We start from the raw sequence: 108303 nt of genomic DNA on the forward strand, positions 1-108303 counted from the left end.
TCGTCAAGATTAACTTCCGAAACCCCTATCTGCGTACGCAGGTAGGGGTTTTGTTTTGCGCGCGATTTGTCGGCGCGAGCTGGCTCGCGATGGCGATTTCGAAGACGCCATGGCGCGCACTCGGGCGTCGACCGGCTGCCCCTACACGTATGGACGTTATTTCAGAGCAGTCGGATTTGTATTTGCGGTCTGATAATGCGCCGTCAGGTCAAGAGCCGGGAGAGACAGACGGGGGCACGAAGCCTGTATATAAATGAAATCGGTTTTATCGATGACGAGATTGCCGATCACGACCATCTTGGCGTGAAGGGTAATAGTCGCCTGATGATCGTGTTATTCGAGTAGCTGTTCTGTGTTCTGGCTCTCAGACCTGTTCACTGGAGTAAGACGCACAACGCCTCTGAGTCTCAGTGTTGTAGGCTAAAGTCTCAGCCAGCGTCGAATGCCTCTGATGGGGCGTGTCAGCCGCCAGGAGCTGCTGTTGAGTAATCGCTGGGCCACTTGTTCGCTATCTTCGAGCTTTTGGCTGATGATCTTCAGCTGCGAATCACGTTCTGCCAACAAACCTTGAGCCGCTTCCAGCTCCTGATCTTTTTGCTGAGTCACATCGATCAATAACGCGCGAGCCGCTTCCAGCTGTTCATCTTTTTGCTGAGTCACATCGATCAACAAAGCGCGAGCCGCTTCCAGCTGTACATCTTTTTGCTGAGTCACATCGATCAACAAAGTGCGAGCCGCTTCCAGCTGTTCATCTTTTTGCTGGGTCACATCGATCAACAAAGCGCGAGCCGCTTCCAGCTGTTCATCTTTTTGCTGAGTCACATCGATCAACAAAGCACGAGCCGCTTCCAGCTGTTCATCTTTTTGCTGAGTCACATCGATTAACAAAGCACGAGCGGCGTCCAGCTGATCATTTTTTTCCTGAAGCACATCCGACAGCTGACTGAGCTGTTGTTTCTTTACCATGGACCGTTCAGTGATCTGATCCAGTTGCTGTTGAGTGACATCGTGTTTGGCTTTGAGCTCGGCTACAAAGTTTTCCCTGTCTGTTGCTTCGGCGACCAGGCTCTGAGTTCTTTGTTCTTGAGCCTGGATCTGAACGACGGCATCAAGCAGTTGCCGAGAGACATCGTTGGATTGCTCTTGCAGGGCTGCGGACTGTCTTGACTGCTCTTGAAGTGCATCTTCAAGCAGTTTGATGCTTGACGCATTCTGAGCGAGCTTGAGTTGATCTTCAGCATGGAGAGCATCGTAGCGCTCGAGCTTTTGTATCAGTAATGCGTTTGCCTGCAGTAGCTCGGCAATGCGGGCATCGCGCTCGGTCAACGCCTCGACATGTTCGGTAAACTGTTTATTTCGAGTGTCGAGATGTTCCTCAAGCGACCCACTCATCAGTTTGAATCGTTCGGCCTTTTCCGCGAGCTCCTGGATTTGTGCGTCACGTGAGTTTATGGATTGACGATAATCAGTTGCTGCGCGCTGGCTGATCCCCGCGAGTAAGGCTGGGAGCGCGTCAGGTTCGTCGACGGCAAGTACGGTGTAGATTTCCGATACCGGTAATTCTATACGGCCTGTTTCCTGCCAACTTTGAGCATCCAGCGCAACCAGATTTGCGTTCACTATTGCGCTGCTATCGATATTGCGTGAGCGACTCAGGCCGATATACAGAGTGCTGCCCTGAATACAGATACCCCGGGTGTACCCGTCCAGCGTCTTGCTTCTCAACAAGCTCCCGCTGATGTCGTATTCGCGTAGCTCTCTGGTTTCGGAGTTGGCGAGCAACAGGTTGTCACCAAAGGCGATCAAGCTATGAGGTTGTGACAGTCCTTCGATCAGGCGCTCTCCAGTGTGCAAGTCCTGGACGAAGCCGGCTTGAGCCGTTTGACCTTTGTACTGACGGTGTGTTGTGAAATCACCGAAGGCACAAAACACGATGTGCTGATTCCACTGTGTCAGGCAATTGATATGCCGTGCATCGTCTTCACCAGGAAATCGCCAGCTACGAACCTCTGCCGCATTCATGTCTAGCTGCACGATTTCATTGGCTGTTGTGCCCACCGCATAAAGAGCGGGGGCCGCGATCAGTACATCATGGATGTCATGAATCGGCGTTCCCAAGTCTTGTGTGGTGCGGTTGCCCTGGTAAAACACCAAACCCTCTGGTTGCAATCCCCTCAAAAATTTGCCGTCACTCAGGCTGATACCTGTCGTGTTGATGTCATCCAGACGAAACACCTGGCCATGGTGGATAAATAGCAGCCCACCTCCATTGGGCGAGGAAACCAGCAGATTTTCGAACGCATGGGTCATGCTTGTTTTGTTCCTGGGGAAGGGACGCTTGAGGGGGCCGTTTATGACCGAGTCAACTGAAAGTCGATTGTTGCCTCTGTCAACAGGGTCAACGGAGTCATCAAGGGCATTATCGGCAGGTTTCAGGGCTTCTGGATCATTGATTTGAGGTATAGAACGAGTCAATCAGTTTGAGCAGTTGATCCACTGAGTCTTCCAGCGTCGAGATATCGGTGTCGATTCTCAGATCTGGACGCTCAGGGGCTTCGTAAGGGGAGGAGATACCGGTGAACTCCGGTAATGTTCCCGCTCTTGCCTTGCTGTACAACCCTTTAGGGTCCCGGGACTCGCAGACGGCCAGTGAGGTACTGACATGCACTTCGCGAAAGCTCTCGGTCCCTATGACTTCGCGTGCCAGGTTGCGGTCATGGTTGAAGGGTGAGATGAACGCAGCGATGACAATTATGCCGGCCGAATTCATCAACTTCGATACTTCTGCAATCCGACGGATGTTTTCGGCACGATCCTCAGGGCTGAATCCCAGGTTGTTATTGAGTCCATGGCGGACGTTGTCGCCATCGAGCACAAAAGACAGCTGTCCCCTGTCCATCAGGCTCCGCTCAAGGGCGAAAGCAAGGGTGGACTTTCCTGAAGCACTTAGTCCCGTGAGCCAGATCGTAATCGGCTTCTGCGTCAGCAACTGCCGACGGTCCTCGGGTGTGACCTGACTGCCATGCCAAACCAGGAGGGGGGGGTGTTTGTCTGCCATGAAATAGCTAAATCCAGTGTGAGTGCTGAAGGAAACGTTTATTGGCCAAGTGATGCTGAGCGCGCGTACTCATATGGCATTCCGTTGCGTACTTGAGCCCGGCACAGTAAGCACCGCGTGTGCTTGTGTCTGTAGTCGGGTTGCCGCAAAGCGGGTCGACCAAAGATTATCCTGGCGAAACTGGCGAATGCTCAAGTGATTGCTCTGGAAGTTGAGAGCTTCCAGGCTGATGTTGTGTAAATCGGACTGGTCATCGACTAGCCACACTTCAGGCTCCTTGCCTCGTTGCGTCATTTCACCGAAATGGGTGGATATGACCGGAAGGCCGAGGGAGCGGTATTCATAGTATTTGATCGGGTCGACTGAAGCGGTCAGGCGGTTGAGTTTGAATGGAATCAATCCCACCGAAAAAGCGGCCATGGCCGCTATGGCATCGGTATATGAGCACTCAGGCAATAACTCGATATTGGTGGGCAGGGTGCACGGCGCAGGGGTGAATACGGGGCCGATCAACTGGACCCGGTTTTCAGGATTGGCTCGCGCCAGTGCGATGACCAGATCCCAATCGAACCAATGGCCAATGGTACCGACATAACCCAGTATTCGCTGCTTGGTGCCCAGATCGAGGCTTTCGACGGGCGCAATTTCTTGCATATCACAAGCATTAAGGGCCAGTTCGACCTTGTCAGTTTTGCCCAGGAGTTTGTCGCGAATGGCGGTGGAAGACGCCAGTACTTTAGACACCCGGCTAATGAGTCGATGCTGGCGTCCCTCCATGGCGCGTCGTGAAAGCCCTTGATAGAAGGCCGGAAAATCGTCCATGGCGTCATAGACGGCATAGCTGTCTGGCATGCGCGCCAAGAGTTGCAGGGCGAGCTCGGATGGTTTGCCGACACAAATCATGCACGGCCGACCAGCCGAAAACGCTGCGGTCTTCTTGAAGATATCGCGCCAGAGCAGCCTCTGCATGATGCTCGAGCCCGGAATGGGCTCGATCGGCAACGCCAGGGGTTTACATATCTGCAGCCAGTATGGAACCGCAACGCTTTGCTGGTCGGCAACAGGCGGCTTGGACCTGAAGTCGTGCAGCGACGGCAGGCGTGTCGGATAGGGGTCCACCCACAGCACCGGCTCTCCTGTCTGACTGTTCAGCCAGTTGACGAAGTGATGCGGGCGCTGGCTGTAGCTGGCCCACGGAACTGGCGAGAGGTAGATCATTCGCATTATTGGAAATGCTGCCTTAACACGCTGACTATGCGTTCTGCCGCCTTGCCATCGCCATAAGGGGAAACTCCACGAGCCATGGCCTTGTAAGCCTCAGGATCGTCGAGCAAGCGCTGCGCCTGTTCGACGATGGTGTCGCGATTGGCGCCTACAAGCTTGACCACGCCAAGGTCTACGGCTTCCGGCCGTTCGGTTTCTTCGCGCAGTACCAAAACCGGTTTGCCGAGCGCTGGTGCTTCTTCCTGCACACCACCGGAGTCGCTGATGATCATATAAGAGCGTTTCATCGCTGCTATGAACGGTGCGTAGTCAAGCGGAGTGCAAAGAACGATATTGGGTGTGCGGCCAAGTATCTGGTAGGCAACATCCTTGACGTTTGGGTTGGGGTGCACAGGGTAAAGAATCTGGATATCCGGATTTTGCTCAGCCAGCGTTTTCAGTGCCTGGCAGATATTCTGGAACGGCTCGCCGAAATTTTCTCGACGATGGGACGTCACCAGAACCAGACGTTTACTCGAATCCAGGTCGATATCGAGCGGCAGTGTCCGTGCAGCAGTCATCAGCAAAGCATCGATGACGGTATTGCCCGTCATGGTGATATCCGCTGGGGCTACGCCTTCACGCAGTAGATTGTCCATGGAACCCTGAGTCGGCGCGAAATGCCAACGGGCCAGTTTACCGGCGATCACGCGGTTGGCTTCTTCGGGGAATGGGTTGTGCATGTCGCCGGTGCGCAGGCCAGCTTCGATATGACCGAAGGGAATCCGCAAATAGAAACAGGCCAATGCCGCGCTCATCACTGTTGTCGTATCACCTTGAGCCAGCACTACATCCGGTTTCTCGGATTGCAGGACGACATCCAGATCCAGTAGCAACCGTGCGGTCAGCGTCGTCAACGACTGATTGGGACGCATGATGTCCAGATCTATATCGGGAGTAATACCGAAGAATTCGAGCACCTGATCAAGCATGCCGCGATGCTGGGCCGTGGCCAGCACCCGGCAATTGATATTTCCTTCGGCCTGAAGGGCCTTGATCACGGGAGCCATCTTGATGGCTTCAGGGCGAGTACCGATGATGCAGAGTACCTTGTGGGTCATTCCTTTCTACTTCCTATACCTGTGTTGCAAGTGAGCGCCCTATCCGGTCCGCATTGGCCATGATCGTTAGTGTGTGCGACTTTTCTGTAAGGCTTGGCAGGCAAGCCCCATCGACGATGTGTACGCCGGGGAGTCCTGCCACTTCTCCAAAAATATCTGTCTGTCCAAGTCTGGGGGTCGGGTGCATGGGCAGGGTTCCTGCATAGTGGATATCTGCCCCCGGCTTGCCGACGGTGAAACTCATAGGCATCAATACCGCGCCCATTTTCCAGTAGCTTTTACGCAGCAGTACCTCGGCGCTTTTCATGATCGCGTTCGTCTCGGGTTGCAGACCGCCATTGATTCGCAGCGAACCATCAGCGCCCAATACGGCGGTGTTTTTGGACATGTGGCCTGGAAGGAAGATATTTCCGACCAGGCAAGAACTGAGGAGGTTTTTCAGCAGTTCGACACTGTAGCGCTTGCTCATGGGAACACGGCTGACGAACTCGGACATCGGCAAGCCCGTAGTGCTGAAAGTCGAACCGAAAGCTGTAGTGCCTGAAGCAATATCAAGTGAGAACGACAACTGGCCCAGGCCAAATGTCGAAACTCTAGGGGTTCCCAACATTCTTGGCAGCCACAGCAGGAAGGCCGCTGTCGGCGACGACAGCAGCGGTAGCGGTAGCGTGTAGTCAAGGTGCTTGAGGGCTAGTCTGGTCGACGCCAGAGTGCCTGCAGCCAGTAGAAGTCGTTGGCCGGAAAAACGCCTGGATGAACGTTGATCAGTGATCGTCCATGAGCCGTCCTGCTTAAGGAGATCGTCCACCAAAAAATCCTGGACGTGCTGGAATCCTGGGTACTGCTTGAGCTTCGGAAGTTCCAGGGAGGCGGAGTACAGCGCCTGATTCTGACAACCCCACAGACAGTTTCCAGAAAGATCACAGGCTTTTCGTTCTTCCAGATTTTGACTCAAGGCTGCCACCCGCGAGCGGCCAAGGCGAAAACCCAGGTCGGGGAACGCCTGTCTGCGCCGGGTATAGTTATCGAGCAACCGTTGGTGCAGTTTATCCAGAGGCAATGGTGGCTGTGACCACTCATCAAGACCAAAATAGCCTGAGAGGTCGTCATCGACCTGGCCACTGATGCCCATACGCCGGGAGACTGTCTCGTAGGACTTCTCCAGCTCTGTGTAATCGATGGAAAGTCCAGGAAAGTCACTGGCGCGAAGGCGTGCGACACCGCAGCCCCATGCATTCGACAAGCCGCCGGTTGCCAGTGATCCTATGCCGATGAAGTTGTTCACTTCTATGTGATTGGCTGCACTGAACCCCTGAAAGACATGGGCATGGGTCGGGGTTTTCAGTTTGGGGGACACGGCATCCAGCTGGGTCAAGGCATGGAAGTTCTCGCCTATCATCCATTTCCACTGATGCTTGTCGTTCGACCGGCTGGTGAGGTACGGGGCGGTCGGCACGGCGGATGAGCCTGACGCGGCTTGGGCATCCACCATGAGCACTTTCAATCCGGCCTTAACGAGCGGATAGGCGGCAGACGTACCAGCCGGGCCGCTACCTACAATAATTACATCGAACTCAGGCTTCACGCTTGATTTCACTTTCAAGAAATAGATGACGAGCAAAGGGTTGGCACAGCAGGGCGAATATCCGCCACGTAAGCTCTTTAGCCGCGGTCAGCCCCAGCGATATCAGGGTCGTGAAGAAGTTGCCTTGTTGCAGCGGGCCTAGAAATACGCTTGCGCCCTGAGGGCTGGCCTCGGCGATGCTGACTGCAACCTGCAGCCGCCAGGATAATTCCCGACCATAAGGCTGGTTCAGGAAGTTGTGATTATCGAGTAGGGCCAGGAGAGCCGGCCATCGCACCATCAAGCGTGAGCTGATTACCTTTTGGGTTCTGCCTGTGCGCTCAAGGGCGTTTGCATAACGACGAACCAGGCTCTGTTCCGGAGGGCTTTTGAGTAAGTAACTCAAGAGCACAATCCCCTCCTGGAGTAATTGCCTGCGATGACCACGACCTGAACGATGCATGCCACTAGCAAGCGGTCGAAGCTCAATGCCCAGTCGTCGCATGGATATCTCGGTGTCCATGTGCGGGAGGTTGATGAGTGAAAAAATGCGGTCAAGGCCAAGTTTCACGCACAGGGATTGCCCTAATAACAACCCGAGCAGTTTGATGGGCGCTACCGGGAAGGGTACTGGAAGACGAACTGCATTTATGCGGTTGTCGGCGATCGACATGAGAAAGCGACCAAAGGAAACCGGTTGCACAGAGCCCAGGTTAAAAGTCTCTGCCCGAATATCTTCCCGCTCGACGATGGCCAGGATCGAGGCCGCAAGGTCATCGACATGCACGGGTTGCACCTGGGGCGCGGGTAGAAGTATCGGAATGACCGGAAAACGACGAACCAGCCCTGATAACATTCCAAAGAGCCCGTTCTCTGGACCGCCATACACTTGTCCCGGTCTGATCACGATCCCGCCAGCGGCTAGTACTTCTTGCTCGATGCGCCACTTTGTTCGGCCATAAGCGCTAGGGGCCTCGCATGCGGCAGTCTGGCTGGATATGAAGATAAACCTGGCCGCGACTTGTGTGGCGCAGCGGATCAACGCTTGTGCCGCCTGTACTTCGTCTTCCGAGGAAATCTGAGCACTTTTCGATGTGTCCGCGGCCAGGTGGACAAAGGCCTGGGTCCCCGCCGGGCATTCAGGTGCTTGTCCATGCAGGTCGTAAGGCAGCCACGTATAAGCCGGGGGGCAGGGCTTTCGTGTAGCGGAGATGATTTCGTACCCTTTATCTATCGCCAGGGATGCCAGCCGCTGACCGATGTAACCTGTCGTTCCGGTAATGAGAAGTTTCATGCTCATAAGCTTTCAGGGTCATTGGACGGGGCAGGCCTGGTCGTATCGGGATGAAATACGAACAGTTTGCTTATCCAGTAGGTCAAGAGTACGCAGGCTACGTCCGAGATAAACTTGACAGGTGTGGGGCTATTGACGAAATACAGGCCTGCGGCAAACAAGGCTGATGAAAATGGTAGGTTGATGGCGAGTAAGGAGAAGTAGCGAAGTGCTTGCGCCTTGCTGCTGCCGCTGGTCGATTTGAACGTAAAGTGTCGATGTAAAAAGAACGCAAAGACTCCCGCGATGAGCTTGCTGGCAATATTGGCCAGAATCGGCTCATCCTTGAATAATAAAATCAATAAGAGAAAACATCCCATATCCAAGGCATAAGCCAAGAGCTGGATGACACCGTACTTGATAAACGTCAAGATTTTTTCCTGATAACGACGATGTGGTGGAGTGCGAGAATACGCCTTAAAGGGTAAAGCATTTTTTCGACGACTTTTATCAAGGGAATCAATGGGTCAGGTAGCAGTTGGCGAAAGTTTAGCCCGCCAGAGATCAGGTACCTCGGGTAGTTACCGCATATTTCCTGATGAACGATCTCGAGGGTAGGGTGTTTGAGTTCGAACGCCTTTCTGTCTCGTACGAAGACTATATAACTGAGGGCCTGGTTGGCGCCGTTCATAGGGCCGGTCGCAGGTGTTTCCCACGACTCAAAGTTCATGTCGAACCCTTCGGATTTGAACAGGCGCTTATAGATAAAGGCTGAAAAAGGACCATAAAAAGGTTCGATCAGGATTGCTCCGCCACCCGGTTTTAATGTCCTGTCGATTTCCGCGAAAAAACGGTCGGGATGAGGGAAGTGGTGAAAACAGTTTTGCCCGTAAAATGCTTTGACCGACTGATCATCCAGGTTCATCGACTCGGCATTCAGCTCCAGGTCCAGGTGTTTGGCGTATACAATATCCGAGGCCAATACTTCAGGGTAAGAGTCGCGCATGGGGGCAATGCCGGCGCCAAGCTCTACTTCAAGGCCCTCGACCTTGAAGTAACGGTCTGCCAGACGATTAAATAAATGATGGAACTCAATGAATACTTCACGCAGCATTCGCTTACGCTGAAGAACCTTTTCATGAAGTTCAAGGCGTTCGGCGCCATCGACGTCTAGTGTCTTGAGCGAAGGGTCCGACAAAAAGTCTCTCAGCGCTTTCATTTAGTGTCTTCCCGCATCAGGTTTACGTTACGGCGTTTGGCATGTCTGGGCCTGCTTGGAACGGAGGCGATGTCATAGCCAAGGAATGCCATAATCAACTGCAATCCCATGAGTATGGGAAGCGCACCGAGCATGACCGTGCCAGCGGGCGTCGGGATGCCATTGTTAGCGGATTCAGACCAGTGAAAGCTGCCGAAGATCAGACCGAAACAGAGCATCAAAACTCCAACCGGTAACTCGATCGATGCGAGAGACATATCCCGCAGGTAGTAATTGTAGAAAATTCTCTTGGCAAAATTTCTGCTGTGTTTGAACAAAAATTCGCCGATGATTTTCGAGATTTTAAGATTACTGACTTCTTCGCCATACTTGGCTTCCATTGGTACATCAACAACAACGGCGCGCAAGGTATTCAAGCGGAATAGAATGTCAGTCTCGAAAAAATAGCGTTCACTGATTTTATCGAGAGGCAATAGTTTTGCCACGTCACGATGAATCGCGGTATAGCCATTGGTGGGGTCGAACAGATCCCAGTAGCCTGTTGATAGTTTGGCCATCAGCGACAATACGGCGTTGCCGAAGAGGCGAACGCGCGGCATTGATTGAACTTCCTCCAGATCAAAAAAGCGGTTGCCTTTGGTGTAATCAGCTTCCCCTGCCAGGATGGGCTCAATGAAGAGCGGGATCAGAGCCGGATTCATCTGGCCGTCCCCATCCACTTTGACAATGATGCTTGCGCCGTCGGCAATGGCTGCTCGGTAGCCGGTCATCACCGCTCCGCCCACGCCTTTGTTCAAGTCATGGGGTAGCACCCTGACCCTGGGGTCGGAACAAGAGGTTATTACATGTCCACCGGAACCATCCGGGCAGGCGTCATCCACGACATAGATACGCCATACTTCGGGGCCTATCGCTTCAATCACGCCCGCTATGTGTGCGGTTACTCTATAGCTTGGGATCACTACCGCGACACGCTGTTCTTCAGTGGAAAGCTCTATTTTTAAGTTCATCGATATCGCTGACTATTGTCTGAATGAGAGTGACTTGAACTCCAATGGAGTTTCAGTATGGCCTGAAGCATAAATGACAGCGGAATGAGCATTTGGCGGTGCAACTACCGTCATCTCATGAGTTGTCCATTCTGTTTTGCAGTCAAACGTCTCAATACTGGCCCTTATGAAGGAGCCTTTGGCATCCATCCAGTTGACTTGAATTCGCCCTGGTGCCGGTGCGGTAGAGCAGCGCGCGAGCACGCTGTTCTTAAAGCTTTGTCCTGGCGTCACTTCGACGGCCTGAATTGCGGGTGTACTCACACTAACCGTAAGAATTTTCCGGGCGCCGTCATAGCTCGATGGAGAAGTCAGCGTCCAGCCATCGAGGTTGGAAAGCTCCGTATTCAACAAGCGTTCCTGGCTGTAGCGATAGGCATCATTGAATTTCCGTAGTTCGATTCCAGTCAATGTTGCGACCGGGGAGGACACTTTGAGTAGTCGGTTAAGTTGAACCTCAGGGAGTTGCGAGGAATCGATGATCAGCCAATCGACCTGGCGACTCAGCAATAACTGCGCGAGTTGGGATTCAGTGATGGCGGCATCGAACTCGGCCTTCCATTTTACGTTATACCAGGATGCGTAAAGGGCATCGCTGTTCAATCCCGCCGTCAATGGGGACGCAAAGACTGCAACGCGACGGTGTTCTGTATTGAGTGCGTTGACAATGTCGACTATTTTCCGTACCGGCAAGCGTTCAGACAGATAGGCATCACGACCTGTGGCACTGAGCAAGGCGGACGGCACTAGCTGACCATAATAGGTGGCCGCTTGGAGGAACCACATATTTGATGTGATCAACAGGATCCCGGCAATAATTCCTGCTGTCTTGGGAAATATTTTGGTGTCGGAGAAGGGCAGGACAAGTACGACTGACAGTAGTGCGAAAGAAGGGAATATATAACGTAGATACGCAGTGGACTGAAACGTCATGATCAATGCTCCTGCGCCGATAAGCAGGATACGTAAAGCGTTTCTGTTGCCACTCAGGACGAGAGCGACTGCGGCGGTGGGGAGCAGTAGCCACTGGAAGCCTGCCGCGCCGATTTTGCCTTCAATGTATCGATTTGAATTGAAGACCATTCGATAGAGCGTATCCCATGAAACCCCGGTGCCAAAGGTCGCCGAGGGATCGAAGTTCTGACTTGGCCAGAATGGAGATTGGAAGATGGCATTGAAAAACGGGAAGACGGGGTTGCCAGTCAAGTACCACGCGGAGACATAAGGGATAGCACCCGCCAGTATCAAACAAACACTGCCCAGGAGGATGGTCCGGATGACTCCCGGTATGGCCCAGGCTTTGTATTGCGATAAGAGAATAACTAGAAGGACAGGAAGAACGCTCAGCGTCACGGCCTTGGCCGCCAGCGAAAAGCCCAGCATGACACCTGCCAGGAGAAGGTGCGACAGTCGCTCCCTGGCGTCAGGGGTCGAACTTGAAACTTTCAGTATTGCTAGTGTTCCGGCCATGACAAAAGCGGTCCACACACCCTCGATGTGCAGGCTGCTGTTTTCGGCAAAGGCTAGTGGTGTCGACAGGAAGATAAGCATCGCCCAGCGGGAACTGGTCGCGGTACCTCCTGCCCAGATCACCATTTCCCTGACTTGCCACGCAACGAGCAAGATGAATGCGGAGTTGATCAGGCGCGACGCAGTCTCGTCGGCCAGCATGTAAACAATGCTATAGATCCAGTCAGCGAGCATGGGCATTACCGCCCATACATAGTTTTGTGCATCGAACCCCCATTTATGCTGCTGGGCCATGTGGGAGGGGACGAATAGGTGCATGGCCAAAGCGTCATGTCCGATCTCTGGCATGAACGCGATCAATACGTACAAACACGCGAAACTGGAGATCAAAATATCGAGCGTCGTACAGGTAACCGTTCCTGAAGAACGGGCGGTTCGTATTCGAATAAGCAGCTCATGATAAATCGATGCGGTGTGTTTGCTACCCAACAAAAGCGCAAGCAAAAGCATTGCAGAATAAAGCCAGGAGTAGTTGATCGTGTAATACGCTGCCAGGCCTGTGAATGTGCCGAACGCGCCGGCTCCGATCAGGAGGTGGGTTGGCCAACTGGCGGAGATCCTGTGGCCCAGGATACATCTGCCGAGCACTGTTGAGGAAAGACCGAACACTGCCACGACAATGATCGGCCACGCGTGTCCACAGGCAATTGAGACACAGGCTATCAACCCGGCACCGAGGACTATCGGTGAGCGGCGGGTAAAGAAAGTCAGGGCGGCCAAGCATAAAGCCGACAATACTATCGCCAGGATGTTCTTGTCCCGGTGGGGAATTTCGAAAGTCGAAAATCCGTACACACTGACCACAGTAGTTGCCAATAAAACGGCCAGTATCACTGCGTATTTTATGCTGTCTCTGTGCAAAATATTGTCTCTGGTGTTCAGCCGTTAATGGTGTACAAATCGCTTGAACAGTTTTTCAAGCGTCTCGATACGTGTGCGGGGTCCAGGCCCCCCACTTGCTCTCATATATCGCTTTGTTCTTTTCGAAGAGCGCTTGTTTTTTCTCTGCTCCCAATTTATTGAACGAGGCAGACAAATGGTGGTGAACAAAAACATCCTCGGCGCAGACCGCACGCATACCGATGTGCTGCACACGGCGGCAGTAATCGTCATCCTCGAAAAAGCCCAGTCCGTACTCTTCGCAAAGGCCACCGATCTTTTCGTAGGTCGAACGCGGGAACATGACGCAGAAAAATGCCAATGTATTGATTTCGAACCACTTGCCCATCCGTGCGCGTGTGATTTCGGCAGACTCGATGTGCATGTCTGTTATCTGGGTGTAGCGGGTACTGATTCGTGCTTCATTGCCGATATTGTTGGTGATCGGGCCAACGATTCCGATGTCCTGGTTGTCCAGGAGGTGGCGCATCAAACCCTTGGCCCAGCCAGCGGTGACAACGGTATCGTTGTTCAGGATAACCAGATAATCACCACTGGCCGCTGCAAGACCTAGATTGTTGCCTGCGGCGAAACCCTTGTTGTCGTGATTGAGGATGATGATTCGGTTCGAATGCCCCTCGGCCCAGGCTTTCAGGAACGCTGGGGTATCGTCGCTGGAGTTGTTATCGACGACGATAATCTCAAGGTTGGCATAGTTACTATGAGTCACCAGGCTGTCCAGACAGTTTTTGGTCAACTCCAGATTGTTGTAGGTCAACACCACGACGCTTATTTTGGGCATTGGCAGTGTATCGATCGATTGACGCAGGCTTACGGCTCGATGCTGCCAGGTCTGACCCTCTGCAAATAATTGACGTGCCTGAAGCGCAGACTCTGGCTCCGGAAGGCTTTTCAGGACCTCATCTATTGCCGTGACAAAATCGGCAGGGTTTTCAGCTGTCTTGACCAGTTTTCCGAATTGGCTGAGCTCCGGCAGTTTCACCGAAACCACGGGTTTGCCTGCACTCAAGTACTCGTAGACCTTCACCGGGTTGGTGGCCAGTGTCAGAGGAATGACTTTGAACGGAAGCAGGCAGACGTCCATGGCATGGAGATAGTGCGGGAGGGAGGAGTAGGGGACTTCTCCTTCCATGAGGATATTCGGGTAGGCCTTGAGGTATTTCCTGGCGTTTACCGTATCGTTGCCAATCAGCAATATCAGGTGCTGTGGGAAGGATTGGGCGATTTGCTTGAGCAGGTCCAGATCGAACCACTCGGCAATGGCTCCGTAGTAACCGATGATCTTTCTATTCTCGGAATCCTGGTAGATGTTTTCTGGTCGCTGGCTGAAGAAACTGTATTCACCGGCATTGCGGATTACCGCCACATTGCGGTTTTCACGCTTGCCGTGCTGCTCGATCCAGTCGGACGTTGCCACCAGCAGATCCGCTCTGCGCATCAAGGCTATTTCGAGATCAAGCAGTTCCTGAGCGACGTTGCCAAAGCCTTCATGATGATCCATGCAGTCATAGATCAATGTGGAGTTGGGAATGCGCCTTGCGAGTGGGAACCAGTAGGCATGCTGGACAATACAGTGCACGGCATCGACATTCGCCCACTGCATGAGCAGCGCCAGGCTTTGGCATAGTTGCGAGATCGCTGCGGTTGAGGGTGGCGCATAATAGATAGGTGGTGCACCGCTGACTTTCAGGCGGACTTGGAACAGTCCGCTCGCCTCATCCAGATTTTCTACTTCGAAGCCCGGGGCATCGTCATCAAGAAAGTTATTTGAGATGTAAAACGTCGTCTGACCTGCTTTCGCCAGCTCTTTGGCCAGGTTTTGCGGGCGTTGAATACGGAAGTGCCAGTCAATGACGCCGAACATCAGCACTACAGGCTGTGCAGCTGAAGACTGTACATTTACTTTTGTTTGAGGCGGTACGCTCGGCAGCGTCGTGATTTTTGACGACGAAGATGACTCGGCGGATGTTGCTGTACTGGTTTTCAACCAGCGTCGAATACTACGTGCCAGTTTGCTCTTTTGAGCGGGTGTGAGCGGCAGGAGTGCGTAAATTCTGCGCGACCATTTAAAAAGCTGTTTGCGTATGAAGTAACGCAGCGGCGTGCGCTCGATGGTGCTGCCCCAGTCCGAGAGCTTGACCAATTCCGCCTGTTTTAAGGCCAGCTTTGTGCGTAAGTCGACTGCCCAATCGGAAATGGCCACGGCTTCGCTGGTTTTCGCCTGGAGCAATTGTTCGGCATTTTTGAGCTGCTGCTCAGTCGTCTGCAGTTGAGCCTCGATTTGTGCGTGCTGTTCTAGCAGCAATTCGAGTTCGCGGCCTTGAAGTGAAAGACGATTGCGAAGCTCTTGTTCATCTGCGCGTAGCTCGCAGAGCAGTCGATCTCTGCTCTCGATCTCTTTGACTAAATGCAGGCCTTCGGCCGATTTGCTTTCTGCTGAAAGAGCCAGTTTTTCGATGCGATCAACAAGGCGGTCGATCTGTTCCATGCGGTCTTCTGTCCCTTTGGCTGTTGCGGTCGGCTTGGAGTTGATAGGTGCTATGGTCACGGGGGCGCGCTTTGAAAATTAAGTTTTGGTGGGCAAGGGTTTTACTTTGCGGAGTCGCTGGACATTGCCGGCGCAAGTTCATAGCCAAACTCTTGCAGCGCCTCCCGGGCTCTTTCTGCCCAAGGGTGGCAGGATGCATCGCCGAGACTTTTCCAGTTGTAACAACGGCCGTTCATTGGTGGCTGGCCAAGGTTCTGATGATGTGGCAGGTGTCGCAGGTCTTTACCGAAACTCTTCCAGTCGAGCATCCGAGAGTCGAATGTCACCTGGAGGAAGTTGCACATTTGCTTGAGCATTGTTGCGGGGTCTTCGATGAAGTCCTCGTAACGGAGAAAAAAGTAATTCTCAGGATTTTGTGAGGCAAAGCGTTGCAAGTTGAGGTTGGTCGTGTTCCAGATGCCGGGGAACGTCATCTCAATGTTTTGCGGTGCCCAGGATGTATTTTGCAGAGACAACACGACGTCACGCACATCACGGACGATATGAATCAGTTTGATATTCGATTTGAATAATTGGGTATTACGCAAAATTCCAAGCGAACCCAGATCATTGGGTGATTTATCGCCAGCGATAATGGCACCGGTCTTCTGAGCGATTGACGCATACAGGCTTTCGAGTATCGCAGGCACCTTATAGTCGGCGTTGTAAATACATGCCTTGACCTCGCTGGGGCTCAGGTGGCAGCCAATGCTGGCAGCGAAGTCCTTGGTCGAAACAATCATTTCTGCAACCAGCTCGCGACCGATTTGAGCGTTAGGTATACGGTCGATCAAGAACGCGAGTGGAACAATGAAGTCGGTTTCGTGTGGAATAACGATTGCCGGATTCTGGTTGAGCGATTCTTTGAGGAATGTCGTGCCCGAGCGTGGGCTGCCAAATATTATGAACATTGCGATGCCCGCTGGACGCTGAATTGGGTATCGAAACAGGTCATTGTGCTGATTTTCTTGTGGCAACTTACGCTGAAGATAATTGAATTGATTATTCGATCCGCCAGCGTTAGCTGAGACCCACCGTCCTGCTCATAGGAAGCGCCGACGCTTATGGAGTAGTGCCCCGGGTGCAGGAGGGGAATGTGGATGCGCGCTTCGATGGTCATGCGCTCGCCAGAAGAGGTGAATCGCTCTGCCGTCATGCACTCCAGTCGGGTGTTGGTTGCAGCTATTTCTTCGCCTCTGAAGTTTCTGACGATATAGCCGAATATCAGCGAGTTATCCGGGGTCAGGCTGGCATTGGCCACGGTGAATCGAAGGATGACATCTGAGCCGCCTTGCACTTCGTCGGTCGGCGTTCGGTCTTTATCGTAAAGGCGTGCACCGATTATCTGACAGCGTTGGTCTCCCAGACGCCTGTCAATGTTGGCGATATGTTCTTCGTCGCCGTTAGAGGACGAGAAGAGGGCAGGGGCGAGCTCCGTTTCTGGAGTGGCAACGGGCATTTGAAAGAGCCAGGCCAGGTAACTGTCGACGACCTCGTTGGAAGCGCCGATGCTTCGAATCCTGCCTTGATCCAGCCAAATTGCCCGGTCGCAGAATCGCTTGACCAGCATGCTGTCGTGGGTCACCAGCAGGATGGAGGTGCCACGTTCCTGGAGTTGGTGCAGGCGGTCCATGCAGCGATGAACGAAAAAAGCGTCGCCGACCGCCAAGGCTTCGTCAACAATCAGGATTTCTGGATCAATATTGGCCTGGATTGCAAACGCCAGGCGAACATACATCCCGCTGGAGTAGCTCTTGACGGGCTGGTCGATGTATTCGCCAATTTCGGCGAAAGCCTCGATAGCCGCGTAGCGCTGGTCGATTTCGGCGGAGGTAAGGCCAAGTAATGCGCCATTAAGATATATATTTTCACGGCCCGTGAACTCAGGGTTGAATCCAGACCCCAGTTCCAGCAGTGCAGCAATACGGCCATTGGTAATAATGCGGCCACTGCTTGGATTAAGCGTGCCGCAGATCATCTGGAGCAAAGTCGACTTACCACTGCCGTTACGGCCAATGATGCCAACCGTTTCGCCTTTTCTGATCTCGAAGCTGACATCGTCTAGCACGGGGAAAGCTTTGAAGTACTGCTTGCGCCGTCCCGAGAGCATCTGCAACAGACGGTGTGCGGGCTTTTCATAGACATGATAGAGCTTGCTGAGTTGTTCGACCTGGATAGCAACTTCAGATGACATCGGCAAAGCCTTTTCGTGTTTTCTGGAACCAGGCGAACCCGGCCCAAGCAACCAATAGAGCTACGGCCGTATAACCGGCCAAGCTACCCCAATGTGGAGCCGTACCCCGGAAAAGGGCATTGCGAGCCATTTCTACTGGAAGGGTTAGCGGGTTCATCTGCAGGGCGGCATGCTCGTTTTTCGGGAGCGCCGAGAGAGGATGGAAAATTGGCGAGAGGACGAGCATGAGCATGGTAATAATGCCGACGAACAGGCCAATGTCACGCAGGTACACGCTTAGTGACGCGAGGAGCCAGGAGACTCCAGGTGTCAGCAGTGCAAGGGGGTGAAGTACTAACGGTAAATGAAATATGGTTACGGGGGGAAACCCGAACAGCACCACGTAGAATGCCAGCCAGGCCAGCAGCATGAAAACGGAGGTGAAGAGCGACCAGAAAATACCGGGCATCGAACCTTTGTAGCGGCCGACTATTTCTCTGTGGATCAAGGCGTGGATCAAGTTTCGATTTACACGAAGGCTGTTGATCATTACTGCGGGAGACATGCTAAACGGCTGCATCAGTTGCTCAATCCTTGACGTCATTCAGGTACATATCCTTGAGCGAGATCCTCATGGATTGGCAGATCAAATATAAATTTCCTGACGTTTTTTAACGTCTAAAGGGAGAGTCAGCATGCTCTGCGCTCGCACCAAAATGATATCACCGTCTTGGCAGGCTGGGAATGCGAGTCTTGAATCGTGGGGTTGGCGGGGTTTTGATAGCTGGTAGCTGAATTTTCGACGAGGCATGATTCATGCTGATTTTGCTATGAAGGCGCCTGTTCAGTCCCCTGGAAAGAAGACTCTATCCGCCTCCTGCGTACTCATCGTGGTTCCAGGGTCGGTTTTTGCTTGGTTTAGGTAGTGCAGGTGTCGCATAAGCGGCATTGATCCGCTCCCGTTGAGTCGAGTCGCACCACTGCACCAGGTAAATAGGCGATTACTTGCTCGGTACCTATAAGGGAACGCGGCAAGTGGCCGATAACCCGATGGGCAGTTCTCCTCGTTAGCTGCCCCAGTGCCAGGGAAACCCGTAGATCTAGCCCAAAGCGTGCGGCAGGCAAGCGTAATTGAAGGTTTGTGTAAAATTGCTTGATGGCTCATGGCTACTGGCTATCATCTGCGCGCCGAAATGGGCAGCGAAGCTGAGCTCGTCCTTGCATTTTCCTTTGGGTTCATCTTCTTATTTGCCTGGAATCTTCGATGCTGGCGTACCAACAAAAAAGTTTTTTGATCGTCGATGATTTCTCTGATTTCCGCACTTCAGTCAGGTCGATGTTGCGCGAGCTGGGTGTGAAGGACGTAGACACGGCCGACACGGGTGAGCAGGCGCTGCGCATGTGCGCGCAGAAGCGCTACGACTTCGTCCTGCAGGATTACCATCTTGGGGACGGCAGGAAGAACGGTCAGCAGGTGCTCGAAGACCTGATGGTCGACAAGCTGATCAGCCATGAAAGCGTGTTCGTCATGGTCACTGCCGAGACCAGTCAGGCCATGGTGCTCAGTGCCCTTGAGCATGAGCCGGACGCTTATCTGACCAAACCCTTCAATCGCGCAGGTTTGGCTCAGCGGCTGGAGAAGCTGGTGCAGCGCAAGACGTTGCTCAAGCCGATCCTGCAAGCTCTCGATCGGGGCAAGCCCGCCGAAGTCCTGGCTGCCTGCGCCGCCCTTTGCAAGCAGGATCCGCGGTTTGCTCCGTTGTGCCTGCGGTTCAGGGCTGATGCCCTGCGCGATCTTAATCAGCATGAGGCGCTGGAGCGCTTTCTCAACACCATTCTGGCAGACCGCCCTTTGCCCTGGGCCTATGCGGGATTGGGTCGGTCGCTGTTCAAGCGAGGGCAGGTCAGCCAGGCACAGACTCTGTACGAAACGGCGCTGAAGGCTTTCCCGATGATGCCGGCGCTCTACGACGGAATGGCTGATGTGCTGGTCGCCCAAGGAGACTCCAGGCGCGCACAGAGTGTGCTGGAGGAAGCCGTTCGCTTGTCGCCACTGGCTGTGCGCCGACAATCGCTGCTCGGCAAACTGGCGTTGGCTAACGAGGATTTTGAAAGTGCGTCGAAAGCCTACCGCCAGGCTGTAGCCCAGGGACAGCAGTCGCGTTTCAAGGACCCGGAGAGCAATCTCGGTCTGGCCCAGGCGTTGATCAGTAAAGGCAGTGAAAGAGGGCTGGATACGCGGACCCGGCTGGAGATCAATCAGACCCTGAGCGAGGTTGCCAAGGAAAACGTCAACGATCCAGGGCTGCAGGTGCGCGCACGGCTGATGAAAGCCACCAGCCTGCTGCTCAACGATGCCGAAACCGCCGAGAAGCTGACCGAGCAGGCGATGACCCGTCTTGAGGGCATGGAGCAATTCATGAGTGCCGACGCGGCGCTGTTGGTTGCCAAACAACTCCAGCAATTGGGGCAGGCGGATGCCGGTGCATCCATGCTGAAAAACTGTGCGGAAATCTATGGTGACGACCCGGCGGTGATGCAGGGTATTGCCAGGTTGACCGACGACCCGGCGATCCTCAATTCCGGCAACGCTGCGGCCGATCTGAACCGCCAGGGTGTGCGCAGTTACAAGGCAGGTACTTTGGCCGAAGCCCGGGAGCTTTTCCGTCGCGCGCTGGTGCTGCAACCGAAAAACATCAGTATCGCCCTGAACATGGCGCAATCGCTGTTGCACGGGGCTGATGCCAGTCTCGACACGGCACTGCTGCAAGAGTGCCGGGCCTGCTTGAAAATGGTTGGCATGATGCCCGAGAGCGACGCGCGCTATCCGCGTTACCAGAAGCTGCGAAGCAAGGCCTTTGGCGAATGAATGACGGTGACAAGGGGCTCGACTTTTCCACGGTGATTGCCTCCACCGTACACGACATGAAGAACTCCCTGGCCATGCTCATGCAGGCCCACGCTCAGTGGCTCGCACGGTTGCCTGACTCCCAGCGGCAAACCGGCGAGCAAGGTGTTATCGAGTACGAGTTCGCTCACCTCAATGGCATGCTGGTGCAGTTGCTGGGCCTGTACAAACTGGGCGTCAACCAGCTGCCGTTGAAGCCTGATTACCATGAGCTCGATGACTTCATCGAAGCGCAGCTGGTATGTCACCAGGACGTACTGAGCAGCCGTGGCATTGTCGCGACCTATGAAGTCGATGACTTCAGCCCCCTCGGTTTCTTTGATCGGGAACTGATCGGCTCGGTGGTGGCCAACATCGTCAACAACGTCATCCGTTACGCCCGCCATGCCCTGTTGATCAGCGTCCGTGAGGAGGCTGGGCAGCTGGTATTGTGCGTCAATGACGATGGGGCCGGTTACCCGCGGCAGATGATCGAGCGTCAGGCCGATTACGTGCAGGGCATCAACCAGAGCAGTGGCAGCACTGGCTTGGGCCTGTACTTCGCCGCGCGTATTGCCGAGCTGCATCAGCGCAACGGCATGCATGGACGTATCGAGATCAGCAATGGCGGCCCCTTGGGGGGCGCACTATTTAGTCTCTATCTTCCTTGAGCGCCTGCGCTGACGACAAAGGGCTGCAATTGTGCACCGGCGTAACCTTTCTCTGAAATCCTGAATTATCGTTTCAGCCTTCACTTCATTGCTGACCTGCGCCTTATATCTCTGCTTTTTGCGTGTGCCTGCTTGAAATCCTGAACGGGTGGTGCGTATTTTGTACGGGTCGCCGTTCGCGGCTTGCACAGTAACAAGGATTGAGTCATGACTACCGATGGCCACAAATCACTCGTGCAGCGATTGACGGGCATTGATGAGATTGAATGTGTCACTCCGGATCTGAACGGTGTGCCACGGGGCAAGGTGATGACCACCGAGGGGTTCCTTGAGGGGCGGCGGTTGCAGATGGCGCGGGGCGTGCTGCTGCAATGCATCATGGGCGGCTATCCGCCGGTGCGTTTTTACGGCAGCGATGACGGCGATCTGGCACTCAATGCTGATCCAAAACACATCCATCGCCTGCCCTGGAGCAAGCAGCCTCGGGCTTTGGCGATTTGCGATGCAGACGAGTTGACTGGAGAAAGCTCTCGTCTTTCGACTCGCGGTCAGCTTAAGGCGGTTATCGCACGTTACGCGGCTCGAGGTCTGGCGCCGGTGGTGGCGACCGAGCTGGAATTCTTCGTATTTGCACCCAATACCGACCCGACCCAACCGTTCCTGCCGCCGGTCGGTCTGGACGGGCGTCGTGAGGAAGGTCATTCGGCTTTCAGCGTCAGTTCAAATAATGGCTTGAGGCCGTTCTTCAGTGAAGTGTATGAATGCATGGCGGCGCTGGGTTTGCCGCGCGATACGTTCATGCACGAGATGGGTATCAGCCAGTTCGAGATCAATCTATTGCACGGCGATCCGTTGCTGCTGGCCGATCAGACATTGCTGTTCAAGCATTTACTCAAGGAAGTCGCACTCAAGCACGGCTTGACGGTGGTCTGCATGGCCAAGCCGTTGGCGCATACGCCGGGAAGCTCGATGCATATTCACCAAAGCATTGTGGAGCTGGGTACCGGGCGTAACGTGTTCAACGACGATGCCGGCCAGCCGACCGCGACCTTCCGCCATTTTATCGGTGGTCAGCAAGCGGGTATGGCGGATTTCACCGCGCTTTTTGCACCGAACGTGAACTCTTATCAACGCTTGTGCCATCCTTACGCGTCCCCGAACAATGCCTGTTGGTCACACGACAATCGGGCTGCGGGTTTGCGGATTCCGGCAAGCTCGCCTGTGGCGCGACGGGTCGAGAATCGCTTGCCTGGCGCCGATGCCAACCCGTACCTGGCGATTGCCGCGAGTCTCGCTGCCGGGCTTCACGGCATAGAAAACGAGCTGGAGCCGACCCCGGCTGTCCAGGGGGAATTTGAAGTGCCGGAAAGTTTGTCGTTACCTTGTACCTTGCATGCAGCACTTGAGCGTCTGAAGCGTAGCCAATTGGCAAAGGAACTGTTCGGCAAGGAGTTCATCGAAGGCTACATTGCTTCGAAGACCATGGAGTTGAGCAGTTTCCATGATGAAATAACGCCCTGGGAGCGGCGTGTTCTAGCGGCCCAGGCATAACCGACCCGTCGCCGTCGGGCTATCGTTTCTGATAGCCCGATGCACAATTCAAGGAGCCGCTCGGAACGCCGATGCGCCAAATCTGGAAATCCTTTCGAGCGCTTTATTTCGCCTCGCTGATGATGCTGATCGGCTCGGGCTTACTCAGTACTTACCTGGCATTGCGCCTGGCTGCCGACCATGTCGACGGTTTGTGGGTCGGTGCGTTGATGGCCGCCAACTATTCCGGCCTGGTGCTGGGCGGGAAAATTGGTCACCGGCTGATTGCCCGGGTCGGGCATATCCGGGCCTACGCGACCTGCGCCGGCATCGTCGGCGCGGCGGTGCTGGGGCATGGTCTGGTGGATTGGTTGCCGGCCTGGCTGTTCCTGCGGATGATCGTCGGCCTGGGCATGATGTGCCAGTACATGGTCATCGAGAGCTGGCTGAATGAGCAGGCTGAAGCCAGGCAGCGTGGCCTGGTATTCAGTGGCTACATGATTGCTTCCTACCTCGGGTTGGTCCTGGGTCAGCTGATTCTGGTCATGCACCCGGCGCTGGGTCTGGAGTTGTTGATGCTGGTCGCACTGTGTTTTGCCTTGTGCCTGGTGCCCGTCGCCATGACCCGGCGCATTCACCCGGCGCCCCTGCATCCGGCACCGATGGAGCCGCGTTTCTTTATGAAACGCGTGCCGCAATCGTTGAGTACCGTGCTGGGGGCGGGGTTGATCGTTGGTTCGTTCTACGGTCTGGCGCCGCTATATGCCTCTCAGCAGGGGCTTTCCACGGAGCAGGTCGGCCTGTTCATGGGTAGCTGCATTTTTGCGGGTTTGGTGGTGCAGTGGCCGCTGGGCTGGTTGTCGGATCGCTATGATCGGGCGTTGTTGATCCGTTGCTTTGCGTTTTCTCTGGCGCTGGCCGCGTTGCCTTTGGCGATAATGCCCGAGGTGCCACTTGAAGTGTTGTTTGTCGCCGGCTTCCTTTGCTCATTGGTGCAGTTCTGTCTGTATCCATTGGCGGTGGCGTTTTCCAATGACCATGTCGAAGGCGACCGACGGGTTTCCCTAACGGCAATGTTGCTGGTGACGTACGGCGTCGGCGCAAGCATCGGGCCGCTGGCTGCGGGTGTGCTGATGAAGCTGTTTGGCAGTCAGATGCTCTATGCGTTCTTCAGCTTTTTCGCGCTGGTGCTGGTGTGGCGCATTCGGCCTAAAGCGGTGACAAACTTGCATCAGGTCGATGATGCGCCTCTGCATCACGTCGCCATGCCAGACAGTATGTCGAGCTCGCCTTTGGTGGCAGCGCTTGACCCGCGGGTCGATGAGCAGGTCGTGCACGAACAGATGCAAAATGCTGTAAACCTGGAGCCTGAGCCGGAGCACGAAGTGGATGTAACGCCCGAGGAGCCAGATCCGGAGCCTGCGCAAAGCTTCACTCAGGTAAGGCCTTAGAAAAAAACGGGCAGTCACCGAAAGGGACTGCCCGTTTTTTATTGAGGTGTTGACTCAGAAATCGTCTTTATCAAAGCGGCGTGCTTCGCGCTGAAGCTGATAGACGAAACGCTCGACCTGGCGTTGAACCTGGCCGCTCATGTTGTGAAAGCGTACGCCGGCGAAGGTGGTGTCGATCCGCTCTTCGTGATGCAGATAACGCAATTCGACTGGCGCCGTCATTTTGCCGAAGGGCAGGGCGGCAATGAATCGGTCGTAGACCTCGCCCAGTTGCAGGCGGTCGGAGATGTCGCCTTCAAAGCGCAACTTGCAGCCGGTAGCCGAGATATCCAGCAGTTTACCCTTGATCGGGGCTTTAAGCTTTTCGCCGCCGAGTTCGATGTTGACCAACTGAGCCAGTTTCAACGCTGCACGAAACGCATTGCGACGTTGGTGATAGACCACTTCATCAGGCATTGTGCCGCGATAGCAGCGACTGCCATTGGATTCGTCGATCGTCAGAGTGCCGGTGCTTTCCCAGGCAATCCGCACGCCGTCGTGGAAACCTTCGACGCGAAACGCTTCGCCATTGAGCAGAAAGCGTTCGCCATCGCGAGGAATCATCTCGTCCAGGGCGATCATGGTGCTGTCTCGATCGACTTCGACCAGATAGCTCTGAAAGCGCTGGGTGCGCTCATGAAAAGTGATGATCAGTGGATCATGGCTCTCTTGCAGCAACCGCAGATTGGCGGCAATTTCCAAAGGGGTAGTGAGCGCCTTTGGTGGCTGCGGAGCATCTTCTGCGTTTAAGGCATTGAACACGGTTCATCAATCTCCAGACAAATACGACACACGCAAGAGCCGGCATTTTGCCAGCATGTTTCGCGTCTTGATAGAGCGCTCATCTCTGAATTCAAGCCTGACTAAGTGGGCGGGGCTTCGCAAGCTTGGAGGTTGATCCGCGGGCATCATAAAGGGCAGGAGGTTCGCCACCGGTGAGAATCTTCAACTGATTGGCGGTGGTGGCTTGCTGGATCTGGATCGAACGACCGTTGAGTTCGTTGGCTGCCTGGCAGTTGGCCAGAAGCTGATTGAGTTCGTCGCTCTGAGACAGCAGTTGATCGCCAATGGACGATTGCTCTGCAAGTCGTTCCAGGCCGCTTCGACTGGCCGGCAGGTTCAGGCTGATGAGGATCTGGCTGCGTAAACGCCCATGCTGTTCAAGCAAAATGATCAGCGCCTGTTTCTGCGCGAGAATATCTTCGAGCAGTGGCATGTCGCGACCGTGCAAAGCGAGGGCCTCGGTTTGCAGCAACTCCAGCAACTGTTGAGCTGGAGCAAAATCGTCAGTGATCAGTTGCAGTAAATTTGTGTCGTGCATGGCTGGCCTTGGGTTTTAAGCGTCCAAAAGCCTGGCGCAGGCCTTTGGCTAGCGCTGGGCTTCGAAGTTGAGCAGTTTGCTGGCTACACGGTTGCTGTCGACTTTATAGCTGCCATCGGCAATCGCTTGCTTCAACTCGGCCACGCGGGCTTTGTCGACAGCAGGTTGATCGCGCAGCGTGTCAGTGACCTTCTGCAACTGTTGAGCCTCATTACTGAGGTGAACCGACTCCCCGCTTTGGCTGGTACTGGCCTGTTCGGCCGGGGTAATCACCGGCGCGGATTTGCCGGCGTCGCCGGTTTCCTTGCTGCCGCTGGTACGCGTACTGCCTGTGGGTGAGGGGGAGCTGTTTAAACGGCTGAAATCGATGACCATGATAGAAAACCTCTGGGTATTTGGACGCTTGCCATGTTTTCGGCCATACCCGGTAAAACTTTAGGCTCAATTTTCGATGAGCCGGCGCGAGTCGGCACCTGCCTTGCTTGAGGCACAGTTTAGGGAACGCCTGAGTGCAGCGCCAGTTCCCTACATGGCGACGTCCACCTGGCCCGGCGCGGTCACGCGCGCTTTGATTACCCGTTGAGAGTTCAGATTCTTGACCCTGATCTGTTCGCTCAGACCGCCGTTGGACAACGCTTCGCCGGGCATTCGCACATTGAGCGTACCGCTGCGAACGGATATCACCACTTGATCGCCTTTGCGAACGACCTCCGCCTGTTCCATGTGGACAAGGGTAATGACCTGATCGCTGACCATTGGTCGGACGAGTTTCTGACCGATGGCCTGATCGACCGACGTCAGATAACCCTGATTGATCAGGCTGATGTCGCGCTCGCGCAGGATGACGTCCTCAGGTTCGATGATGCCGGCGCGTTTAAGTGGGCGAGTGGTGGTAACGACCTCTCGAAACAGGCGCACTTGAGCGGGAACGAAGACGGTCCAGGGCGAGGCGCCATCGCAACGCACCTTTACGATTACGTGGCCCAAAGGCTGAGCCGGACTTTCCAGCGTCGCTGTCAATTCCTTGTCGCATAGCGGCATGCGCAAGCGAGGGTCGAGTTGATTGACCTGAATTTCGTAGCGTCCTTCGGTGTGGCTGGTTGCCAGATAATCTTCTACGGTGAATTCAAGAAAGCCTTGAGTGACGCCGATAAGCAGATCAGGCAAGGTAACCGGGTCAGCAACGGCAGGGCTGCCAGCGGTGAAAAAGCACAACGCTGACAACGCGCAAAGCAATTTGCGATACGTTGATGTCAGGTGTCGGAAAAATGTCGTTTTTGCGTTCATAGCAGTTAAAAAGCAAGCCCCGTGCCGTTTAGTGATGAATGTGCATCGGATCTTAAGCGTTGGTGTAGGAGTCTGGGCATGGCTGGTGTAATGGATTCGGTGAACCAGCGCACGCAACTGGTAGGGCAGAATCGCCTTGAGCTGTTGTTGTTCCGTCTTGACGGCCAGCAGCTGTATGGGATCAACGTGTTCAAGGTTCGGGAGGTGCTGCAATGCCCCAAACTGACCCTGCTGCCTAAATCCAGTCCTGTCGTGTGCGGTGTCGCAAATATTCGGGGGGCGACCATTCCGATTCTTGATCTGGCAATGGCGACCGGTTCTGGCGGTTTGCAGGATCAAAGCAATCCCTTCGTAATCATCACGGAGTACAACACCAAGACCCAGGGTTTTTTGGTCAGGTCGGTCGAGCGCATCGTCAACATGAACTGGGAGGAGATCCATCCGCCACCCAAGGGCACCGGGCGCGATCATTATTTGACGGCAGTGACCCGGGTCGACAATCAGTTAGTCGAAATCATCGATGTCGAGAAGGTCCTGGCTGAAGTGGCGCCGGCGTCGGAATCCATTTCGGCGGGTGTGGTGGACGTTGAAACGCAGCGCAAGGCGGTTTCCCTGCGGGTGCTGACGGTCGACGATTCGTCGGTAGCGCGCAAGCAGGTCACGCGTTGTCTGCAGACCGTCGGGGTCGATGTAGTGGCATTGAACGACGGCCGACAGGCGCTGGATTACCTGCGCAAGCTGGTCGAGGAGGGCAAGAAGCCGGAAGAAGAGTTCTTGATGATGATTTCCGACATCGAGATGCCCGAAATGGACGGCTACACGCTCACGGCCGAGATCCGCAGCGATCCACGCATGCAAAAGCTACATATCATCCTGCATACTTCGTTGTCAGGTGTATTCAATCAGGCGATGGTGAAGAAGGTCGGTGCCGATGACTTCCTTGCCAAATTCCGTCCTGATGACCTGGCGTCCCGGGTAATCGACCGGATCAAAGCAGCAGATAACAGCTAGGGCGTTTGCCCTTGGCGGTCAACACGATTTAAGAGGCGGCATCATTGTCTACGGGTAATTTGGATTTCGAACAGTTCCGGGTCTTCCTGGAAAAAGCCTGTGGCATTTTGCTCGGTGAAAACAAGCAGTATCTGGTGTCGAGCCGTCTCAATAAACTCATGGAGCAGCAGGGCATCAAATCGTTGGGTGAGCTGGTTCAGCGCATTCAGACCCAGCCGCGCAGCGGGTTGCGCGAGATGGTGGTGGATGCCATGACTACCAACGAAACCCTGTGGTTTCGTGACACCTATCCGTTTGAAGTATTGAAGAACAAAGTATTGCCCGAGTCGATCAAGGCCAGTCCTGGCCAGCGCCTGCGCATTTGGTCGGCGGCGTGCTCGTCGGGGCAGGAACCGTACTCATTGTCCATGTCGATCGATGAGTTCGAGCGGACCAACATGGGTCAGCTGAAAATGGGTGTGCAGATCGTTGCCACCGATTTGTCCGGCACCATGCTGAACAACTGCAAGACCGGCGAATACGACAGTCTGGCCATTGGCCGCGGTCTCTCCGCGGAGCGGCTGCAACGGTACTTCGATCCGAAAGGGCCGGGGCGTTGGGCGATCAAGGCACCGATCAGGAGTCGGGTGGAGTTTCGTTCGTTCAACCTGCTCGATAGCTATGCAAGTCTTGGCAAGTTCGACATCGTGTTCTGCCGCAACGTGCTGATCTACTTCTCCGCTGAAGTGAAGAAGGACATCCTGCTGCGGATTCACAGTACGTTGAAGCCAGGTGGCTATCTGTTCCTCGGCGCATCCGAAGCGCTGAATGGCTTGCCGGATCACTACCAGATGGTCCAGTGCAGTCCTGGAATCATCTACCAGGCGAAGTGATTTGCCAGCGTCATAAAAAACGGGAGTCCTCAGGGACTCCCGTTTTTTGTCCTCCGAAATGATCGTTCCCACGCTCCTGCGTGGGAATGCATCCCGTGACGCTCTGCGTCACATCTCGAAGCGGACGCAGAGCGTCCATGGCGGCATTCCCACGCAGAGCGTGGGAACGATCACGGATCTCATGCATCCCGACATCTCGAGCGGCAGAAAAGCGGCAGGCGGCGGAAATCAGTTGCCGCTTTTCTGGCATTGCCACCTTGCCGATGCCCGCAAAGCCCCGGTTTACGGCCTTTCGTGAATTGGCACGACGCTTGCTATGTTCATCGCACGAAAAATCTGGTCACCCGAAGGTTTCCCGGCATGAGCATCAGCTTCGATAAAGCGCTCGGTATCCATGAACAAGCCCTGGGCTTCCGCGCTCAGCGTGCTGAAGTTCTGGCCAACAACATCGCCAACGCTGACACCCCTAATTACAAAGCTCGGGATCTGGATTTCTCTGCCGTGCTTGCTGCGCAGAATGAAAAGACCAAGAGCGGCACTTTCGCGTTGAACATGACCAATAGCCGTCATATCGAAGCCGAAGGTCTGGGAAATGGCGACGAGACGTTGCTGTATCGCACGCCAATGCAACCCTCGATTGACCAAAACACCGTGGACGCCCAGCTGGAACAGTCGAACTACGCGGAAAATGCGGTCAACTTCCAGGCCAGCTTCACGCTGCTCAACAGCAAATTCAAAGGGCTGGTGTCAGCCCTGCGCGGAGAGTAATCCATGTCTCTTGCCAGTGTTTTCAATATTGCCGGTAGCGGCATGAGTGCTCAAACCACTCGTTTGAACACCGTCGCCAGTAACATCGCCAACGCCGAGACCGTGTCTTCGAGCATCGACCAGACCTACCGGGCCCGTCACCCGGTGTTCGCCACCATGTTTCAGGGTGGTCAGAGCGGCGGCAGCAGTTCGCTGTTCCAGAGCCAGGATGCCGCCGGCCAGGGCGTACAGGTGCTGGGTGTGGTTGAAGACCAGAGCAACCTGGAGGCGCGCTACGAACCGAACCATCCGTCAGCCGATGCCAAGGGCTATGTCTACTACCCCAATGTCAATGTGGTTGAGGAAATGGCCGACATGATTTCCGCCAGTCGCTCGTTCCAGACCAATGCGGAAATGATGAACACCGCCAAAACCATGATGCAGAAAGTCCTGACCCTCGGTCAGTGATAAGGGGCGACTCAGATGACGAGTGTTACCGATACCACGAGCGGCCTGGATCTCAGCCAGATCCTTGCTAACTCTTCGGTCAAGACCAGTACCACCAGCACCTCGGGTCTTGCGGCGGCAACCAGTGGCACTACGGGCAAGAATGCCTTGGGCAAGGATGCTTTCTTGCAGCTGCTGGTCACCCAGTTGAAGAACCAGAACCCGCTGTCGCCGCAGGACAACAGTGCGTTTGTCGCTCAGCTGGCTCAGTTCAGCAGCCTGGAAGGCATCACCACGCTGAACACTTCGGTCAACTCTATCGCGAGTACCTTCCAGTCGTCGCAGGCGTTGCAGGCTTCTTCCCTGGTGGGTCGCTCGGTGGTTGCTCAAACCGGTACGGCCGTGGTCGATACAACCAAGAGCCTGACGGGCAGTGCAGTGATCCCCTCGTCGGTTGCCGACGCTACCGTGAGCATCACGGATAAAAACGGCAATGCGGTGAAAACCATCGACCTGGGTAGCCAAAGCGCCGGTAACGCCAGTTTTGTCTGGGATGGCACCAACGATGCCGGTGTCAAGGTCGATCCGGGCACTTATACCTTCAAGGCGAATGCCACGATCGATAGCAAGTCGACGGATTTGGTCACTTATCTACCGGCAACGGTCAACAGCGTGACCTTGAGTCAAACAGGTGGCGAGATGATGCTCAACCTCGCCGGTCTGGGCGCTGTTGCCCTGTCGAAAGTACAAACTATTGGTCTATAGAGCCGGCTTACGCGGCGCAAGGAGTGGAATATGTCTTTCAATGTCGGCCTTAGCGGTCTCTATGCAGCCAACAAACAACTGGACGTGACCGGCAACAACATCGCCAACGTCGCGACCACAGGCTTCAAGTCTTCCCGTGCGGAATTCGCCGACGTCTACTCGGCCACCAAGTTGGGTTCGGGTAGCAAAAGCGTCGGCAACGGCGTGGCTCTGGCCAACGTTTCCCAGCAGTTCACTCAAGGTGATGTGAACAACACTGGCAACGTGTTGGACATGGGCATTCAAGGGCAAGGCTTCTTCGTCTTGAGCAGCAACGGCTCGCAGACCTATACCCGTGCCGGTACGTTCAAGACCGACAAGGACGGCTATGTCACCAACACCGATGGCACTGCTCGTCTGCAAGGTTATGGTGTGGATGCCAATGGCAAGATCGTCAACGGTGTGCTGACCGACCTGCGGATCGACACGTCCAACCTGGCGCCCAAGGCTACTGGCGCGGTGTCTTCGACCGTCAACCTGAGTTCGACCGCGGCGGTTATCGATCAGACCGTTCTCCCGTTCGATCCAAATAACGTCAACACCTACACCAAGTCGTTCAGTACGCCAATCTATGACAGTCAGGGCAATCAGCACACCATGGATCAATACATGGTCAAGACCGCTGCTAACACCTGGAGTACCTACACTCTGGTAGATGGTCGTAACCTCAATGGCAGTACACCGACGGTGGGTGGTGCGACAGATCCCGTCGCTTCGACTATTACCTTTGACTCGGCAGGCAAACTTGTATCGGTGGCCACACCACCGAATACGCCGGCTGCACCTAACGCAACCAACAGCCTGCAATTGGTCGGCTGGGTTCCAGGCACTGTGACCAACGGAGTCTGGGCGGCCAACGGTTCGAGTGCGAATGCTGCGGGTGTGGCGATCGATCTGACCAATACGACTCAGTTCAACGCTGACACTGCTCGCTCGCTGCCGACCCAGGACGGTTATGCAACTGGTCAGATCACCAACCTGACCATCGACACTACCGGCACCTTGTTCGCCAACTTCAGTAACAGTCAGAACAAGGCTATTGGCCAAGTCTCCCTGGCCAGCTTTACCAACGAGCAAGGTCTGCAGGCGGTAGGCGGTACTAGCTGGAAAGAGACGTTCGCTTCGGGTATTCCGGCCTACGACGCCCCGACAACAGGTACCTTGGGTTCGGTGGTTTCCAACTCCCTGGAAGAGTCCAACGTTAACCTGACCAACGAACTGGTCAATCTGATCAAGGCGCAGAGCAACTACCAGGCCAACGCCAAGACCATCTCGACGCAAAGCACCATCATGCAGACCATCATTCAGATGACTTGATGCCTGGCTGGCTGACAGCGCTTCAAAAATAGCCCCTCATTGCAGGGGCTTTTTTGTGTGCGCCCAGCATTGATCGTTCCCACGCTCCCGCGTGGGAATGCATCCTGTGACGCTCTGCGTCACCTCTACAGCGGACGCAGAGCGTCCGGGGCGGCATTCCCACGCAGAGCGTGGGAACGATCAAGACCATGAACGTCGCGTAAGGCGAGTTCAGCGTCATCGAGCTTTAGGGTGAAACAGGTGTAAACCTGTTTCAGGACTAGACATGATGATCGTGCGGTGCCTGGTCTGGCGTCATCGCGCCGGCTCTCGACAGTGCTGCGGAGCATGGGAGTGATCAACGTTCCACTTTTATCCAGGCAAAAGAAAACCCCCGATAAATCCGGAGGATCTATCGGGGGTTCAGACAAGCGCCTTGCAGCGCTTATCGGCTCAGCTTATTGGCAAGCTTCGCAATCCGGCTCGTCGATAGCGCAGGCTTTTGGCACTGGCGCGGGACCGGCAGGAGCTGCCAGTACCGAATCGTCACCGTGGTTGCCGCCGCTGGAAACAGCGTTCAGCTTGCTGGTGCTGATGGTCGACTTCTCGGTGCTGGTCGCGGCCAGGGCACGGAGGTAGTAAGTGGTTTTCAGGCCACGGTACCAAGCCATACGGTAGGTCACGTCAAGTTTCTTGCCCGATGCGCCGGCGATGTACAGGTTCAGCGACTGAGCCTGGTCGATCCACTTCTGACGGCGGCTGGCGGCGTCGACGATCCACTTGGTATCCACTTCGAAAGCAGTCGCGTAGAGCTCTTTGAGTTCTTGCGGGATGCGTTCGATCTGCTGCACGGAACCGTCGTAGTACTTCAGGTCGTTGATCATGACCGAGTCCCACAGGCCGCGGGCTTTCAGGTCGCGAACCAGGTACGGGTTGATCACGGTGAATTCGCCCGAGAGGTTCGATTTCACGTACAGGTTCTGGTAGGTCGGTTCGATCGACTGCGATACGCCGGTGATGTTGGCGATGGTAGCGGTCGGTGCGATGGCCATGATGTTGGAGTTACGAATACCTTTCTGTACGCGGGCACGGACCGGTGCCCAGTCCAGGGTTTCGTTCAGGTCAACATCAATGTACTTCTGGCCGCGTTGTTCGATCAGGATCTGTTGCGAATCCAGTGGCAGGATGCCTTTGGACCACAGTGAACCCTGGAACGTCTCGTAGGCGCCGCGCTCATCAGCCAGGTCGCAAGAAGCCTGGATCGCGTAGTAGCTGACGGCTTCCATCGACTTGTCGGCGAACTCGACGGCTGCAGTGGAGCCGTACGGAATGTGCTGCAGGTACAGCGCGTCCTGGAAGCCCATGATGCCCAGACCGACCGGACGGTGCTTGAAGTTGGAGTTCTTCGCTTGTGGTACCGAGTAGTAGTTGATGTCGATCACGTTATCGAGCATCCGCACGGCGGTGTTCACGGTGCGTTGCAGCTTGGCGGTGTCCAGCTTGCCGTCAGTGATGTGGTTCGGCAGGTTGATCGAGCCCAGGTTGCAAACAGCGATCTCGTCCTTGTTGGTGTTCAAGGTGATTTCGGTGCACAGATTCGAGCTGTGAACCACGCCAACGTGCTGCTGTGGGCTGCGCAGGTTGCATGGGTCTTTGAACGTCAGCCATGGGTGGCCGGTTTCGAAGAGCATGGAGAGCATTTTGCGCCACAGGTCTTTGGCCTGGATGGTCTTGAACAGTTTGATCTTGCCCGGGTACTGGGACAGGGCTTCGTAGTACTCGTAACGCTCTTCGAAGGCCTTGCCGGTCAGGTCGTGCAGATCCGGTACTTCGGACGGCGAGAACAGGGTCCACGGACCGTCATCGAAGACGCGCTTCATGAACAGGTCAGGGATCCAGTTGGCGGTGTTCATGTCGTGGGTACGACGACGATCATCACCGGTGTTCTTGCGCAGCTCGATGAACTCCTCGATGTCCATGTGCCAGGTTTCCAGGTAGGCACAGACAGCGCCTTTGCGCTTGCCACCCTGGTTCACGGCCACTGCGGTGTCGTTCACCACTTTCAGGAACGGTACGACACCCTGGGACTTGCCATTGGTACCCTTGATGTAAGAGCCCAGCGCGCGAACCGGAGTCCAGTCGTTGCCCAGACCGCCAGCGAATTTCGACAGCATGGCGTTGTCATGAATGGCGTGGTAGATGCCCGACAGGTCATCCGGCACGGTGGTCAGATAGCAGCTCGACAGCTGTGGACGCAGGGTCCCGGCGTTGAACAGGGTAGGTGTCGAGGACATGTAGTCGAAGGACGACAACAGGTTGTAGAACTCGATGGCGCGGTCTTCTTTGTTCTTCTCTTCGATCGCCAGGCCCATGGCCACGCGCATGAAGAAGATCTGCGGCAGTTCGAACCGGATGCCGTCCTTGTGGATGAAGTAACGGTCGTACAGGGTTTGCAGGCCCAGGTAGGTGAACTGCTGATCACGCTCGTGGTTGATCGCCTTGCCGAGCTTTTCCAGGTCGAAGGTGGCCAGAACCGGGTTCAGCAATTCGAACTCGATACCCTTGGCGATGTACGCCGGCAGCGCCTTGGCATACAGATCGACCATTTCGTGATGGGTGGCGCTTTCGGCAACTTCGAGGAAGCTCAGGCCTTCGGCACGCAGGGTGTCCATCAGCAGGCGAGCGGTCACGAAGGAGTAGTTCGGCTCACGCTCAACCAGGGTACGTGCGGTCATCACCAGCGCAGTGTTGACGTCTTTGAGCGCCACGCCGTCGTAGAGGTTCTTCAGGGTTTCGCGCTGGATCAGATCACCGTCGACTTCTTCCAGGCCTTCACAGGCCTCGGTCACGATAGTGTTCAGACGACCCATGTCGAGCGGCGCAAGGCTGCCATCGGCGCGGGTGATGCGGATCGATGGATGGGCTTGTACCGGCTCGTCGGTGGTGGAGCGGGTGGCGCGCTCTTTGGAGCGGGCATCACGGTAGATCACGTAGTCGCGAGCGACTTTTTGCTCGCCGGCACGCATCAGGGCCAGTTCGACCTGGTCCTGGATTTCTTCGATATGGATAGTGCCGCCCGATGGCATGCGACGCTTGAAGGTCGCGGTGACTTGTTCGGTCAGGCGGGCAACGGTGTCGTGGATTCGCGACGAGGCAGCGGCGGTGCCGCCTTCAACTGCGAGGAACGCTTTGGTGATGGCGACGGTGATTTTGTCATCGGTGTAAGGAACGACAGTGCCGTTACGCTTGATCACGCGCAGTTGGCCAGGCGCCGTGGCGGACAGATCCAGATTCGAATCAGTGGCCTGCGGCGCGGTGCCCTGCGGGTTCTCGCGAGTTGTGTCGGTTTGCATGGGTGTCTCCACGTTCTCTATGTTTGTTTGGGCACCGTCACGGTGCCCACCGTTCTGTCCTGAAGCACTACAACCGACAAGCGTCGGGCATAACGACTTCGGGACAGTAGGAAGGAGCTCTTTCGGGCGTCGCTTCCATGCCGAAGTCTTTGGTTTGCAGCCACAGGGCTCAAAACCGAATTCCTGATGGGTGACAGTATTTGTACTGCAACACCCGTACCGTTTTCGCGGCCAGAGGCTGGAAAACAGCTGCCATCCGCACACGCGGTTTGGTCTTCTGAAAAAGTGTTTAGTTCAACCAAGCAGGAGCAAGAAAAGCTCTTGAGTTTCTTGTCTGATTTGTGTTTGGTTTTTTGTGTGAAACCCTACATGTAGGGTTTTTTTGTCGTTGGGCTACAAGATAATGCGTTTTGGGGGGCGATTGCAACGTGCTACCTGTGGATAAAGCTGTGCGTAAATTGTGTATGAAACCGCCAAACGCAGTGTAGGCCGCGACAGCACTGGAGTAGACCGTTTGTCACTGAATTTTGCCGTTGAAAACAGCCTTGGACGGATTTTTGCGGGCGCGAACCCTATCACAAAATAATGCAGTTACCGAGCGCATTTACCTGCTTGTATTTTCAAGGGGAGCCGTTGCTACAATCGCCCCATCTCTATGCAGTCTTATCCACCCAAATCATTACAAAAAGACGGGTGGATCCTTCCTGAATGTGGTTTTGCCAAGAAGAGGTCACCCGTGGAGCAAGAAGCCTGGCAGGTATTGATTGTCGAGGATGACCAGCGTCTGGCTGAGTTGACCCGCGAGTACCTGGAGAGCAACGGTCTGCGGGTTGCTATCGAAGGTAACGGTGCGCTGGCCGCGGCTCGGATCATTGCCGAGCAACCGGACCTGGTGATCCTTGATCTGATGCTCCCTGGCGAAGACGGCTTGAGCATCTGTCGCAACGTGCGTGATCGTTATGACGGGCCGATCCTGATGCTGACCGCGCGTACCGACGACATGGATCAGGTGTTGGGTCTGGACATGGGCGCCGATGACTACGTCTGCAAACCGGTACGCCCGCGCTTGTTGCTGGCACGGATCCAGGCTTTGCTGCGCCGCAGTGAGCCGCCTGAAGCGGTGGCTCCTGAAAAGCTCAGGCGTCTGCAGTTCGGCCCGCTGGTGGTGGACAACGCACTACGCGAAGCCTGGCTGCATGACAACGGCATCGAGCTGACCAGTGCCGAGTTCGATCTGCTGTGGTTGTTGGTGGCCAATGCCGGGCGGATTCTTTCCCGCGAAGAGATTTTCACCGCGCTGCGGGGCATCGGTTACGACGGTCAGGATCGCTCCATTGATGTGCGGATCTCGCGCATCCGTCCGAAGATCGGTGATGACCCGATTCATCCGCGGCTGATCAAGACCATTCGCAGCAAAGGTTATCTGTTTGTCCCCGAAGCTTGCGTAGACGTAGTGCTGTGAACTCGATTTTCCTGCGTATCTACGGCGGCATGTGCGCAGCGCTGATTCTGGTCGCGGTGCTTGGCGTACTGGCCTTGCACCTGCTCAATCAGGTGCGCAGTGAGCAATACCGCGAGCGCCTGGCGCACGGTACGTTTTCGTTGATGGCCGACAACCTGCAACCGATGAGCGAGATCGAGCGGCACCGGGCGTTGGTGGTGTGGGAGCGTTTGTTGGGGATTCCTCTGGCCTTGCAGACCTTCACTCAAACCAGCCTTGACCTGAGCCAGCGCAATCGCGTGCAGCGAGGTCAGGTGCTGGTGGAACAGACCGGCCCGCACGCGGCGAAGGTCTATCGATTGGTCAGCGATAAAGAGCAACTGCTGCTGACCGGTGAAGTAAAGCAAATCAGTGAGCAACTGGCGCGGGCAACGATTTACCTGTTGGCCGATGAGCTGGTGCGTTACCCGGTCGCCGAGCAACCGCAGCGCCTGGCGGCGCTGAAGGCAGACAAGGGCTTTGGCTTTGAGCTGCAACTGGTCACCCTCGATCAGGCAGATATGGATGAGGACCAGAGTCGCCGGGTCGCCGAAGGCGATACGGTGATGGCGCTGGGCAAGGGGGGCGATTCGATCCGGGTGTTTGCCGGAATGGTCGGGACGCCTTGGGTGTTGGAAATCGGTCCGCTGTATCAGATGAACCCTTATCCACCTGAATGGCTGGTGTTGATTGCTGCGCTTGGCTTGAGCCTGATCGGTTTGATTGTGTATTTGCTGGTGCGGCAACTGGAACGGCGTTTGAGCGGTCTGGAATCGGCTGCGACGCGGATCGCCAAGGGCAGCCTGGAAGCCCGGGTGCCGGCTCGCGGTGCCGACTCGATCGGGCGTCTGGCGGCCGCATTCAATGGCATGGCCGAGCACTTGCAGCGCCTGTTGGCGATTCAGCGCGAGCTGGTGCGGGCCGTGTCTCATGAGTTGCGCACACCGGTGGCGCGTTTGCGTTTTGGTCTGGAGATGATCGGTGCTGCCACCACACCGCAAGCGCGGGAGAAGTACAGGGTGGGCATGGACAACGATATCCAGGACCTCGATCGGCTGGTGGACGAAATGCTCACCTACGCACGCCTGGAGCAAGGCTCGCCGGCACTGAATTTCCAGCGGGTCGATCTGGATGCCTTGGTCAATCAGGTCATCAGCGAGTTGGCGCCTTTGCGAGCTGAGGTCAAGGTCCAGCGGGGCATTTGTCTGTCGGCCAACGACTGTGATGACGCCTGGGTCGAGGCCGAGCCGCGCTACTTGCATCGAGCGTTGCAAAATCTGCTGAGCAACGCCATGCGTCACGCCGAGTCACAGGTGTTCATCAGCTATCAGGTCGGCCAGCAGCGTTGTCGGCTGGATGTCGAGGACGATGGTCCCGGGGTTCCGGAAACCGCCTGGGAAAAAATCTTCACGCCGTTCCTGCGCCTGGACGATAGTCGCACCCGCGCCTCCGGTGGGCATGGCCTGGGGTTGTCGATCGTGCGGCGGATCATTCACTGGCACGACGGCCGGGCGCTGATCAGCAAGAGCAAGAGTCTGGGTGGGGCGTGTTTTAGCCTGAGCTGGCCACGGCATCAGGAGAAGCGTTGAGTTTGGTCCCTGGCATATCTATTGGCTGTTAGATCGCCATCGCGAGCAAGCTCGGCTCCTACAGGGCATATAGGTTGTGCCCATATCCCGCGACCAACACAAATCCTGTAGGAGCCGAGCTTGCTCGCGATGGCGGCCTGACAGACACTAAAAATCTCTCAGGCCTCAATGCTGACCAGACTCAGCAACTGCCCATCGCCTGTACAATACTGCGCATCAAGCTCACTGCCGTTGCGCCATTCGCTGGAGAGGTCAGTCAGCAGGCGCAGACGGGCATGCCCGTTTTCGTCCCATTCAAGCACCTCGGCATGCTCGAAATAGAAGCGTTGCTGGACGATCGGGTAGAGCGCCTTGAACAGGCTTTCTTTCACTGAGAACGTCAGGGTCACTAACAGGGCGATCTGTTCCTGGGGGGCGCTGGCCATGCGTTGCAACTCGGGCGGGGTGAGGATTTCTCCGGCCAGTCGCTGGGCGCGCTCTGTATTGAGCAGGTTTTCCAGGTCCATCCCCAATCCGCGCCAATGTTCCTTATGCGCAACAATGGCTGCAGCCCGGCCGGTGCTGTGGGTGATCGAACCGCAGATGTGCGCCGGCCACACCGGTGCGCGATCCTCACCAATGGCCGGGATGCAGTCGAGCCCTTCAAGCTGCTGCAAGGCGGCCCGGGCGCAGAGGCGTCCGGCAAGAAATTCGGTTTGGCGCTTGGCCACCGAACGTTGAATGCTCGCGGGCGGTTCGATAGCGCAGCGCTGGAAATCATCAGGCGCCAACTGTGACGGATCGAAGTGAGTACCGAGCAGCACTGTGTGCGGCAGAACGACAGGCAACGGCCAGTGGGCATCGAGTGGAGTGCAACAGGCGGGAAGTGCGGAGGGCGGATTCATGTCGGGCATTTTGCCGGGTTGCGTTCAGGCTGGGTAGTAGCCTGATGCGATCCCTGTGGCAAGGGAGCTGGCTCCCTCGCCACGGTACTGATGCCTGGCTCGGAATTTTCTTGCTTGCGGGCATATCACCCAAAGATCTTCTTGAAGAAAGCCTGCATATCCGCCCATGAGTGTTCATCGGCGGCCTTGTTGTAGCCAATGTCCGGCCCGCCATGGTCGCCGTGACTCAGGCGATCGGCGTCCGGGTTGCTGAAACCGTGTTTGGCGCCTTCCAGGCTGACGAATTTATAGTCGGCGCCAGCCTTGTCCATTTCGGCCTTGAAGGCGCTGACGTTGTCTGGCGTGACCATGCTGTCCCTGGCGCCGTGCTCAACCAGCAGTTTGGCCTTGACGCTACCGGCTGTGGCCGGGGTGTCAGTCATCAGCGCTCCGTGGAAACTCACCACACCGGCCAGTGGCACGCCCCGGCGTGCGGCATCCAGCACGATTTTGCCGCCGAAGCAGTAACCGATGGCGGCGAGTTTGTTCGGGTCGGTCTGCGGCTGCTTTTTCAATAAATCGAGCCCGGCATTGAAGCGGGCGCTGGCTGTCGCGTTGTCTTTCAATGCCGCCTGCATAAAGGCCTTGGCGTCGTTCGGATGCTCGGTATTTTTACCTTCGCCATACATGTCGATGGCCAGCGCGCTGTACCCCAAAGCGGCGAGGTCACGGGCGCGGCGCTTGGCATAGTCGTTGAGCCCCCACCATTCATGAACCACGACGATGCCGGGGCGAGCGCCCTGAATGCTGTCGTCATAGGCGTAGTAGCCGATCAGCCGGGTGCCATCGGAGCCCTGATAGGGGATTTCCTGGGTCTTGATCGCCGCCTGGCTCAGCCCGCTCAAGGCCAATAATACGAAAGCAAGGAACACGCGCATGGTCAGTTCTCCTTTGAAAGACGTCCAGACAGCGTAGTCGATTTGGTTCAGCTCAGGTTCAGAGAACGTTCAGGGGGAGTTCAGGGGCAGGTGGTTAACCTTGCAGCAGTTTTCGCAGAACACTTCAGCTGAACTGGGTTACCGTTATAAGCGATCAGGGCGCGATGAAGCGCCCTTGGAGAGTCGATTTTGCCTGGAAGAGCTTTATGAAACTGCTGGTTGTCGAAGATGAGGCGCTGCTGCGTCATCATTTGCAAACCCGACTCACGGACAGTGGTCATGTGGTCGAGGCGGTGGCCAATGCCGAGGAGGCACTGTACCAGACCGAGCAGTTCAACCATGACCTGGCGGTGATCGATCTCGGCCTGCCGGGCATGGGCGGTCTTGATCTGATCCGCCAGTTGCGCTTGCAAGGCAAGACGTTTCCGATCCTGATCCTTACTGCCCGCGGTAACTGGCAGGACAAAGTAGAAGGGCTGGCCGCTGGCGCCGATGACTATGTGGTCAAGCCGTTCCAGTTCGAAGAGCTGGATGCGCGGTTGAATGCGCTGTTACGCCGCTCGAGCGGGTTTACCCAGGCGACTATTATCGCCGGGCCCTTGTTGCTTGATCTGAATCGCAAACAAGCCTCCCTCGATGAACAGCCGCTGGCCTTGACTGCCTATGAGTACCGAATCCTCGAGTACCTGATGCGTCATCATCAACAGGTGGTGGCCAAGGACCGCCTGATGGAGCAGCTCTATCCGGATGACGAGGAGCGTGATCCGAACGTGATCGAAGTCTTGGTCGGGCGCTTGCGACGTAAACTTGAAGGGCCGTCCGGGTTCAAGCCGATCGATACCGTGCGCGGTCTGGGCTATCTGTTCAACGAGCGCTGCCGGTGATCCGTTCGCTACGCTTGCGCTTGATGCTGGCGGCGACGACCCTGGCCGTGCTGTTCATGCTGGCGCTGTTGCCGGCCATGCAGGGGGCGTTCAGCCTGGCATTGCAGGATTCCATCGAGCAGCGCCTGGCCTCGGATGTGACCACGCTGATTTCTGCGGCGCGGGTCGAAAACAATCGTCTGTTGATGCCGGAGCAGTTGCCGGATGAGCGTTTTAATCTCACCGACAGCCGTTTGCTCGGTTACATCTATGACCGCGAAGGGCATCTGGTCTGGCGCTCGAGAGCGACCAAGGAAGAAAACATCAACTACACGCCACGTTACGACGGGCGTGGCAGTAAGTTTGCGAGGATTCGTGAGGCCGATGGCCAGGAGTTCTTCGTCTATGACGTCGAGGTCAAATTGCTCGGCGGTAAAAATGCGGCGTTCAGTATTGTTGCCCTGCAACCGGTGCGTGAGTACCAGCTGACGCTGGAAGGGCTGCGGGAAAATCTCTATCTGGGTTTCGGTGCCGCATTGTTGGTATTGCTGGCGCTGCTCTGGATTGGTTTGACCTGGGGTTTGCAGGCATTGCGGCGCTTGAGTCAGGAGCTGGACCAGATCGAGGGCGGGACCCTTGAAAGCCTCAGTGAAGAGCACCCTCGTGAGCTGCTGCGATTGACCGGTTCGCTGAACCGCTTGTTGCATAGCGAGCGCGAGCAGCGCAGTCGTTATCGGGATTCTCTGGATGACCTGGCCCACAGCTTGAAAACCCCGTTGGCGGTCTTGCAAGGGGTGAGTGAGGACATGGCTCAGCGACCGCAGGGGCGGGATCAGGCCAGGGTGCTGCAAACCCAGATCGAACGCATGAGCCAGCAGATCAGCTATCAATTGCAGCGCGCGAGCCTGCGTAAAAGTGGCCTGGTGCGCCATCAGGTCCGGCTACGGCCGGTGCTGCAAAGCCTTTGCGATACACTGGACAAGGTCTATCGCGACAAGCAGGTGCGGGTTTCCCTGGACCTGTCGCAGCATTGCTATGTGCCGATCGAGCAGGGCGCCTTGCTCGAGATGATGGGTAACCTTTTGGAGAACGCCTACCGTTTATGCCTGAGCGAGGTACGCATCAGCGTGCGGGAAGCCTTGAGCGGCATCGAGTTGTGCGTGGAAGATGACGGCCCCGGCGTACCGTCGGGCCAGCGCGCACGGATACTTCAACGAGGAGAGCGCCTGGACATACAGCATCCGGGACAGGGCATCGGTCTGGCGGTGGTCAAGGACATCATCGAAAGCTACGGCGCGCGGCTGACGCTGGATGATTCGCCGCTGGGCGGGGCAGCGTTCCGGATTCATTTTCCGGTGGTTTGAATGCACCTCACCTAGCAGATTGGCTGAATCGGTAAAGGTCGTGCGCTCAATTCTCCTGGGCGCGATAAGCCCCAGGCGTCAGACCGGTCCATTTCTTGAACGCCCGGTGGAAGGCCGAGGGCTCGGAAAAACCGAGTTGCTCGGCGATCTGTTGCAACGACAGATCGGCGCGTCCCAAGTGGTAAATCGCAATGTCGCGGCGCAGTTGGTCCTTCAACTCCTGAAAACTCGAGCCTTCCTCCCGCAAATGCCGGCGCAGGGTCTGTGGGCTGATGTGCAGGTGTTGAGCGACTGTTTCAAGATCGGGCCAGTGTGAGCTGTCACGGCTGAGCAGGCGCCGCAATTGGCTGCTCAAACTGTCACCGTCATCTGGCCGTGACAGCAGATCGGCTGGCGAGCGTTCAAGGAAGTGTTTGAGCGTGCGTTCGTCTTGCAGCACAGGCATGCTCAGGTAGCGACTGTGGAATAGCAGGCTGCTGTTTGGTGTCGAGAACACCAGCGGGCAAGGGAACAGCAAGTCGTATTCGGCGCTGTGTTCGGGTTTCGGGTAGCTGAATGTGGCTTGCTCCAGGCGAATGCGCTGGCCGATCAGCCAACTGCCCAATCGATGCCAGATCACCAGCAAGCACTCGCAGAGGAAGTGGTCGGGGTCCCAAAACTGCGAATCGTCCAGGCTCAGGCGGGCCATTTCGCCCTCGCGGGTCAGGCTCAGACGCGGAGCCTCGGGGAATAGGCTATAAAATAATAAGCCGCGATTGAGTGCTTTTTCCAGGTTGCGGCAGTGAATCAACGCGTGGCACATCATGGCGAAGGTGCCGCGTTTACTGGGGCCATGGCCAAACCCCAGGTATTCGTCATCGAGCGCCTGCCAGAGCAATTGCAACAAGCCAGTGAATTGCTCGGGCGCGAGGCGTGCTTTGGGCTCCTCCAGCAACTCTGCGCCGATGCCCAGTTGTTGCAGCAAGCCCGAATAGTCAAAGCCCTGCCTGCGCGCTCCGCCAAGGGCGGCACGGGCGAAATGGCTGGCGATGGTACGTTCGCGCATAAGGGTAGGTCCGTCCATTGAGGGGGCGATGTTAGCCACGCCCCTGGCGATGGACAAGGCGGATATCCGCCAAATTGCAGGATGATGGCCGGTCGATGGGCGGATATCCGCCACTTTGGCCAGGAGGAATGTTCCGGTTATTTTTGCTTACCCCTTATGCCTAAAGGCTTTCAGGGTTTTTTCGGCAAGGTGGCACGGGCTTTGCGGTAAGGGTGAGAGATCTGCCAGCGCGCAGCTCGACAAAACAAATCCCTCCAGTGCAGGAGGGTTCGCACTGTAGGTGTCGTGGGCGTCAGAGGGATGATTGCCGGGCGACATTCTTGAGGAACTTTGCAATGACGACTCGTCAGCCATTTTACAAATCCCTGTATCTGCAGGTGATCGTAGCCATCGCTATCGGTATTCTGATCGGCCATTTCTATCCTCAGACAGGCGTGGCGCTCAAGCCGCTGGGTGACGGGTTCATCAAACTGATCAAAATGATCATCGCGCCGATCATCTTCTGCACCGTTGTCAGCGGTATCGCTGGCATGCAGAACATGAAGTCGGTCGGCAAGACCGGCGGTTACGCGCTGCTGTACTTCGAAATTGTTTCCACCATCGCTTTGCTGGTGGGTCTGGTCGTGGTCAACATCGTCCAGCCGGGTGCCGGCATGCACATCGATGTGAGCACGCTGGATGCCTCCAAGGTCGCTGCCTATGTGGCTGCCGGTGCTGATCAAAGTGTCGTTGGCTTTCTCCTGAACGTCATTCCGACCACCATTGTCGGCGCATTCGCCACCGGCGATATCCTGCAGGTGCTGATGTTCTCGGTGATCTTCGGTTTCGCCCTGCATCGCCTGGGTTCCTACGGCAAGCCGTTGCTGGACTTCATCGATCGCTTCGCCCACGTGATGTTCAACGTCATCAACATGATCATGAAGCTCGCACCAATCGGTGCGTTGGGCGCCATGGCCTTCACCATCGGTGCCTATGGCGTCGGTTCGCTGGTGCAACTGGGCCAGCTGATGCTCTGCTTCTACATCACCTGCGTAGTGTTCGTGCTGGTGGTGCTGGGCGGTATCGCTCGTGCTCACGGCTTCAGCGTGATCAAGGTGATCCGTTACATCCGTGAAGAGCTGCTGATCGTACTCGGCACTTCCTCTTCGGAATCCGTGTTGCCGCGCATGCTGATCAAGATGGAGCGCCTGGGTGCGAAGAAATCGGTAGTGGGTCTGGTGATCCCGACCGGTTACTCGTTCAACCTCGACGGTACTGCGATCTACCTGACCATGGCCGCGGTGTTCATCGCTCAGGCGACCGACACACACATGGACATTACTCATCAGATCACCTTGCTGGTGGTGCTGTTGTTGTCCTCCAAAGGCGCCGCTGGCGTGACCGGTAGCGGCTTCATTGTGTTGGCCGCCACCCTGTCCGCCGTTGGTCACCTGCCGGTTGCCGGTCTGGCACTGATCCTCGGTATCGATCGCTTCATGTCCGAAGCCCGTGCCCTGACCAACCTGGTGGGCAATGCTGTTGCGACCCTGGTTGTGGCCAAGTGGGTCAAGGAGCTGGACGTAGACACGCTGCATGTCGAATTGGCTTCCGGTGGTCGCGGCATTACCAACGTCCGTGACGAAGACGATCTGGTTGTGGCTGAAAGCCCAGCCACAACCCCGACCTCAACGTCCGTCAAGTAAGACCGCGTTGTAATGAAAAACCCGCTTCGGCGGGTTTTTTCATGGGCGCGGTTTGAGCGCAACGGTCAGTCCAGCTGATGCTTGCGGTGATTGCCGTGGGCTTGCCAGCTGCCTACTCTGGAGGTAGTCGATCTGGATTGTGGAGCGTTCATGCAAGGTCCTCTGGCATCACTCAAAGTACTGGATTTTTCCACCTTGCTGCCAGGGCCGTTCGCCTCGCTGTTGCTGGCGGACATGGGCGCCGAGGTATTGCGCATCGAGTCGCCGGCCCGCATGGATTTACTGCGCGTGCTGGCGCCCCATGATCAGGGCATATCCGCCAGCCACGCCTACCTCAACCGCAATAAACGCAGCGTGGCGCTGGACCTCAAACAGCCCGCGGCGCTGGACGTGGTCAAGCAACTGGTGCAGGACTACGACATCGTTCTGGAGCAGTTTCGCCCAGGTGTCATGGAGCGTCTTGGGTTGGGTTATGAAGCCTTGAAGACGATCAATCCAAAGCTGATTTATGTCTCGATCACCGGCTATGGTCAAACCGGCCCGTACAAGGATCGCGCCGGTCATGACATCAACTACCTGGCCCTGGCCGGGCTGGCCAGTTACACCGGGCGTCAGGACAGCGGGCCGTTGCCGTTGGGAATTCAGGTGGCGGACATTGCCGGTGGGTCGCTGCATGGGGTGATTGGTCTGCTGGCGGCAGTGATTGCCCGTCAGCACAGCGGGCTGGGTCAGCACCTGGACGTGAGCATGACCGACTGCGCCTTCAGTCTTAACGCCATGGCCGGTGCTGGCTATCTGGCCTGCGGTGTCGAGCCCGAATGGGAAAACCAGATGCTCAACGGCGGCAGCTTTTACGACTACTACCGCACTCGTGATGGCCGCTGGCTGTCGGTGGGCAGTCTTGAACCTGCATTCATGCGGCAGCTCTGCGCGGCGCTGGGGCGCCCGGAACTGGTGGGACAGGGCTTGTCGCCCGAGCCCGAACAGCAGCAGGCGCTCAAGCTGGAGTTGCAGATTGAGTTCGAGAAGCATGCCTTTACCGAGTTGTGCGAGTTGTTCGCAGGTGTCGATGCCTGTGTCGAGCCGGTGCTCAGCCTGGCCGAGGCCTTCGAGCATCCCCAGTTGAAAGCGCGGGAACTGGTCAGCCAGGTGCCTCGGGTCGATGGCAGTACGCAGTCGCAGATGGCCTGTCCGTTGAAGTTTTCAGATGGATTACCCGAGCCTCGGCATATTGGTGCGCAGTTGGGCGCGCATACCGATGAGGTTTTGAGGGAGTTGGGGTATGGCGCTCAGCAGATTGAAGAGCTGCGTAGTGCCAGGGTGATTGGTTAGCGCCCTGGCGATGAGGCCGGTGGAGCTATTAGAGAGAGGGTGAAAAGTCGACAGCTTCACTCCACCCGCATTTCCCCACTGAACACCAGTGTATGCCGGCACCTGCGGCACAGATAACGCCGGCCCTGTTTGACCAGGCTGTGGCGCTGGGCCGAGAACGGGAAGTCGCTGTCAGCGCAAGGACAGCGATAGATGTAACGGGTCACGTTGCGGCGCTTGATCGCGTAGGTGTGGCAGCGGTTGGGCGGCAACTCGTACACCCCGCGCATGATCAATTGCCACTCTTCGCCATGGGGCTGGATGCGCTCGCCGAACAGCTGATGGGCGATCAGGTGCGCGACTTCGTGGGCCACGGTCTGCTTGAGGAAGTCTTCGCTGTTTTCCCGGTACAGTTGCGGGTTGAAGCGCAGCAGATTTTCGTGCAAATGCGCGACGCCGGCTTTCTGGCCGCGCAACTTGAGGCTGACCGCGGGGCGTTTGAAAGGTCGTTTGAAAAAGGATTCGGCTTGTTGGAAGCAGTGTTCGACGCGGGTATTGAGTTGCTCGGGCATGCTGTACGGATCTCCAGAGGTGCCGAGTATGCCGCAAACCACGCGCATTCCGAATCGCTCAGGCGCCGAATGGTCAGCGTATCAATAGAAGGCCGCCTTGCGGCGGCCTGTTGTGTTGGCAGAATTCTATTTTTTTTTGTGACGATGTCAGTTGCCCGCGTCAGTTGGTATAGACCGGACCAACGCCCAGGCCCCAGACAATCACGGTGAAAGCCATGATCGCGACCAGCACGACCAGCCCTACGGCCAGCACCGAGCTTGAGAAGAGAAAACCCTCATCCGATGGAATGTTCATGAAGGTCGGTAAGCCCACATACAGCAGATACACTGTGTAGCAAATGGCCGCAGTACCGACGAACATTCCCAGCCACATGTGCGGGTACAGCGCCGCAAGACCTCCGACAAACAGCGGCGTAGCGGTGTAGGTGGCAAACGCGACGCAACGGGCCAGACTCGGACTGGCATCATAGGTACGCGCCATCCAGTGAACGAAGGCGCCCATCACGGCTACGCCGCCGAGCATGGCCAGATAGGACATGATCGTCATCCACAGTGCACTTTCCTGAGTGAGCATGACTGGAGCGCGGCTACCGATGACCCAGCCGACACGAGTGGTACCGATAAAGGCTGAAATCGCTGGAATCGCTGCGAGAATCAGTGTGTGGGTGAGGTACATATGGCTGATGCTTTCCTCTGCATCGCCACGGATTTCTCGCCATTCTTGATCAGGGTGGGTGAAGAGCCCCACAACGTGATGGATCATGCCATTCACTCCTTTTGCTATTACCATCGCCCCCCAAACGGAGCGCCTACGGGCCAAGCGGCCGAAGTAAGTAAAGGTCTCTATATGTGTACGACCTTATGTCGCAGTATAGGAAGGAGTTGCCGGCAAAGGTGCGGCCCTTTAGAGCAAATCGCGCTGTAAACGCGAGGCTTAATCGCTGCATCTTCTGGAAACATGCAGGTTCTGTGGCGAGGGAGCTTGTCCTGCATCTACGGTTACCCCCTCGCCACAGGGCGTGCGCCAGCCTTACCGGGTTTACTCATGGGCAGACTCTTCGCCCACGCAGAGTTTTTGCGTAAAATGCCGGCCTTTCGTCATACCTCGCGGATTTCAAGCGCCATGGGCACTCTTACGGTCAACCAGAACAAACTGCAGAAACGCCTTCGCCGGCAGGCCGGTGAAGCCGTCGCCGATTTCAACATGATCGAAGAGGGCGACAAGGTCATGGTCTGCCTGTCCGGGGGCAAGGACAGCTACACCATGCTCGACGTGCTGATGCATCTGCAGAAAGTTGCACCGATCAAGTTCGAGATCGTCGCGGTGAACATGGACCAGAAGCAGCCGGGCTTTCCAGAGCACGTGTTGCCGGCCTACTTGAAAGAGTTGGGTGTGGAATATCACATCGTCGAAAAAGACACGTATTCGGTGGTCAAGGAGCTCATTCCTGAAGGCAAGACCACCTGCTCGCTGTGTTCACGCCTGCGCCGCGGCACGTTGTATACCTTCGCCGATGAAATCGGTGCGACCAAAATGGCCCTCGGTCATCACCGCGACGACATCGTCGAGACCTTCTTCCTCAACATGTTCTACAACGGCTCGTTAAAGGCCATGCCGCCCAAACTGCGTGCCGATGACGGTCGTAACGTGGTGATCCGGCCGCTGGCGTACTGCAACGAGAAAGACATCCAGGCGTATTCCGACTTCAAGCAATTCCCGATCATCCCGTGCAACCTCTGTGGTTCTCAGGAGAACCTGCAACGTCAGGTGGTCAAGGAAATGCTTCAGGAATGGGAGCGCAAGACCCCGGGTCGGACCGAAAGCATCTTCCGCAGCTTGCAGAACGTTATCCCTTCGCAATTGGCGGACCGTAACCTGTTCGACTTCACCAACCTGCGGATCGACGAAACCGCAGCTTCGCGGTTCGTCAATGTGCTGAACCTCTGATGGATCGAGAGGCCTGCCAGGCCTCTCGATTTATCACTCAAGGGGTCGTTGCTTTGGGGAGAAACGCAACGCTGCCGTAGTCACGATTGTGGAACATCCGCTCACCATTGTTAGGTTTAGTGAGAATCACCTGATGGTCGGCGGTCAGGTAGTTCAGCGGCAGCTTATCCGCATCCTTATATTGCGCGATGATGATAGTGCGCTGCGGATCCCAGCGCTGACCGCTGTTTTTTTCCAGCCATGCCATGAGGGTTGCGCTATCGCCTTCACGCGGAAAGTCGTCGGTATCGCGAACGTAATAGTACGGTGCCCCCTGATTCTGGATGTACATAGGCAGTTTGTTATCAACCTCGACCATCACCATGCGCCACTGATTCCAGGGTGCACTCTTGCTGGCCTCGGCGCGTACGTCCGCGCTGAACTGGACGACCCCGCCGCCGAGATTGGTCCACGGGTAGATGATGCCCAGCACCACGATCAACAGCGCCGCTGCCGCACCGAAGCCCTTTTTCCAACCAGGGCCGCTGACCTTGCCGGCGGCGCGTTTTTCGTCAATTCGGCGGGTGACCCACCAGGCCGCTAACAGTTGGGCGAACGGCACCAGTGGCAACACATAGTAACTACGCCGGCTGCCGCTGGCGGTGAAGAACAGGAACAACAGGCCCAGGCCCCAGATCAGCCAGCGGGTGTTGGGTTCGGTTTGCCGCCAATTGCGTACCGCCAGCCACAGCCCGAGTATCCAGAACGGCGCCCAAGGCAATGTATAGACCGGGAGGTAGATCAGATAGGTGTAGATCGGTCCGAACTGGTCGAACGGCTGGAAGAAACGCACCACGTTTTCCCGGAACACCAGGCCCAGGCCGCTCGCGCCGTAAGTGGGGGCGCCGTAGAGGTGCGAGAGTATGAACGGCACCATGTACACCAGGCCGGCGATCAACACGGCCAGGCACAGTCGCAGGTTGAGGTGGCGTTTCCAGCGATTCTCGCTGAGCAGGTGCGGCAACAGCACCAACCCCGGCAAAATGAAGCCGATCAGACCCTTGAGCAGCGAGGTCGCTGCCAGCAGCAGGAAGAACACGGTGTAGCGGCCCAGTCGGGTGTCATTCGGGTCGCGCCAGTACCACCAGACGGCCGCGAGTATGCCGAATACAGTCAGGATATCGGCCGTCGCAACCCGTGCCCAAAAGATGAAATAGAAGGTTGTCGCCAGCATCCACCCGGCGATCAGGCCGGTGCCTTTGCGAAACAGCTGCTCGCCGATCAGATAGATCAGCCAGATACTCAGCCAGGCGGCGATGACCGAAGTCAGGCGTAGTGACCAATTACCCAGCCCGCCCATCAGCCAGGCAGTGGCGGTAATCAGCCAGTAAGAGGGGAGTGGCTTGTCGTAATACGGCATGCCTTTGAGGTAGGGATCGAAGTAGTTACCCGTCTGCATCATTTGCAGCGCGATGTTCGCCCAGCGGGTTTCCGCCCCCCAGAGCTCTCTCGTCCCCAAACCCAACAACAGAAGCAGTGCTGATACGCCGAGCAACAGCACCAGCGCTTTCTTGTCGCTGTTCCATAGCTTCATTTGAGTATTTCCAAGGGCGACAAATGGGCCCGTCTAGAGTGAAGGCCCCCATGGGGGGCCGTGAATGATAGATGCGCCAAGGCTAAGCAGTTCGTCATGTCTTCGATTCGTCAGGGATATGCGAAAGCCGTGTCATCGGGAATCAGGCAAGGTCATGGCTGACTCTGAGGGAAGATCAGAATCACGAGATTGCCCTGCTCGTAACGCTTGCCGCCCACAGGCAGCAGTTCGACCTCCTGTATCTCCTCCACGTTCTTGACTCGCATGATCACGCCAACCGAGCCTTGTTTGAGGGCATCGGTCATCCATTGCTGGACGCTCTTGGTGTCAACCAGACGGTTGACCGAGTCAGGATAAGTCAGGCCGTATTTCAGTTCGCCAGCGGTGTTAAACAACTCGACTTCAGGACGCTTCAGGCTCCAGGCAAGAGCAGAAGCGGCCCCCAGATCGTTACTCAGCAGTTTTGTGGTTTGCTTGAGTTCTTCGATGTGTTCGTTGATGAACTGGTCGGGCATCTTGTTATGAACAATGCTGTTGGGCATGCCGGCAGGCAACAAGGCGATCAGCAGCCAGATGCCCAGGGCTGGTGCGGCCCACATGGTCAATGGTCTGACGGCCTGCAGCATGTTGGCCATGATCCAGCCCATCAATACGATGAATGTCAGCGACAGGCTCATCATTTCTTGCTGGCCGTAAACCGGCTTGGTCAATTGCAGATAGATCAGCGCGAGCAGCGAAACCGTACCGATGACAAGATTGAGCAACCCATTGATACGGATAGCGCGGCCTTGCGTTTGTGTGATCCGGTCGATCAATGTGTTGCCCATCAGTACCGCCAGCGGCAGCAGGCACGGCATGATGTAAGTCGGCAGTTTGCCTCGGCTAAGGCTGAAAAATGCCAGCGGCAGCACCAGCCAAAGCAGCAGGAAACCGGTGCCCGCTTGCTGTTTGCTCTTCCACGCTTGCGTGAATGTAGAAGGCAGCAATGCCGCCCAGGGCAGGCTGGAGACCACTAGCATCGGCAGGTAGAACCACCATGGGCGAGTGTGCTGGGCATCCTCTGCGGAGAAGCGACGAATGTGTTCATTCCAGAAGAAAAACCTCCAGAAGTCGGGTTCGTGAGCATGAATGCTCAGCACCCAAGGCAAGCTGACGATGATTGCAACGATGACGGCCAGCGGACCGTAGCGCAGCAGTTCCCCCAGGCGCCGTTGCCAGAGCATATAGGGCAGGGCGATCAACGCCGGCAGCAGCCAGGCGAGAAACCCCTTGGTCATGAAGCCCATGCCGCAGGCGAAGCCAAGTACCGCCCATGACGTCAATCGGGCCCGCTGTGTGGTGCTGTCAATAGCAAACCACAACGCCACCAGGCTCAAGTTGACCCACAAAGTGAATTGCGGATCGAGATTGGAGTACCCGGCTTGACCGGCGATGAGGCCGAAGCTCATGTAAAGCAAGGCCGAAGCAAAACTCTTGCGCGGATCATTCCAGAGGCGTCGGGCGATCAGGTACGTCAACAGCACGCTCAGCCCGGTGCTCACAGCAGAAGCGATGCGGACTCCGAACAGGTTATCGCCGAATATCGCCTGGCCGATGGCAATCATCCAATAGCCGGCGATAGGCTTCTCGAAATAACGAATGCCCATGAAGTGCGGGGAAACCCAATCGCCGCTCAGCAGCATCTCCTGGCTGATTTGGGCATAACGGGGTTCGTCTGGAATCCACAGCCCGTGAGAAGCCAGTGGCAGAAGATAGAACAGGCCAAAGGCCAACAGCAGTAATGGCAACGCCCAACGTCTAATCATGCGCTTTGTGCTCCCAGGCAGTCTTTGTGATCGTTCAGGGCGCTGCATGGCAGCAGACCCTTGGGCAAACTGTCGATGCGTGTTGGCAGCAGGTTGCCGAAGAAGTGAAGATGAGTGTCACGCTGACTGGTGTGGGTCGCCAGTGGGCGAAAATCGTTAGCCATCAGAATCCGTTCTACCTCTGTATATGTTGTTTTAGAATTTTGGTGTTCTGCCGCTCAGACCTTTAAAGGCATGCCTGAAGCCTGAATGTGCCACAGACTAAAGGTTCGACTTACTCAAGAGAACTCAAGCGTCTAAACAAAAAAGTCGGGTGGCTCAGCGCAAATAATTACGTTTCCAGAGCATGTGCTCGCAACCTGCGAGTTTCGTCGCGGCGCATGTTTACGAATAAGCGATCATTGAAGTTGCTGTCGTAACGCGGTTGTTAGTAGCGATTCCTGAGGCGTCGAATAAAGTCTGGCACGTCCGGTCCGCCATTTTACTGATGGGGCATGATTGTGCAGCGATTAAAAATAGTAACAAATTATTTGGCGACTTTTTTTAGTGTGGACGCCCAATCTTGCTCATTCATGACACCCAGCACATTTAGTTGGCCGCCCGCTCCGACAGAGACGAATAGGGAACTGGTGTACTCGCTTGTAGGCGCATGTTTAAAACCCAACTGACTTTCGAGGTCGCTGATGCATCCACTGTGGGTAACCAACACAAGATTGCGATGGGCGACTTTATGGGCGAGCGCGTCATCTGACAGGGGCTTGCCGCAGCTGGCCAGCCAGTCTTGAGCGGCGGCTGCTTGTCCAAACATGGACTGCGATGTCTGCAGGGTGCGGGTCGCCGGGCTGCTGAGTACATCGGCGTTCACCATCCCGATGGTCTGGAAGGCTTTACCCACTTCTGCCGCGGCGATGCTGCCGACACGGGTGATGCCGTCTGCCGGGCCGAGGCAGGGATTACTGGAACGGTCGCAGCGTTCAGCATGTCTGACCAGTACGATAACGTCTCCGGCCTTCCAGTGTTCATAAACACCAGCGGTGTTCATGTGGTTTCCCTCTCCCAGGTTCAACGGCGTTTTTGGCCATAACACGAATCCGGTGGCCAGAATCAAGCTCACCGTGGCGATGCCAGCCCCAAGTAGCAGTTTCTTGAGTCTGGTTGTCATGACTCGTTTCGATGGCGACCCGGCCGGGACGGAATTAACCACATTGTTCACCCTTGTATGATTCTCAAACGAAAACTTTCAGTGCGCGCGAAGACCCTGGACAGTGACCTGAACGCAAATCTAGGGCAAGCCAGGTGGGGGATTGGTGAAAGGAATGTGAAAAATTTGGAGGGGGGGCAGGCTTCCCTTGTGACAGGGAAGCCTTATTCAGGGAGGGGCTGAAGTTTGGTGTGATGACACATCCGCTCTAGTTCATTTTGCTGTGGAAATCACGTTTGAAGTTGACGATATCTAACAGGCTGCCAGAAATGAGGGGGAGTTTGCAAAATGAAAAGTATCGAGACCGGGAGCGATCAGTTTAGCGCACTGGCGAGGGAGATCTCAGCTGGTGCACTGCCGCGTACTTGTTTACAAAAGGGCAGTGCACCCTGAACGGTTTCCAGGTGGCCGGGTTTGATCGCGGATCAATGGTTTACCGTATAAGCCAGCATGGCGGATAACTGACAGAGCGGCCGTCCGCTTTCGCTATGCCAGAGGTTGAAAACCTCTTGTACCTTCGCCTGGTCCCGCTTGCTGCCTGGAACTTTGTCGATGATGTTCTGGGCGTTCAGCGCAGCAACCACGTCGAATGTCGGAATGAACGTGTCTTTACCGACCATTCGCAGGAACCTCGGCGCCGAGAGACCACCCAGTTGGCTTCCATGTTTGGCAAGATATTGCCAGAGGCCAACGATATCGGTCGTGGGCCAGTCAGCAATGAAGGCCCCAAAGCTGCCATGTTCATGAGCAATATCGAGGATCAGTTGAGCATTGCGCGGTACGCTTTTGAGCTTGCCTAAATGCCTGATGATGCGTGCGTCCTGCATCAGGCGTTCAAGATGTTCAGCCCCCATCAACACGACTTTTTCCGGATCAAACCCAAAGAAAACCTGCTCGAACGCCGGCCATTTTGCATCCACCAGGCTGTGCTTCAATCCGGCACGGAAAACTCTTAACGCCAAGGTCGATAAATAGCGATCGTCGCTGATTTTTCTCAATTGTTGGGCAGATGCAGGGGAGGGCAGGTGTGCCTCCAGGGCCGCCACTGAACCGAAGCGATTGAGACAATATTCGTTTAACCATTTGTAGTCGTGCATGCCCTCTCCTGACTGGATAACGATTGCCGCAAGCTCTCAGGCTTTAATAAATAAGGCTTTAGATAGGAAGTCGGGTCGTCGATGGTGGTTGGTCCGGCGACTCTCATCTATCAAGCCAGCACTTCACCTTCCCCCGCCAGCTTGCGATTGAGCTGAAACCGCCAGCGCACATACAGTAGCGCGCTGCAGAACACGGCCAGGCTCGCGGCCATTTCCAGCAGACCGAACATCTGTCGATTCGGATCGTAGGCGGCCAATGCGCCTTTGATGAAATACAGGTTCACCACAAAGCACATCCATGAATGCCCACGGGCGCTGCCGCTGAGCATGCCCGGTGTCAGTAGAAGCAAAGGCACCAGCTCGATCAGCAGGATCACCCAGGGTCTCGCGCCATGCAGGTCGGCGATGATCAGGTAGTACGCGCACAACAGGCCGATCAAACCGAGAAAGCAAAGCAGGCTCAATACTCGGGCTACCCGTACGCGTGGTTCCAGCCACTCGATTGAGGGCAGGATCTTGGGCTTTTTAGCCACGGCTGCTCTCCAGTTGCCGGGCGGTTTTCGCCAGGCGCAGGCCCAACGCCCGGCACAAGGCGACTTCGTGCTCGTTCAGCGGGCTTTTGCCATCGGCGCCAGCGTGGTGACTGGCGCCGTAAGGCGTACCGCCGCCGCGGGTTTCCAGCAGAGCTGATTCGCTGTAGGGCAGGCCGGTGATCAGCATGCCGTGGTGCAGCAACGGCAGCATCATCGACAGCAAGGTGGTTTCCTGGCCGCCGTGCAGGCTGGCGGTGGAGGTGAAGACTCCGGCCGGTTTGCCTACCAGTGCACCGGTCAGCCACAAGTTGCTGGTGCCGTCCAGGAAGTACTTCAACGGTGCGGCCATATTGCCGAAGCGGGTCGGGCTACCAAGGGCCAGACCCGAGCAGTTTTTCAGATCGTCGAGGCTGGCATACAAGGCGCCTTCGTCCGGGATGCTCGGCGCTACCGCTTCGCATTCAGTGGAGATCGACGGTACCGTTCGCAGACGAGCTTCCAGACCGCCTTGTTCGATACCACGGGCAATCTGCCGGGCCATTTCGTTGGTCGAACCGCTGCGGCTGTAATACAGAACCAGAATATACGGCGCACTCACGGCAGGATCTCCAGCACTTTCTCCGGCGGACGGCCGATCACGGCCTTGTCGCCGACTTGCAGAATTGGTCGCTCGATGAGTTTCGGGTGCGCGGCCATGGCGGCGATCAGCTGTGCCTCGGTCAGGCTGCTGTCCGCCAGGTTGAGGGTCTTGTACTCGTCTTCGCCGGTGCGCAGCAGCTGGCGGGCGCTAACACCCAGTTTGTCCAGCAGGCTTTGCAGTTGTGCGGCATCGAGCGGGGTTTCCAGGTAGAGCACTACGGTCGGGGCCAGGCCACGAGCTTGCAGCAGTTCCAGTGCACCGCGGGATTTCGAGCAGCGCGGGTTGTGATAAAGCGTCAGATCGGTCATGTGCGGGTCGCATCTTGCGTAAAGTGGCGGCTATTCTACCTGTGTGGCGAGCAGTCCTGAACCTTGGGAGGCGATGGGTCGCAGTCAAAGTGGATTCAGAACCAATCTTTTCAAAGGACCAAGACATGACAAGGCGACTGGCGGCGGTATTGGCGATCATCACAACCTTGCTGCTCGGCGGCTGCGGCAATGATTACGGCGTCGATCAGCAGGGGCAGAAGATCGCGTCCGAGCGTCTGGACAAACAATGGGTGGTGATCAATTACTGGGCTGAATGGTGTGGCCCTTGCCGAACAGAGATTCCCGAGTTGAATGTCCTGGCTGAGCAATTGAAGGGTAAGTCGATCAGTGTGTTTGGGGTCAACTTCGACAATGTGCAGGGGGAGGAGCTGAAGAAGGCCAGTGAAGCGCTGGGGATCAAGTTCACCGTGTTGGCCCAGGACCCGGCCGATTTTTTCGAGTTGCCGCGCAGTGAGGCATTGCCGGTGACCTACATCATTGATAACAAGGGCAAAGTGCGTGAGCAGTTGATGGGTGAGCAAACGGCGGCGGGAGTGATGGCAAAGCTTACGGCGTTGCAGGCGAAAAACTGAAGAGTCTAATGGGAACAACATAGATCTCTGTAGGAGCGAGCTTGCTCGCGATGGTCGTTAACGATAACGCGTACTCATTGAAGAAACGCATCAAGTTCAAGTTCATCGCGAGCAAGCTCGCTCCTGCAGGTACAGGGATTGTTGTATCAGCCCTCTTCCAGCCACCAACGCAGCGGCTTGCCTTCGGCCGGCCAGAAACGTACTTGCTCGATCGGCGAGATGTCCCAGCGTTGCACGGTTTCCAGTGCCAGCAGGAAGCGTTTTTCTTGCTCCATCAATGCCGGCGCGCACATTTTGCGGGTGCTGCCGACCTTGCCAAAGCTGAGTTTGTCGCCGTCCAGGGTGTAAGGCGCAAACCAGTGATTGCAGCCGCCATTGCCATAGGCCCGACCGTCTTCACCGAGGGTGATGGTCAGGTGGCTGTTATCGATCAGCGGGCGTTCGCCGATCCACTCCAGAATGTAGCTGTGATCCTGTTGCAGTTTCACTGGCTCAGCAGCGCATCCCAACAGGCTGGCACCGACCATCCCCATCATGGTCAGATGTTTCATTAGCCTGGCTCCTGGCATTTGCGGCACAGGTGCTTCTCGCCTTTGCTTACCCAGCCAAGCTCGGCTATGCGCGCTGTGGCGGCAGGCTTTTGTGCGTTGTTGCCGAGTTTGGCGTCAACCGCGAACTCGAAGTTCAGCTCGGCTGAACAGCTGTCGCAGTTGACCTGCCACGTGTGAATCGCCAGTTCACCGAACACCGGACCACGGGCCACGGCGACCCATTGGCCGATCGGGTTGATCAGGTGACGGACTTTTTCTACGGTCAGGCGCATGGACAAGTCCTTGCTGCCTTTGAGGGTGACCACCAGGACGTCATCGTTCTGTATCGAGCCGCCGTTACCGGTGACTTGATAACGACCCGGCACTAAGGCGCGGCATTCGATCAGGGTGTGTTGCGGGCTCATCAGGCTGTAGCGGAAATCGTGTTCGACCATGGGTCCTCCAAGTATGGGCGGTATGCTAGCACGCGGACGAATCCAGCATGGCCCGGGCTTGTGACCTTCGATCAGGCAGTCGACCCGTGGCTTGGCCTTACACCTGGTTCTGTGGTGTGCCCGCCGCCCAGGCGGTAATGTTCTGCAAGGTGGTTGCGGCAATCGCGGCCAGGGCTTCGCGGGTCAAAAAGGCCTGGTGGGCGGTGACGATGACGTTCGGGAACGTCAGCAGGCGCGCCAGTACATCGTCTTGCAGCGGCAGATCAGAGCGATCCTCGAAGAACAGTTGTGCTTCTTCCTCGTACACATCCAGACCCAGATAGCCCAGTTGGCCGATTTTCAGTGCGTCGATCAGTGCCGGTGTGTCCACCAAGCCACCTCGGCCGGTGTTGATCAACATCGCGCCCGGTCGCATATGGGCCAGTGACTGACTGTTGATCAGGTGTTTGCTTTCAGTCGTCAGCGGGCAATGCAGGCTGATGATCTGAGCTTGCGCCAACAACTCGGGCAGGCTCAGATATCGGGCACCGAGGGCTTCCACCTGCGGGTTGGGATACGGATCGTACGCCAGTAGCTGGCAGCCAAACCCGGCCATGATTTTGGCGAAAGTGGTGCCGATCTGGCCGGTGCCGACCACGCCGACGGATTTGCCCGCCAGGTCGAAACCGGTCAGGCCGTGCAGGCTGAAATCACCTTCGCGGGTCCGGTTGTAAGCGCGATGCAAGCGTCGGTTCAGCGCCAGAATCAAGGCCACGGCATGTTCGGCCACCGCGTGGGGTGAGTAGGCCGGAACCCGGACGATGCTCAGCCCCAGGCGTTTGGCTGCTGGCAGGTCGACATGGTTGTAGCCGGCCGAGCGCAGGGCGATCAAGCGGGTGCCGCCGGCCGCCAGCTGCTCAAGCACCGGCGCGCTGAGATCGTCATTGATGAAGGCGCAGACCACTTCGTGGTGCTCAGCCAGAGCCGCCGTGTCCAGGCTCAGCCGTGCCGATTGAAACTGTAACTCGACATCGGCCGGTTGCTCGGTACCGAGGAAACTGTCGCGATCATAGGTCTGGCAGCTAAAGAGAATCGTGCGCATGGCTTCATCCTTGTTTGCAGGTGCGATGAGCTTAACGTTCACCTGCATTGCCAGTATTGCCGTGGGTCAAGCGCCGATGCGGGCTTCGGTAGCCAGGCGGTTGATGGCTCGGTCCAGTTCATCCAGAGCGGCAAAGGCCTTTTGGTCCTCTTGCTTGAGCAGGGTTTCACTGCGCAGGCAGGCTGCTCGCAGTTGCGGTACGCCACAGTAGCGGGTGGCACCGTGCAGGCGATGGACCCGCTCGATCAGCGCATTCTGGTCTTTGGCTTCCCGGGCGACGCGGATGGCTTCACGGTCAGCCTCCAGAGAGGCGAGCAACATCGCCAGCATATCGGCAGCCAGATCGGCTTTGCCGGCGGCCAGGCGCAGTCCTTCTTCATGATCGAGCACCAGCAACTCGGTGCTATTACCGTAGGACTCGCCGGCGCGCTCCGGCCCATGATTGCGCAGCGCAAGGCCAGTCCACTTCAACACTACCTGGGCCAGTTGGCGCTCACTAATGGGTTTGGTCAGGTAGTCGTCCATCCCGCTTTGCAGCAGGGCGCGTTTTTCATTGGCCATGGCATGGGCGGTCAGAGCAACGATCGGTAGCGGGGTGCTATGACGCTCGCTTTCCCAGTGGCGAATCACTTCGGTGGTCTGGCGGCCGTCCATCCCGGGCATCTGAACGTCCATCAGGATCAGATCGAAGGCCTGCTTCTGTACTGCCCTGACCGCGGCATCGCCGCTCTCCAACGCGAGCACCTTGGCCCCCATGTCTTCAAGCAGGGTTTGCACCAGTAACAGGTTGGCGGGGTTGTCATCGACGCAGAGCACTTTCGGCGCACGGCTGGAAATGGGCTCGCCGGGCTCGTTGCGCATCGGGCGCGGATTGACCAGGTCGGACAAGGCTCGGCGCAGCTTGCGGGTGCAGGCCGGTTTGGCCTGCAATTGACTATGGGGATTGGGCACCGAGAGATGGAACAGCGTCTGCTCAGTGGTCGGGCATAGCACCAGCACTTTGCAGCCCAAATGTTCGAGGTCCCAGATATGTTGGTTGAGGCGTTCGGGCGGCATGTCTTTGGTGGTGATGCCAAGCACCGCCAGGTCGATCGCCTCATCGGTCTGATGGGTGCCGGTGATGCCGTTGGTCAACGCTTCCAGGGTATTGAACGGGGTGACTTCCAGGCCGCAGTCTTCCAGTTGATGCTGCAAGGCCTGGCGGGCCAGTTCGTGGTTCTCCAGCACAGCGACGCGGCGACCAAGCAGTGGCGCAGACGGCAGGTCTTCGGCGTCGTCGCGGGCTTTCGGCAGACTCAGGCTGATCCAGAACTCGGATCCTTCGCCGGGCGTGCTGTCGACACCGATCTCGCCGCCCATTTGTTCGATCAGGCGTTTGGAAATCACCAGGCCCAGACCGGTGCCGCCGGGTTGTCGGGACAGCGAGTTGTCGGCCTGGCTGAACGCTTGAAACAAGGCACGCACGTCCTGATTGGACAGGCCGATACCGGTGTCTTGAATGCTGATGCGCAGTTGCACGCTGTCTTCATGCTCTTCTTCGAGCATGGCGCGGGCGACGATGGTGCCCTCGCGAGTGAATTTGATCGCGTTGCTCACCAGGTTGGTGAGGATCTGTTTGAGGCGTAGGGGATCGCCGACCAGCGACAATGGGGTATCGCGGTAGACCAGGCTCACCAGTTCAAGCTCCTTGGCGTGGGCCGCCGGGGCGAGGATGGTCAGGGTGTCCTGCAGCAGGTCTCGCAGGTTGAAGGGAATGCTGTCGAGCACCAGCTTGCCGGCCTCGATTTTCGAGAAGTCGAGAATCTCGTTGATGATCCCCAGCAGGCTGTCGGCGGACTTCTCGATGGTGCCCAGGTAATCCAGCTGACGAGGTGTCAACTCACTTTTCTGCAGCAGATGGGTGAAGCCGAGGATGCCATTGAGGGGCGTGCGGATCTCGTGGCTCATGTTGGCCAGGAACTCGGATTTGATCCGGCTTGCTTCCAGCGCCTCTTTACGTGCCAGGTCCAGTTCGATGTTCTGGATTTCGATAGTCTCCAGGTTCTGCCGAACGTCTTCAGTGGCTTGGTCGATGCTGTGTTGCAATTCTTCCTGGGCGTTTTGCAGAGTGCCAGCCATGCGGTTGATGCCTGATGCCAGTTCATCCAGCTCCTGGCTGCCGAGTGCCGGCAGGCGGGTCTCCAGGTTACCTTCCTTGAGTTGCGCAACAGCGTGTTTGATCAGGCTGAGCGGCGTATTGATTGTGCGGCTTATGCGCAGCGCCAGCAGGGCCGTGCCGGCAAGGCCCGCGGCGATCAATAGCAGGCTGGCGAACAGGCTGCGGTAACCGCGCAGCAGCATGCCGTTGTGGGACAGTTCAAGCTCCACCCAGCCCAGTAAGCGGTCGGACTCATCAGGGATCAGGTCACCGGCGAGGTTGCGGTGTCGGCCGAACACCGGCAATAGATAGCGCGTCGCGTCACTGCCGGTGCGTCGCAGCATGTGGGGGCTGTTACCGATCGGTGGCTGATTGAGCATGCTCGGGCCCGCATGGGCCAGAGGCGTGCGGTCGGGAGCGAGAAAGGATACGGCGCGAACATCCGTCTGTTCCAGGGATTGGGTCGCGATGCGTTCCAGTAAATCCGAGTTGTTATGGCCCATGGCAGGGGCCACCAGCGGTGCCAGTTGTTCGGCGATCATCTCGCCATGTTGCAGGAGCTGGGTTTGCAGGTCGGACTGCTGCATCCACGTGAAATAGCCGCCCAGCACCAATGCCATCAAGCTGGTCGGCAACAGGCTCAACAACAGCACGCGGCCTTTTATCCCCAGTTTCTTAAGCACGCAACTCTCCTGCTACCACGCCATTTTGAATGACAGACGAATGACTGATGCGCACATCCGGTACGCGCCACCTGCGCAGTGTAGCCATTTGCTTGCGGGCAATCTTTGTAAATTAACGCCGCCAGCCGTCTGCTATGTAGGAGCCGAGCTTGCTCGCGATAGCGATCTCCTATCCACCACAAAACCCGCCCTGCGAGAGAGAGCTCAGGTTACTCATCGGGGAGCAATCTTGAATAATGGGTAACTGAGAATTAATTACAGAAGATAATGACGCCCGTATCTATTGGCCATCCCCGTATGCTGGCGATAGGAGACGACCTCGTGCTGGATCGGACAATCGACGGTATAAGCCGGGAAGGTACCTGTCGCCAGATAAAAGGTAGCTTCTCCCAGTGGCAATGGGTTATGCCACCCACCACGTGGAGATAGAAGGCATCACCGGCCTCCAGGACAATGTCCATGTATGGATCTGGTGGACAGGGATGCTGGTGTTCACCCCCGGAATGACAGTCGGCACCGCCGGGTTCGGTTACTGCAGTGTCCAGAACCCAAGGCGCCCCAGGTTAGCGGCCAATTTCAAACGAGAAACTTGCCAATTGCTCAACGCTCTAATGTGTTGCTCTTCCGCTGAAGCATAAGACGTCAATGTGTTAAGCAATTCGATCATGCTACCAACACCAGAGCGATAACGACCTTGAACTATCTCAAGAGACTGGCGCGACTGCACCACCAATTCACCTGTACGTTCCAGGCTGAGAGTTTCGATACTAAGTGCTTGATAGTTTGCCCATAAGTCAACTAATACTATCTGTTCCGCATCGATAAGCTCAGCCCTGCTTGCCTCAAGGCGTGCTTGGGCATTACGTATTTGATAAGTGCGTTCGAATCCTTCAAACAAGGGAATATTTAGCTGCAAACCGATCGTTCTGTCGCGTTCGCTTCTATCTCCGTTGAGCGCCTGTGATCGATTGCTTTGGGTTTCGGAGATGTCAGCAGTTAACGATAATGTCGGTCTTCCTGTCGCTCGGCGCTCTTCATGGACAAAGCTTTCCAGTATTCGACCATATTGTGGGACGTATATCTTGATTTGTCCCGAAGACGATATGAGCTGGCCTGGCACGGTGGTCCGCTTTGTATAGCTGCCCCATATGAAGAAAATGACTACCAGCGATGCTGGCAGTGTGGAAAACAGCGTGAATACGGCGAAGGATACAGGCCGAATTAGAACTATTTCTCCTAATAATCGTACTTGCTTTGCTTCTAATGCCTCAGTTCTAAATAACGGAGTTTTTTCATCGATACAAAACGTCTCTTTCTCTGATTCTGGTGGGAAAAAATTGGCATGGCAGCGTAACGATATAGAGTTGCTATTGTATCTAACGTAAAGAGAGCAATACGTGATAGCGCACAGCTTGTTGTGGCGTTCAAGGCATCATAGGTTGTCGGTGCGATGGAACTATACGGCCTTATGCTCGCGATCATCACCCCTACATGTGTAGGATTTTTTCCGGCCAGTAGAATGGTTATCTTGTCTGGGATCAGCAATTGGCCGTAATCACGGAAGGGTGTTGTCGCTCTTATGGGACATAACAGGTTATCTGACTTGCAGGAAGTTTTCGTACGCTTTGAAGCAGTCGAAGCTAAAGGAACTTCAATTGTATTTTTTAACGAAAAATTAAAATGTGGTTTGAGCAAAGAGGAAGTGCTCTCAAAATACAGTTACGTTGTCGCTAATAGCAATTCTGTCGGAAAGATAGGAACAGATAAAAAACATTTTTCGCTGAGCGGTACGGCGGAGACGGCATTTTAAGGAATGGCGGCGGTGGCCGTTGTGGTTTTGATGGTGATTTTCAAGTCAAAGGGATTGGCCCTAATCAGTTAGTTGGAGGCTATATTGGAACTACAGTAGGAGGGGGCATTTAATACTGGAGATTTTGTCGGTGTTACGGTAGGAGGGGCATTAGTTGGAGCTGTTGGTGGACCGACTGGTCTAGTTAATGCAATAAAAGGAGTTGGGCTCGGCTATGGCGGAGGGATAGTCGCCGGAGGTATAGGCCGAGAAATGAAACCACGCGGAGGCTAATACTAGGTAAAGGAGCGCAAAAAGCGCTTTAATTACAGCGTCTATCCTAGAATATTGGCTGTATTAGCCTTTTTGCGCTTTTATTTTATTATATCGGTCGGCTAGCAGGTGATGCTATGAAAATACTGTTGTATGCGGTTTTGTGCTTGTTTATCGCGCTTGCCTGCAGGGGGGCGAATGATTTTGTGAAAGTGACGTTTGGATTTACGTTTTCAAATAAATATCTTGATGTGTTTTATGTTCCTGCTGTTGTAATTTTGGTCATTGCTATAGTTCCGAAGCTGATGACCTGCCTAGGCTTTTTCTGAATGAAATGATTCGAGAGAGGTATCAATGGGGGCGCTAAGTTATTCGCAAGAGGAAGGGGCGTACAGGCTTGGGCCTGAGTTCACTGGTGTCAATGCATTAAAAGGGTTTTTTCTGCTTTCTGTTAGCTATTCTTTGTAGGAGTAAGCATGTCGATTTTGTTGTCGGCTTTATTGGGTTTATTTATGGGGTTGGTTTATAAAGGAGTCGTTAGTCTGGTTAAATCGGCCTTTGGGTATACTCCTTCAGTGACGCTCGTTCAAATGTTTGTTTTTCCAGCAATTGTTTTTTTTGTTATTGCCATGGTCCCACGGTTGATGGTTTGTCTAGGATTGTCTTGAGTGGCAACAAATATGGGGGGCAATTGTGGAGTTTTTTATCTCTGCTGTTTGAAGTTTATTTTGTTGTTTGGACAAGGCTCCTGGATTATTTCTAGTGAGGAGTATCTCTGTTTGTTAGAAATGTAAAGTGGAGGTGTGGCTCTTGCTGTTTGGTGACTGGTTGTGATTATAGCCGCCTTCAACTCCTGTTAACTATTTACCTATGCCGGCCTAGATAGGAAGATCGCAAAAAAAAGGCTAAGGCTTGCATTTAAGTTTCACCTCCGCAAGGGCTTAATTTCGTTAGTGCTTTTTGCGATTTTTATTTTACTTGTTTCAAGTTTTACTTGGTTTTTACAGGTGATGCTAAACTCAGCTGGCGGTCGCTTGTTGGATACTAAATGCGCTGGCAGGGTCTGAGTTGCCTAGTTTGGCTTTTGCTCTGTGATGCGAAAAATAGTCTGGCTGATCGATTTTTATAACCCTATAGACGTAGGGTGACTCAGAACTTTTCTTTTCTCATTTCTGCTGCGAATAGCTCCGCCCTCGAGCCGACCCCTTTCTTGCGAAGAATTGAAGACACATAATCGCGCACTGTGAAATCACTTATCCCAAGCAACAACGCGATTTGTTTATTGGTTTTGCCTTGCAGAAGTGATTGCAGGACTTCTTGTTCCCTTTTTGTCATGTTTTTAACGCCCCATGCCATTCGTGTTTAAATCCTGCTCACTCCCGGCGCTTGCCCGTCAGTGAGTAGATCGGCTCCAGAACCCATTCATAGAGACGACGCTTGTCTTGGACGATATCGGCTTCTAACAACCCGGCCAGCAGGGGCTGCGAATAGCCGTACACGGCAACCGTCTGCGAATCGAGTGCGACAGTCACACGATAAAAAAGCTTTGCTGGCAGGGCTGCATCCTGAACCGCACTTGCAACATGAGTAGATAACTCCTGAGCCGCATAGGGGCTCCTGCCACTGAATGTGCGGTGACACCCATAGACTATCGATGAAGCCCGTAGCGCAACAGTTCATGCAAACCGCCACAACTTGCGGGAAACTTCCTACATCCTACAAGTTAGCCTTGAAATGCCATCGCGATGTCTTCGCGGGCAAGCCGCGCATCTACAGGTTTTTGCGCGTTTTCTGAGGCGAGGCTTGCCTGCGAGCGAGCCGATGAGGTGCTGCTTATAGCATTCAGCCATAAGCCCCATACTTTGCGTGATATGGCCCGCGCACGTTTGCCGGTATGATAGGCGTCCCCGCAGTCTGGATTGCGAATACGCCATGACCTTGCAGTACCCAACCATCGCCGATTGCGTCGGCAACACCCCGCTAGTCCGTTTGCAACGCCTGCCCGGCGTCACCAGCAATACCCTGCTGCTCAAACTTGAGGGGAATAACCCAGCGGGTTCGGTCAAGGACCGTCCGGCGCTGTCGATGATCACCCGTGCGGAGTTGCGTGGGCAGATCCATGCCGGCGATACGCTGATCGAAGCGACCTCGGGTAATACCGGGATCGCCTTGGCGATGGCCGCGGCAATCAAGGGTTACAAGATGATCCTGATCATGCCCGGCAACGCCAGTGCCGAGCGCAAGGCAGCAATGACCGCCTATGGCGCCGAACTGATTCTGGTCACACAGGAAGAGGGTATGGAAGGCGCTCGTGACCTCGCCGAGCGGATGCAGGCCGAGGGTCGCGGCAAGGTGCTCGACCAGTTCGCCAACATTGATAACCCCGAGGCGCACTACACCGGCACCGGCCCGGAAATCTGGCGCCAGACCCAGGGCAGCATCACCCATTTCATCAGCTCCATGGGCACCACCGGCACCATCATGGGCGTTTCGCGCTACCTGAAGGAACAGAATCCGGCGGTGCAGATCGTTGGCCTGCAACCGATGGAAGGCTCGGCCATTCCCGGTATCCGCCGCTGGCCGCAAGAATACTTGCCGAAGATCTACCAGGCCGATCGGGTCGACCGGATAGTCGACATGGCCCAAAGCGAAGCCGAAGACGTGACCCGTCGACTGGCCCGCGAAGAAGGTATTTTCTGTGGTGTGTCCTCGGGCGGTGCTGTAGCGGCGATGCTGCGGCTGTCCCAGGAAGTCGAAAACGCGGTGATGGTCGCGATCATTTGTGACCGTGGCGACCGTTACCTGTCGACCGGCATTTTCGACGCGCCCAACTGATGGCCAGGCAAGAGAGAGGCCTGCGCTTCCAGCCCACTGGCGGCAGCAAGGCCGCGCAAGTCCCGACCGGCAAAAAGCAGCGCCTGAGCATTGAACGCCTGGCTAATGACGGTCGCGGTATCGCGTTTTTCGAAGGTCGCACCTGGTTCGTCATCGGCGCTCTGGCCGGTGAAGACGTCGAAGCGCGGGTCCTGGGTGCCCACGGCAAAGTTGTCGAAGCACGTACCGAGCGGGTATTGCAGGCCAGTGAACTGCGCCGTCCGGCACCGTGCGCCCACGCCGGGCGCTGCGGCGGTTGCAGCGTTCAGCATCTGCCCCACAACGAACAACTTGCCCTGAAACAGCGCATGCTCGCCGAGCAGTTGTCGCGGGTCGCAGGGGTCGAGCCCGAGGAGTGGGCCGCTCCCTTGAGCGGGCCGGAATTCGGTTACCGACGTCGCGCCCGGGTGGCGGTGCGCTGGGATGCCAAGGCGAAAAAGCTCGAAGTGGGCTTTCGTGCTGCAGCCAGCCAGGACATCGTCGGCATCAATGATTGCCTGGTGTTGGTACAGCCCTTGCAGCCGATCATGAAACGCTTGCCGGAGATGCTACGGCGTTTGAGCAAACCTCAGGCATTGGGCCATGTGGAGTTGTTCAGTGGTTCGGCCATCGCATTTCTGCTGCGGCACATGTCGCCACTGTCTGACGCTGATTTGACGATACTCAAAGAATTCTGCGCATTCCATGAGGCCCAGTTGTGGCTACACGGCGAAGGCGAGCCGCAACCGGTCGAGCCGGATCAGCAGCTCGGTTATCGACTGGAACAGTGGGATTTGCAACTGGCTTATCGGCCAGGGGATTTCATCCAGGTGAACGCCGGGGTCAATGAAGCGATGGTCGCTCAGGCTCTGCAATGGCTGGCGCCGAAGTCCAGTGAGCGCGTCCTCGATCTGTTCTGCGGCTTGGGTAACTTTGCTCTGCCATTGGCTCGACTGGTTAAAGAAGTGGTCGCGGTAGAAGGGGTGTCGACCATGGTCGAACGTGCCGCCGGCAATGCCACCAGCAATAATGTGCATAACGCGAAGTTTTTTCAGGCCGATTTATCCCAGCCTTTGGCTGATGCCAAATGGGCCAGCGAGGGCTTTTCTGCGGTACTCTTGGACCCACCTCGTGACGGTGCTTTCGAAGTAGTGCGCAAGCTCGCTACCCTGGGCGCAGAACGGTTGGTTTATGTGTCATGCAACCCGGCGACGCTGGCCCGTGACACGGTTGAGTTGATCAAGCAGGGCTACCGGTTAAAACGTGCCGGGATCCTCGATATGTTTCCTCAGACGGCACATGTCGAGGCCATGGCGTTATTTGAAGCGAACTAGGATGGTTCGTCTGGTCCGACTGGCCCGCTGATGCATGACCCTCGCCAGCCCAGCGAGGGACCATTGGCAACGAAGGTCAGCGATTTTGACGCATTGAATGTGCGTCGTAGGGAAGGTAAGCAAGATGGTACAGGTGAGAGCACACCAGCCGATCAACACCGACGGCAGTATCAATCTCGAGGCATGGCTCGATCATGCGGTCAGTGTCGATATGGCGCTGGACCGTGAAGCCTTGAAAGAAGCCTGCGAGTTCGCTCGCCAGGCTGAACAGCAAGACAATGCGGCGAAGAATCTCTGGGCCGAGGGGATGTCGAGTTTCCGTACCGGTCTGGAAATCGCAGAAATTCTCGCTGACCTCAAACTGGACCAGGATTCGCTGGTGGCTGCGGTGCTTTACCGCGGTGTTCGTGAAGGGCAGATCCAGTTGCCGGTGGTCAGTCAGCGTTTTGGTCCGGTGGTGGCCAAGCTGATCGACGGCGTACTGCGCATGGCCGCGATCAGTGCCAGTTTGAGCCCGCGCCAGTCATTGGTGCTCGGCACCCAAGGGCAGGTCGAAAACCTTCGCAAGATGCTCGTGGCCATGGTCGATGACGTTCGCGTCGCGCTGATCAAGCTGGCCGAACGCACCTGCGCGATTCGTGCGGTGAAAACCGCCGATGACGAAAAGCGCAACCGGGTCGCCCGGGAAGTTTTCGACATCTACGCGCCCCTGGCTCACCGTCTTGGTATCGGGCATATCAAATGGGAGCTGGAGGATTTGTCCTTCCGTTACCTGGAGCCCGATCAGTACAAGCAGATCGCCAAGTTGCTGCATGAACGTCGCCTCGATCGCGAACGTTTCATCACCGATGTGATGAACCAATTGCAGAGCGAACTGCACGCTACTGGCGTCGACGCTGACATCAGTGGCCGGGCCAAGCACATCTATTCGATCTGGCGAAAAATGCAGCGCAAGGGGCTGGAGTTCAGCCAGATCTACGACGTGCGCGCCGTTCGAGTGCTGGTGCCGGAAATGCGTGACTGCTACACCGCGCTGGGCATCGTCCATACCCTGTGGCGGCACATCCCGAAAGAGTTCGACGACTACATCGCCAACCCTAAAGAGAACGGCTATCGCTCGTTGCATACCGCGGTTATCGGTCCTGAAGGCAAGGTGCTGGAAGTCCAGATTCGTACCCATGCGATGCACGAAGAGGCCGAGCTGGGTGTTTGTGCGCACTGGCGATACAAAGGCACCGACGTTAAATCCAGCTCCAATCACTACGAAGAGAAAATCTCCTGGCTGCGTCAGGTGCTCGAGTGGCACGAGGAATTGGGGGATATCGGTGGCCTGGCCGAACAGCTGCGCGTCGATATCGAGCCGGACCGGGTTTACATCTTCACCCCGGACGGCCACGCCATCGACTTGCCCAAAGGCGCGACGCCACTGGACTTCGCCTACCGCGTGCACACCGAGATCGGTCACAACTGCCGCGGCGCCAAGATCAACGGGCGCATCGTTCCGCTCAACTACAGCCTGCAAACCGGTGAGCAGGTCGAGATCATCACCAGCAAGCACGGCACGCCGAGCCGCGACTGGCTGAACCCGAACCTGGGTTACATCACCACTTCCCGGGCCCGGGCGAAGATCGTCCACTGGTTCAAGTTACAGGCTCGTGATCAAAACGTAGCCGCCGGTAAAACCTTGCTCGAACGTGAGCTGGGACGTCTGGGCTTGCCTCAGGTTGATTTCGACAAGCTGGCCGACAAGGCCAACATGAAAACCGCCGAGGACATGTTTGCCGCGTTGGGGGCTGGCGATTTGCGCCTGGCGCAGTTGGTCAACCTGGCCCAGCAACTGGTCGAGCCGGAGCGTGGCAACGAACAGCTGGAGTTGATTCCACGCAAGGCCACCGGCTACAAACCCGGCAAGCGCGGCGACATCCAGATCCAGGGCGTAGGCAACCTGATGACTCAGATGGCCGGCTGCTGCCAGCCGCTTCCGGGGGATGCGATCGTCGGTTACATCACCCAGGGCCGGGGCGTCAGCATTCACCGTCAGGACTGTGCATCAGTGCTGCAATTGAGCGGTCGTGAGCCGGAACGGATCATTCAGGTCAGTTGGGGCCCGGTGCCGGTGTTGACCTATCCGGTCGACATCATCATTCGCGCCTATGACCGCTCTGGTTTGCTGCGCGACGTTTCGCAAGTGCTGCTCAACGAGCGGATCAACGTGCTGGCAGTCAATACCCGCTCCAACAAGGAAAACAACACAGCGTTGATGTCCTTGACCATCGAGATTCCGGGGCTGGATGCGTTGGGGCGGTTGCTCGGGAGAATTTCCCAGTTGCCGAACATCATTGAAACCCGCCGCAACCGGACGCCATGAAATGCGATCCCCTGTAGGAGCGAGCTTGCTCGCGATAGAGTTTTACCTGACACACCGCTATCGCGAGCAAGCTCGCTCCTACAGGTTGCGCAGAGACCTATAGATGTATTCACTTGAAGACTTGTTGCACCTGATGAGCCGGCTGCGGGACCCGCAGTACGGCTGTCCGTGGGATATCAAACAGACTTACGCCACGATTGTGCCCCACACCCTGGAAGAGGCCTATGAGGTTGCTGACGCCATCGAGCGCGGTGACTTCGATCACCTCCAGGGCGAGCTGGGCGATTTGTTGTTTCAGGTGGTTTATTACAGTCAGTTGGCCCGGGAAGAGGGGCGCTTCGAATTTGATGGCGTTGTCGACAGCATCACCCGCAAATTGATTCGGCGTCACCCCCATGTGTTTCCGACCGGCGATCTTTATGCGCCACTGGATGTCCCGCGGCTCGACGAAGACCAGGTCAAGCAGCGTTGGGAAGAGATCAAGGCCGAGGAGCGGGCTGAGAAGTCCCATGCCCCGGAGCAGTTGTCCTTGCTCGATGATGTGCCTGGCGCGTTGCCTGCGCTATCCCGCGCGGCGAAATTGCAGAAGCGTGCGGCTCAGGTTGGTTTCGACTGGCCCGACGCCTTGCCGGTGATCGACAAGGTCCGTGAGGAGCTCGATGAAGTGCTCGAGGCCATGGCCGATAACGACGCTGCGGCCATCGCCGATGAAGTCGGCGATCTGCTGTTTGTCGTGGTGAATCTGGCCCGGCACCTCAAGGTCGATCCGGAAACTGCCTTGCGTGGCGCCAACATCAAGTTCGAGCGACGTTTCCGATTTATCGAACAGGCATTGCGCGACACCCACCGTCCCATAGAAGATTGCACCCTCGAAGAGTTGGACGCCTTGTGGGGCGAAGCCAAACGTCAGGAAAAGAATTTGCCCAGCTGCGGCTGAGCCGTTGCCTAAGTGAGTAAGTACATGAGCCTTTCCCTTCGCGACCAGTTGCTCAAAGCAGGGCTGGTCAACCAAAAGCAGGCCAAACAGGTCGGCAAAGACAAGCAGAAACAACAGCGTTTGGCCCACAAGGGTCAGATTGAACTTGACGACTCGCAGCAGCGTGCAGCCCAGGAGGCTATGGCCGAGAAGGTCAAGCGCGACCAGGAGCTCAATCGTCAGCAGCAGGAAAAGGCCGAGCAGAAAGCCCGTGCCGCGCAGATCAAGCAATTGATCGAGGTTTCGCGCCTGCCGAAGCTGACCACCGAGGACTACTACAACTTCGTCGACGACAAAAAGGTCAAGCGCCTGTCGGTCAACACCCTGATGCGCAACAAGCTCAGTAGCGGTTCGTTGGCCATCGTCCACCATGCCGGCGGTTATGAAGTCATTCCCCGTGAGGCGGCGCTGAAGATCCAGGAGCGCGATCCTCGTCGTATCGTTCAGCTCAATACCCAGACTGAAGAAGTGGATGCGGATGATCCGTACGCGGCCTACCAGATCCCTGACGACCTGATGTGGTAAGCCCCACGGCTTGACGACAAACCCCGCTCATTGGCGGGGTTTGTGGTTTTCCAGGCCTGTCATTTCATCGATCAGGCGTCGCGTTGCTGTTCCAGGTTTTCCAGTTCGGCCTTATAGCGGTGGGCGTCGCTCTCGGAGTGGAACATCCCCACCAGCATGTCTTGTTGATGCACGTCCCAGATCCGGATACCGGCGGCCAGGCCTTCGTGGGACATATGCGAATCGTCGCGTTCAGTTACTTTTACAGTCATCTGCGGGCTCCAATTTCTGTTGATCTGCAGCAAGGCATCTGCAGGCCTTGGTTATATTATTTCTTAGCTTGCTAAGTAAATACCTCAGACTGGTAACGGTCTTGTGCAAAAAATGAAACAGTCCCGCAGCCCGCGAAAGACGCGACATCCGGTCGCAGGCCTCCGGCTTTTCTGACAGAAGTTTCATCACCGACGGCATTGTTATCGTAGGCGTCCTCCTGCTCCTGCGGGGCCTTTGCAAAAACTGCAGGCGAAAAAAAGCCCCGCATTCGCGAGGCTTATTCACTTCGATCCGGATCAGCTGCCTTTGACAGCCTTGCCGTCGACCGTACCGTCCTGGAGCATGATGTTGTACTCCTTGCCATCGGTCTCGACCTGACGCAGGGCTACCAGAATGTAGCCCCAGTCCTTGGCGAACCACATTTCGGTTATGCGCTTGTTCTGTGTCGGGTCGCGGACGCGTTCGACCTTGATCGCATCGACCGAACCTGCCTTGGTCTGGACTTTCTCAGAGCCGATCACGCGGAAGTCGTAGGTGTCTGTGTCTTCACCTTCGACCACCTGATAGCTCATGCTTTTTTTGCCGGCTGCTACATCGCGCTGCAAGGCCAGTTGATAAGTGGACTTGTCCAGCATGCCTGTGTTGAGCGGGACCTTGACCGGGTCGCCGCGATCAGTACCGGTGACCATCTTGGTGGTCCAGTCGAAGTCCAGATTGACCTTCTTGGCTTTGCCCAGACCACCGCGTTCGAAGCGATATGACTGGGGCAGCAAGGCGTCCTTGTCCAGCTTCAGGGTGCTTTCCTCGGTCAGGCTGGCGACCAGCATGGAGGCCTTGAAATTCAAGGTCCAGGAGCCGTTGGCATTTTTCGACAGGCTGCGTTCGGCCGAACCGCTCATGGGGAGTTGCTTCCAGTCGGCGGTATAACTGGCGGAGAAAGGTTGAAGGTCCGCTGCCTGCACAACAGGCAGGGCGAGCAGAGCACAAGCGAAGAGCAGGGCACGACGCATAAAATCTCCTAGATTCGAATCAAGTGGCCGCTGGCCGCAAGTAACTGACCATCCAATAATGCACCATGTTCACCAAGCGTTAACCGACCTTCGGCAAACCAGCGCACTGCCATCGGGTAAATCCGGTGCTCCTGGACGTGGACTCGTTGCGCCAGACTCTGCGGCGAGTCGTCTAACTCTACCGGGATCACTGCCTGTACGACCAGTGGCCCGCCATCGAGTTCCTCGGTTACGAAATGCACGCTGCAGCCGTGCTCGGTATCACCGGCCTCCAGCGCTCGCTGATGAGTGTTCAACCCTTTGTATTTGGGTAGCAGCGATGGGTGGATATTCAGCAGGCGGCCCTGGTAATGACGAACGAAATCGGCACTGAGGATGCGCATGAATCCGGCAAGGACGACGAGCTTGGGTTTAAAGGCGTCGATCAGTTCGATCAAGGCGGCATCGAAGGCCTCACGACCTTCGAAAGCCTTGTGATCGAGAGAGCGGGTTTCGATACCCGCTTCTCTGGCACGTTGCAGGCCGTAGGCGTCGGCGCGGTTGGAAATCACCGCGCGGATGCGGACCGGGTTGTCCCCGGCCAGACTGTTGTCGATCAGAGCCTGCAAGTTGCTGCCGGTGCCGGAAAGCAGCACCACTACATCACAGGTGGTCGGCATCTGCTCGCGCATTAGTGAGCCTTGAGGTTTTTCAGCTCGACCTGTGCAGCGCCTTCGGCGGCAGCAGCGATCTGGCCGATGACCCACGGTTGCTCGCCTGCTTCACGCAGTACGTTGAGGGCCGTTTCAACATGCTCCTGAGCCACGCAGATCACCATGCCAACGCCGCAGTTCAGCACGCGGTGCATTTCCACTTCGTCAACGTTGCCTTTCTCTTGCAGCCAGTCGAAGACAGCCGGGCGCTGCCAGCTGGCGACATCGACCACGGCCTGAGCGCCTTCAGGCAGAACGCGCGGGATGTTGTCGAGCAGGCCGCCACCGGTGATGTGGGCCATGGCTTTGACTGCGCCAGTGTCTTTGATCAGCTTGAGCAGGGGCTTTACGTAGATACGGGTCGGGGCCATCAGCAGGTCGGTCAGAGGTTTGCCGTCGAGCTGGATGTTTTCGATGTCTGCACCGGACACTTCGATGATCTTGCGGATCAGCGAGTAGCCGTTGGAGTGCGGGCCGGAAGACGGCAGGGCGAGCAGGGCATCGCCAGCGGCGACTTTCGAACCGTCGATGATTTCGGATTTTTCCACGACGCCGACGCAGAAACCGGCCAGGTCGTAGTCTTCACCTTCGTACATGCCCGGCATTTCAGCGGTTTCACCGCCGACCAGCGAGCAGCCGGACAACTCGCAACCTGCGCCGATACCGGTCACGACCTGGGTAGCGGTCTCGACATTCAGTTTGCCGGTGGCGTAATAGTCGAGGAAGAACAGCGGTTCTGCGCCGCACACCACCAGATCGTTGACGCACATGGCGACCAGGTCGATGCCGATGCTGTCATGTTTATTCAGGTTCAACGCCAGACGCAGCTTGGTGCCGACACCGTCGGTGCCGGAGACCAGAACCGGCTGTTTGTAGCCTGCCGGGATTTCGCAGAGGGCGCCAAAACCGCCCAGGCCGCCCATGACTTCCGGGCGCGCAGTGCGCTTGGCGACGCTCTTGATGCGTTCGACCAATGCTTCACCGGCGTCGATGTCTACACCGGCGTCCTTGTAGCTCAGGGAGGGTTGCTTGCTCATGATCCAGGCCTTTAGGGGGGATTCAGGGATATCGACCGAGTCCAGTGAGACCACTGAAAAAACCAATGCGCGATTGCCGCGCGAGTATTTCAGGGTGCCCAGCTGTTGCCGGTCTGCGAAGGCGCGCGATTTTATCAGGCTTGAGGGGCAGCGGCCATCCTCGGGCCGACGGGTAGGGACATATCGCGTTAAAAAAAGCCGTTATTGCTCGTGTTGGTAGCCTCGCTCGCAGCTGTATAAGGTATAGCCTTTAACCAGCTATCGTTATGACAGTGCAAAAACTTCCATTGGTCGTGTGAATGTTTTGCGCAGGCGTGTGGTCACAGCCTTGCTCAATCGTGTTCATGCGGTCTGTTCCAGCCGCTTTTTTCCGTCGGGAATCTTCCATGCGTCTGTGTAAAATTCTATTTGTGGGTTGTTTGTCATTTGTCAGTCTGGCGAGTCATGCCGAAGCCCTTAGTGGTCTCTATCAAGTGCGCGAACCCGTCAGCGGTCAGACCCCGCAAGAGCGCGATCAAGCCACGCAAAAGGCTTTGGAGACTCTGGTGCTGCGCTTGACCGGTGATGCCAAAGCCGCGCAGGGCCCAGGGCTGGCGGCTATTCGCAAGGATCCGCAGCAGATCATCAGCCAATACGGCTATGACGCCGGGCCTCCTGAAAGCCTGAAAGTCGATTTCGATCCGGTCAGCACTGATCGCGCATTACGTCAGGCAGGGTTGGCATTGTGGGGTAGCAATCGTCCGTCGATTCTCATTTGGTGGCTGAACGATTCGACCGAAGGCTCCAGCCTGATGGGCGACGGCCAGGCCAGCGCCGAGCCGCTGCGCCGAGCAGCCCAGCACCGCGGTTTGCCACTGCGTTTGCCGTTGGGGGATCTGAGTGAACAGATCGTCGGCACCGCACCGATTCTTGAAGGGACCGACCCGGCGCCGCTGTATGCAGCTTCGCAACGCTACGCCGCTGACGCCTTGCTGGCGGTACATGCCCGTCAGGAGGGTGGGCAGTGGCAGGCCAAATGGCGTCTGTGGCTAGGCGATCAGCGTGAACAGGGCAGTGTGCAGGGCGCCGATACCGCAGCTCTGGCCGATGCCGTTTTGCTGGCCGTCAGTCAGAAGCTGGCACCACGCTTCGTCGCCAGGCCGGGAGCGTCGACCGAGCAGCTGCTGGAGGTGCAAGGCATGACCCTGGAGCGCTACGCGGCGCTTGGGCATTTACTTGAGCCGTTTGGCGCGCAAGTGCAGCGTGTCGAGGGTGACAGAGTCATTTATCGGGTCAATGGCAGCGCCGAGCAATTGCGAGCGCAATTGGGGTTGGCGAAGCTGCAAGAGGTTCCCGCGGGTGTGCCGGTGGCGCCGGTAGCGTCTGCTCAGCCAGCGGTCGAAGGTGCAGCGCCGGTTAGTGCTCCGGCACCAACCGCGCAACTGCGTTTCCGCTGGTAAGTTTTTCTTTCCTTATATACAAGCTGGAGTGGTTCATGGCTGATACGCGTCGTTGGGTGTGGTTGGGTGGGGTCATCCTGCTGTGCGCGTTTGTGTATCTATTGCATCCGATCCTCTCACCGTTCCTGGTGGCGCTGCTGCTGGCCTATCTGTTCGACCCTCTGGTGGATCGGCTGGAAAAGCTCGGCCTCTCGCGAACCTGGGGCGTGGTGGCAGTGTTCGCGCTATTCACCTTGATCGTCATGACGTTGTTGCTGGTTCTTGTGCCCATGCTGGCCAAGCAGTTGTTCCGGCTGTATGAGCTGGCACCGCAAATGCTCGATTGGTTGCAGCACACGGCGATGCCTTGGGTGCAGTCGAAACTGGGGCTTGCAGAAGGTTTCTGGAAGTTCGACAAGGTCAAGGCTGCGATCAGTGAGCATATGGGGCAGACCACCGACATTGTCGGTGTGGTACTGAGCCAGGCAACGGCCTCCGGCCTGGCGTTGATCGCCTGGCTGGCTAACCTGGTGTTGATCCCGGTGGTCAGTTTCTACCTCCTTCGGGACTGGGATCTGATGATGGCCAGGATCCGTAGCCTGCTACCTCGCAATCGTGAAGAGCGTGCGGTGTCATTGGCAGGAGAGTGCCACGAAGTACTTGGGGCATTTGTTCGCGGTCAGTTGCTGGTGATGCTGGCCTTGGGTGTGATCTATGCAGCAGGCTTGATGCTGGTCGGGCTGGAGCTCGGGCTGTTGATCGGTCTGATTGCCGGCCTGGCGGCCATCGTGCCATACATGGGGTTTGTCATCGGGATTGGCGCGGCGTTGATCGTCGGGTTGTTTCAGTTTGGTGGTGATCTGTATTCGATGATTGGCATTGTCGCGGTGTTCATGGTCGGTCAGGCGTTGGAAGGCATGGTGCTAACGCCGTTGTTGGTCGGGGACCGGATAGGCTTGCACCCGGTGGCGGTGATCTTTGCGATCATGGCTGGCGGTGAGCTGTTTGGATTCACCGGGATCCTGCTGGCGTTGCCGGTGGCAGCGGTGATCATGGTGCTGGTGCGCCATGTGCATGATTTGTATAAAGATTCTGGCATGTACAGTGGTGTGGAAGATTCTGATTGAGATGCGCTGTCGATTAAGCGCCCAAGGCTGCCCGGCTCATTGCCGGGCAGGCCTGTAGGGTGTTCATGGCTGTCACATCCGCCGTCAAACAAACCCCGTCGGTACCTGTAAATTAACGCAAACCTTTGATTTTGCTTATGGTCTGCTGCATTGTGCGCCCGGCGTCACGGGTATAAACTTTGCAAACTTTACACAGAGGCCACTAACGGTTCGTTTGGAACTGTTCAGTCAGCATGAAACCGATTCAGCTGCCCCTAGGTGTGCGTCTGCGTGATGACGCCACCTTTATCAACTACTACCCAGGCGCCAATGCCGCTGCACTCGGCTATGTCGAGCGGCTTTGCGAAGCCGACGCCGGCTGGACCGAAAGCCTGATCTATCTCTGGGGCAAGGATGGCGTCGGGCGTACGCACTTGCTGCAAGCCGCTTGCTTGCGTTTTGAACAAATGGGCGAGCCGGCGGTGTACTTGCCGCTGGCAGAGTTGCTGGATCGCGGTATCGAAATTCTCGACAACCTTGAGCAATACGAGCTGGTCTGTCTGGATGATTTGCAGGCGGTAGCGGGGCGAGCGGACTGGGAAGAGGCGTTGTTCCATCTGTTCAACCGTTTGCGTGACAGTGGTCGGCGTCTGCTGATCGCCGCTTCAACCTCCCCACGTGAATTGCCGGTGAAGCTGGCGGACTTGAAATCACGCTTGACCCTGGCGTTGATTTTCCAGATGCGTCCACTGTCCGATGAAGACAAGCTGCGAGCTCTGCAATTGCGTGCTTCGCGTCGTGGTCTGCACCTGACCGATGAGGTCGGGCACTTTATCCTCACTCGCGGCACTCGCAGCATGAGTGCGTTGTTCGAGCTGCTGGAACGTCTCGATCAGGCTTCGTTGCAGGCGCAACGCAAGCTGACCATTCCCTTCCTTAAAGAAACCCTGGGCTGGTAAAACCGCAGTCTGTAGCGCTTTTTTGGCACTTTCAAGGCGCCAGAAAACCCGCTCCAGGGATGCTTCCAGGGTGCGCGAGCGTTTATATCGGGCTTAAGGCCTTAGATGTAAACGAGAAACCGATAAGTCACATTTACATCGATTGAATTTGCAAATGAGGATGATAGAAGGCATAGTCGCGGCTTCTTTATATCTTCAGCCACGGTCGTGCCCATGCTAAAGCGCTTCGCACCCCTCGTGCCTCTCGCACTCGTCACCCTGTTGTTTGGTTGCGCTGCTCACTCTCCGGTGTCGCAACAGCAAGAACAACAGTTTAAAAATTCTGTTACTGCCCAGTCTTCCGCTGCTTACCGGGAAGAACTGGCGACTGAAAAAGAACTGGCCGACTTCGCCGGCAGCAAGCCGTACCAGCTGCCAGTTCTGGCCGACAGCATCCTTGAGCGTGGTATGTCTCTGATCGGTACCCGCTACCGTTTCGGTGGCACCTCCGAGGCTGGCTTCGATTGCAGCGGCTTCATCGGTTATCTGTTCCGTGAAGAGGCGGGCATGAATTTGCCGCGCTCCACTCGCGAGATGATCAACGTTGACGCACCGCTGGTCGCTCGCAACAATCTCAAGCCCGGTGATCTGCTGTTCTTCAGCACCAGTGGTCGCCGTGGCCGTGTCAGTCACGCGGGGATCTACCTGGGTGATGACCAGTTCATCCACTCCAGCAGCCGTCGTAGCGGTGGTGTTCGAGTCGATAACCTGGGCGACAGCTACTGGAGCAAGACCTTCATCGAAGCCAAGCGCGCACTCGCCATGGCCCCGACCACGGTCACTGCTCGCAAGTAATCAGTCTTTTTGTAAGGTTAAGTTAAAGTCTTACTTGAAGTTTGACGCGTAGCCGCTAGAATCCTGACCTATTGTTGATAACCTAACCGCGTAAGCCCTGCTTACGCGGTTTTGTTTTCAGCCTCACGGCAGAGAAAGCCGCATCCAGATCAGGATTGTTCTGCATATGTCGACGTCGGCCCGCCTCGCCCTTCTCGTTTTCGCGGCACTGCTCAGTGCATGCGCCAGCCATACTCCGCCGCCAGCTCCGGTGGTTCGGCCTCCTGTTTTCGCTTCCCCTCAAACCTATTCGCCTGCCGCTGAAGACGTGCTTTTCCGTGCGTTGGGCCTGGTGGGTACGCCTTATCGTTGGGGGGGTAATACGCCGGATTCGGGTTTTGATTGCAGTGGCCTGATCGGCTATGTCTATCGCGATGCAGCTGGCATCACTCTGCCGCGTTCGACCCGCGAGATGATCGGCATGCGCGCTCAGGATGTCGACCAGAATGCACTGCAAACCGGCGATCTGGTATTTTTCGCCACCAATGGCGGCTCGCAAGTCAGTCACGCCGGGATCTATGTCGGCGAAGGCCGGTTTGTTCACGCGCCGGCCACTGGCGGAACGGTTAAGCTGGACAGTCTGTCCAAAACCTATTGGCAGAAAGCCTATCTAAGCGCCAAGCGGGTATTGCAGCCTGAGCATCTGGCGCGCAACCCTTAGGTCGCACCTTTGCAGAGGTTGTCATGACCGCTCGCACTCTCAATCTCGACGATTCCCTCTACAGCTATCTGCTGGATGTTTCCCTGCGCGAAACGCCGTTGTTGCGCCGCTTGCGTGACGAAACCCAGGCCTTGCCCATGGCCCGCTGGCAGGTGGCGCCCGAGCAGGGTCAGTTCCTCGCGTTGTTGGTCAAGCTGACCGGCGCCAGGCGTTTGCTGGAAGTCGGTACTTTCACCGGCTACAGCGCCTTGTGCATGGCCGCAGCCTTGCCGGATGACGGTACCTTGATTTGCTGCGATATCCCGGGTGATTACAACGCCACTGCACGCCGTTACTGGCAGGAGGCGGGTGTGGCGCAGCGAATTGATTTGCGTCTGGCGCCTGCACTGGAAACCCTGGCGCAGATCGAGCAGCAAGGGCAGGGTGGCTGTTTCGACTTGATCTTCATCGATGCTGACAAAGCCAACTATCCTGCCTATCTGGAGAGTGCCTTGCGTCTGCTGCGAAGTGGCGGTCTGGCGATTTTCGATAACACGCTGTGGAGCGGGCGGGTGCTTGAGGTGAATCCTGAGAGTGAAGACACTCGAGCCATCCAGGCATTGAACCGCGCCTTGAAGGATGACTTGCGTGTCGATTTGTCACTGTTGCCGTTAGGCGATGGCCTGACGTTGTGCCGCAAACTGTAGGAGCACAGCTTGCTGGCGATGGCGATGGCGATGGCGATGGCGATGGCGATGGCAGTGGCGAGTTGCGGCTTGAGTATGCTGGTTCCCCTATGAATGCACCGATGTAACCATAGAGAGGCGAAGCTGCCCGGTGGTTCAGCGTTTCAGCCGCGGGCTTCTTTGAATAGCACGGCGACGCCCGGATGATAGTTGCCTGCTTCATTGCGCAACTTGTGATAGGGGTAAGGGAAGTACCAGGCCACGGCGCAGGTATGTTCCTTTTGCAGATCGTCGACCATGTCCTGGAGTTCTTCTGGGGTGGCGCTGTGTTGTGGTTTGTGTGGCGCTACGAACAGGCAACCGAGCTTCAGATCGCTGGCGTAGCTGATCTTCCTGGCATCGCTCACGGCGTCGAGCAGCGCTTGAGTGAGGTTCAGGTTATTGACCCGCGGCCAGCGCTGGGTGGCCTGGATGTAGACCCGTTCCTCATTGGTGGCGATGTAGAGGTCGGCACGTCCATTGCGGTCGCCGTCTTCCTGCTGTTTTTTCGTCGGGGTCTGTTCCAGTGTCACCATTTCCGACATCCAGGCGGCAGCCGAGAGCAGCCCAAGGTTGGTGCGTTCATCAAACCAATAAGGGGATTCGTTATCACCGCGTACCTGGATGTAGCGATCGATACATTCAAACCAGCGCTCCAGCACTGGGCGCAGGAATTCCAGCTTCGGATTGCTGATGATCATGCCTTGCATGTTGCCCACCTTTATTTTTGTGATGTTAGTGTTGTGGCTATTTGATATCACTGCTTTCAGTGTGGCACAAGATTGGCGTCAGTTTATTGAACGACGGCACATAATATCGCGGGCGAACGCCCCGGGTTTAATTGACGCTCCACCCCCAACCCTCTAACCTTCGCGACTTGTTTCAGGTGCTCTGTGACCCAAGGTCGACAGAGTGAAACAGGGAAGCCGGTGAGTGTGCGTTCTTTAACAGAACGGACAGCGATCCCGGCGCTGCCCCCGCAACGGTAAATGAGTCAAGGCTGCGCTTTTGGCCACTGTGTCGACTGTCGATACGGGAAGGCGTGCAGCTCGGCAGCGATGCCCCTCATGAGCCCGGAGACCGGCCTGATCCATCCAGCGGCATCACGGTGGGCGATGCCAGGCTTATGCCGTCTATTTCTATTCCTGCCCCCCCGTTATCGTTCCAACGGAGAGCTGCCATGACTGAATCCCCCGATCGTGACGAACGCCATCTGGCGCGTATGTTGCGCAAAAAAGCCGTGATCGACGAGCGTATTGCCAACTCGCCGAACGAGTGCGGGCTGCTGTTGGTCCTGACCGGCAACGGCAAAGGCAAGAGCAGTTCTGCCTTTGGCATGCTTGCACGGGCCATGGGCCACGGAATGAAATGCGGCGTGGTGCAGTTCATCAAGGGTCGCAACAGCACCGGGGAGGAGCTGTTCTTTCGACGCTTTCCCGAGCAAGTACGCTTTCACGTCATGGGCGAAGGCTTCACCTGGGAAACCCAGGATCGCCAGCGTGACATCGCCGCAGCCGAAGCGGCCTGGGAAGTGTCCCGTGAACTGCTGCGTGACCCGGCCATTGGCCTGGTGGTGCTTGACGAGCTGAACATCGCCCTCAAGCACGGTTATCTCGACCTGGACCTGGTTCTCAGCGATTTGCAGGCTCGCCCGCCAATGCAGCACGTGCTGGTAACCGGCCGCGGCGCCAAGCCCGAAATGATTGATCTGGCCGACACGGTTACCGAAATGGGCGTGCTCAAACATGCGTTCCAGGCCGGGATCAAAGCGCAAAAGGGCATTGAGCTGTGAGTATTGAAGCATGAGTGATGCACGTCATTGTCCGGCGGTATTGATCGCCGCACCGGCTTCCGGTCAGGGCAAGACCACCGTGACCGCCGCGCTGGCCCGCTTGCATCGCAATCAGGGGCGCAAGGTCCGGGTATTCAAGTGCGGTCCGGACTTTCTCGACCCGATGATTCTCGAGCGCGCCAGCGGCGCGCCGGTGTATCAATTGGACATGTGGATGGTCGGCGAACAAGAAAGCCGTCGACTGCTGTGGGAAGCGGCGGGCGAGGCTGACCTGATCCTGATCGAAGGCGTCATGGGCCTGTTCGACGGTACGCCGTCCAGCGCCGATTTGGCGCGGCACTTCGGCGTACCGGTGCTCGCCGTGATCGACGGTACGGCCATGGCCCAGACGTTCGGTGCTCTGGCCTTGGGGCTGGCGCGCTATCAGGCGGACTTGCCGTTTGCCGGCGTTCTGGCCAACCGGGTTGGCACGTTGCGCCACGCGCAATTGCTCGAAGGCAGCCTGACCGAAGGCCTGCGCTGGTATGGCGCGCTGTCTCGCGAAACCGGGATCGAACTGCCGAGCCGCCACCTGGGCCTGGTGCAGGCCAGCGAACTGAATGATCTGGATCTGCGCCTCGACGCGGCGGCCGAAGCCTTGGCCAGCAGTTGTGAAGTGGCGTTGCCGCCGGCAGTCGGGTTCGCTGCGCCTGAGGTTGTCGTCGCCGAGCCATTATTGGCCGGTGTGCGGATTGCCGTGGCTCGCGATGAGGCATTTGCTTTCACCTACGGGGCGAGCCTGGACCTGCTACGGGCGATGGGCGCCGAGTTGCTGTTCTTTTCGCCGATCCATGATCGCGAACTGCCCGAGGCTGACAGCTTGTACCTGCCGGGCGGCTACCCGGAATTGCATCATGTTGCGCTGGCGGAAAACGCCACGATGCTGGCTGCGATCCGCGCGCACCACGCGGCCGACAAGCCGTTGCTGGCCGAGTGTGGCGGCATGTTGTATCTGCTCGACTCCCTGACCGATGTCGACGGTCAGCGCGCCGAACTGGTGGGGTTGCTCGCCGGCGAAGCGGTGATGCAAAAGCGTCTCGCGGCGTTGGCCTTGCAGGCAGTTGATCTGCCAGAGGGCTCGTTGCGCGGCCACACCTATCATCACTCGCTGACCAGTACAGCGCTTGAGCCGATAGCCCGGGGCCTGAGTCCTAACGGTGGGCGTGGCGCCGAAGCGGTCTACCGTGACGGTCGAATGACCGCTTCCTATGTGCACTTCTATTTCCCTTCCAATCCCTCTGCGGTGGCCGCACTTTTTGCGCCTGGCTCGCAAACCGCTATCGCGAGCAAGCTCGCTCCCACACTAGATCGTGTACTTCCTGTAGGAGCGAGCTTGCTCGCGAAGAGGCCATGACCGACAACGCCTTTAGTCCGGCCGAACGTGAGGCTGTTTATCGCGTGATTGGCGAGCGCCGCGACATGCGTCACTTTGCTGGCGGCACCGTCGAGCCCGAACTGCTCAGGCGTCTGCTCGAGGCCGCCCATCAAGCTCCAAGCGTGGGCCTGATGCAGCCGTGGCGGTTTATCCGCATCACCGACCGCCCGTTGCGCGGCAAAATTCAGCAACTGGTCGAAGAAGAACGTGTACGCACTGCCGAGGCGCTGGGCGAACGTTCCGACGACTTCATGAAGTTGAAAGTCGAAGGCATCAACGACTGCGCTGAAGTGCTGGTCGCCGCGCTGATGGACGATCGCGAGCGGCATATCTTTGGGCGCCGGACCTTGCCGGAGATGGACATGGCGTCGTTGTCCTGCGCTATTCAGAATCTCTGGCTGGCGTCCCGCGCCGAAGGCCTGGGGATGGGCTGGGTGTCGCTGTTCGAGCCCCAGGCGCTGGCCGACTTGCTGGGTCTGCCGGCCGGGGCCAAACCGCTGGCGGTATTGTGCCTGGGTCCGGTCACGGCGTTTTATCCGGCCCCCATGTTGGTGCTTGAAGGCTGGGCGCAGCCGCGCCCGCTGAGTGAATTGCTGTATGAGAATTATTGGGGAGTGAGTCAATGAGTGTGGCGTTGTTGAGTGCCGCCGCGGTCGCGCTGGATGCGCTGCTGGGCGAACCCAGGCGCTGGCATCCGCTGGTGGCGTTCGGCCGTTTTGCCGATCGCATCGAGCAACGTTTCAACTCCGGCGGTCGTGGCTGGCGCAGTCACGGCGTCACTGCCTGGGTGATGGCGGTGTTGCCGCTGACTCTATTGGTGACCGCCTTTGCCTGGCTGCCATATATCGGTTGGCTGGTCGAGATCCTCGCGTTGTATTGCGCCCTTGGCTTGCGCAGCCTTGGCGAGCATGTCAAGCCGGTCGCTCAGGCTCTGCGCAGCGATGATCTGGAGCAAGCACGACGTCGAGTGGGCTATCTGGTCAGCCGTCAGACCAGTGAGCTTGATTCCACGGAAGTCGCCCGGGCCGCCACTGAGTCGGTGTTGGAAAACGGTAGCGATGCGGTGTTCGCTGCGTTGTTCTGGTTTGCCGTCGCCGGCGCACCGGGGGTGGTGCTGTATCGCCTGAGTAATACGCTGGACGCGATGTGGGGCTATCGCAATGAACGCTTCGAACGCTTTGGCTGGGCGGCGGCGAAGATCGACGATGCTCTTAACTATATTCCTGCTCGCCTGGTTGCCCTGACCTACGCGCTCTTGGGCAAGACCCGTCTGGCGCTGAAGTGCTGGCGGACTCAGGGACCCACCTGGGACAGCCCGAACGCAGGTCCGGTAATGGCAGCGGGCGCGGGGGCCTTGGGCGTAGAGTTGGGCGGGGCAGCGATCTACCACGGTGAACTGCACCAGCGTCCGCAACTGGGTGAGGGCGTGCCGGCTGATGCCAACTCCATCGACCGTGGCTGGCAACTGGTGCAGCGCGGGGTGTGGTTATGGTTGCTGATTTTCTGCGTGGGAGCTGAGCTCTATGCTTGACCACGGCGGACGGTTGCGCAAGGCCGCGCTGCAATACGGTATTGCCGAAGCGGATTGGCTGGACCTGTCCAGTGGCCTTGCGCCTTGGCCGTGGCCGGTACCGCAAATCCCTCTGCGGGCCTGGGCGCGTTTGCCGGAAACCGATGATGGTCTTGAGCAAGCCGCCTGCGATTACTACGGCGCGACTCAAGTGCTACCGGTTCCGGGCTCGCAAGCGGCAATCCAGTTGCTGCCGCGATTACGCCGTGCCGGCAAGGTTGGCGTGCTCTCGCCCTGTTACGCCGAGCATGCCGAGGCATGGCGCCGCTGCGGCTACATCGTGCGTGAGGTGCTGGAGCAGGAAGTAGACTTCTTTCTCGACCACCTTGACGTGCTGGTGGTGGTCAACCCGAATAACCCCACCGGCCTGAGCCTGACCCCGGATCGGTTACTCGACTGGCATGCTCGACTGGCGCAACGCGGCGGCTGGCTGGTGGTCGATGAAGCGTTCATGGACAACACACCGCAGCTCAGTCTGGCCGCTCATGCCAATCAGGTCGGGTTGATCGTTTTGCGATCATTCGGCAAGTTTTTCGGTTTGGCCGGTGTACGTCTGGGCTTCGTGCTGGCCGAGCGCAAACTGCTCAAATTGCTCGCCGAACAGGTCGGACCCTGGGCGGTCAGTGGGCCGACACGGGTGTTGGGGCAGGTTTGCCTGCGCGATACGGTGGGGCATGCCCGGCAACGTCTGCGCAGCGAAGAAGCCAGTCAACGGTTGACGCAAGTGCTTGAGCACCATGGATTCAAGCCACAGGGCGGCTGCGCCTTGTTCCAATGGCTGATCACTGAGCGCGCTGAACATCTGCACGAATTCATGGCTCAACGCGGCATTCTGTTGCGGTTGTTTACCCACAACAGCAGCCTGCGTTTCGGCTTGCCGGCCGATGAAGCCGATTGGCTGCGCCTCAATCAAGCGTTAGAGGCCTACACCAAGGAACAAACACCATGACCACGCTGATGGTGCAAGGCACCACCTCGGACGCCGGTAAAAGTACGCTGGTAACGGCGCTGTGCCGCTGGCTGACCCGCCAAGGCGTCCGCGTCGTGCCCTTCAAACCGCAGAACATGGCGCTCAATAGCGCGGTAACGGCGGATGGCGGCGAGATCGGTCGTGCACAAGCGGTGCAGGCTCAGGCCGCCAATCTTGAACCGCACACCGACATGAACCCGGTGCTGCTCAAGCCCAACAGTGAGACCGGCGCGCAGGTGATCATTCATGGTCGCGCGGTGACCAGCATGAACGCCGTGGCCTATCACGACTACAAATCCATCGCCATGCAGGCGGTTTTGGCTTCCCATCAACGCTTGAGTGCTGCCTACCCGGTGGTGATGGTCGAGGGCGCGGGTTCGCCGGCCGAGATTAATCTGCGTGCTGGCGATATCGCCAACATGGGGTTTGCCGAAGCGGTGGACTGCCCGGTGTTGCTGATCGCTGACATCAATCGCGGTGGAGTGTTTGCCCATTTGGTGGGCACTTTGGAATTGTTGTCGGCCAGCGAGCAGGCACGGGTCAAAGGCTTCATCATCAACCGTTTTCGTGGCGACATTGCCTTGCTGCAACCGGGCCTCGACTGGCTCCAGGAGCGCACCGGCAAGCCGGTAGTTGGCGTGTTGCCATACGTGATGGACCTGCACCTGGAGGCTGAAGACGGCATCGATCAGCGTCAGACCGACAAGGTCGGGCAGGTGTTGAAAGTGGTGGTGCCGGTCTTGCCGCGCATCAGCAACCACACCGATTTCGATCCGCTGCGTCTGCACCCGCAAGTCGATCTGCAATTCGTCGGTCCGGGCCAGCCGATTCCTCCGGCTGATTTGATTGTTCTTCCCGGTTCGAAAAGCGTACGCAGCGACCTCGCGTTCTTGCGCGCCAACGGCTGGGACACGGCTATCTCGCGGCACCTGCGCTACGGCGGCAAGCTGCTGGGAATCTGCGGCGGTTTGCAGATGCTCGGCGAGCAGTTGCATGACCCGCTGGGGCTTGAAGGTGCGCCGGGGTCCAGTGCCGGTCTGGGCCTGCTGGCCTTCGCCACAGTCCTTGAAGAAGAGAAGCAACTGCGCAACGTACGCGGCCATCTGGCGCTGGAAGACGCGCCAGTCAACGGTTATGAGATTCATGCCGGAGTCACTACCGGTGCCGCGCTGGAGCGGGCTGCCGTGTATCTGGATGACGGCCGCAGTGATGGCGCGCAAAGTACGGACGGGCAGATTTTCGGCACCTATCTGCATGGCCTGTTCGAGTCGTCGGCGGCTTGCAGTGCGCTGTTGCGCTGGGCGGGTTTGCAGGAGGTGCAGGAGGTGGACTACCACTCCTTGCGCGAGCGTGACATTGAGCGCTTGGCCGATCTGGTGGAAAAGCATCTTGATACGAGCTATTTGCGCGAACTCTGTGGGATTTAGGGTGAGTGTTATGGCCCTATCGCGAGCAAGCTCGCTCCTACATTTAATCCGGCAGGGCACGCAATTGCGGCACAACGAAAATCCACTGTAGGAGCGAGCTTGCTCGCGATGGGGCCAGTGGCCGCACCGCTAAATTGAAGGGATATGACCATGCTGCAACTGATCCTCGGCGGCGCCCGCTCCGGTAAAAGTCGTCTGGCTGAAAAACTCGCCTGCGACAGCGGTCTGGCCGTGACTTATATAGCGACCAGCCAGCCGCTGGATGGCGAAATGAACGAGCGCATTGCCCATCATCGCCAGCGTCGTCCGGTTGAATGGTCGTTGATCGAAGAACCCTTGGAGCTGGCCCGCGTATTGCGCGACACCGCCAGCGCCGAACGTTGCCTGCTGGTGGATTGCCTGACCTTGTGGCTGACCAACCTGCTGATGCTGGAAAACCCCGAGCGCCTGGCCCTTGAGCGTGAGGCGCTGCTGGAGTGCCTGGGGTCTTTGCCGGGTGAAATTGTTTTTGTCAGCAACGAGACCGGTCTGGGTGTCGTGCCGCTGGGCGAATTGACTCGCCGCTATGTCGATGAAGCCGGTTGGTTGCATCAAGCCCTGGCTGAGCGCTGTCAGCGTGTTGTACTGACCGTCGCCGGCCTGCCCCTGACTTTGAAAGGAACTGCGTTATGAATAACTCCTGGTGGCTGAACCCGTGCAAACCGATCGATGCACTGGCTTACGAGCAGGCGGCGGTCCGTCAGCAGCAATTGACCAAGCCGGCCGGTTCCCTGGGCCAGCTTGAGTCTATCGCGGTGCAGTTGGCCGGGTTGCAAGGGCGTATCAAGCCGAGTCTGAATCAGTTATGGATTGCGATCTTTGCAGGTGACCACGGCGTAGTCGCTGAAGGCGTCTCGGCGTTCCCTCAGGAAGTCACCGGGCAGATGCTGCACAACTTCGTCAGCGGCGGTGCGGCAATCAGCGTGTTGGCGCGGCAACTGGGGGCGCAGCTCGAAGTAGTCGATCTGGGCACTGTCACGCCTTCGCTGAATCTGCCGGGCGTGCGTCATCTGAACATTGGCGCTGGCACACAGAACTTTGTTAACGGCCCCGCCATGACGCATGCTCAAGGCGAATTAGCCCTGCAAGCCGGACGGGACAGCGTGCGCCGTGCCATTGCGGCAGGTGCCGAGCTGTTTATCGGCGGTGAGATGGGCATCGGCAACACCACGGCTGCGAGCGCCGTGGCCTGCGCGTTGCTCGATTGTCCGGTGGCGCATCTGGTTGGGCCTGGCACTGGCCTGAATGCCGCGGGCGTCAGCCATAAAGTGCACGTCATCGAGCGCGCGCTGGCATTGCATGCCGCCCAGCGCGGCGATGCGCTGCTGACCTTGTTCAATCTCGGCGGTTTTGAAATCGCGGCGCTGGTCGGGGCTTATCTGGCCTGTGCCCAGGAAGGGGTGGCCGTGCTGGTGGACGGCTTCATCTGCAGCGTCGCGGCGTTGGTCGCGGTGCGCTTGAATCCTGCGTGTCGCGACTGGCTGCTGTTTGGTCACCGCGGTGCCGAGCCGGGTCATCGTCATGTGCTTGAGGCATTGAAGGCCGAGCCTTTGCTAGAGCTTGGCTTACGCCTGGGTGAGGGCAGTGGTGCCGCGTTGGCAGTGCCGTTGTTGCGACTGGCCTGTGACCTGCATGGCCAAATGGCAACCTTCGCGGAAGCGGCTGTGGCGGATCGCCCGGCATGATGCAACTGGACCTGCTGCGCCACGGCGAAACTGAACTCGGTGGCGGTTTGCGCGGCAGTCTGGATGACGCGTTGACGGCCAAGGGCTGGGAGCAAATGCGCACCGCGGTGCTGGCAAAGGGGCCGTGGGATCGACTGGTCAGCTCGCCGTTGCAACGTTGCGCACGTTTCGCAGAGGAACTGGGCGCACGTCTTGGGTTGCCGGTGCAGCTGGAAAAAGACCTGCAAGAACTGCATTTCGGTACCTGGGAAGGGCAGAGCGCAGCGGCGTTGATGGAAACCGACGCCGAAGCGCTGGGCCTGTTCTGGGCGGATCCCTACGGGTTCACCCCGCCAGGGGGCGAGCCGGTGACGCAGTTTTCGGCACGGGTGCTGGCGGCGGTCGAGCGGCTGCACCAAACCTATGCCGGTGAGCGGGTGTTGCTGATCAGCCATGGCGGGGTCATGCGTTTGCTGTTGGCCCAGGCTCGTGGTCTGCCCCGCGAGCAATTGCTCAATGTTGAAGTCGGCCACGGTGCGCTGTTTTCACTGCGGGTCGAGGCCAATCTCAGGTTGAGCGAAGGAATCTGAACATGCTGCCTTTCTGGATCGCCCTGCAATTTCTCAGCAGCTTGCCGATACGTCTGCCGGGTATGCCGCAGCCGCAGGAACTGGGCCGTTCGTTGCTGTTTTATCCGCTGATCGGGTTGCTGCTCGGCGGATTGTTGTGGACGTTGAACTGGGGACTCGCCGGGGCGCCCTTGTTGTTGCACGCTGCGCTGTTGCTGACTGCCTGGGTCTTGTTCAGCGGTGGTTTGCATCTGGATGGCCTGGCCGATAGCGCCGATGCCTGGCTGGGTGGTTTTGGTGATCGTGAGCGCACCCTGACCATCATGAAGGACCCGCGCAGCGGGCCGATTGCGGTCGTGACGCTGGTGTTGGTGCTGCTGCTCAAATTTGCCGCGTTGCTGGCGCTGATCGAGCAGCAGCACAGCATTGCGTTGATCCTGGCGCCTTTGATCGGCCGCAGCGCGTTGCTGGGGTTGTTTCTGACGACGCCTTACGTGCGAGCCGGTGGGCTGGGACAGGCATTGGCTGATCATCTTCCGCGTATGGCCGGTAAACAGGTCTTGGTGCTGAGCACGGTGGCCTGTGTGCTGATCGCGGGATTACACGGTGTGTTTGCCGCAGTGCTGGCGGCAGCGGTGTTCTTCTGGTTGCGACAAGTAATGATGCGGCGGCTGGGTGGGACTACTGGCGATACCGCAGGCGCCTTATTGGAGCTGCTGGAAGTGGCGGTGCTGGTCGGATTAGCGTTGGTCTGATGATTTGCAAAACGAAGAAGAACGTACCGTAGCGATCCTTCAAAACTTGCTTTCCCTCAACCGCGGGTATATACACGCACTATGCTTCCTTCCCAATGTTTATGCACCAACCTGCGTCGTGCCGCCCGAGGCGTCAGCAGGTATTACGACGGCGCTCTCGACGGCTTCGGGATCAACGTTGCGCAGTATTCTTTACTGTGCAATTTACAACGTCTGGATCAACCGAGCATTTCGACCCTGGCGCAGGCCATGGGCCTGGACCGCAGTACCCTGGGGCGCAATCTGCGGGTGCTGGAGGGTGAAGGTCTGGTTACGCTGGTCGAGGGTGAAGATCATCGCAATCGTGTTGTACTGCTCACTGAAACCGGGCTAGAGCGACTGGCGGCGGCCTTGCCGGCGTGGGAAGCGGCGCAGCAGCGTTTGATCGAGAAACTGGGTGCAGAAAAGCGGGAAACCTTGCTGGCCTTGCTGGACGAGCTTGCCTGAAGGCAATAAGTCCGATCATAAGCGGGTATATACCCGCTACCGGAGAACAAGAATGACATCGATGTGGCGTACCAGCGGTTGGGTTCTTCTCGGGAGTGCGCTGATTCTCGCGTTGTCCCTGGGAGTGCGACATGGCTTTGGGTTGTTTCTGGCACCGATGAGTGCGGAGTTTGGTTGGGGGCGTGAGGTGTTTGCGTTCGCCATTGCCTTGCAGAACCTGATCTGGGGCCTGGCGCAACCCTTTACCGGTGCGCTGGCCGACCGTTTCGGCGCGGCGAAAGTGGTGCTGCTCGGCGGGGTGTTGTATGCCCTCGGATTGGTGTGCATGGGGTTGTCCGATTCGGCCTGGTCGTTATCGCTCAGTGCTGGTTTGTTGATCGGTATCGGTCTGTCGGGCACCTCGTTCTCGGTGATTCTGGGGGTGGTTGGGCGTGCTGTTCCTCCCGAGAAGCGCAGCATGGCTATGGGGATCGCCAGTGCTGCCGGCTCTTTCGGCCAGTTCGCCATGTTGCCCGGGACCCTGGGGTTGATCGGTTGGCTTGGCTGGTCGGCGGCGCTGTTGGCGCTGGGTTTGCTGGTGGCGTTGATCGTGCCGTTGGTAAGCATGCTCAAGGACAACCCGTTGCCGGTATTCGGGCATGAGCAGACCTTGTCCGAGGCCGTGCGTGAGGCTTGCTCGCATTCCGGCTTCTGGCTGCTGGCGTTCGGTTTTTTTGTCTGTGGTTTTCAGGTGGTGTTTATCGGCGTGCATTTGCCGGCGTATCTGGTGGATCAGCATCTGCCCGCCACCACCGGAACCACAGTGTTGGCGCTGATCGGGCTGTTCAATATCTTCGGTACCTACACCGCTGGCTGGCTCGGCGGGCGGATGTCAAAGCCGCGCCTGCTGACCGGGCTGTATCTGTTGCGTGCGGTGGTGATCGGCCTGTTCCTGTGGGCACCGGTGACGCAGATCAGCGCCTATCTGTTTGGTATGGCCATGGGCTTCTTGTGGCTGTCGACCGTACCGCTGACTAACGGCACGGTGGCGACACTTTTCGGCGTGCGAAATCTGTCGATGCTCGGTGGCATCGTTTTCCTGTTCCATCAATTGGGTTCGTTCCTTGGCGGTTGGCTGGGCGGGGTTGTCTACGACCGGACCGGTAGCTATGACTTGATCTGGCAGGTTGCGATTCTCTTGAGCCTGATGGCCGCTGCGCTGAACTGGCCGGTGCGCGAACGTCCGGTTGCGCGCCTGCAAATGCAGGCAAGTGCGGTATGAACAGCTTCTGGCCATGGTCCGTCGGCTTGAGTGTCTGCGCGCTGGTATTGGCATTGGCCTGGTGGGGCTGGCATCAGGGCGGCCTGGCGCTGATGCAATTGGGCATCGGTACTTGTTAAAGGCTACTTGTCAGGGGTGCTCAGGGGCGAGTAACTTCGCCGTCTGACTTGAGGCGGTGGAAAAAGCCGTGGCTTCAAATCCCTGATCGCTGGCCACTAAAAAGCCCCGCCTCTGTACAAGAGTGCGGGGCTTTTCAATTCAACTGGCGAGCCGTTCAGGCTCGCTGTGAATCAGAAACGGTAGGTCGCGCCTGCACCGAAACCGTTTGCCCAGTTTTGATACTTGGCGTTGTAGGTTTGGCCACGGTCGTTGCTGTTGTTGATACCGACCGACTCTTCGTGCAGGTACGAGTACGCTACGTCGATGGTCAGATCGTCAGTCGGGCTCCAGCCGGCGCCGAGGCTGAAGATCTTCCGATCGCCGGTCGGGATGCGTGGAGAACGGTCGATGTTGTTGGTGGGTGCCTGGTCAAACGTCAGGCCGGTACGCAGCACCCATTGTTTGTTCAGCTTGTACGAAGCACCGATGGCGTGAGCCCAGGTGTTGTGCCAGTTCTGTTCTTCGGTGATGGTGCTGAATTGGCTGGCCAGCACAGGCTGAACGCCCTTGTTCTCGACCGTGATGTTTTCCAGGCGGCTCCAGCGGGTCCAGGTGCTGCCTGCGTAGAGGGTCCACCGGTCGTTCAACTCGTGAGTGAGCGATAAATCGACCGACTCAGGGGTTTCGATTTTCAGCGAGGCGTCATACTTCTGGCTGGCGCTCAGACCTATAGCGTTCAGCACGCCGTAGTCCACCTCGGTGTCCCCCTTGAGCTTGTACTTCACTTTCGAGTGATAGGTCAGGCCTACGCGGGTGCTGTCGGTAGCTTGTACCAGGACGCCGACGTTGTAGCCCAGCGCGGTATCGTCACCCTTGATCTTGACTCTGCCATCAGGGGCGGCCTGGGTGATCGACAGATTGGATTCCAGTGTGCCGTCGATATGGTTGATGGTCGGACCGAAGCCGATGGAAACCTTATCGTTGAACGCATAGCTGACGGTTGGTTGGAGGGTCAAAACCTTGACTTGGCTTTTGCTGCCGAAATAACGGCCGGCAAAACCGTTTTCGTAATCTGTTACCAGACCAAATGGCGCGTACATGCCGATACCGAACGCCCATTGGTCGTCGATTGGCTTGACGTAGTAGGCCATCGGGACGGCAATGAGTGGCACCATGTCGCCTTTGTTGGTGCCGCCGTTGGGGCTGGAGCTGGCGTGGCTGATATCGGTGTGAGCGTCGATCAGGGCAGCGCCACCGGTGACTTGTTCACGCTTGATGCGCGACATACCGGCAGGGTTACCATAAATTGTGCTTGCATCATCGGCAGAAGACGATCGTCCGGCGAACCCAGTACCCATCCCGCTGATGCTTTGTTCGTTGACGGCAAAGCCAGCTGCGAAAATCTGGGTGGATGCCAACGTAACGGCAAGGCTAAGCGTGGTTTTGAGTATTACTTTTTTCATTATTAGAACTCCTGGTGATCACCGACGCGAAAATTACCAACATTTTCATCCGAGCGCTATAGGTGGTATCGCTTGAGATAGAGCGGTTTTGTAGGACAATCAGACCAGAATCCGGGATTTTCGCGCAATCTTGCACGGATCCCGGTCAGCAGGCGAGTTGATTCAGAGGTGATACACAGGTTTGCCAGGCGCACGTGAAGTCCCTTAAGCGGCCTTGAGGCTGAAATGTCTGGCGCCAAATCCGGGCCATTCCCAGCAGATCATCTGCTTCGGGCAGGGGCGTGTTTTGCTCTTCTATCAGCAGCCAGGCAATGGCGGTGGCATAACGCAGGTTGACTGTCAGTTCGAGGTGCGGGCCACTGAGAAAGGCGTGCTGACTGGCCAGGCCACGAACCAGGCTCGCACGCTCCGGATCCAGGGCCAGGTAATGGTCCCAGAGCGCCTGATGGCGCGGCTCGGCGATACGGTACAAGCCATGTCCACGGCGGTCGTGAAGGGCGGAGCCGAGTGCGGATTGGCTGGCAGCGATACCCAGCAGCAACGCTTCGGCGGTAGGGCTGTGGCGCCCGAGGTAGATCAGCGTCGGGCGAATGACGTAACGGCATAGTTCGCTGGCGGCGATACCCATAAGCCCTCCAGGCGCGTTATTGGGCGGCGAGGTCTGAGGGGCTTGGCAGCAGTGGATCGGTTCAGACTCGCCGGAAGCGGATCACGCCGCTTGAGTTGAAGTCTAGTGTCATATTCGTGCTGTAAAGGTCTGTTTTTAAAATATTTCTGGCTTCGAGTTATAACCGTTAGATCCGTTGGTGCTATAAGCCAATTCGAATGAAATAGAAACCTTGGGCAATAAAAAAACCCTGCTGTCAGGCAGGGTTTTGGATTTTCAGCAGTCTGGCGTATCAGGCAATCAGTGCCTGACGGGTACGCTCGATCACAGCCTGCAGCGGCTCGGCGCTGGAGTATTGATCGGGGTACAGGCGTTCGCTGTGACGGGCGATGCCGTGTTCGTTGACCAGAGTGAAGCTGAAGCAGCCTTTGCGAGCGGCCATGATCAGGCAGTTCATTGGTGCAAAAGCGTTGGTGAGGGTGCGAATGGCATCCTGAGTGTGGATTTGAGTAGACATGTTGGTGTTCCTGCAAATGACACGGATAAGAACCGTGCAACGTTAAAACGTTCCAGTAACGTCGACCACCATTGGTCTGACGAAGAACCCGACTGGAACAAAGCAGCCAGTTAGAAGCGCTTTGATTTATGTGCGCTTGGGCTGGCAGGTAGGTACTTAGGAGGGCAGGCAGCACATCAGGGGCAAAGGTTCTGGGCCCAGGGTGAAGATCCTGATCAATCTGCAGGTTGGTTCGGTCAGAGTATGAGAACTTCGCAACACCCTTTGCATTCGATTCAAAGGCTGTGTCGTCGCAAGTTTTACCTGGAAACCATCGAGGTGGTCGATCCCGTGTTGTCGGTAGAGGCTTCTCTTTAGGGAAGGTGTACCGGGGGACTTGTTCGACCGTAATTGACTTTCAGCTTGGTACTAACGCCGCGGATAGTAACGGATTGAATTCAAGAATGGAAGTGTGTTAGGCAAAAAACTGCTGTTCGGCCAAAGCCGCAACCGTACTCCGCGAGCAGCAAGAGGGTGAACAGGAGAAGGCTAGCAGACAATCTGACCGGCAGTTGGCCAGTGTGGCTGCCGCAGGTACCGGTTGGAAGGCACCTATTTGAATGCTTGTCACTGGGTTCTTCCCGCAGCGTGTACCAAAAAAGTGCGCCGATATAACCGCCTCGAGAGGACTTGTGCACATTTGTTGCGCAGCGTGTCATCGCGCTGTCACCTCGTGTTCTTGAGCGATCGCTGCCTGTAGCAAAAATTTAAGTCAATGAAAAACATCGTTTTTTTTTACTGGTGAAAAAATCGTCAGTTTGACTGCGGGCCACGTTCCATGGGGGTTTGAGGGAGTTGCAGGACGGTTGTCCACTGAGTTATCCACAGCTTCTGTGGATTGTCCCAAGCGCTTGCTCTAGCACGGGCGTACAGGATTTTTTCGGCTTTACCCGTACGAAAAAAAGAGTAGAGTGGCGCGCCTTCCGATCTGCCCCACAGTACGTTATGAAGTTTCGCTCAGTATCTCCTTCTGCCACCTCCACACCTTCAGGTGTTATCGAACCCAAGCGCTTTTCGTTACGTGTCGCCATGTGGCTGCTCGACAGTCCGCGTCTGGGCAATAACCCTAACGTCAAGCACTTTGCCGGACGATTGCTCAAGCAACCGGCACGTGAGGGGGTGGTGGCCGCGCAAAGCCGTCTGGGGCAATTGATGTGTCGCGAATGCGGCAATGCCCGGGATCGGCGGATCGGTCATGATTTGTTGCGTCAGGCCGCCCGTGCAGGCGATCGACATGCCATGCGCGAGCTCGGTCAGATCCAGGATTGAGCTGTCCCTGGCCCGACGCCTTGGTTAACCTTCGTGCTTTATTTAATCGGCAGGAGTGGCTATGGCTATGGACTTGACCAGCATATTGCTGGGGCTGGCGGGTGCTGCACTGCCGTTATTGGTGCTGGTTTGGCAATTACAGCAACGCCTGAGTGCCCGGCAATCCGATTTGTCGCTGCTCGAGGAGCGTCTGAGCACGGCTCAACTCGCGCAAGAGGGGCTCAATGCCCAGCTCGATGCCAGTCGCGATGAAGTCAGCGACCTGAGCCAGGCCAATGCCACCAAGCAAGCGGATCTGGCGGCCGTTCGCCGTGAAATCGAACTGTTGCAGATCGAACGTGACAACGCTCGCGATGCCGCTCACGCCTGGAGTCTTGAACGCGCCAGCAAAGAAAGCGAGTTACGCAGGCTGGATGCCCAGGCCGCGTCACTCAGCGCCGAGCTGCGCGAACAACAGGAAAGCCATCAACAACGCCTGAGCGACCTGCAAGGTTCGCGGGATGAGTTACGTGCGCAGTTTGCGGAGTTGGCCGGGAAGATCTTCGATGAGCGTGAGCAGCGCTTTGCCGAGACCAGCCAGCAGCGCCTGGGTCAGTTGCTCGATCCACTGAAAGAACGCATTCAGTTGTTTGAAAAGCGTGTTGAAGAAAGCTATCAGGCCGAAGCCCGCGAGCGCTTCTCTCTGGCTAAAGAGCTCGAGCGGCTGCAGCAGTTGAACCTGCGCCTGAGCGACGAGGCGACCAACCTCACTCGCGCCCTCAAGGGCCAGAAAACCCAAGGCAACTGGGGTGAGTTGATTCTCGAGCGGGTACTTGAACATGCAGGTCTGGAGAAAGGCCGCGAGTACCAGACACAAGTCAGCCTCAAGGGCCCGGATGGTGAACGTTTTCAGCCGGACGTGCTGATCATGTTACCGGGTGACAAGCAGGTGGTGGTCGACTCCAAGGTCAGTCTCACTGCTTATCAGCAGTACGTGGTTGCCGATGACGAGGTAATCAGTCAGGCGGCCCTCAAACAGCATGTGTTGTCCCTGCGAAACCATGTCAAAGGTTTGGCCGGTAAGGACTACAAACGTCTGGAAGGCCTGCATAGTCTGGATTTCGTGCTGCTTTTTGTGCCGATCGAAGCGGCTTTTTCCGCCGCGTTGCAAGCGGAGCCGAATCTGTTTCAGGAAGCCTTTGACCGTAACATCGTGATCGTCAGCCCGACCACCTTGCTGGCGACTTTGCGGGTGATCGACAGCTTGTGGAAGCAGGAGCGCCAGAGCCAGAACGCTCGGGAGATCGCCGAGCGCGCGGGCTGGCTGTATGACAAGTTTGTGTTGTTCATTCAGGACCTGGACGAAGTCGGAAATCGCCTGCAGCAACTGGACAAGGCCTACAGCGCGGCACGCAACAAATTGACCGAAGGCCGCGGCAATCTGGTCAGCCGCAGCGAGCAGCTCAAGCTATTGGGTGCGCGGGCCAGCAAGAGTTTGCCGGCGGATCTGCTGGAGCGCGCGATGAGTGATGCGGACGGGATGGTGGAAATGCCGGACTAGTGGCCTGTGTGGCTAGTTCGTTAGCTCAAATTCGGATGCCGGCGGCCCAGAGCCAAGGCGCTGTGACGAGTCATAGCCCGCTATGGCGAGGAACAGCAACGCAGGATATGGGCTGCTGGCGCCGAAGTTGACTAACAGAACTAGCCACACAGGCCACTAGGCTGCTCCTACAAAGGCAAATGCCGACTCAACAGCGCTCTCAGTGCCGCCGGTTTCACTGGTTTGGCCAGATAATCCAGTCCTGCGGCATGCACCTCGGCGACCATTTCAGGCCGTCCATCGGCGCTGATCACCACGCCGGGCACCGGCTCGCCGAGCTGGGTGCGCAGCCAGGCCATCAAGCCGGTACCGGTCTCGCCGTCATCCAGGTGGTAATCCACCAGCGCCAACTGCGGCCGAATGCCTTCGCTGAGCAGCGCCACGCATTCATCGCGATTGCGGGCTGTCCAGACCTGGCAACCCCAGCGCGTCAACAGGCTGTTCATGCCGATCAGGATGCTGTCTTCGTTGTCGATGCACAGTACTTGCGCGCCACTTGGCAAATGGCCGTTCAGCTCGGCGACTTTGGCCGGGACGCTGATTTGCGCACGAACCAGCGGTACGCTGACGCTGAACACGCTGCCCTTGCCCGGCCAGGAGCGTACTTGTAACTGATGCCCAAGTACCCGGCAGAGCCCGTCAGCAATTGCCAGGCCCAGGCCCAGACCTTTCTCGGCGCGTGTCTGGTGACTGTCGAGGCGCTTGAACTCCTCGAAGATTACCTGACGTTTGTCTTCCGGAATGCCCGGCCCGCGATCCCAGACTTCCAGGCAGAGTTGCCCGTCTTTGCGTCGTGCGCCCAGCAACACCGGACCTTTGGCGTAGCGAAAGGCGTTGGTCAGGAAGTTCTGCAAAATCCGCCGTAGCAATTTGATGTCGCTGTCGACCCGCAAGCGGCTGCCACGCAGGCGAAACTTCAGACCTTGCTCTTGTGCCAATGCCTTGAATTCGGCGCCGAGGGTATCGAACAGATCGTTGAGTACAAACGGCTTGCGATCCGGGTTGATCTTGCCGTTTTCCAGGCGTGAAATGTCCAGCAGATCACTGATCAGGTCTTCGGCCGAACGCAGCGAGCTGTCCAGATGCTGCACCAACTGCTGCGCCTCGGCGGACAGGCCGTCGTCCTGATGGGAGAGGGCGGCAGAGAACAGCCGCGCGGCGTTCAATGGTTGCATCAAATCGTGGCTGACCGCCGCGAGGAAGCGGGTTTTCGACTGGTTGGCAGACTCTGCCGTGCCCTTGGCTTGTGTGAGTGCGACGTTCAGTTGCGACAACTCATGGGTGCGCGCGGTGACCCGTTGCTCCAGACCCTCGTTGGCCTCGGTCAGCGCCTGTTCGGCTTCGCGGAACGCGGTGATGTCGGTGAAACTCATGACGAAACCGCCGCCAGGCATGGGATTGCCGATCAGCTCGATCACCCGGCCGTTGGGGAATAGACGTTCGGAGGTATGCGCCCGGCCCTGACGCATCCAGTGCAGGCGCCGGGCTACGTGTACTTCGGCTTCACCCGGGCCGCACAGCCCGCGTTCGGCGTTGTGGCGGATGATGTCGGCAATCGGTCGACCAACGCTGATCAGCCCGTCAGGGTAGTTGAACAGCTCCAGATAGCGCCGGTTCCAGGCCACCAGTTTGAGCGACTGGTCGACCACGCTGATGCCTTGGGTGATGTTTTCGATCGCGCCTTGCAGCAGAGCACGGTTGAACTGCAGCACTTCCGAGGCTTCGTCGGCGATGCGCACGACGTCCTCAAGCTGCATCTCCCGACCTTCGATGGCGGCCTTTACCACGGCGCGCGTCGAAGAGGCGCCGAGTACACCCGCCAGCAAGCGTTCGGTGTGAGCGATCCATTCGTCGTCGGCGTTCTGGTTCGGATTGAAGCCTTTTCCCTGGCGATAGGCAAAGCGGATAAAGCTTTGCTGTGCTCGTTCCTCGCCGACAAAGCGCGCGGCCAGACTGAGTAAATCGTTGATCTGCACCGCCAGCATCGAGCGAGCGCCAGGGCGGGCGCTGATTTCCTGACCGATAAAACGTCCGGCCTGCCAGTGCTCGGAAACCCGGGTGCGCGACAGTACCGAGACCCAGGCAAACAGTGTGAAGTTGCCCGCCAACGACAGCACCACGCCTTGGGTCAGCGGGCTGATCGGGAGGTTCAACGGATTGCCGTGCAGCCACGCCAGCCCCGGGAAACTGTTCAGCGACCAGCCAAGACTGTGGGCAGTAATCGGCAGTACCAGGGTGTAGAACCAAAGAAAGGTCCCGGTGGCCAGCCCGGCAAACACACCACGGCGGTTGGCTTGCTTCCAGTACAGTGCGCCAAGCATCGCTGGCGCCAGTTGGGTGACAGCGGCGAAGGCGATCTGGCCGATGGTTGCCAGACTCGCCGTCGAACCCAGCAGGCGATAGCTGACATAGGCCAGTAACAGAATCACCACGATGCTCACCCGGCGCACCGACAGCATCCAGTAGCGGAACACTTCGAACGGCCGCTCGGCGTTTTTTCGGCGCAGCAGCCACGGTAGCAGCATGTCGTTGGAGACCATGGTCGACAGCGCGACGCTGGCGACGATCACCATCCCGGTGGCCGCCGACGCTCCGCCGATAAATGCCAGCAACGCCAGCGCCGGATGGGCCTGGGCCAGCGGCAGGCTAATCACGAAAGAGTCGGGCAGCACTGAACCGGGCAACATCATTTGTCCGGCCAGCGCGATCGGCACCACAAACAACGCGGCCAGCGCCAGATAGGCCGGGAACACCCACCTGGCCAGGCGCAGGTCGTGGGGTTCGATGTTTTCCACCACAGTGACGTGGAACTGTCGCGGCAGGCAGATGATCGCCATCATCGCGACGCCAGTCTGTACCACCATGGACGGCCAGTTGATGGTTTCTTTCCAGTATTGCTCCAGGCGTGGCGCGAGCATGGCCTGATCGAACAGATCGTCGAAACCATCGTACAAGCCATAGGTGACGAAGGCGCCAACCGCCAGAAAGGCAAACAACTTGACCAGCGACTCGAAGGCAATCGCCAGCACCATGCCGCGGTGGTGTTCCGTGGCGTCCAGGTTGCGGGTACCGAAAACAATGGTAAACAAGGCCAGAACCAGCGAAACGATCAACGCCGTGTCCTGGGCGCGGGTACCCATGGCGTCGGCACCGGCACCGATCAACAGGTTCACACCAAGAACGATGCCTTTAAGCTGCAAGGCAATATAGGGCAGTACGCCAACCAGACAGATCAGCGCTACGACCACCGCCAATGACTGCGATTTTCCGTAACGTGCGGCGATGAAGTCGGCGATGGAGGTGATGTTCTCCTGTTTGCTGATTATCACCATTTTTTGCAGCACCCTGGGTGCCAGCAGCATCAGCAGGATCGGCCCCAGATAGATCGGCAGGAACGCCCAAAGTTGTTCCGCTGCCTGGCCTACGGCGCCAAAGAAGGTCCAGCTGGTGCAGTAGACCGCCAGCGACAGGCTGTACACCCAGGCACGCACCCGCGGCGGCAGGGGCGCACTGCGACGGTCACCGTAAAAGGCGATGGCGAACATGATGGCCATATAGGCCAGGGCGACGGCGGCGATCAGCCCGCTGGACAGCGACATGGGAACTCCAGGCAAAAAACACCCGGGCATTACAGCCCGGCAAGACAGTCTCGCATGATGTTTGGGGTTAGTCAGTGTCGACCAAGGTCTCGGCGCGGCCAGGTGTCGCAGGAGAGTCTCGGTTGAATTGTTATTGTCTGTACCGGCCTCATCGCGAGCAAGCTCGCTCCTACAGCAATCGCTGGGTCACGCCGGGATCATGTAGGAGCGAGCTTGCTCGCGATTGGGCCTTACTGACGCAACGCAATCTCGATCAGTTCATGAAGCTCTTGTAGCGCCAGCGGCGCGGCGGAAAACAGGATCCGGAACACCGTTGGCGCTACGACTATATTGATCAGCCGATCAGCCGATCAGCCGATCAGCGCCAGGCAGCGCACAATGGTTGACAGCAGTGGCTGATGGAGCGGCGCTCCAGCGCTCATCGATTCCCGCCTCGAATCAGCAAGCGCGGGATCGAGCCGTCTGCGCTGCTGGAGGTGGGGGACATCTTCTACGCTGATATTGGCACCGAACATGTCGCCCATCCGCTGGGAGCGGCCAGGGTTCTGGTGGTCGAAACCGAAGGCAGTGTTTAGTTATTATCGGTAAAACAGATAACAGTTAGAGATATTACCCGTTATATAGATATTCTATTCAGTTCTATCATGGGCTCCACCTCACCAGAGGACAGGAGTTCACCATGACATGCCCCAACAGCGTCAACAACGGTTTGCGGCCACTGAGCCATTTGCAGCATCCGCGCGAAGCCATCCGTCAATTCACCCCCAACTGGTTCGCCGCGACCATGGGCACCGGTGTGCTGGCTCTGGCCCTGGCCCAATTGCCGGTTCACGCTCCCGGCCTGCAGGCGTTTGCCGAAGGTTTGTGGCTGTTCAATATCTTCCTGTTTGTGTTGTTCAGTGGTGTTTATGCCGCGCGTTGGGTGTTGTTCTTCGATGAGGCGCGGCGGATTTTCGGGCATTCCACGGTGTCGATGTTTTTCGGCACCATCCCCATGGGGCTTGCGACCATCATCAACGGCTTTCTGCTGTTCGGTGTGCCGCGTTGGGGTGAAGGCGTGGTGCAGCTGGCCGAAGTGCTCTGGTGGCTGGATGTCGCCATGTCGCTGGCTTGCGGCGTACTCATCCCCTACATGATGTTCACCCGCCAGGAACACAGCATTGACCAGATGACTGCCGTCTGGCTTTTGCCGGTGGTTGCGGCTGAAGTCGCGGCGGCCAGCGGTGGCTTGCTGGCCCCTCATCTGCTTGATGCCCATTCGCAGCTTGTGGTGCTCGTCACCAGCTACGTGTTGTGGGCCTTTTCACTGCCGGTGGCCTTCAGCATCCTGACTATCCTGTTGCTGCGCATGGCGTTGCATAAATTACCCCCCGCAAACATGGCCGCTTCGAGCTGGCTGGCCCTTGGGCCAATCGGTACCGGAGCGCTGGGTATGTTGCTGTTGGGGGCCGATGCTCCAGCGATCTTTGCCGCAAACGGTTTGCCGGGCGTCGGCGAAATTGCAGCCGGGCTGGGGTTGGTGGCCGGTATTACGCTGTGGGGGTTCGGGCTGTGGTGGATGCTGATCGCGGTGCTGATCACCCTTCGTTACTTGCGCGCCGGAATCCCGTTCAATCTTGGCTGGTGGGGTTTTACCTTCCCGCTGGGTGTCTATTCACTGGCCACTTTGAAGCTGGCCAGCACCTTGAACCTGACGTTCTTCAGTGTGTTTGGCTGCGTTCTGGTGGCTGCATTGGCGATTATGTGGCTGATTGTGTCGAAACGAACCGTACAAGGCGCCTATCGAGGTGAGTTGTTTGTTTCGCCGTGCATTGCAGGATTAGCAAAATAACCGGCAAAGATTAGCTAAGGTTGTGGCCTGGATCGAAGTTCGGCATTCCAATCCAATAACCGCATCCAAGCCACTCAGGGACATGGAAGATGAGTCACCCGTCGCAGTTCACCTTGCTTCGCAAACGGCGTTTCCTGCCGTTTTTTGTTACGCAGTCCCTTGGGGCGTTCAACGACAACATCTTCAAGCAGTCGCTGATCCTCGCCATTCTGTACAAGTTGACTATCGAGGGTGACCGGTCGATCTGGGTCAATCTCTGCGCGCTGCTGTTCATCCTGCCGTTCTTTCTGTTCTCGGCCCTGGCCGGGCAATTCGGCGAGAAGTTCGCCAAGGACGCGTTGATCCGTCTGATCAAGCTCGGCGAAATTGCGATCATGGCGGTCGGCGCCGTTGGTTTCATGTTCGATCATCTGTCGCTGATGCTGGTGGCGCTGTTCGCCATGGGCACTCACTCGGCGCTGTTCGGTCCGGTGAAGTATTCGATCTTGCCGCAAGCGTTGCGCGAAGAGGAACTGGTGGGCGGTAACGGTCTGGTGGAAATGGGCACCTTTCTGGCGATTCTGGCCGGGACCATCGGCGCCGGGATCATGATGTCTTCCAGTCATTACGCGCCGATTGTTTCTACGGCGATCATCGGCGTTGCGGTGCTCGGTTATCTGGCCAGTCGTAGCATTCCCCGGGCTGCAGCGGCCACTCCACAAATGCGCCTGAACTGGAACATTTTCAGCCAGTCCTGGGCCACCTTGCGTATGGGGCTGGGACAAACGCCCGCGGTGTCCCGCTCGATTGTCGGTAATTCGTGGTTCTGGTTTGTCGGGGCAATTTACCTGACGCAGATTCCGGCCTACGCCAAAGAGTGGCTGTACGGCGACGAAACCGTGGTCACGCTGATTCTCACGGTGTTTTCGGTAGGCATCGCGACGGGCTCGATGCTCTGCGAAAAGCTCTCCGGGCGCAAAGTGGAGATTGGCCTGGTGCCGTTCGGCTCGTTCGGCCTGACGGTGTTTGGCCTGCTGCTGTGGTGGCACTCCGGCGGCTTTGCGCAGAACGTCCAGGCCAATGACTGGATCGCGGTGCTCAGCTACGGCCCGGCCTGGTGGGTGTTGATCGATATTCTTGGCCTGGGCATTTTCGGCGGTTTCTATATCGTGCCGCTGTACGCGCTGATTCAGTCGCGCACCGCTGAAAACGAGCGGGCGCGGGTGATTGCGGCGAACAACATCCTCAATGCCTTGTTCATGGTGGTTTCGGCGATTGTCTCGATCGTGCTGCTCAGCCTTGCCAAATTGTCGATCCCACAGTTGTTCCTGGTGGTGTCGCTGCTGAACATCGGTGTAAACGTCTACATCTTCAGCATCGTTCCCGAGTTCAGCATGCGCTTCATGATCTGGCTGCTCAGCCATTCCATGTACCGCGTGCGGCACCGCAACCTCGAGTTGATTCCCGATGAAGGCGCGGCGCTGCTGGTCTGCAATCACGTTTCGTTTGTTGACGCCTTGCTGATTGGTGGCGCGGTGCGTCGGCCGATTCGCTTCGTGATGTATTACAAAATCTACAACCTGCCGGTGTTGAACTTCATCTTCCGTACTGCCGGGACCATTCCAATTGCCGGGCGCCAGGAAGATATCCAGATTTACGAAAGAGCCTTCAAGCGCATCGCCCAATACCTGAAGGATGGCGAGTTGGTGTGCATCTTCCCGGAAGGCAAGCTGACTGCCGATGGCGAGATCAATGAATTCAAGAGTGGGCTGACACGGATACTGGAAGAGACACCGGTGCCGGTGATTCCATTGGCCTTGCAGGGGTTGTGGGGCAGCTTCTTCAGTCGCGATCCGAGCAAGGGTTTGTTCCACCGACTCTGGTCGCGTGTGACCCTGGTGGCCGGGCCGGCGGTAACAGTGGAAGTTGCAGAACCGGCGCACTTGCAGGCGTTGGTTGGGCAGTTGCGTGGAACCGTTAGATAGTCGGTGATTTCGCTGATGCCATCGCGGGCAAGCCTCGCTCCTACGGGGGGGCATCGATCACATGATTGTGGCCTGACGCAACTCTGTAGGAGCGAGGCTTGCCCGCGATGGCGGTAGCGGCCTAAGCGCTGGCTTTGAGCCCAACCAACCCGGCAATGATCAGCGCGACGCTGGCCAGGCGGAACAACGCCATGGATTCACCAAACAGGATGATCCCGGCGATGACCGTGCCCACTGCGCCGACGCCGGTCCAGATGGCGTAGGCAGTGCCCAGTGGCAGATCCTTCATCGCCAGGCCAAGCAGGCCGAGGCTGATCGCCATAGCGCCGATGGTCAGGACGGTGGGAAGGGGGCGGCTGAAGCCGTCGGTGTATTTCAGGCCAACGGCCCAGCCGACTTCAAACAGGCCAGCGAAAAACAGGATGATCCAGGACATGAAGACCTCCATCGATTGACGGGGTCGTCCCCAGATAAATAACTCGTTCGAGCCGCGAGGTCGTCCTCGCGATGCGCAGTATAGTGCCCATTATTAACTTGGGGATCAAGTTCCAGGGTCAGTCGGCTGCTTGCTGCGCGGCCAGTTCGCGGTCCTGTTTCTCACTCATCCGGCGCAAATACGTCGAGAGCAGCGCCCCGGAAATGTTGTGCCATACACTGAACAACGCGCTCGGTACCGCCGCCAGCGGCGAGAAGTGTGCGCTGGCCAACGCCGCGCCCAGGCCGGAGTTCTGCATGCCGACTTCCAGTGACAGGGACTTGCGTTGCGCCAATGGCAGTTTGAACAGGTGTCCGGTGAAGTAACCCAGCAGGAAGCCGAAGCTGTTATGCAGCATCACCACGGCCATGATCAACAGGCCGGACTCTGCAATCTTTGCCTGACTCGCCGCAACAACGGCGGCGACGATGATCACGATGCTGACTACCGAAACCAGCGGCAGCACGTCAACCGCATGGCGGACCCGAGCTCCCAGCAGACGCTGGGCGACCACACCGAGCATGATCGGCAGCAAAACGACTTGCAGGATCGACCAGAACAGTTCCATGAACGGTACCGGCAACCATGCCGAGGCCAGCAGCCACATCAGGGCCGGCGTCAGCAACGGAGCGAGCAGGGTGGTGACGGCGGCAATCGCCACCGACAGAGCCAGGTCCCCGCGGGCCAGCCAGGTCATCACGTTCGACGAGGTGCCGCTCGGGCAGCATCCGACCAGAATTACCCCGACGGAAATTTCTGGCGGCAGGTGAAACGCCTGGCAAAGTAACCACGCCACACCGGGCATGATCACGAAATGTGCGACCACGCCCAGCGCCACGCGCCACGGGTGGCGGGCAACTTCAGCGAAGTCTTCAAGCTTGAGGGTCAGGCCCATGCCGAACATCACCAGCCCCAGCAGCGGCACGATGGCGCCTTTCAAACCGATGAACCACGCCGGTTGCAGGAAGGCCACCACCGCGAAGATCAAAACCCAGTAAGCGAAGGTGTTGCCGACAAAGCGACTCAGTGCTGCCAATGCACGCATGACCTGTTCCTTGTTATTAAGTAGCACCACAAAACAACTGTAGGAGCGGGCCGGGCGGCGTTCCGATGCTCGCGAAGGCGTCATAACAGTCAACATCTATGCCAACTGACAGTGCGCTATCGCGAGCAAGCGAACGTCGCCCGGCTCTTTCCACAGTAGAGATCACAAGCCTTTAGATCCCTTGCGGAAGCTCTTCGCCGCCCAACGCCTCAACCAGCGTCGGGAGGAATTCGCCGAAGGTCAGCATCATCAGGGTGAAGCTGGCGTCCAGTTGGCCGAGGGCTTCATCGCCACCGTCCTGTTCTGCCTGATCCTGCAGCAGGTCTTCGAACTTCAGGCGCTTGACCACCATCTTGTCATCGAGCACGAAAGACAGTTTGTCCTGCCAGGCCAGCGACAGCTGAGTCACCACTTTTCCGGTGCTCAGGTGCAACTGGATTTCGTCGCTGGTCAGGTCCTGACGCTTGCAACGCACGATGCCGCCATCTTCGTGGGTATCGCGCAGTTCGCATTCATCGAGCACGAAGAAGTCGTCCGCAGCTTTTAGGGTTTTTACCCAATCGGTCATGGTCGCGCTTGGAGCGATCTTCACGGTCAGTGGGCGAACCGGCAGCGAGCCGATCACTTCACGCAGGGTCGACAGCAGGTCTTCGGCACGTTTCGGGCTGGAAGCGTTGACCAGGATCAGCCCCTGTTTCGGTGCGATGGCGGCGAAAGTGGCCGAACGACGGATAAAGGCGCGGGGCAGGAAGGCCTGGATGATTTCATCCTTGAGCTGATCGCGCTCCTTCTTGTAAACCTTGCGCATTTGCTCGGCTTCGATCTCTTCGACCTTTTCCTTGAGCGCGTCACGTACGACGCTGCCCGGCAGAATGCGTTCTTCCTTGCGTGCGGCGATCAGCAGGAAATCCTGGCTGACGTGCACCAGGGGGGCATCTTCGCCTTTGCCGAACGGCGCGACGAAACCGTAGGTGGTCAACTCCTGACTTGCACATGGACGCGCCAGTTTGGTGGCCAGTGCGGTTTCCAGCGCCTCAGCATCAAAAGGCAGATCTTGGGTCAGGCGATAGATAAGCAGGTTTTTGAACCACATGGGGTGAATCTCTCCTTTATACAAAGGCGGGCATTATTCTCCGCGCAGCGTCATAGGCCAACCCTTCGCTAAGCCTTTGGAAGGCCTGAAAAAATTATTTTAAAAAGTGCTTGCCAGAGGTGGGACTGCTCCGTAGAATGCGCGCCACACCGAACGTGAAGGGTGATTAGCTCAGCTGGGAGAGCGTCTGCCTTACAAGCAGAATGTCGGCGGTTCGATCCCGTCATCACCCACCATTCGCATTCAGTGTTACGCGCAGCGGTAGTTCAGTCGGTTAGAATACCGGCCTGTCACGCCGGGGGTCGCGGGTTCGAGTCCCGTC

The 108303-nt window shown here is 57.2% G+C and carries 100 protein-coding genes, 2 tRNA genes, 3 pseudogenes and 1 riboswitch; of the genes and pseudogenes, 53 read left to right on the top strand and 52 right to left on the bottom strand.

Annotation, left to right across the window (positions count from 1 at the left end):
• Window positions 1-257: hypothetical protein (locus AC07VR_RS25725; protein WP_495012953.1), on the top strand; the 257-nt coding region annotated here is incomplete at its 5' end.
• Between the two features lie 163 nt (window positions 258-420).
• Here the strand turns inward: AC07VR_RS25725 and AC07VR_RS25730 are convergent.
• From AC07VR_RS25730 to AC07VR_RS25795, 14 genes are all read right to left on the bottom strand, one after another.
• Complete coding sequence (locus tag AC07VR_RS25730) at window positions 421-2310, bottom strand: DUF4915 domain-containing protein (RefSeq protein ID WP_495012954.1); 1890 nt, start codon at window positions 2308-2310, stop codon at window positions 421-423.
• A gap of 136 nt (window positions 2311-2446) precedes the next feature.
• On the bottom strand, window positions 2447-3058 hold the full coding sequence (cysC, locus tag AC07VR_RS25735) for an adenylyl-sulfate kinase (protein ID WP_495012955.1): 612 nt from the start codon (window positions 3056-3058) through the stop codon (window positions 2447-2449).
• 69 nt (window positions 3059-3127) lie between these two features.
• Window positions 3128-4276 carry a glycosyltransferase family protein gene (locus AC07VR_RS25740; protein ID WP_494993636.1) on the bottom strand — a complete coding sequence of 383 codons (1149 nt, stop codon included), beginning with the start codon at window positions 4274-4276 and terminating at the stop codon, window positions 3128-3130.
• A 5-nt stretch (window positions 4277-4281) separates the two neighbouring features.
• Entirely contained in the window at window positions 4282-5382 is a 1101-nt protein-coding gene (gene wecB, locus AC07VR_RS25745) for a non-hydrolyzing UDP-N-acetylglucosamine 2-epimerase (protein ID WP_495012956.1), read from the bottom strand.
• A 13-nt stretch (window positions 5383-5395) separates the two neighbouring features.
• Window positions 5396-7003: an FAD-dependent oxidoreductase gene (locus AC07VR_RS25750; protein WP_495012957.1), complete on the bottom strand. Its 1608-nt coding sequence runs from the start codon at window positions 7001-7003 to the stop codon at window positions 5396-5398.
• A complete protein-coding gene (locus AC07VR_RS25755; protein WP_495012958.1) occupies window positions 6957-8240 on the bottom strand; it encodes an NAD-dependent epimerase/dehydratase family protein in 1284 nt (427 codons plus the stop codon). The genes AC07VR_RS25750 and AC07VR_RS25755 overlap by 47 nt, the downstream gene beginning before the upstream one ends.
• A 2-nt stretch (window positions 8241-8242) precedes the next feature.
• The gene (locus AC07VR_RS25760; RefSeq protein ID WP_495012959.1) at window positions 8243-8650 is read right to left on the bottom strand and encodes a GtrA family protein; all 408 of its coding nucleotides are present in this window, start codon (window positions 8648-8650) and stop codon (window positions 8243-8245) included.
• Entirely contained in the window at window positions 8647-9438 is a 792-nt protein-coding gene (locus AC07VR_RS25765) for a class I SAM-dependent methyltransferase (protein ID WP_495012960.1), read from the bottom strand. Before AC07VR_RS25765 ends, AC07VR_RS25760 begins: the two co-directional genes overlap by 4 nt.
• Entirely contained in the window at window positions 9435-10448 is a 1014-nt protein-coding gene (locus tag AC07VR_RS25770) for a glycosyltransferase family 2 protein (RefSeq protein ID WP_494993642.1), read from the bottom strand. The genes AC07VR_RS25765 and AC07VR_RS25770 overlap by 4 nt, the downstream gene beginning before the upstream one ends.
• 12 nt (window positions 10449-10460) lie before the next feature.
• Window positions 10461-12878, bottom strand: a complete 2418-nt coding sequence (locus AC07VR_RS25775) for a phospholipid carrier-dependent glycosyltransferase (protein WP_495012961.1) — start codon at window positions 12876-12878, stop codon at window positions 10461-10463.
• A gap of 55 nt (window positions 12879-12933) precedes the next feature.
• Complete coding sequence (locus tag AC07VR_RS25780) at window positions 12934-15405, bottom strand: glycosyltransferase (protein ID WP_494993644.1); 2472 nt, start codon at window positions 15403-15405, stop codon at window positions 12934-12936.
• Between the two features lie 101 nt (window positions 15406-15506).
• Window positions 15507-16355 carry a sulfotransferase family protein gene (locus AC07VR_RS25785; RefSeq protein WP_495012962.1) on the bottom strand — a complete coding sequence of 283 codons (849 nt, stop codon included), beginning with the start codon at window positions 16353-16355 and terminating at the stop codon, window positions 15507-15509.
• The gene (locus AC07VR_RS25790; RefSeq protein WP_495012963.1) at window positions 16346-17638 is read right to left on the bottom strand and encodes an ABC transporter ATP-binding protein; all 1293 of its coding nucleotides are present in this window, start codon (window positions 17636-17638) and stop codon (window positions 16346-16348) included. The genes AC07VR_RS25785 and AC07VR_RS25790 overlap by 10 nt, the downstream gene beginning before the upstream one ends.
• Entirely contained in the window at window positions 17628-18197 is a 570-nt protein-coding gene (locus AC07VR_RS25795; RefSeq protein ID WP_495012964.1) for an ABC transporter permease, read from the bottom strand. Before AC07VR_RS25795 ends, AC07VR_RS25790 begins: the two co-directional genes overlap by 11 nt.
• A 684-nt stretch (window positions 18198-18881) precedes the next feature.
• Between AC07VR_RS25795 and AC07VR_RS25800 the strand changes: the two genes are divergently transcribed.
• The 4 genes from AC07VR_RS25800 to AC07VR_RS25815 all read left to right on the top strand — a co-directional run bounded on the left by AC07VR_RS25800 (window position 18882) and on the right by AC07VR_RS25815 (window position 24156).
• On the top strand, window positions 18882-20486 hold the full coding sequence (locus AC07VR_RS25800) for a response regulator (protein ID WP_495012965.1): 1605 nt from the start codon (window positions 18882-18884) through the stop codon (window positions 20484-20486).
• Entirely contained in the window at window positions 20483-21175 is a 693-nt protein-coding gene (locus AC07VR_RS25805; protein WP_494993649.1) for a sensor histidine kinase, read from the top strand. The genes AC07VR_RS25800 and AC07VR_RS25805 overlap by 4 nt, the downstream gene beginning before the upstream one ends.
• Before the next feature lie 309 nt (window positions 21176-21484).
• Complete coding sequence (locus AC07VR_RS25810) at window positions 21485-22726, top strand: glutamine synthetase family protein (RefSeq protein ID WP_494993853.1); 1242 nt, start codon at window positions 21485-21487, stop codon at window positions 22724-22726.
• A 71-nt stretch (window positions 22727-22797) separates the two neighbouring features.
• Window positions 22798-24156: an MFS transporter gene (locus tag AC07VR_RS25815; protein ID WP_494993650.1), complete on the top strand. Its 1359-nt coding sequence runs from the start codon at window positions 22798-22800 to the stop codon at window positions 24154-24156.
• A 54-nt stretch (window positions 24157-24210) separates the two neighbouring features.
• Here AC07VR_RS25815 and AC07VR_RS25820 read toward each other — a convergent pair whose 3' ends face one another.
• From AC07VR_RS25820 to flgA, 4 genes are all read right to left on the bottom strand, one after another.
• Window positions 24211-24957 carry a flagellar brake protein gene (locus tag AC07VR_RS25820; RefSeq protein ID WP_494993651.1) on the bottom strand — a complete coding sequence of 249 codons (747 nt, stop codon included), beginning with the start codon at window positions 24955-24957 and terminating at the stop codon, window positions 24211-24213.
• 91 nt (window positions 24958-25048) lie between these two features.
• Window positions 25049-25516: a flagella synthesis protein FlgN gene (locus tag AC07VR_RS25825; protein WP_494993652.1), complete on the bottom strand. Its 468-nt coding sequence runs from the start codon at window positions 25514-25516 to the stop codon at window positions 25049-25051.
• Between the two features lie 48 nt (window positions 25517-25564).
• A complete protein-coding gene (gene flgM, locus AC07VR_RS25830) occupies window positions 25565-25891 on the bottom strand; it encodes a flagellar biosynthesis anti-sigma factor FlgM (protein ID WP_494993653.1) in 327 nt (108 codons plus the stop codon).
• A gap of 150 nt (window positions 25892-26041) precedes the next feature.
• A complete protein-coding gene (flgA, locus tag AC07VR_RS25835) occupies window positions 26042-26803 on the bottom strand; it encodes a flagellar basal body P-ring formation chaperone FlgA (protein ID WP_494993654.1) in 762 nt (253 codons plus the stop codon).
• Between the two features lie 78 nt (window positions 26804-26881).
• On the opposite strand from flgA, the gene AC07VR_RS25840 reads away from it, so the two are divergent.
• The 6 genes from AC07VR_RS25840 (at window position 26882) to flgE (ending at window position 32001) form a co-directional block, all read left to right on the top strand.
• Window positions 26882-27814 (top strand): chemotaxis protein CheV, encoded by a 933-nt coding sequence (locus tag AC07VR_RS25840; protein WP_495012966.1) that lies wholly within the window; start codon window positions 26882-26884, stop codon window positions 27812-27814.
• 44 nt (window positions 27815-27858) lie between these two features.
• Window positions 27859-28686 carry a protein-glutamate O-methyltransferase CheR gene (gene cheR, locus AC07VR_RS25845; protein WP_494993656.1) on the top strand — a complete coding sequence of 276 codons (828 nt, stop codon included), beginning with the start codon at window positions 27859-27861 and terminating at the stop codon, window positions 28684-28686.
• A 360-nt stretch (window positions 28687-29046) separates the two neighbouring features.
• Entirely contained in the window at window positions 29047-29454 is a 408-nt protein-coding gene (flgB, locus tag AC07VR_RS25850; protein ID WP_494993658.1) for a flagellar basal body rod protein FlgB, read from the top strand.
• Window positions 29455-29457: 3 nt separating this feature from the next.
• Window positions 29458-29901 carry a flagellar basal body rod protein FlgC gene (gene flgC, locus AC07VR_RS25855; RefSeq protein ID WP_494993659.1) on the top strand — a complete coding sequence of 148 codons (444 nt, stop codon included), beginning with the start codon at window positions 29458-29460 and terminating at the stop codon, window positions 29899-29901.
• Between the two features lie 15 nt (window positions 29902-29916).
• Window positions 29917-30645, top strand: a complete 729-nt coding sequence (gene flgD, locus AC07VR_RS25860) for a flagellar hook assembly protein FlgD (protein WP_494993660.1) — start codon at window positions 29917-29919, stop codon at window positions 30643-30645.
• A 30-nt stretch (window positions 30646-30675) separates the two neighbouring features.
• Window positions 30676-32001: a flagellar hook protein FlgE gene (gene flgE, locus AC07VR_RS25865; protein WP_494993661.1), complete on the top strand. Its 1326-nt coding sequence runs from the start codon at window positions 30676-30678 to the stop codon at window positions 31999-32001.
• Window positions 32002-32438: 437 nt separating this feature from the next.
• Here the strand turns inward: flgE and AC07VR_RS25870 are convergent, their stop codons facing one another.
• A complete protein-coding gene (locus AC07VR_RS25870) occupies window positions 32439-35333 on the bottom strand; it encodes a ribonucleoside-diphosphate reductase subunit alpha (RefSeq protein WP_494993662.1) in 2895 nt (964 codons plus the stop codon).
• A 736-nt stretch (window positions 35334-36069) separates the two neighbouring features.
• On the opposite strand from AC07VR_RS25870, the gene AC07VR_RS25875 reads away from it, so the two are divergent.
• On the top strand, window positions 36070-36795 hold the full coding sequence (locus AC07VR_RS25875) for a response regulator (protein WP_494993663.1): 726 nt from the start codon (window positions 36070-36072) through the stop codon (window positions 36793-36795).
• A complete protein-coding gene (locus AC07VR_RS25880; RefSeq protein WP_495012967.1) occupies window positions 36792-38402 on the top strand; it encodes an ATP-binding protein in 1611 nt (536 codons plus the stop codon). The genes AC07VR_RS25875 and AC07VR_RS25880 overlap by 4 nt, the downstream gene beginning before the upstream one ends.
• A 158-nt stretch (window positions 38403-38560) precedes the next feature.
• Here AC07VR_RS25880 and AC07VR_RS25885 read toward each other — a convergent pair whose 3' ends face one another.
• Together AC07VR_RS25885 and AC07VR_RS25890 are read right to left on the bottom strand one after the other, a co-directional pair.
• A complete protein-coding gene (locus AC07VR_RS25885; protein ID WP_494993665.1) occupies window positions 38561-39286 on the bottom strand; it encodes a 4'-phosphopantetheinyl transferase family protein in 726 nt (241 codons plus the stop codon).
• A gap of 125 nt (window positions 39287-39411) precedes the next feature.
• Window positions 39412-40203: a dienelactone hydrolase family protein gene (locus tag AC07VR_RS25890; protein ID WP_494993666.1), complete on the bottom strand. Its 792-nt coding sequence runs from the start codon at window positions 40201-40203 to the stop codon at window positions 39412-39414.
• 206 nt (window positions 40204-40409) lie between these two features.
• Here AC07VR_RS25890 and AC07VR_RS25895 point away from each other — a divergent pair, with 206 nt between their 5' ends.
• Both AC07VR_RS25895 and AC07VR_RS25900 read left to right on the top strand, forming a co-directional pair.
• A complete protein-coding gene (locus AC07VR_RS25895) occupies window positions 40410-41087 on the top strand; it encodes a response regulator (RefSeq protein WP_494993667.1) in 678 nt (225 codons plus the stop codon).
• Entirely contained in the window at window positions 41084-42430 is a 1347-nt protein-coding gene (locus tag AC07VR_RS25900) for an ATP-binding protein (RefSeq protein ID WP_494993668.1), read from the top strand. Before AC07VR_RS25895 ends, AC07VR_RS25900 begins: the two co-directional genes overlap by 4 nt.
• A 46-nt stretch (window positions 42431-42476) precedes the next feature.
• Here AC07VR_RS25900 and AC07VR_RS25905 read toward each other — a convergent pair whose 3' ends face one another.
• Window positions 42477-43475, bottom strand: coding sequence for an AraC family transcriptional regulator (locus tag AC07VR_RS25905; protein WP_494993669.1), 999 nt, complete (start codon window positions 43473-43475; stop codon window positions 42477-42479).
• A 335-nt stretch (window positions 43476-43810) separates the two neighbouring features.
• Here AC07VR_RS25905 and AC07VR_RS25910 point away from each other — a divergent pair, with 335 nt between their 5' ends.
• Together AC07VR_RS25910 and AC07VR_RS25915 are read left to right on the top strand one after the other, a co-directional pair.
• The gene (locus AC07VR_RS25910; RefSeq protein WP_494993670.1) at window positions 43811-45157 is read left to right on the top strand and encodes a dicarboxylate/amino acid:cation symporter; all 1347 of its coding nucleotides are present in this window, start codon (window positions 43811-43813) and stop codon (window positions 45155-45157) included.
• 150 nt (window positions 45158-45307) lie between these two features.
• On the top strand, window positions 45308-46489 hold the full coding sequence (locus AC07VR_RS25915; RefSeq protein WP_494993671.1) for a CaiB/BaiF CoA transferase family protein: 1182 nt from the start codon (window positions 45308-45310) through the stop codon (window positions 46487-46489).
• 56 nt (window positions 46490-46545) lie between these two features.
• On the opposite strand, the gene AC07VR_RS25920 is transcribed toward AC07VR_RS25915, so the two are convergent.
• Entirely contained in the window at window positions 46546-47040 is a 495-nt protein-coding gene (locus tag AC07VR_RS25920) for a SprT family zinc-dependent metalloprotease (protein WP_494993672.1), read from the bottom strand.
• A 160-nt stretch (window positions 47041-47200) separates the two neighbouring features.
• Window positions 47201-47803, bottom strand: a complete 603-nt coding sequence (locus AC07VR_RS25925; protein WP_494993673.1) for a Yip1 family protein — start codon at window positions 47801-47803, stop codon at window positions 47201-47203.
• 360 nt (window positions 47804-48163) lie between these two features.
• Here AC07VR_RS25925 and ttcA point away from each other — a divergent pair, with 360 nt between their 5' ends.
• Complete coding sequence (ttcA, locus tag AC07VR_RS25930) at window positions 48164-48988, top strand: tRNA 2-thiocytidine(32) synthetase TtcA (RefSeq protein ID WP_494993854.1); 825 nt, start codon at window positions 48164-48166, stop codon at window positions 48986-48988.
• Between the two features lie 37 nt (window positions 48989-49025).
• On the opposite strand, the gene AC07VR_RS25935 is transcribed toward ttcA, so the two are convergent.
• From AC07VR_RS25935 to arsC, 8 genes are all read right to left on the bottom strand, one after another.
• Window positions 49026-50561, bottom strand: a complete 1536-nt coding sequence (locus AC07VR_RS25935) for an ArnT family glycosyltransferase (protein ID WP_494993674.1) — start codon at window positions 50559-50561, stop codon at window positions 49026-49028.
• 152 nt (window positions 50562-50713) lie between these two features.
• Window positions 50714-52366, bottom strand: a complete 1653-nt coding sequence (arnT, locus tag AC07VR_RS25940; RefSeq protein ID WP_494993675.1) for a lipid IV(A) 4-amino-4-deoxy-L-arabinosyltransferase — start codon at window positions 52364-52366, stop codon at window positions 50714-50716.
• Window positions 52363-52530: a hypothetical protein gene (locus AC07VR_RS25945; protein ID WP_495012968.1), complete on the bottom strand. Its 168-nt coding sequence runs from the start codon at window positions 52528-52530 to the stop codon at window positions 52363-52365. The genes arnT and AC07VR_RS25945 overlap by 4 nt, the downstream gene beginning before the upstream one ends.
• Window positions 52531-52892: 362 nt before the next feature.
• Window positions 52893-53528: a lipopolysaccharide core heptose(II)-phosphate phosphatase PmrG gene (pmrG, locus tag AC07VR_RS25950; protein ID WP_495012969.1), complete on the bottom strand. Its 636-nt coding sequence runs from the start codon at window positions 53526-53528 to the stop codon at window positions 52893-52895.
• Window positions 53529-53992: 464 nt separating this feature from the next.
• Window positions 53993-54664: a DNA-3-methyladenine glycosylase I gene (locus tag AC07VR_RS25955; RefSeq protein WP_494993678.1), complete on the bottom strand. Its 672-nt coding sequence runs from the start codon at window positions 54662-54664 to the stop codon at window positions 53993-53995.
• A 110-nt stretch (window positions 54665-54774) separates the two neighbouring features.
• Window positions 54775-55197, bottom strand: a complete 423-nt coding sequence (locus AC07VR_RS25960; protein ID WP_495012970.1) for a DUF2069 domain-containing protein — start codon at window positions 55195-55197, stop codon at window positions 54775-54777.
• Window positions 55190-55795 carry an NAD(P)H:quinone oxidoreductase gene (wrbA, locus tag AC07VR_RS25965; protein ID WP_494993680.1) on the bottom strand — a complete coding sequence of 202 codons (606 nt, stop codon included), beginning with the start codon at window positions 55793-55795 and terminating at the stop codon, window positions 55190-55192. The genes AC07VR_RS25960 and wrbA overlap by 8 nt, the downstream gene beginning before the upstream one ends.
• Window positions 55792-56145 (bottom strand): arsenate reductase (glutaredoxin), encoded by a 354-nt coding sequence (gene arsC / locus AC07VR_RS25970; RefSeq protein ID WP_495012971.1) that lies wholly within the window; start codon window positions 56143-56145, stop codon window positions 55792-55794. The genes wrbA and arsC overlap by 4 nt, the downstream gene beginning before the upstream one ends.
• A gap of 125 nt (window positions 56146-56270) precedes the next feature.
• Between arsC and AC07VR_RS25975 the strand changes: the two genes are divergently transcribed.
• Window positions 56271-56738, top strand: coding sequence for a TlpA family protein disulfide reductase (locus AC07VR_RS25975; RefSeq protein ID WP_495012972.1), 468 nt, complete (start codon window positions 56271-56273; stop codon window positions 56736-56738).
• 146 nt (window positions 56739-56884) lie between these two features.
• Here AC07VR_RS25975 and AC07VR_RS25980 read toward each other — a convergent pair whose 3' ends face one another.
• From AC07VR_RS25980 to AC07VR_RS26000, 5 genes and pseudogenes are all read right to left on the bottom strand, one after another.
• Window positions 56885-57289, bottom strand: a complete 405-nt coding sequence (locus AC07VR_RS25980; RefSeq protein ID WP_494993683.1) for an META domain-containing protein — start codon at window positions 57287-57289, stop codon at window positions 56885-56887.
• Window positions 57289-57723 carry a hypothetical protein gene (locus tag AC07VR_RS25985; RefSeq protein ID WP_494993684.1) on the bottom strand — a complete coding sequence of 145 codons (435 nt, stop codon included), beginning with the start codon at window positions 57721-57723 and terminating at the stop codon, window positions 57289-57291. The genes AC07VR_RS25980 and AC07VR_RS25985 overlap by 1 nt, the downstream gene beginning before the upstream one ends.
• A gap of 97 nt (window positions 57724-57820) precedes the next feature.
• Entirely contained in the window at window positions 57821-58804 is a 984-nt protein-coding gene (locus tag AC07VR_RS25990) for a 2-hydroxyacid dehydrogenase (RefSeq protein WP_494993685.1), read from the bottom strand.
• 66 nt (window positions 58805-58870) lie between these two features.
• Window positions 58871-61624, bottom strand: coding sequence for a response regulator (locus AC07VR_RS25995; protein WP_495012973.1), 2754 nt, complete (start codon window positions 61622-61624; stop codon window positions 58871-58873).
• Between the two features lie 529 nt (window positions 61625-62153).
• Window positions 62154-62660, bottom strand: a pseudogene (locus tag AC07VR_RS26000) (TolC family protein); the annotation flags it as partial.
• Between the two features lie 567 nt (window positions 62661-63227).
• On the opposite strand from AC07VR_RS26000, the gene AC07VR_RS26005 reads away from it, so the two are divergent.
• The 3 genes from AC07VR_RS26005 (at window position 63228) to AC07VR_RS26015 (ending at window position 64354) form a co-directional block, all read left to right on the top strand.
• On the top strand, window positions 63228-63434 hold the full coding sequence (locus AC07VR_RS26005) for a hypothetical protein (RefSeq protein WP_495012974.1): 207 nt from the start codon (window positions 63228-63230) through the stop codon (window positions 63432-63434).
• Between the two features lie 389 nt (window positions 63435-63823).
• Entirely contained in the window at window positions 63824-64015 is a 192-nt protein-coding gene (locus tag AC07VR_RS26010; protein ID WP_495012975.1) for a hypothetical protein, read from the top strand.
• Between the two features lie 147 nt (window positions 64016-64162).
• Complete coding sequence (locus AC07VR_RS26015) at window positions 64163-64354, top strand: hypothetical protein (RefSeq protein WP_495012976.1); 192 nt, start codon at window positions 64163-64165, stop codon at window positions 64352-64354.
• Between the two features lie 481 nt (window positions 64355-64835).
• Here the strand turns inward: AC07VR_RS26015 and AC07VR_RS26020 are convergent, their stop codons facing one another.
• Both AC07VR_RS26020 and AC07VR_RS26025 read right to left on the bottom strand, forming a co-directional pair.
• Window positions 64836-65042, bottom strand: coding sequence for a LuxR C-terminal-related transcriptional regulator (locus AC07VR_RS26020; RefSeq protein ID WP_494993694.1), 207 nt, complete (start codon window positions 65040-65042; stop codon window positions 64836-64838).
• Between the two features lie 17 nt (window positions 65043-65059).
• Complete coding sequence (locus tag AC07VR_RS26025; RefSeq protein WP_495012977.1) at window positions 65060-65218, bottom strand: hypothetical protein; 159 nt, start codon at window positions 65216-65218, stop codon at window positions 65060-65062.
• A 400-nt stretch (window positions 65219-65618) separates the two neighbouring features.
• Between AC07VR_RS26025 and cysM the strand changes: the two genes are divergently transcribed.
• The 5 genes from cysM (at window position 65619) to AC07VR_RS26050 (ending at window position 71742) form a co-directional block, all read left to right on the top strand.
• On the top strand, window positions 65619-66521 hold the full coding sequence (cysM, locus tag AC07VR_RS26030) for a cysteine synthase CysM (protein ID WP_494993696.1): 903 nt from the start codon (window positions 65619-65621) through the stop codon (window positions 66519-66521).
• Entirely contained in the window at window positions 66521-67873 is a 1353-nt protein-coding gene (rlmD, locus tag AC07VR_RS26035; RefSeq protein WP_495012978.1) for a 23S rRNA (uracil(1939)-C(5))-methyltransferase RlmD, read from the top strand. Before cysM ends, rlmD begins: the two co-directional genes overlap by 1 nt.
• A 124-nt stretch (window positions 67874-67997) precedes the next feature.
• Entirely contained in the window at window positions 67998-70241 is a 2244-nt protein-coding gene (gene relA / locus AC07VR_RS26040; RefSeq protein ID WP_494993698.1) for a GTP diphosphokinase, read from the top strand.
• 103 nt (window positions 70242-70344) lie between these two features.
• Complete coding sequence (gene mazG / locus AC07VR_RS26045) at window positions 70345-71178, top strand: nucleoside triphosphate pyrophosphohydrolase (RefSeq protein ID WP_494993699.1); 834 nt, start codon at window positions 70345-70347, stop codon at window positions 71176-71178.
• Between the two features lie 24 nt (window positions 71179-71202).
• A complete protein-coding gene (locus AC07VR_RS26050) occupies window positions 71203-71742 on the top strand; it encodes a DUF2058 domain-containing protein (RefSeq protein WP_494993700.1) in 540 nt (179 codons plus the stop codon).
• Window positions 71743-71813: 71 nt separating this feature from the next.
• Here the strand turns inward: AC07VR_RS26050 and AC07VR_RS26055 are convergent, their stop codons facing one another.
• The 4 genes from AC07VR_RS26055 to purM all read right to left on the bottom strand — a co-directional run bounded on the left by AC07VR_RS26055 (window position 71814) and on the right by purM (window position 74733).
• Window positions 71814-71993, bottom strand: coding sequence for a hypothetical protein (locus tag AC07VR_RS26055; protein WP_494993701.1), 180 nt, complete (start codon window positions 71991-71993; stop codon window positions 71814-71816).
• A gap of 297 nt (window positions 71994-72290) precedes the next feature.
• Window positions 72291-73004: a DUF3108 domain-containing protein gene (locus AC07VR_RS26060; RefSeq protein WP_494993702.1), complete on the bottom strand. Its 714-nt coding sequence runs from the start codon at window positions 73002-73004 to the stop codon at window positions 72291-72293.
• An 8-nt stretch (window positions 73005-73012) separates the two neighbouring features.
• Complete coding sequence (gene purN / locus AC07VR_RS26065) at window positions 73013-73663, bottom strand: phosphoribosylglycinamide formyltransferase (protein ID WP_494993856.1); 651 nt, start codon at window positions 73661-73663, stop codon at window positions 73013-73015.
• Window positions 73664-73674: 11 nt separating this feature from the next.
• Window positions 73675-74733 carry a phosphoribosylformylglycinamidine cyclo-ligase gene (purM, locus tag AC07VR_RS26070; RefSeq protein ID WP_494993703.1) on the bottom strand — a complete coding sequence of 353 codons (1059 nt, stop codon included), beginning with the start codon at window positions 74731-74733 and terminating at the stop codon, window positions 73675-73677.
• Window positions 74734-75119: 386 nt separating this feature from the next.
• Between purM and AC07VR_RS26075 the strand changes: the two genes are divergently transcribed.
• The 6 genes from AC07VR_RS26075 (at window position 75120) to AC07VR_RS26100 (ending at window position 80436) form a co-directional block, all read left to right on the top strand.
• A complete protein-coding gene (locus AC07VR_RS26075; RefSeq protein ID WP_495012979.1) occupies window positions 75120-76172 on the top strand; it encodes a DUF2066 domain-containing protein in 1053 nt (350 codons plus the stop codon).
• Between the two features lie 35 nt (window positions 76173-76207).
• Window positions 76208-77278 (top strand): AI-2E family transporter, encoded by a 1071-nt coding sequence (locus AC07VR_RS26080; RefSeq protein ID WP_494993705.1) that lies wholly within the window; start codon window positions 76208-76210, stop codon window positions 77276-77278.
• 233 nt (window positions 77279-77511) lie between these two features.
• Window positions 77512-78216, top strand: coding sequence for a DnaA regulatory inactivator Hda (gene hda, locus AC07VR_RS26085; protein WP_054049492.1), 705 nt, complete (start codon window positions 77512-77514; stop codon window positions 78214-78216).
• A 213-nt stretch (window positions 78217-78429) separates the two neighbouring features.
• On the top strand, window positions 78430-79050 hold the full coding sequence (locus AC07VR_RS26090) for a C40 family peptidase (RefSeq protein WP_495012980.1): 621 nt from the start codon (window positions 78430-78432) through the stop codon (window positions 79048-79050).
• 166 nt (window positions 79051-79216) lie between these two features.
• Entirely contained in the window at window positions 79217-79750 is a 534-nt protein-coding gene (locus tag AC07VR_RS26095) for a C40 family peptidase (RefSeq protein ID WP_494993707.1), read from the top strand.
• 23 nt (window positions 79751-79773) lie between these two features.
• Window positions 79774-80436, top strand: coding sequence for a class I SAM-dependent methyltransferase (locus tag AC07VR_RS26100; protein ID WP_494993708.1), 663 nt, complete (start codon window positions 79774-79776; stop codon window positions 80434-80436).
• A gap of 143 nt (window positions 80437-80579) precedes the next feature.
• Here AC07VR_RS26100 and AC07VR_RS26105 read toward each other — a convergent pair whose 3' ends face one another.
• The gene (locus AC07VR_RS26105) at window positions 80580-81164 is read right to left on the bottom strand and encodes a hypothetical protein (RefSeq protein WP_495012981.1); all 585 of its coding nucleotides are present in this window, start codon (window positions 81162-81164) and stop codon (window positions 80580-80582) included.
• Between the two features lie 157 nt (window positions 81165-81321).
• A riboswitch (cobalamin riboswitch) is annotated at window positions 81322-81557 on the top strand.
• Between the two features lie 77 nt (window positions 81558-81634).
• Between AC07VR_RS26105 and cobO the strand changes: the two genes are divergently transcribed.
• The 13 genes from cobO (at window position 81635) to AC07VR_RS26170 (ending at window position 92520) form a co-directional block, all read left to right on the top strand.
• Entirely contained in the window at window positions 81635-82246 is a 612-nt protein-coding gene (gene cobO, locus AC07VR_RS26110; protein WP_494993710.1) for a cob(I)yrinic acid a,c-diamide adenosyltransferase, read from the top strand.
• 10 nt (window positions 82247-82256) lie between these two features.
• Window positions 82257-83639 carry a cobyrinic acid a,c-diamide synthase CobB gene (locus AC07VR_RS26115; RefSeq protein WP_494993711.1) on the top strand — a complete coding sequence of 461 codons (1383 nt, stop codon included), beginning with the start codon at window positions 82257-82259 and terminating at the stop codon, window positions 83637-83639.
• Complete coding sequence (bluB, locus tag AC07VR_RS26120; protein WP_494993712.1) at window positions 83636-84286, top strand: 5,6-dimethylbenzimidazole synthase; 651 nt, start codon at window positions 83636-83638, stop codon at window positions 84284-84286. The genes AC07VR_RS26115 and bluB overlap by 4 nt, the downstream gene beginning before the upstream one ends.
• Window positions 84283-85191, top strand: coding sequence for an adenosylcobinamide-phosphate synthase CbiB (gene cbiB, locus AC07VR_RS26125; RefSeq protein ID WP_494993713.1), 909 nt, complete (start codon window positions 84283-84285; stop codon window positions 85189-85191). Before bluB ends, cbiB begins: the two co-directional genes overlap by 4 nt.
• Window positions 85184-86179, top strand: a complete 996-nt coding sequence (gene cobD / locus AC07VR_RS26130) for a threonine-phosphate decarboxylase CobD (RefSeq protein WP_494993714.1) — start codon at window positions 85184-85186, stop codon at window positions 86177-86179. The genes cbiB and cobD overlap by 8 nt, the downstream gene beginning before the upstream one ends.
• Window positions 86176-87627, top strand: a complete 1452-nt coding sequence (locus AC07VR_RS26135) for a cobyric acid synthase (RefSeq protein ID WP_495012982.1) — start codon at window positions 86176-86178, stop codon at window positions 87625-87627. The genes cobD and AC07VR_RS26135 overlap by 4 nt, the downstream gene beginning before the upstream one ends.
• A 150-nt stretch (window positions 87628-87777) precedes the next feature.
• Window positions 87778-88299, top strand: coding sequence for a bifunctional adenosylcobinamide kinase/adenosylcobinamide-phosphate guanylyltransferase (gene cobU / locus AC07VR_RS26140; protein ID WP_495012983.1), 522 nt, complete (start codon window positions 87778-87780; stop codon window positions 88297-88299).
• The gene (gene cobT, locus AC07VR_RS26145; RefSeq protein WP_494993717.1) at window positions 88296-89351 is read left to right on the top strand and encodes a nicotinate-nucleotide--dimethylbenzimidazole phosphoribosyltransferase; all 1056 of its coding nucleotides are present in this window, start codon (window positions 88296-88298) and stop codon (window positions 89349-89351) included. The genes cobU and cobT overlap by 4 nt, the downstream gene beginning before the upstream one ends.
• A complete protein-coding gene (cobC, locus tag AC07VR_RS26150; protein WP_495012984.1) occupies window positions 89348-89920 on the top strand; it encodes an alpha-ribazole phosphatase family protein in 573 nt (190 codons plus the stop codon). Before cobT ends, cobC begins: the two co-directional genes overlap by 4 nt.
• A gap of 2 nt (window positions 89921-89922) precedes the next feature.
• Complete coding sequence (locus tag AC07VR_RS26155; RefSeq protein ID WP_495012985.1) at window positions 89923-90654, top strand: adenosylcobinamide-GDP ribazoletransferase; 732 nt, start codon at window positions 89923-89925, stop codon at window positions 90652-90654.
• 81 nt (window positions 90655-90735) lie between these two features.
• Window positions 90736-91140 carry a MarR family winged helix-turn-helix transcriptional regulator gene (locus AC07VR_RS26160; RefSeq protein WP_495012986.1) on the top strand — a complete coding sequence of 135 codons (405 nt, stop codon included), beginning with the start codon at window positions 90736-90738 and terminating at the stop codon, window positions 91138-91140.
• Between the two features lie 52 nt (window positions 91141-91192).
• Window positions 91193-92401, top strand: coding sequence for an MFS transporter (locus tag AC07VR_RS26165; protein WP_495012987.1), 1209 nt, complete (start codon window positions 91193-91195; stop codon window positions 92399-92401).
• Complete coding sequence (locus AC07VR_RS26170; RefSeq protein WP_495012988.1) at window positions 92398-92520, top strand: hypothetical protein; 123 nt, start codon at window positions 92398-92400, stop codon at window positions 92518-92520. Before AC07VR_RS26165 ends, AC07VR_RS26170 begins: the two co-directional genes overlap by 4 nt.
• Before the next feature lie 171 nt (window positions 92521-92691).
• On the opposite strand, the gene AC07VR_RS26175 is transcribed toward AC07VR_RS26170, so the two are convergent.
• The 3 genes from AC07VR_RS26175 to AC07VR_RS26185 form a co-directional block, all read right to left on the bottom strand.
• Window positions 92692-93963, bottom strand: coding sequence for an OmpP1/FadL family transporter (locus AC07VR_RS26175; protein ID WP_495012989.1), 1272 nt, complete (start codon window positions 93961-93963; stop codon window positions 92692-92694).
• A 145-nt stretch (window positions 93964-94108) separates the two neighbouring features.
• Entirely contained in the window at window positions 94109-94591 is a 483-nt protein-coding gene (locus tag AC07VR_RS26180; protein ID WP_494993724.1) for a hypothetical protein, read from the bottom strand.
• Window positions 94592-94862: 271 nt separating this feature from the next.
• Complete coding sequence (locus AC07VR_RS26185; protein WP_019407963.1) at window positions 94863-95087, bottom strand: hypothetical protein; 225 nt, start codon at window positions 95085-95087, stop codon at window positions 94863-94865.
• Window positions 95088-96071: 984 nt separating this feature from the next.
• Between AC07VR_RS26185 and AC07VR_RS26190 the strand changes: the two genes are divergently transcribed.
• Both AC07VR_RS26190 and AC07VR_RS26195 read left to right on the top strand, forming a co-directional pair.
• Entirely contained in the window at window positions 96072-96395 is a 324-nt protein-coding gene (locus AC07VR_RS26190; RefSeq protein WP_494993725.1) for a sel1 repeat family protein, read from the top strand.
• A 175-nt stretch (window positions 96396-96570) separates the two neighbouring features.
• Entirely contained in the window at window positions 96571-97935 is a 1365-nt protein-coding gene (locus AC07VR_RS26195; protein ID WP_494993857.1) for a DNA recombination protein RmuC, read from the top strand.
• 167 nt (window positions 97936-98102) lie between these two features.
• On the opposite strand, the gene AC07VR_RS26200 is transcribed toward AC07VR_RS26195, so the two are convergent.
• Window positions 98103-101573 (bottom strand): hybrid sensor histidine kinase/response regulator, encoded by a 3471-nt coding sequence (locus AC07VR_RS26200; protein ID WP_494993726.1) that lies wholly within the window; start codon window positions 101571-101573, stop codon window positions 98103-98105.
• Window positions 101574-101803: 230 nt separating this feature from the next.
• A pseudogene (locus AC07VR_RS26205) lies at window positions 101804-101923 on the bottom strand (TetR family transcriptional regulator); the annotation flags it as partial.
• A 120-nt stretch (window positions 101924-102043) separates the two neighbouring features.
• Between AC07VR_RS26205 and AC07VR_RS26210 the strand changes: the two are divergent.
• The 3 genes and pseudogenes from AC07VR_RS26210 to AC07VR_RS26220 form a co-directional block, all read left to right on the top strand.
• A pseudogene (locus AC07VR_RS26210) lies at window positions 102044-102148 on the top strand (cupin); the annotation flags it as partial.
• A gap of 104 nt (window positions 102149-102252) precedes the next feature.
• A complete protein-coding gene (locus tag AC07VR_RS26215) occupies window positions 102253-103404 on the top strand; it encodes a TDT family transporter (protein ID WP_495012990.1) in 1152 nt (383 codons plus the stop codon).
• Window positions 103405-103493: 89 nt separating this feature from the next.
• Window positions 103494-105368 carry an MFS transporter gene (locus AC07VR_RS26220; RefSeq protein WP_495012991.1) on the top strand — a complete coding sequence of 625 codons (1875 nt, stop codon included), beginning with the start codon at window positions 103494-103496 and terminating at the stop codon, window positions 105366-105368.
• 121 nt (window positions 105369-105489) lie between these two features.
• On the opposite strand, the gene sugE is transcribed toward AC07VR_RS26220, so the two are convergent.
• The 3 genes from sugE to rdgC all read right to left on the bottom strand — a co-directional run bounded on the left by sugE (window position 105490) and on the right by rdgC (window position 107981).
• Complete coding sequence (sugE, locus tag AC07VR_RS26225; RefSeq protein WP_494993729.1) at window positions 105490-105804, bottom strand: quaternary ammonium compound efflux SMR transporter SugE; 315 nt, start codon at window positions 105802-105804, stop codon at window positions 105490-105492.
• A gap of 118 nt (window positions 105805-105922) precedes the next feature.
• On the bottom strand, window positions 105923-106888 hold the full coding sequence (locus AC07VR_RS26230) for a bile acid:sodium symporter family protein (RefSeq protein ID WP_495012992.1): 966 nt from the start codon (window positions 106886-106888) through the stop codon (window positions 105923-105925).
• 172 nt (window positions 106889-107060) lie between these two features.
• Window positions 107061-107981 (bottom strand): recombination-associated protein RdgC, encoded by a 921-nt coding sequence (gene rdgC / locus AC07VR_RS26235; protein ID WP_495012993.1) that lies wholly within the window; start codon window positions 107979-107981, stop codon window positions 107061-107063.
• Window positions 107982-108141: 160 nt separating this feature from the next.
• Between rdgC and AC07VR_RS26240 the strand changes: the two genes are divergently transcribed.
• Both AC07VR_RS26240 and AC07VR_RS26245 read left to right on the top strand, forming a co-directional pair.
• A tRNA-Val gene (locus tag AC07VR_RS26240) sits at window positions 108142-108217 on the top strand.
• Between the two features lie 27 nt (window positions 108218-108244).
• Window positions 108245-108303: transfer RNA gene (locus AC07VR_RS26245), tRNA-Asp, on the top strand.

This window comes from Pseudomonas sp. GW821-FHT02H09 (genome assembly GCF_059421425.1).

Bases quoted from the DNA above. Each gene is read 5' to 3' on its own strand.
- AC07VR_RS26160 (WP_495012986.1), top strand. From the start codon at position 90,736: ATGCTTCCTTCCCAATGTTTATGCACCAACCTGCGTCGTGCCGCCCGA.
- AC07VR_RS26115 (WP_494993711.1), top strand. From the start codon at position 82,257: ATGAGTGATGCACGTCATTGTCCGGCGGTATTGATCGCCGCACCGGCT.
- AC07VR_RS26190 (WP_494993725.1), top strand. From the start codon at position 96,072: ATGAAGTTTCGCTCAGTATCTCCTTCTGCCACCTCCACACCTTCAGGT.
- AC07VR_RS26095 (WP_494993707.1), top strand. From the start codon at position 79,217: ATGTCGACGTCGGCCCGCCTCGCCCTTCTCGTTTTCGCGGCACTGCTC.
- AC07VR_RS25925 (WP_494993673.1), bottom strand. From the start codon at position 47,803: ATGATCCATCACGTTGTGGGGCTCTTCACCCACCCTGATCAAGAATGG.
- AC07VR_RS26230 (WP_495012992.1), bottom strand. From the start codon at position 106,888: ATGCGTGCATTGGCAGCACTGAGTCGCTTTGTCGGCAACACCTTCGCT.
- AC07VR_RS25885 (WP_494993665.1), bottom strand. From the start codon at position 39,286: ATGAATCCGCCCTCCGCACTTCCCGCCTGTTGCACTCCACTCGATGCC.
- AC07VR_RS26215 (WP_495012990.1), top strand. From the start codon at position 102,253: ATGACATGCCCCAACAGCGTCAACAACGGTTTGCGGCCACTGAGCCAT.
- AC07VR_RS25800 (WP_495012965.1), top strand. From the start codon at position 18,882: ATGCTGGCGTACCAACAAAAAAGTTTTTTGATCGTCGATGATTTCTCT.
- AC07VR_RS25905 (WP_494993669.1), bottom strand. From the start codon at position 43,475: ATGCGCGAACGTACCATCGCCAGCCATTTCGCCCGTGCCGCCCTTGGC.
- purM (WP_494993703.1), bottom strand. From the start codon at position 74,733: ATGAGCAAGCAACCCTCCCTGAGCTACAAGGACGCCGGTGTAGACATC.
- AC07VR_RS25955 (WP_494993678.1), bottom strand. From the start codon at position 54,664: ATGCACGACTACAAATGGTTAAACGAATATTGTCTCAATCGCTTCGGT.
- cobC (WP_495012984.1), top strand. From the start codon at position 89,348: ATGATGCAACTGGACCTGCTGCGCCACGGCGAAACTGAACTCGGTGGC.
- AC07VR_RS26200 (WP_494993726.1), bottom strand. From the start codon at position 101,573: ATGTCGCTGTCCAGCGGGCTGATCGCCGCCGTCGCCCTGGCCTATATG.
- AC07VR_RS26105 (WP_495012981.1), bottom strand. From the start codon at position 81,164: ATGCAAGGCATGATCATCAGCAATCCGAAGCTGGAATTCCTGCGCCCA.
- AC07VR_RS26015 (WP_495012976.1), top strand. From the start codon at position 64,163: ATGTCGATTTTGTTGTCGGCTTTATTGGGTTTATTTATGGGGTTGGTT.
- cobT (WP_494993717.1), top strand. From the start codon at position 88,296: ATGAATAACTCCTGGTGGCTGAACCCGTGCAAACCGATCGATGCACTG.
- AC07VR_RS25935 (WP_494993674.1), bottom strand. From the start codon at position 50,561: ATGAAGCTATGGAACAGCGACAAGAAAGCGCTGGTGCTGTTGCTCGGC.
- cobO (WP_494993710.1), top strand. From the start codon at position 81,635: ATGACTGAATCCCCCGATCGTGACGAACGCCATCTGGCGCGTATGTTG.
- purN (WP_494993856.1), bottom strand. From the start codon at position 73,663: ATGCCGACCACCTGTGATGTAGTGGTGCTGCTTTCCGGCACCGGCAGC.
- AC07VR_RS25730 (WP_495012954.1), bottom strand. From the start codon at position 2,310: ATGACCCATGCGTTCGAAAATCTGCTGGTTTCCTCGCCCAATGGAGGT.
- pmrG (WP_495012969.1), bottom strand. From the start codon at position 53,528: ATGACAACCAGACTCAAGAAACTGCTACTTGGGGCTGGCATCGCCACG.
- cysC (WP_495012955.1), bottom strand. From the start codon at position 3,058: ATGGCAGACAAACACCCCCCCCTCCTGGTTTGGCATGGCAGTCAGGTC.
- AC07VR_RS25740 (WP_494993636.1), bottom strand. From the start codon at position 4,276: ATGATCTACCTCTCGCCAGTTCCGTGGGCCAGCTACAGCCAGCGCCCG.
- AC07VR_RS26180 (WP_494993724.1), bottom strand. From the start codon at position 94,591: ATGGGTATCGCCGCCAGCGAACTATGCCGTTACGTCATTCGCCCGACG.
- AC07VR_RS25765 (WP_495012960.1), bottom strand. From the start codon at position 9,438: ATGAAAGCGCTGAGAGACTTTTTGTCGGACCCTTCGCTCAAGACACTA.
- AC07VR_RS26020 (WP_494993694.1), bottom strand. From the start codon at position 65,042: ATGGCATGGGGCGTTAAAAACATGACAAAAAGGGAACAAGAAGTCCTG.
- AC07VR_RS26175 (WP_495012989.1), bottom strand. From the start codon at position 93,963: ATGAAAAAAGTAATACTCAAAACCACGCTTAGCCTTGCCGTTACGTTG.
- AC07VR_RS25810 (WP_494993853.1), top strand. From the start codon at position 21,485: ATGACCACCGAGGGGTTCCTTGAGGGGCGGCGGTTGCAGATGGCGCGG.
- flgD (WP_494993660.1), top strand. From the start codon at position 29,917: ATGACGAGTGTTACCGATACCACGAGCGGCCTGGATCTCAGCCAGATC.
- arnT (WP_494993675.1), bottom strand. From the start codon at position 52,366: ATGATTAGACGTTGGGCGTTGCCATTACTGCTGTTGGCCTTTGGCCTG.
- sugE (WP_494993729.1), bottom strand. From the start codon at position 105,804: ATGTCCTGGATCATCCTGTTTTTCGCTGGCCTGTTTGAAGTCGGCTGG.
- flgC (WP_494993659.1), top strand. From the start codon at position 29,458: ATGTCTCTTGCCAGTGTTTTCAATATTGCCGGTAGCGGCATGAGTGCT.
- AC07VR_RS25770 (WP_494993642.1), bottom strand. From the start codon at position 10,448: ATGAACTTAAAAATAGAGCTTTCCACTGAAGAACAGCGTGTCGCGGTA.
- hda (WP_054049492.1), top strand. From the start codon at position 77,512: ATGAAACCGATTCAGCTGCCCCTAGGTGTGCGTCTGCGTGATGACGCC.
- flgA (WP_494993654.1), bottom strand. From the start codon at position 26,803: ATGAACGCAAAAACGACATTTTTCCGACACCTGACATCAACGTATCGC.
- flgE (WP_494993661.1), top strand. From the start codon at position 30,676: ATGTCTTTCAATGTCGGCCTTAGCGGTCTCTATGCAGCCAACAAACAA.
- AC07VR_RS25985 (WP_494993684.1), bottom strand. From the start codon at position 57,723: ATGGTCGAACACGATTTCCGCTACAGCCTGATGAGCCCGCAACACACC.
- rlmD (WP_495012978.1), top strand. From the start codon at position 66,521: ATGGCCAGGCAAGAGAGAGGCCTGCGCTTCCAGCCCACTGGCGGCAGC.
- flgB (WP_494993658.1), top strand. From the start codon at position 29,047: ATGAGCATCAGCTTCGATAAAGCGCTCGGTATCCATGAACAAGCCCTG.
- AC07VR_RS25945 (WP_495012968.1), bottom strand. From the start codon at position 52,530: ATGGCTAACGATTTTCGCCCACTGGCGACCCACACCAGTCAGCGTGAC.
- arsC (WP_495012971.1), bottom strand. From the start codon at position 56,145: ATGACCGATCTGACGCTTTATCACAACCCGCGCTGCTCGAAATCCCGC.
- AC07VR_RS25920 (WP_494993672.1), bottom strand. From the start codon at position 47,040: ATGCCCGAGCAACTCAATACCCGCGTCGAACACTGCTTCCAACAAGCC.
- AC07VR_RS26050 (WP_494993700.1), top strand. From the start codon at position 71,203: ATGAGCCTTTCCCTTCGCGACCAGTTGCTCAAAGCAGGGCTGGTCAAC.
- AC07VR_RS26135 (WP_495012982.1), top strand. From the start codon at position 86,176: ATGACCACGCTGATGGTGCAAGGCACCACCTCGGACGCCGGTAAAAGT.
- AC07VR_RS25980 (WP_494993683.1), bottom strand. From the start codon at position 57,289: ATGAAACATCTGACCATGATGGGGATGGTCGGTGCCAGCCTGTTGGGA.
- AC07VR_RS25795 (WP_495012964.1), bottom strand. From the start codon at position 18,197: ATGCAGCCGTTTAGCATGTCTCCCGCAGTAATGATCAACAGCCTTCGT.
- cbiB (WP_494993713.1), top strand. From the start codon at position 84,283: ATGAGTGTGGCGTTGTTGAGTGCCGCCGCGGTCGCGCTGGATGCGCTG.
- AC07VR_RS25870 (WP_494993662.1), bottom strand. From the start codon at position 35,333: ATGCAAACCGACACAACTCGCGAGAACCCGCAGGGCACCGCGCCGCAG.
- flgM (WP_494993653.1), bottom strand. From the start codon at position 25,891: ATGGTCATCGATTTCAGCCGTTTAAACAGCTCCCCCTCACCCACAGGC.
- mazG (WP_494993699.1), top strand. From the start codon at position 70,345: ATGTATTCACTTGAAGACTTGTTGCACCTGATGAGCCGGCTGCGGGAC.
- AC07VR_RS26060 (WP_494993702.1), bottom strand. From the start codon at position 73,004: ATGCGTCGTGCCCTGCTCTTCGCTTGTGCTCTGCTCGCCCTGCCTGTT.
- AC07VR_RS26220 (WP_495012991.1), top strand. From the start codon at position 103,494: ATGAGTCACCCGTCGCAGTTCACCTTGCTTCGCAAACGGCGTTTCCTG.
- AC07VR_RS26170 (WP_495012988.1), top strand. From the start codon at position 92,398: ATGAACAGCTTCTGGCCATGGTCCGTCGGCTTGAGTGTCTGCGCGCTG.
- AC07VR_RS25895 (WP_494993667.1), top strand. From the start codon at position 40,410: ATGAAACTGCTGGTTGTCGAAGATGAGGCGCTGCTGCGTCATCATTTG.
- AC07VR_RS26155 (WP_495012985.1), top strand. From the start codon at position 89,923: ATGCTGCCTTTCTGGATCGCCCTGCAATTTCTCAGCAGCTTGCCGATA.
- AC07VR_RS25975 (WP_495012972.1), top strand. From the start codon at position 56,271: ATGACAAGGCGACTGGCGGCGGTATTGGCGATCATCACAACCTTGCTG.
- AC07VR_RS26010 (WP_495012975.1), top strand. From the start codon at position 63,824: ATGAAAATACTGTTGTATGCGGTTTTGTGCTTGTTTATCGCGCTTGCC.
- AC07VR_RS25990 (WP_494993685.1), bottom strand. From the start codon at position 58,804: ATGCGCACGATTCTCTTTAGCTGCCAGACCTATGATCGCGACAGTTTC.
- AC07VR_RS25755 (WP_495012958.1), bottom strand. From the start codon at position 8,240: ATGAAACTTCTCATTACCGGAACGACAGGTTACATCGGTCAGCGGCTG.
- cobD (WP_494993714.1), top strand. From the start codon at position 85,184: ATGCTTGACCACGGCGGACGGTTGCGCAAGGCCGCGCTGCAATACGGT.
- AC07VR_RS26055 (WP_494993701.1), bottom strand. From the start codon at position 71,993: ATGACTGTAAAAGTAACTGAACGCGACGATTCGCATATGTCCCACGAA.
- AC07VR_RS25840 (WP_495012966.1), top strand. From the start codon at position 26,882: ATGGCTGGTGTAATGGATTCGGTGAACCAGCGCACGCAACTGGTAGGG.
- cysM (WP_494993696.1), top strand. From the start codon at position 65,619: ATGACCTTGCAGTACCCAACCATCGCCGATTGCGTCGGCAACACCCCG.
- wecB (WP_495012956.1), bottom strand. From the start codon at position 5,382: ATGACCCACAAGGTACTCTGCATCATCGGTACTCGCCCTGAAGCCATC.
- AC07VR_RS26165 (WP_495012987.1), top strand. From the start codon at position 91,193: ATGACATCGATGTGGCGTACCAGCGGTTGGGTTCTTCTCGGGAGTGCG.
- ttcA (WP_494993854.1), top strand. From the start codon at position 48,164: ATGGGCACTCTTACGGTCAACCAGAACAAACTGCAGAAACGCCTTCGC.
- cobU (WP_495012983.1), top strand. From the start codon at position 87,778: ATGCTGCAACTGATCCTCGGCGGCGCCCGCTCCGGTAAAAGTCGTCTG.
- AC07VR_RS25780 (WP_494993644.1), bottom strand. From the start codon at position 15,405: ATGGAACAGATCGACCGCCTTGTTGATCGCATCGAAAAACTGGCTCTT.
- AC07VR_RS26100 (WP_494993708.1), top strand. From the start codon at position 79,774: ATGACCGCTCGCACTCTCAATCTCGACGATTCCCTCTACAGCTATCTG.
- AC07VR_RS25910 (WP_494993670.1), top strand. From the start codon at position 43,811: ATGACGACTCGTCAGCCATTTTACAAATCCCTGTATCTGCAGGTGATC.
- bluB (WP_494993712.1), top strand. From the start codon at position 83,636: ATGACCGACAACGCCTTTAGTCCGGCCGAACGTGAGGCTGTTTATCGC.
- AC07VR_RS25785 (WP_495012962.1), bottom strand. From the start codon at position 16,355: ATGTTCATAATATTTGGCAGCCCACGCTCGGGCACGACATTCCTCAAA.
- AC07VR_RS26075 (WP_495012979.1), top strand. From the start codon at position 75,120: ATGCGTCTGTGTAAAATTCTATTTGTGGGTTGTTTGTCATTTGTCAGT.
- AC07VR_RS25805 (WP_494993649.1), top strand. From the start codon at position 20,483: ATGAATGACGGTGACAAGGGGCTCGACTTTTCCACGGTGATTGCCTCC.
- rdgC (WP_495012993.1), bottom strand. From the start codon at position 107,981: ATGTGGTTCAAAAACCTGCTTATCTATCGCCTGACCCAAGATCTGCCT.
- AC07VR_RS25890 (WP_494993666.1), bottom strand. From the start codon at position 40,203: ATGCGCGTGTTCCTTGCTTTCGTATTATTGGCCTTGAGCGGGCTGAGC.
- AC07VR_RS25815 (WP_494993650.1), top strand. From the start codon at position 22,798: ATGCGCCAAATCTGGAAATCCTTTCGAGCGCTTTATTTCGCCTCGCTG.
- AC07VR_RS26080 (WP_494993705.1), top strand. From the start codon at position 76,208: ATGGCTGATACGCGTCGTTGGGTGTGGTTGGGTGGGGTCATCCTGCTG.
- AC07VR_RS26185 (WP_019407963.1), bottom strand. From the start codon at position 95,087: ATGTCTACTCAAATCCACACTCAGGATGCCATTCGCACCCTCACCAAC.
- AC07VR_RS25790 (WP_495012963.1), bottom strand. From the start codon at position 17,638: ATGTCATCTGAAGTTGCTATCCAGGTCGAACAACTCAGCAAGCTCTAT.
- AC07VR_RS26090 (WP_495012980.1), top strand. From the start codon at position 78,430: ATGCTAAAGCGCTTCGCACCCCTCGTGCCTCTCGCACTCGTCACCCTG.
- relA (WP_494993698.1), top strand. From the start codon at position 67,998: ATGGTACAGGTGAGAGCACACCAGCCGATCAACACCGACGGCAGTATC.
- AC07VR_RS25825 (WP_494993652.1), bottom strand. From the start codon at position 25,516: ATGCACGACACAAATTTACTGCAACTGATCACTGACGATTTTGCTCCA.
- AC07VR_RS25915 (WP_494993671.1), top strand. From the start codon at position 45,308: ATGCAAGGTCCTCTGGCATCACTCAAAGTACTGGATTTTTCCACCTTG.